General features: G+C 62.3%; 112 protein-coding genes, 7 tRNA genes, 3 rRNA genes and 1 riboswitch (2 of these 123 only partly in view). Of the genes, 92 read left to right on the top strand and 30 right to left on the bottom strand.

What is annotated here, in order from left to right; translation table 11 throughout:
- Together trpC and PRtIB026_RS00855 are read left to right on the top strand one after the other, a co-directional pair.
- Positions 1-521, top strand: partial view of an indole-3-glycerol phosphate synthase TrpC gene (gene trpC, locus PRtIB026_RS00860; RefSeq protein ID WP_203649961.1) — the 3' portion only. Its footprint begins 313 nt before the window's first position; the window shows 521 of its 834 coding nt (coding positions 314-834); its start codon lies off the left edge, out of view; its stop codon occupies positions 519-521.
- Positions 522-688: 167 nt separating this feature from the next.
- Positions 689-1,393 carry a lipoate--protein ligase family protein gene (locus PRtIB026_RS00855; RefSeq protein ID WP_203649963.1) on the top strand — a complete coding sequence of 235 codons (705 nt, stop codon included), beginning with the start codon at positions 689-691 and terminating at the stop codon, positions 1,391-1,393.
- Here PRtIB026_RS00855 and crp read toward each other — a convergent pair.
- Positions 1,390-2,034 (bottom strand): cAMP-activated global transcriptional regulator CRP, encoded by a 645-nt coding sequence (crp, locus tag PRtIB026_RS00850; protein ID WP_050703538.1) that lies wholly within the window; start codon positions 2,032-2,034, stop codon positions 1,390-1,392. The two genes, PRtIB026_RS00855 and crp, sit on opposite strands and share 4 nt — an antisense overlap.
- Positions 2,035-2,224: 190 nt before the next feature.
- Here crp and PRtIB026_RS00845 point away from each other — a divergent pair, with 190 nt between their 5' ends.
- Complete coding sequence (locus tag PRtIB026_RS00845; RefSeq protein ID WP_110734630.1) at positions 2,225-2,647, top strand: OsmC family protein; 423 nt, start codon at positions 2,225-2,227, stop codon at positions 2,645-2,647.
- 20 nt (positions 2,648-2,667) lie between these two features.
- Here the strand turns inward: PRtIB026_RS00845 and PRtIB026_RS00840 are convergent, their stop codons facing one another.
- The 7 genes from PRtIB026_RS00840 to hemJ form a co-directional block, all read right to left on the bottom strand.
- Positions 2,668-3,087, bottom strand: coding sequence for a hypothetical protein (locus PRtIB026_RS00840; protein WP_203649965.1), 420 nt, complete (start codon positions 3,085-3,087; stop codon positions 2,668-2,670).
- 8 nt (positions 3,088-3,095) lie between these two features.
- Positions 3,096-4,133 carry a DUF2157 domain-containing protein gene (locus PRtIB026_RS00835; protein ID WP_203649967.1) on the bottom strand — a complete coding sequence of 346 codons (1,038 nt, stop codon included), beginning with the start codon at positions 4,131-4,133 and terminating at the stop codon, positions 3,096-3,098.
- Positions 4,134-4,143: 10 nt separating this feature from the next.
- Complete coding sequence (gene coq7, locus PRtIB026_RS00830; protein WP_110734634.1) at positions 4,144-4,791, bottom strand: 2-polyprenyl-3-methyl-6-methoxy-1,4-benzoquinone monooxygenase; 648 nt, start codon at positions 4,789-4,791, stop codon at positions 4,144-4,146.
- A 66-nt stretch (positions 4,792-4,857) separates the two neighbouring features.
- On the bottom strand, positions 4,858-5,196 hold the full coding sequence (locus PRtIB026_RS00825) for a histidine triad nucleotide-binding protein (RefSeq protein ID WP_110734636.1): 339 nt from the start codon (positions 5,194-5,196) through the stop codon (positions 4,858-4,860).
- Positions 5,197-5,260: 64 nt separating this feature from the next.
- Positions 5,261-6,043 (bottom strand): SDR family NAD(P)-dependent oxidoreductase, encoded by a 783-nt coding sequence (locus PRtIB026_RS00820; protein ID WP_110734638.1) that lies wholly within the window; start codon positions 6,041-6,043, stop codon positions 5,261-5,263.
- Between the two features lie 51 nt (positions 6,044-6,094).
- A complete protein-coding gene (locus tag PRtIB026_RS00815; protein ID WP_203649969.1) occupies positions 6,095-7,051 on the bottom strand; it encodes an NAD(P)H-dependent flavin oxidoreductase in 957 nt (318 codons plus the stop codon).
- A 30-nt stretch (positions 7,052-7,081) separates the two neighbouring features.
- Complete coding sequence (gene hemJ, locus PRtIB026_RS00810; protein WP_203649978.1) at positions 7,082-7,507, bottom strand: protoporphyrinogen oxidase HemJ; 426 nt, start codon at positions 7,505-7,507, stop codon at positions 7,082-7,084.
- Positions 7,508-7,647: 140 nt separating this feature from the next.
- Between hemJ and argC the strand changes: the two genes are divergently transcribed.
- Together argC and erpA are read left to right on the top strand one after the other, a co-directional pair.
- Positions 7,648-8,682, top strand: a complete 1,035-nt coding sequence (gene argC, locus PRtIB026_RS00805; protein ID WP_186731668.1) for an N-acetyl-gamma-glutamyl-phosphate reductase — start codon at positions 7,648-7,650, stop codon at positions 8,680-8,682.
- A 145-nt stretch (positions 8,683-8,827) separates the two neighbouring features.
- Positions 8,828-9,178, top strand: a complete 351-nt coding sequence (erpA, locus tag PRtIB026_RS00800) for an iron-sulfur cluster insertion protein ErpA (protein WP_050703544.1) — start codon at positions 8,828-8,830, stop codon at positions 9,176-9,178.
- Between the two features lie 57 nt (positions 9,179-9,235).
- On the opposite strand, the gene PRtIB026_RS00795 is transcribed toward erpA, so the two are convergent.
- Both PRtIB026_RS00795 and PRtIB026_RS00790 read right to left on the bottom strand, forming a co-directional pair.
- A complete protein-coding gene (locus PRtIB026_RS00795) occupies positions 9,236-10,327 on the bottom strand; it encodes an anhydro-N-acetylmuramic acid kinase (protein ID WP_203649980.1) in 1,092 nt (363 codons plus the stop codon).
- A gap of 1 nt (position 10,328) precedes the next feature.
- Complete coding sequence (locus PRtIB026_RS00790) at positions 10,329-11,744, bottom strand: peptidoglycan DD-metalloendopeptidase family protein (protein WP_203649982.1); 1,416 nt, start codon at positions 11,742-11,744, stop codon at positions 10,329-10,331.
- Between the two features lie 212 nt (positions 11,745-11,956).
- Here PRtIB026_RS00790 and tyrS point away from each other — a divergent pair, with 212 nt between their 5' ends.
- The 57 genes from tyrS to bfr all read left to right on the top strand — a co-directional run bounded on the left by tyrS (position 11,957) and on the right by bfr (position 57,502).
- Positions 11,957-13,156, top strand: a complete 1,200-nt coding sequence (gene tyrS, locus PRtIB026_RS00785) for a tyrosine--tRNA ligase (RefSeq protein WP_203649984.1) — start codon at positions 11,957-11,959, stop codon at positions 13,154-13,156.
- 471 nt (positions 13,157-13,627) lie between these two features.
- Positions 13,628-14,653, top strand: a complete 1,026-nt coding sequence (locus PRtIB026_RS00780) for an IS110 family transposase (RefSeq protein WP_203646634.1) — start codon at positions 13,628-13,630, stop codon at positions 14,651-14,653.
- Between the two features lie 857 nt (positions 14,654-15,510).
- Positions 15,511-17,047, top strand: a 16S ribosomal RNA gene (locus PRtIB026_RS00775).
- 86 nt (positions 17,048-17,133) lie between these two features.
- A tRNA-Ile gene (locus PRtIB026_RS00770) sits at positions 17,134-17,210 on the top strand.
- 24 nt (positions 17,211-17,234) lie between these two features.
- Positions 17,235-17,310 (top strand) — tRNA-Ala (locus PRtIB026_RS00765).
- A 247-nt stretch (positions 17,311-17,557) separates the two neighbouring features.
- Positions 17,558-20,451, top strand: a 23S ribosomal RNA gene (locus PRtIB026_RS00760).
- Between the two features lie 136 nt (positions 20,452-20,587).
- A 5S ribosomal RNA gene (rrf, locus tag PRtIB026_RS00755) occupies positions 20,588-20,703 on the top strand.
- Together the 16S, 23S and 5S rRNA genes with 2 tRNA genes alongside form the textbook arrangement of a ribosomal RNA operon.
- A 296-nt stretch (positions 20,704-20,999) precedes the next feature.
- Positions 21,000-21,959, top strand: coding sequence for a bifunctional biotin--[acetyl-CoA-carboxylase] ligase/biotin operon repressor BirA (birA, locus tag PRtIB026_RS00750; RefSeq protein WP_267813363.1), 960 nt, complete (start codon positions 21,000-21,002; stop codon positions 21,957-21,959).
- Positions 21,949-22,704 (top strand): pantothenate kinase, encoded by a 756-nt coding sequence (locus PRtIB026_RS00745; RefSeq protein ID WP_203649987.1) that lies wholly within the window; start codon positions 21,949-21,951, stop codon positions 22,702-22,704. Before birA ends, PRtIB026_RS00745 begins: the two co-directional genes overlap by 11 nt.
- 2 nt (positions 22,705-22,706) lie before the next feature.
- Positions 22,707-23,132 carry a hypothetical protein gene (locus tag PRtIB026_RS00740; RefSeq protein WP_203652579.1) on the top strand — a complete coding sequence of 142 codons (426 nt, stop codon included), beginning with the start codon at positions 22,707-22,709 and terminating at the stop codon, positions 23,130-23,132.
- A 152-nt stretch (positions 23,133-23,284) separates the two neighbouring features.
- Positions 23,285-23,368, top strand: a tRNA-Tyr gene (locus tag PRtIB026_RS00735).
- Between the two features lie 24 nt (positions 23,369-23,392).
- Positions 23,393-23,466, top strand: a tRNA-Gly gene (locus PRtIB026_RS00730).
- A gap of 28 nt (positions 23,467-23,494) precedes the next feature.
- Positions 23,495-23,570: transfer RNA gene (locus PRtIB026_RS00725), tRNA-Thr, on the top strand.
- Between the two features lie 79 nt (positions 23,571-23,649).
- Complete coding sequence (gene tuf / locus PRtIB026_RS00720) at positions 23,650-24,843, top strand: elongation factor Tu (protein ID WP_003255489.1); 1,194 nt, start codon at positions 23,650-23,652, stop codon at positions 24,841-24,843.
- Positions 24,844-24,897: 54 nt separating this feature from the next.
- Positions 24,898-24,973: transfer RNA gene (locus PRtIB026_RS00715), tRNA-Trp, on the top strand.
- A 43-nt stretch (positions 24,974-25,016) separates the two neighbouring features.
- The gene (secE, locus tag PRtIB026_RS00710; RefSeq protein ID WP_011531879.1) at positions 25,017-25,385 is read left to right on the top strand and encodes a preprotein translocase subunit SecE; all 369 of its coding nucleotides are present in this window, start codon (positions 25,017-25,019) and stop codon (positions 25,383-25,385) included.
- A gap of 9 nt (positions 25,386-25,394) precedes the next feature.
- Positions 25,395-25,928 carry a transcription termination/antitermination protein NusG gene (gene nusG, locus PRtIB026_RS00705; RefSeq protein ID WP_011531880.1) on the top strand — a complete coding sequence of 178 codons (534 nt, stop codon included), beginning with the start codon at positions 25,395-25,397 and terminating at the stop codon, positions 25,926-25,928.
- 119 nt (positions 25,929-26,047) lie between these two features.
- Positions 26,048-26,479, top strand: coding sequence for a 50S ribosomal protein L11 (gene rplK, locus PRtIB026_RS00700; RefSeq protein ID WP_028692261.1), 432 nt, complete (start codon positions 26,048-26,050; stop codon positions 26,477-26,479).
- Entirely contained in the window at positions 26,479-27,174 is a 696-nt protein-coding gene (gene rplA / locus PRtIB026_RS00695) for a 50S ribosomal protein L1 (RefSeq protein ID WP_023628747.1), read from the top strand. The genes rplK and rplA overlap by 1 nt, the downstream gene beginning before the upstream one ends.
- A 197-nt stretch (positions 27,175-27,371) precedes the next feature.
- Positions 27,372-27,872, top strand: coding sequence for a 50S ribosomal protein L10 (gene rplJ / locus PRtIB026_RS00690; RefSeq protein ID WP_008089133.1), 501 nt, complete (start codon positions 27,372-27,374; stop codon positions 27,870-27,872).
- Between the two features lie 78 nt (positions 27,873-27,950).
- Complete coding sequence (gene rplL / locus PRtIB026_RS00685) at positions 27,951-28,316, top strand: 50S ribosomal protein L7/L12 (protein ID WP_003255496.1); 366 nt, start codon at positions 27,951-27,953, stop codon at positions 28,314-28,316.
- Between the two features lie 219 nt (positions 28,317-28,535).
- A complete protein-coding gene (gene rpoB / locus PRtIB026_RS00680; RefSeq protein ID WP_203649991.1) occupies positions 28,536-32,609 on the top strand; it encodes a DNA-directed RNA polymerase subunit beta in 4,074 nt (1,357 codons plus the stop codon).
- Between the two features lie 64 nt (positions 32,610-32,673).
- Positions 32,674-36,873, top strand: coding sequence for a DNA-directed RNA polymerase subunit beta' (gene rpoC / locus PRtIB026_RS00675; protein ID WP_203649994.1), 4,200 nt, complete (start codon positions 32,674-32,676; stop codon positions 36,871-36,873).
- 211 nt (positions 36,874-37,084) lie between these two features.
- Positions 37,085-37,456 carry a 30S ribosomal protein S12 gene (gene rpsL / locus PRtIB026_RS00670; protein ID WP_003255492.1) on the top strand — a complete coding sequence of 124 codons (372 nt, stop codon included), beginning with the start codon at positions 37,085-37,087 and terminating at the stop codon, positions 37,454-37,456.
- A 106-nt stretch (positions 37,457-37,562) separates the two neighbouring features.
- A complete protein-coding gene (gene rpsG, locus PRtIB026_RS00665) occupies positions 37,563-38,033 on the top strand; it encodes a 30S ribosomal protein S7 (RefSeq protein WP_003246741.1) in 471 nt (156 codons plus the stop codon).
- A 30-nt stretch (positions 38,034-38,063) separates the two neighbouring features.
- Positions 38,064-40,211 carry an elongation factor G gene (fusA, locus tag PRtIB026_RS00660; protein ID WP_203649996.1) on the top strand — a complete coding sequence of 716 codons (2,148 nt, stop codon included), beginning with the start codon at positions 38,064-38,066 and terminating at the stop codon, positions 40,209-40,211.
- 27 nt (positions 40,212-40,238) lie between these two features.
- Complete coding sequence (gene tuf / locus PRtIB026_RS00655; RefSeq protein WP_003255489.1) at positions 40,239-41,432, top strand: elongation factor Tu; 1,194 nt, start codon at positions 40,239-40,241, stop codon at positions 41,430-41,432.
- Between the two features lie 141 nt (positions 41,433-41,573).
- A complete protein-coding gene (gene rpsJ, locus PRtIB026_RS00650; RefSeq protein WP_003186070.1) occupies positions 41,574-41,885 on the top strand; it encodes a 30S ribosomal protein S10 in 312 nt (103 codons plus the stop codon).
- A gap of 80 nt (positions 41,886-41,965) precedes the next feature.
- Positions 41,966-42,601, top strand: coding sequence for a 50S ribosomal protein L3 (gene rplC, locus PRtIB026_RS00645; protein ID WP_011531887.1), 636 nt, complete (start codon positions 41,966-41,968; stop codon positions 42,599-42,601).
- 12 nt (positions 42,602-42,613) lie between these two features.
- Positions 42,614-43,216, top strand: a complete 603-nt coding sequence (gene rplD / locus PRtIB026_RS00640) for a 50S ribosomal protein L4 (RefSeq protein WP_003255485.1) — start codon at positions 42,614-42,616, stop codon at positions 43,214-43,216.
- Entirely contained in the window at positions 43,213-43,512 is a 300-nt protein-coding gene (rplW, locus tag PRtIB026_RS00635) for a 50S ribosomal protein L23 (protein WP_003255484.1), read from the top strand. Before rplD ends, rplW begins: the two co-directional genes overlap by 4 nt.
- 14 nt (positions 43,513-43,526) lie before the next feature.
- Entirely contained in the window at positions 43,527-44,351 is an 825-nt protein-coding gene (rplB, locus tag PRtIB026_RS00630) for a 50S ribosomal protein L2 (RefSeq protein WP_203649999.1), read from the top strand.
- A gap of 16 nt (positions 44,352-44,367) precedes the next feature.
- Complete coding sequence (rpsS, locus tag PRtIB026_RS00625; protein WP_003255482.1) at positions 44,368-44,643, top strand: 30S ribosomal protein S19; 276 nt, start codon at positions 44,368-44,370, stop codon at positions 44,641-44,643.
- A gap of 11 nt (positions 44,644-44,654) precedes the next feature.
- Positions 44,655-44,987: a 50S ribosomal protein L22 gene (rplV, locus tag PRtIB026_RS00620; RefSeq protein WP_003103908.1), complete on the top strand. Its 333-nt coding sequence runs from the start codon at positions 44,655-44,657 to the stop codon at positions 44,985-44,987.
- Positions 44,988-45,000: 13 nt separating this feature from the next.
- Positions 45,001-45,687, top strand: a complete 687-nt coding sequence (gene rpsC, locus PRtIB026_RS00615) for a 30S ribosomal protein S3 (RefSeq protein ID WP_003255481.1) — start codon at positions 45,001-45,003, stop codon at positions 45,685-45,687.
- A gap of 12 nt (positions 45,688-45,699) precedes the next feature.
- Positions 45,700-46,113 (top strand): 50S ribosomal protein L16, encoded by a 414-nt coding sequence (gene rplP / locus PRtIB026_RS00610; protein WP_009397508.1) that lies wholly within the window; start codon positions 45,700-45,702, stop codon positions 46,111-46,113.
- The gene (gene rpmC / locus PRtIB026_RS00605; protein ID WP_002555481.1) at positions 46,113-46,304 is read left to right on the top strand and encodes a 50S ribosomal protein L29; all 192 of its coding nucleotides are present in this window, start codon (positions 46,113-46,115) and stop codon (positions 46,302-46,304) included. The genes rplP and rpmC overlap by 1 nt, the downstream gene beginning before the upstream one ends.
- Before the next feature lie 2 nt (positions 46,305-46,306).
- Positions 46,307-46,573, top strand: a complete 267-nt coding sequence (gene rpsQ, locus PRtIB026_RS00600; RefSeq protein WP_003255478.1) for a 30S ribosomal protein S17 — start codon at positions 46,307-46,309, stop codon at positions 46,571-46,573.
- 23 nt (positions 46,574-46,596) lie between these two features.
- Positions 46,597-46,965: a 50S ribosomal protein L14 gene (rplN, locus tag PRtIB026_RS00595; protein WP_008089810.1), complete on the top strand. Its 369-nt coding sequence runs from the start codon at positions 46,597-46,599 to the stop codon at positions 46,963-46,965.
- Between the two features lie 11 nt (positions 46,966-46,976).
- Positions 46,977-47,291 (top strand): 50S ribosomal protein L24, encoded by a 315-nt coding sequence (gene rplX, locus PRtIB026_RS00590; RefSeq protein WP_003255476.1) that lies wholly within the window; start codon positions 46,977-46,979, stop codon positions 47,289-47,291.
- Positions 47,292-47,311: 20 nt separating this feature from the next.
- On the top strand, positions 47,312-47,851 hold the full coding sequence (gene rplE, locus PRtIB026_RS00585) for a 50S ribosomal protein L5 (RefSeq protein WP_003255474.1): 540 nt from the start codon (positions 47,312-47,314) through the stop codon (positions 47,849-47,851).
- 13 nt (positions 47,852-47,864) lie between these two features.
- On the top strand, positions 47,865-48,170 hold the full coding sequence (rpsN, locus tag PRtIB026_RS00580) for a 30S ribosomal protein S14 (RefSeq protein WP_011531890.1): 306 nt from the start codon (positions 47,865-47,867) through the stop codon (positions 48,168-48,170).
- 209 nt (positions 48,171-48,379) lie between these two features.
- Entirely contained in the window at positions 48,380-48,772 is a 393-nt protein-coding gene (rpsH, locus tag PRtIB026_RS00575) for a 30S ribosomal protein S8 (RefSeq protein ID WP_028690236.1), read from the top strand.
- 12 nt (positions 48,773-48,784) lie between these two features.
- On the top strand, positions 48,785-49,318 hold the full coding sequence (rplF, locus tag PRtIB026_RS00570) for a 50S ribosomal protein L6 (protein WP_110739044.1): 534 nt from the start codon (positions 48,785-48,787) through the stop codon (positions 49,316-49,318).
- 10 nt (positions 49,319-49,328) lie between these two features.
- Positions 49,329-49,679, top strand: coding sequence for a 50S ribosomal protein L18 (rplR, locus tag PRtIB026_RS00565; protein ID WP_023629183.1), 351 nt, complete (start codon positions 49,329-49,331; stop codon positions 49,677-49,679).
- Positions 49,680-49,682: 3 nt separating this feature from the next.
- Complete coding sequence (rpsE, locus tag PRtIB026_RS00560) at positions 49,683-50,183, top strand: 30S ribosomal protein S5 (RefSeq protein ID WP_011531894.1); 501 nt, start codon at positions 49,683-49,685, stop codon at positions 50,181-50,183.
- Between the two features lie 2 nt (positions 50,184-50,185).
- The gene (rpmD, locus tag PRtIB026_RS00555; RefSeq protein ID WP_011531895.1) at positions 50,186-50,362 is read left to right on the top strand and encodes a 50S ribosomal protein L30; all 177 of its coding nucleotides are present in this window, start codon (positions 50,186-50,188) and stop codon (positions 50,360-50,362) included.
- Positions 50,363-50,365: 3 nt separating this feature from the next.
- On the top strand, positions 50,366-50,800 hold the full coding sequence (gene rplO / locus PRtIB026_RS00550) for a 50S ribosomal protein L15 (protein ID WP_011531896.1): 435 nt from the start codon (positions 50,366-50,368) through the stop codon (positions 50,798-50,800).
- On the top strand, positions 50,801-52,132 hold the full coding sequence (gene secY / locus PRtIB026_RS00545) for a preprotein translocase subunit SecY (RefSeq protein ID WP_003255459.1): 1,332 nt from the start codon (positions 50,801-50,803) through the stop codon (positions 52,130-52,132).
- A gap of 30 nt (positions 52,133-52,162) precedes the next feature.
- Positions 52,163-52,279: a 50S ribosomal protein L36 gene (gene rpmJ / locus PRtIB026_RS00540; RefSeq protein ID WP_002555468.1), complete on the top strand. Its 117-nt coding sequence runs from the start codon at positions 52,163-52,165 to the stop codon at positions 52,277-52,279.
- 131 nt (positions 52,280-52,410) lie between these two features.
- Positions 52,411-52,767 carry a 30S ribosomal protein S13 gene (rpsM, locus tag PRtIB026_RS00535; protein WP_003255457.1) on the top strand — a complete coding sequence of 119 codons (357 nt, stop codon included), beginning with the start codon at positions 52,411-52,413 and terminating at the stop codon, positions 52,765-52,767.
- An 18-nt stretch (positions 52,768-52,785) separates the two neighbouring features.
- Positions 52,786-53,175: a 30S ribosomal protein S11 gene (gene rpsK / locus PRtIB026_RS00530; protein ID WP_003255454.1), complete on the top strand. Its 390-nt coding sequence runs from the start codon at positions 52,786-52,788 to the stop codon at positions 53,173-53,175.
- 15 nt (positions 53,176-53,190) lie between these two features.
- Complete coding sequence (gene rpsD, locus PRtIB026_RS00525; RefSeq protein WP_023629185.1) at positions 53,191-53,811, top strand: 30S ribosomal protein S4; 621 nt, start codon at positions 53,191-53,193, stop codon at positions 53,809-53,811.
- 22 nt (positions 53,812-53,833) lie between these two features.
- Positions 53,834-54,835, top strand: coding sequence for a DNA-directed RNA polymerase subunit alpha (locus PRtIB026_RS00520; RefSeq protein ID WP_003255452.1), 1,002 nt, complete (start codon positions 53,834-53,836; stop codon positions 54,833-54,835).
- Between the two features lie 42 nt (positions 54,836-54,877).
- The gene (gene rplQ, locus PRtIB026_RS00515; RefSeq protein ID WP_003255451.1) at positions 54,878-55,264 is read left to right on the top strand and encodes a 50S ribosomal protein L17; all 387 of its coding nucleotides are present in this window, start codon (positions 54,878-54,880) and stop codon (positions 55,262-55,264) included.
- 170 nt (positions 55,265-55,434) lie between these two features.
- A complete protein-coding gene (locus tag PRtIB026_RS00510) occupies positions 55,435-56,874 on the top strand; it encodes a catalase (RefSeq protein ID WP_203650001.1) in 1,440 nt (479 codons plus the stop codon).
- A gap of 163 nt (positions 56,875-57,037) precedes the next feature.
- Positions 57,038-57,502, top strand: a complete 465-nt coding sequence (gene bfr / locus PRtIB026_RS00505; RefSeq protein ID WP_050703558.1) for a bacterioferritin — start codon at positions 57,038-57,040, stop codon at positions 57,500-57,502.
- A 135-nt stretch (positions 57,503-57,637) separates the two neighbouring features.
- On the opposite strand, the gene uvrA is transcribed toward bfr, so the two are convergent.
- The gene (gene uvrA / locus PRtIB026_RS00500) at positions 57,638-60,472 is read right to left on the bottom strand and encodes an excinuclease ABC subunit UvrA (RefSeq protein ID WP_203650009.1); all 2,835 of its coding nucleotides are present in this window, start codon (positions 60,470-60,472) and stop codon (positions 57,638-57,640) included.
- Positions 60,473-60,601: 129 nt separating this feature from the next.
- Here uvrA and PRtIB026_RS00495 point away from each other — a divergent pair, with 129 nt between their 5' ends.
- Both PRtIB026_RS00495 and PRtIB026_RS00490 read left to right on the top strand, forming a co-directional pair.
- The gene (locus tag PRtIB026_RS00495; protein ID WP_203650012.1) at positions 60,602-61,996 is read left to right on the top strand and encodes an MFS transporter; all 1,395 of its coding nucleotides are present in this window, start codon (positions 60,602-60,604) and stop codon (positions 61,994-61,996) included.
- A gap of 9 nt (positions 61,997-62,005) precedes the next feature.
- Positions 62,006-62,554 carry a single-stranded DNA-binding protein gene (locus PRtIB026_RS00490; RefSeq protein ID WP_203650014.1) on the top strand — a complete coding sequence of 183 codons (549 nt, stop codon included), beginning with the start codon at positions 62,006-62,008 and terminating at the stop codon, positions 62,552-62,554.
- A gap of 115 nt (positions 62,555-62,669) precedes the next feature.
- Here PRtIB026_RS00490 and PRtIB026_RS00485 read toward each other — a convergent pair whose 3' ends face one another.
- A complete protein-coding gene (locus tag PRtIB026_RS00485; protein WP_203650017.1) occupies positions 62,670-63,167 on the bottom strand; it encodes a GlcG/HbpS family heme-binding protein in 498 nt (165 codons plus the stop codon).
- Positions 63,168-63,421: 254 nt separating this feature from the next.
- Between PRtIB026_RS00485 and fdnG the strand changes: the two genes are divergently transcribed.
- The 7 genes from fdnG (at position 63,422) to PRtIB026_RS00450 (ending at position 72,629) form a co-directional block, all read left to right on the top strand.
- Complete coding sequence (gene fdnG, locus PRtIB026_RS00480; protein WP_203650019.1) at positions 63,422-66,490, top strand: formate dehydrogenase-N subunit alpha; 3,069 nt, start codon at positions 63,422-63,424, stop codon at positions 66,488-66,490.
- Complete coding sequence (gene fdxH / locus PRtIB026_RS00475) at positions 66,490-67,440, top strand: formate dehydrogenase subunit beta (protein ID WP_203650021.1); 951 nt, start codon at positions 66,490-66,492, stop codon at positions 67,438-67,440. The genes fdnG and fdxH overlap by 1 nt, the downstream gene beginning before the upstream one ends.
- On the top strand, positions 67,437-68,093 hold the full coding sequence (locus tag PRtIB026_RS00470) for a formate dehydrogenase subunit gamma (RefSeq protein WP_203650023.1): 657 nt from the start codon (positions 67,437-67,439) through the stop codon (positions 68,091-68,093). The genes fdxH and PRtIB026_RS00470 overlap by 4 nt, the downstream gene beginning before the upstream one ends.
- A 4-nt stretch (positions 68,094-68,097) precedes the next feature.
- The gene (fdhE, locus tag PRtIB026_RS00465) at positions 68,098-69,018 is read left to right on the top strand and encodes a formate dehydrogenase accessory protein FdhE (protein WP_203650033.1); all 921 of its coding nucleotides are present in this window, start codon (positions 68,098-68,100) and stop codon (positions 69,016-69,018) included.
- A 162-nt stretch (positions 69,019-69,180) separates the two neighbouring features.
- Positions 69,181-70,608 carry an L-seryl-tRNA(Sec) selenium transferase gene (selA, locus tag PRtIB026_RS00460; protein ID WP_203650035.1) on the top strand — a complete coding sequence of 476 codons (1,428 nt, stop codon included), beginning with the start codon at positions 69,181-69,183 and terminating at the stop codon, positions 70,606-70,608.
- Positions 70,605-72,527, top strand: a complete 1,923-nt coding sequence (gene selB / locus PRtIB026_RS00455) for a selenocysteine-specific translation elongation factor (RefSeq protein WP_203650037.1) — start codon at positions 70,605-70,607, stop codon at positions 72,525-72,527. The genes selA and selB overlap by 4 nt, the downstream gene beginning before the upstream one ends.
- Before the next feature lie 6 nt (positions 72,528-72,533).
- Positions 72,534-72,629: transfer RNA gene (locus tag PRtIB026_RS00450), tRNA-Sec, on the top strand.
- 107 nt (positions 72,630-72,736) lie between these two features.
- On the opposite strand, the gene PRtIB026_RS00445 is transcribed toward PRtIB026_RS00450, so the two are convergent.
- Positions 72,737-73,726 carry an asparaginase gene (locus tag PRtIB026_RS00445; RefSeq protein ID WP_203650039.1) on the bottom strand — a complete coding sequence of 330 codons (990 nt, stop codon included), beginning with the start codon at positions 73,724-73,726 and terminating at the stop codon, positions 72,737-72,739.
- A gap of 75 nt (positions 73,727-73,801) precedes the next feature.
- The gene (locus tag PRtIB026_RS00440; protein ID WP_050703570.1) at positions 73,802-75,244 is read right to left on the bottom strand and encodes an alanine/glycine:cation symporter family protein; all 1,443 of its coding nucleotides are present in this window, start codon (positions 75,242-75,244) and stop codon (positions 73,802-73,804) included.
- Between the two features lie 181 nt (positions 75,245-75,425).
- Here PRtIB026_RS00440 and PRtIB026_RS00435 point away from each other — a divergent pair, with 181 nt between their 5' ends.
- A complete protein-coding gene (locus PRtIB026_RS00435) occupies positions 75,426-76,238 on the top strand; it encodes a helix-turn-helix domain-containing protein (RefSeq protein WP_203652580.1) in 813 nt (270 codons plus the stop codon).
- 181 nt (positions 76,239-76,419) lie between these two features.
- Here the strand turns inward: PRtIB026_RS00435 and PRtIB026_RS00430 are convergent, their stop codons facing one another.
- Complete coding sequence (locus PRtIB026_RS00430; protein ID WP_203650041.1) at positions 76,420-77,259, bottom strand: alpha/beta hydrolase; 840 nt, start codon at positions 77,257-77,259, stop codon at positions 76,420-76,422.
- 181 nt (positions 77,260-77,440) lie between these two features.
- Here PRtIB026_RS00430 and PRtIB026_RS00425 point away from each other — a divergent pair, with 181 nt between their 5' ends.
- On the top strand, positions 77,441-78,325 hold the full coding sequence (locus tag PRtIB026_RS00425) for a sugar nucleotide-binding protein (RefSeq protein ID WP_028690262.1): 885 nt from the start codon (positions 77,441-77,443) through the stop codon (positions 78,323-78,325).
- Positions 78,318-79,250, top strand: coding sequence for an NAD-dependent epimerase/dehydratase family protein (locus PRtIB026_RS00420; RefSeq protein WP_203650043.1), 933 nt, complete (start codon positions 78,318-78,320; stop codon positions 79,248-79,250). The genes PRtIB026_RS00425 and PRtIB026_RS00420 overlap by 8 nt, the downstream gene beginning before the upstream one ends.
- Before the next feature lie 156 nt (positions 79,251-79,406).
- Here PRtIB026_RS00420 and PRtIB026_RS00415 read toward each other — a convergent pair whose 3' ends face one another.
- A complete protein-coding gene (locus tag PRtIB026_RS00415) occupies positions 79,407-79,847 on the bottom strand; it encodes a winged helix-turn-helix transcriptional regulator (RefSeq protein WP_203650045.1) in 441 nt (146 codons plus the stop codon).
- 104 nt (positions 79,848-79,951) lie between these two features.
- Between PRtIB026_RS00415 and PRtIB026_RS00410 the strand changes: the two genes are divergently transcribed.
- Positions 79,952-81,172 carry an MFS transporter gene (locus PRtIB026_RS00410; protein WP_203650047.1) on the top strand — a complete coding sequence of 407 codons (1,221 nt, stop codon included), beginning with the start codon at positions 79,952-79,954 and terminating at the stop codon, positions 81,170-81,172.
- On the opposite strand, the gene PRtIB026_RS00405 is transcribed toward PRtIB026_RS00410, so the two are convergent.
- The 5 genes from PRtIB026_RS00405 to PRtIB026_RS00385 all read right to left on the bottom strand — a co-directional run bounded on the left by PRtIB026_RS00405 (position 81,160) and on the right by PRtIB026_RS00385 (position 85,125).
- Complete coding sequence (locus tag PRtIB026_RS00405; RefSeq protein ID WP_028690266.1) at positions 81,160-81,843, bottom strand: OmpW/AlkL family protein; 684 nt, start codon at positions 81,841-81,843, stop codon at positions 81,160-81,162. The genes PRtIB026_RS00410 and PRtIB026_RS00405 overlap by 13 nt on opposite strands.
- Before the next feature lie 109 nt (positions 81,844-81,952).
- The gene (locus PRtIB026_RS00400; RefSeq protein WP_203652581.1) at positions 81,953-82,444 is read right to left on the bottom strand and encodes a DUF3299 domain-containing protein; all 492 of its coding nucleotides are present in this window, start codon (positions 82,442-82,444) and stop codon (positions 81,953-81,955) included.
- A gap of 138 nt (positions 82,445-82,582) precedes the next feature.
- On the bottom strand, positions 82,583-83,848 hold the full coding sequence (locus PRtIB026_RS00395; protein WP_062361877.1) for an ABC transporter permease: 1,266 nt from the start codon (positions 83,846-83,848) through the stop codon (positions 82,583-82,585).
- Entirely contained in the window at positions 83,848-84,558 is a 711-nt protein-coding gene (locus PRtIB026_RS00390; RefSeq protein WP_203650049.1) for an ABC transporter ATP-binding protein, read from the bottom strand. Before PRtIB026_RS00390 ends, PRtIB026_RS00395 begins: the two co-directional genes overlap by 1 nt.
- Positions 84,559-85,125, bottom strand: a complete 567-nt coding sequence (locus PRtIB026_RS00385; RefSeq protein WP_203650052.1) for a DUF2796 domain-containing protein — start codon at positions 85,123-85,125, stop codon at positions 84,559-84,561.
- A 134-nt stretch (positions 85,126-85,259) separates the two neighbouring features.
- Here PRtIB026_RS00385 and PRtIB026_RS00380 point away from each other — a divergent pair, with 134 nt between their 5' ends.
- A complete protein-coding gene (locus PRtIB026_RS00380; RefSeq protein ID WP_203650054.1) occupies positions 85,260-85,604 on the top strand; it encodes a hypothetical protein in 345 nt (114 codons plus the stop codon).
- A 111-nt stretch (positions 85,605-85,715) separates the two neighbouring features.
- On the opposite strand, the gene trxA is transcribed toward PRtIB026_RS00380, so the two are convergent.
- The 3 genes from trxA to PRtIB026_RS00365 are packed head-to-tail and all read right to left on the bottom strand — an operon-like array spanning position 85,716 to position 87,747.
- The gene (gene trxA, locus PRtIB026_RS00375; protein WP_203650062.1) at positions 85,716-86,603 is read right to left on the bottom strand and encodes a thioredoxin; all 888 of its coding nucleotides are present in this window, start codon (positions 86,601-86,603) and stop codon (positions 85,716-85,718) included.
- A gap of 31 nt (positions 86,604-86,634) precedes the next feature.
- On the bottom strand, positions 86,635-87,294 hold the full coding sequence (locus tag PRtIB026_RS00370) for a class I SAM-dependent methyltransferase (protein ID WP_062575341.1): 660 nt from the start codon (positions 87,292-87,294) through the stop codon (positions 86,635-86,637).
- Positions 87,295-87,747 (bottom strand): YbaY family lipoprotein, encoded by a 453-nt coding sequence (locus PRtIB026_RS00365; RefSeq protein ID WP_028690274.1) that lies wholly within the window; start codon positions 87,745-87,747, stop codon positions 87,295-87,297.
- A 105-nt stretch (positions 87,748-87,852) separates the two neighbouring features.
- On the opposite strand from PRtIB026_RS00365, the gene nrdR reads away from it, so the two are divergent.
- The 12 genes from nrdR to PRtIB026_RS00305 all read left to right on the top strand — a co-directional run bounded on the left by nrdR (position 87,853) and on the right by PRtIB026_RS00305 (position 96,663).
- Positions 87,853-88,317 (top strand): transcriptional regulator NrdR, encoded by a 465-nt coding sequence (gene nrdR, locus PRtIB026_RS00360; RefSeq protein ID WP_009685710.1) that lies wholly within the window; start codon positions 87,853-87,855, stop codon positions 88,315-88,317.
- A gap of 2 nt (positions 88,318-88,319) precedes the next feature.
- Positions 88,320-89,447 (top strand): bifunctional diaminohydroxyphosphoribosylaminopyrimidine deaminase/5-amino-6-(5-phosphoribosylamino)uracil reductase RibD, encoded by a 1,128-nt coding sequence (gene ribD, locus PRtIB026_RS00355; protein WP_267813342.1) that lies wholly within the window; start codon positions 88,320-88,322, stop codon positions 89,445-89,447.
- A 41-nt stretch (positions 89,448-89,488) separates the two neighbouring features.
- Positions 89,489-90,154: a riboflavin synthase gene (locus PRtIB026_RS00350; protein WP_050703585.1), complete on the top strand. Its 666-nt coding sequence runs from the start codon at positions 89,489-89,491 to the stop codon at positions 90,152-90,154.
- 18 nt (positions 90,155-90,172) lie between these two features.
- Positions 90,173-91,264, top strand: a complete 1,092-nt coding sequence (ribBA, locus tag PRtIB026_RS00345; RefSeq protein ID WP_050703586.1) for a bifunctional 3,4-dihydroxy-2-butanone-4-phosphate synthase/GTP cyclohydrolase II — start codon at positions 90,173-90,175, stop codon at positions 91,262-91,264.
- 91 nt (positions 91,265-91,355) lie between these two features.
- The gene (ribE, locus tag PRtIB026_RS00340; protein ID WP_003255395.1) at positions 91,356-91,832 is read left to right on the top strand and encodes a 6,7-dimethyl-8-ribityllumazine synthase; all 477 of its coding nucleotides are present in this window, start codon (positions 91,356-91,358) and stop codon (positions 91,830-91,832) included.
- Positions 91,829-92,329, top strand: a complete 501-nt coding sequence (nusB, locus tag PRtIB026_RS00335) for a transcription antitermination factor NusB (RefSeq protein WP_203650064.1) — start codon at positions 91,829-91,831, stop codon at positions 92,327-92,329. Before ribE ends, nusB begins: the two co-directional genes overlap by 4 nt.
- Before the next feature lie 18 nt (positions 92,330-92,347).
- The gene (gene thiL / locus PRtIB026_RS00330; RefSeq protein ID WP_203650066.1) at positions 92,348-93,304 is read left to right on the top strand and encodes a thiamine-phosphate kinase; all 957 of its coding nucleotides are present in this window, start codon (positions 92,348-92,350) and stop codon (positions 93,302-93,304) included.
- Positions 93,301-93,804, top strand: coding sequence for a phosphatidylglycerophosphatase A (locus tag PRtIB026_RS00325; RefSeq protein WP_023632630.1), 504 nt, complete (start codon positions 93,301-93,303; stop codon positions 93,802-93,804). The genes thiL and PRtIB026_RS00325 overlap by 4 nt, the downstream gene beginning before the upstream one ends.
- Before the next feature lie 16 nt (positions 93,805-93,820).
- Positions 93,821-94,558, top strand: coding sequence for a substrate-binding periplasmic protein (locus tag PRtIB026_RS00320; protein WP_203650068.1), 738 nt, complete (start codon positions 93,821-93,823; stop codon positions 94,556-94,558).
- Positions 94,559-94,817: 259 nt separating this feature from the next.
- On the top strand, positions 94,818-95,435 hold the full coding sequence (gene ribA / locus PRtIB026_RS00315; RefSeq protein ID WP_011531972.1) for a GTP cyclohydrolase II: 618 nt from the start codon (positions 94,818-94,820) through the stop codon (positions 95,433-95,435).
- Positions 95,432-95,851, top strand: a complete 420-nt coding sequence (locus tag PRtIB026_RS00310) for an MFS transporter (RefSeq protein WP_203650070.1) — start codon at positions 95,432-95,434, stop codon at positions 95,849-95,851. Before ribA ends, PRtIB026_RS00310 begins: the two co-directional genes overlap by 4 nt.
- Complete coding sequence (locus PRtIB026_RS00305) at positions 95,851-96,663, top strand: cobalamin-binding protein (protein ID WP_203650072.1); 813 nt, start codon at positions 95,851-95,853, stop codon at positions 96,661-96,663. Before PRtIB026_RS00310 ends, PRtIB026_RS00305 begins: the two co-directional genes overlap by 1 nt.
- On the opposite strand, the gene PRtIB026_RS00300 is transcribed toward PRtIB026_RS00305, so the two are convergent.
- The 4 genes from PRtIB026_RS00300 to PRtIB026_RS00285 all read right to left on the bottom strand — a co-directional run bounded on the left by PRtIB026_RS00300 (position 96,641) and on the right by PRtIB026_RS00285 (position 101,965).
- The gene (locus PRtIB026_RS00300; protein ID WP_267813335.1) at positions 96,641-98,512 is read right to left on the bottom strand and encodes a TonB-dependent receptor domain-containing protein; all 1,872 of its coding nucleotides are present in this window, start codon (positions 98,510-98,512) and stop codon (positions 96,641-96,643) included. The two genes, PRtIB026_RS00305 and PRtIB026_RS00300, sit on opposite strands and share 23 nt — an antisense overlap.
- A gap of 190 nt (positions 98,513-98,702) precedes the next feature.
- The gene (gene dxs, locus PRtIB026_RS00295) at positions 98,703-100,598 is read right to left on the bottom strand and encodes a 1-deoxy-D-xylulose-5-phosphate synthase (RefSeq protein ID WP_203650074.1); all 1,896 of its coding nucleotides are present in this window, start codon (positions 100,596-100,598) and stop codon (positions 98,703-98,705) included.
- A gap of 240 nt (positions 100,599-100,838) precedes the next feature.
- Positions 100,839-101,726, bottom strand: a complete 888-nt coding sequence (ispA, locus tag PRtIB026_RS00290) for a (2E,6E)-farnesyl diphosphate synthase (protein WP_203650076.1) — start codon at positions 101,724-101,726, stop codon at positions 100,839-100,841.
- A complete protein-coding gene (locus tag PRtIB026_RS00285) occupies positions 101,723-101,965 on the bottom strand; it encodes an exodeoxyribonuclease VII small subunit (protein ID WP_028690287.1) in 243 nt (80 codons plus the stop codon). The genes ispA and PRtIB026_RS00285 overlap by 4 nt, the downstream gene beginning before the upstream one ends.
- Before the next feature lie 220 nt (positions 101,966-102,185).
- On the opposite strand from PRtIB026_RS00285, the gene PRtIB026_RS00280 reads away from it, so the two are divergent.
- From PRtIB026_RS00280 to PRtIB026_RS00270, 3 genes are read left to right on the top strand one after another with little or no spacing between them, the layout of a single operon-like run.
- On the top strand, positions 102,186-103,601 hold the full coding sequence (locus PRtIB026_RS00280; protein ID WP_203650078.1) for an MBOAT family O-acyltransferase: 1,416 nt from the start codon (positions 102,186-102,188) through the stop codon (positions 103,599-103,601).
- The gene (locus PRtIB026_RS00275) at positions 103,588-104,724 is read left to right on the top strand and encodes a DUF459 domain-containing protein (RefSeq protein ID WP_244670950.1); all 1,137 of its coding nucleotides are present in this window, start codon (positions 103,588-103,590) and stop codon (positions 104,722-104,724) included. The genes PRtIB026_RS00280 and PRtIB026_RS00275 overlap by 14 nt, the downstream gene beginning before the upstream one ends.
- A gap of 1 nt (position 104,725) precedes the next feature.
- A complete protein-coding gene (locus PRtIB026_RS00270; RefSeq protein ID WP_267813329.1) occupies positions 104,726-105,919 on the top strand; it encodes an SGNH/GDSL hydrolase family protein in 1,194 nt (397 codons plus the stop codon).
- 146 nt (positions 105,920-106,065) lie between these two features.
- On the opposite strand, the gene ribB is transcribed toward PRtIB026_RS00270, so the two are convergent.
- Both ribB and rtcR read right to left on the bottom strand, forming a co-directional pair.
- Positions 106,066-106,716 (bottom strand): 3,4-dihydroxy-2-butanone-4-phosphate synthase, encoded by a 651-nt coding sequence (gene ribB, locus PRtIB026_RS00265; protein ID WP_203650081.1) that lies wholly within the window; start codon positions 106,714-106,716, stop codon positions 106,066-106,068.
- Positions 106,717-106,796: 80 nt separating this feature from the next.
- A riboswitch (FMN riboswitch) is annotated at positions 106,797-106,938 on the bottom strand.
- A 36-nt stretch (positions 106,939-106,974) separates the two neighbouring features.
- Positions 106,975-108,558, bottom strand: a complete 1,584-nt coding sequence (rtcR, locus tag PRtIB026_RS00260; RefSeq protein WP_203650090.1) for an RNA repair transcriptional activator RtcR — start codon at positions 108,556-108,558, stop codon at positions 106,975-106,977.
- Positions 108,559-109,158: 600 nt separating this feature from the next.
- On the opposite strand from rtcR, the gene PRtIB026_RS00255 reads away from it, so the two are divergent.
- A protein-coding gene (locus PRtIB026_RS00255; RefSeq protein ID WP_203650092.1) for a slipin family protein crosses the window boundary here: on the top strand, positions 109,159-110,263 show its 5' portion. 26 nt of this gene lie beyond the right edge of the window; 1,105 of the gene's 1,131 nt are visible here — the first part of the coding sequence; its start codon is at positions 109,159-109,161; its stop codon lies off the right edge, out of view.

Genomic DNA, 110,263 nt, shown 5'->3' with positions numbered 1-110,263 from the left:
CCGACGTCTACCTGCAGCAGGCGCGCGCCGCCGTTTCGCTGCCGGTGATCCGCAAGGACTTCATGGTCGATCCGTACCAGATCGTCGAAGCCCGTGCGCTGGGCGCCGACTGCGTGCTGCTGATCGTATCGGCGCTGGACGACGTGAAGATGGCCGAGCTGGCCGCCACCGCCAAGGACGTCGGCCTCGACGTGTTGGTCGAAGTGCATGACGGTGATGAGCTGGAACGTGCGTTGAAGACCCTCGACACCCCGTTGGTCGGGGTCAACAACCGCAACCTGCATACCTTCGAAGTCAGCCTGGAGACTACCCTCGACCTGCTGCCACGCATCCCCCGCGATCGCCTGGCCATCACCGAGAGCGGCATCCTCAACCGTGCCGATGTCGAGCTGATGGAAATCAACGAGGTGTATTCGTTCCTGGTCGGCGAGGCGTTCATGCGCGCCGAGCAGCCAGGGTTGGAGCTGCAGCGGCTGTTCTTCCCCGAACAGGTGAAGAAGACTGTTCTGCAACTGGACTGATTTAAACGAAGCCGGCGTTACGCCGGCTTTTTTGTAGGCCTGCCCCGGCCCTTTCGCGGGTAAACCCGCTCCCACAGGACTTCTGTCGCTCTCAAGGAGTGTGCAGCACCTGTGGGAGCGGGTTTACCCGCGAAGAGGCCATAGAATCCAACATCAATGGTGGATCAATGACCGATCAACCCCTTGCCCTCACCGTCGAACAAGGCCTGCACGCCGAACAGGACCTGCTGGCCGCCGTCTGCCGCGGCGAGCGCGAATCCGGCGTGCTGTTCTGGCGCCCGACCGACCATGCCCTGGTCATGCCCCGGCGCATGAGCCGCCTGGACAACTTCGAGGCCGCCTGTGCCGAGCTGGCCATCGCCGGCTGGCCGGTGCTGCTGCGTGAAACCGGAGGCGAGCCCGTGCCGCAATCCCATGCGACCGTCAACGTGGCGCTGGTCTACGTGGCCCCGCGCAGCGAGGGTGACCAGGGCCGCATCGAGAATGCCTACGAGCGTCTGTGCCTGCCGCTGTGCGACGTGCTGCGCGAATGGGGTGGTGTCGCCTCGGTGGGGGAGATCGACGGCGCCTTCTGCGATGGCCGCTACAACGTCAACCTCAATGGCCGCAAGCTGGTCGGCACGGCCCAGCGCTGGCGCCAGGGGATGGGGGGCAAGCGCCCGGTGGTGTTGGTGCATGGCGCGCTGTTGCTGGACAACGAACGCGAATCGATGGTCGCGGCGGTCAACCGCTTCAATGAGTGCTGCGAGCTGGACCAGCGCTGCCGCGCCGACAGCCATATCGCCCTGCACGAGGTGGCGCCTACCGCCCCTTGGTTCGAGCGCTTGAGCCAGGCCTATGAGCAAGTGTTGGCGGAGCTGCCGCAGGATTAACGGGTGCCGTAGACCACCATGGTCTTGCCCTTGACCTGCACCAGGCTGCGCTCCTCGAGGTCCTTGAGGACGCGGCCGACCATCTCCCGTGAACAACCGACGATACGACCGATCTCCTGGCGGGTGATCTTGATCTGCATGCCGTCGGGGTGGGTCATGGCGTCGGGTTGCTTGCACAGGTCGAGCAGGCAGCGGGCGACCCGTCCGGTGACATCGAAAAACGCCAGGTCGCCGACCTTGCGGGTGGTGTTGCGCAGGCGCTGGGCCATCTGGCTGCCCAGGGCATAGAGGATTTCCGGCTCCAGGCGTACCAGCTCACGGAATTTGTCGTAGCCGATCTCGGCCACTTCGCACTCGGTCTTGGCACGCACCCAGGCGCTGCGTTGATGTTCCTGGCCTGCCGGCTCGAACAGCCCCAGCTCACCGAAGAAATCGCCACTGTTGAGGTAGGCGATGATCATCTCGTGGCCGTCGTCGTCCTCGATCAGGATGGTCACCGAGCCCTTGATGATGAACGACAAGGTCTCGGCCCGGTCGCCGGCACAGATGATGTTGCTTTTGGCGGCATAGCGACGGCGTTGGCAGTGGGCCAGCAGCTTGTCGATGTTCTTGATCTTGGGTGGCAGGGCTGAGGAGACCATCACGAAATCCTGTTCGATGCGACGCATTGGCTTTTTATAGGGGCTGCCTGGCAGCATGCGCCAGTCATTTGGCGCCAGCTTATCAGACACTTCAACTTGAATCGGCACAAAAGCGACGCGGCTTGAGCTTTTCCGACAGCCTCGCAAGGTCTAAGCTGACACCCTTTTACGAGATCGGGAGTCCGGATAGATGAAGGCACGCATCCAGTGGGCCGGTGAAGCGATGTTCCTTGGCGAGTCGGGGAGCGGCCATGTCGTGGTCATGGACGGTCCGCCTGAAGCCGGGGGCCGCAACCTGGGCGTGCGCCCGATGGAGATGCTCCTGCTTGGCCTCGGTGGCTGCAGCAGCTTCGACGTGGTCAGCATTCTCAAGAAGTCGCGCCAGGCCGTGGAAAGCTGCGAGGCCTTCCTGGAAGCCGAACGCGCCAATGAGGACCCCAAGGTGTTCACCAAGATCCACCTCAACTTCGTGGTCAAGGGCCGTGGCTTGAAGGAGGCGCAGGTCAAGCGTGCGGTCGAGCTGTCGGCGGAGAAGTACTGCTCGGCGTCGATCATGCTGGATCGCGCGGGCGTCGAGATCACGCACGGTTACGAAATTGTCGAACTTGGTTGATGTGCAGGAGCGCCTGCTCTTCAGGCGCTCTGTCTGCGCAACCGCTCGATACCCAGCAGCAGTGCGAGCCCTGGGATGAGGGCAAGCAACAACCAATGCGTGTTCATGCCCAGCAGCATGACAAGCTCCAGGCCGCTCCAGGTACTGCCGTAGCTTTCGGCAAAGTTCAGGCATTGCAATTGCGCGACCATGATCGCCAGCAGCACATAAGTGTGGATGAGCGTTCGACGATTGCGGATAAAACAGCCGAACAGCAGAAACAGCAATAGCCCGGGTACGGCGAAGAGCAGCAGTTCCAACGCACTGTTGCTGTCGGGCTCGACGAGATCTGGCAGTTCCAGGCTGAATCCGGTTTGCCTGAGACCGCCGGTCATCAGGCAAACAAAGAGATAGGCAACCAGTATCAGCCCAAGGCCTTGCAGCAGGCGAGCGGTGAGCATGCGAACGCTCAACGCCGCAATGCCGGCAGCAGTTGCAAAAGGCCGGCAGGTATTTTTGCCCGCAGGTGCGCACTCAATGTTTCACGTCGCTTCTGATAGAGCACGCCCAGGCCGATGACCGCGAGGCCGATCAGGGTCAGCACTACCGGGAACAGCAGGGAGTCGGCGAAGACCTCGTAGGAAAGGTAACCCAGGTAAGCCGCCACACCCATTGCGCCGAACACCATGAACACCGGCCTGCGCAACAGCACTGCCAGGCTCATCAACCCCAGGTTGATCAGGCAGTACAGGAACTTGCCCCATTCACTCCCGCTGTCCAATAGCGTCAGCCCGCCCCAGAATGCCGCCAGCCCGGCCAGGTAGCCCCAGAAGGCATAGTCCCGCGCTGTGCGCCCGTCCACCACGAGAAATACCAGCAGCATGCCAAGGCCAAACCACAGCGACACGGTGCGGCGTTGCTCCCAGTCGAAGAGATCGCCATGCAACCATTCGGTGAGGTCCATCGACATGAACCACAAAGCCACGGCAATCGGCATGACGATGAAGGGGAAGGGCACCAGGCGCAACATCAGCAGGCCGGCCAGCACGGTTGCCGCTTCCATGGCCAGCCAACCACCCTGCACATAGGTGTAGTACTGGTGGTAATCGCCCTGGGCATCCTCCAGTGGCCACCAGCCGACCAACCGCTCAACGGCGAACACCGCCAGTGGAACGATACTGACTGCCACCGCTGCCAGTACTCCCGCAGCAACAGGTTGGCCACGGCGTTGCAGTGACAGGGCAAACAAGGTGATCGCGGCAATATAGAGCAGGGCGATCGTCAGTAGCGCTGAGTCGCCGATGCGCATCCAGGCTTCCGTGAGCAGCCAGCCCATGGCCCCCATGATCAGCAGGGCTCCGAAGTAGAACGCAACGTGAGCCAGCTGGAAGCTGCCGGAGGCCTGCGGTTGCTGGCGCAGGAAGTCCACCAGTGCACGGTCCTGGCCGGGCTGCAGTACCCCGGCGCTCACGGCGCGTGCCAGGTCCCTGGCGTCGAAGCGTTCCATGGCGAGTGCCTCAGATCCGGTAGGTGCTCTTGGTCATGACCTTGGCCAGCAGGCTCATGCCAAAGCGCACGGGGGCCGGAAAACGGTACCCGCCGGCTTCCAGCGCGGACTCGGCGTGGTGTTCCTCGTCGACACGCATCTGCTCGAGGATGGCGCGGGACTTGCCGTCGTTCTCGGGGATCTGCTCCAGGTGTTCGTCCAGGTGCTTGCACACCTGATGCTCGGTGGCGGCGACGAAGCCCAGGCTGACCTTGTCGCTGACCAGCCCGGCGAGGGCGCCGATGCCGAACGACAGGCCGTAGAACACAGGGTTGAGCACGCTGGGGTGGCTGTTGAGCTGGCGAATGCGCTGCTCGCACCAGGCCAGGTGGTCGATTTCTTCTTCCGCCGCATGCTCCATGGCCTTGCGCACCTGGGGCAGCTTGGCGGTCAGGGCCTGGCCCTGGTACAGCGCCTGGGCGCAGACTTCGCCGGTGTGGTTGATGCGCATCAGGCCGGCGATATGGCGGGTCTGCTGCTCGTCGAGTTCGGCGTCCGGCTGGATGATTGCCGGGGATGGGCGGGCGGGTTGGCCGCTGAAGGGCAGCAAGGTGCGCATGGCGGTATCGGCCTGCAGCAACAAGCGGTCGAGCGGCGAGTAGTGACGTTCGGTAGCCATCGGGCACCTCCGCTGAAGTGATGCCCGACAGTCTACCTCAATACCCCTGGGCAGGCTTGCCTTGGATCAGCCCGGCGGCCAGTGCATCTGGCGCTGGCCAAGCACGTGCATGTGGATGTGGTAGACGGTCTGGCCGCCCTGCTCGTTGCAGTTCATCACCACGCGGAAGCCCTCTTCGCAGCCGAGTTCCCGGGCCAGGCGCTGGGCGGTGAACAGGATGTGGCCGGCCAGGCCTTTGTCCTCTTCGGTCAGGTCGTTGAGGGTGCGGATGTGTTTCTTCGGGATGACCAGGAAATGGACCGGGGCCTGGGGGGCGATATCGTGGAAGGCCAGGACCTGGTCGTCTTCGTAGATGATCTTCGCCGGGATCTCCCGGTTGATGATTCTGAGGAATAAATCGTCCACAGCACGTGCTCCATGGTGAGTGTCGGGGCTGAGTGTACTGAGCCCGCCGCCGCTCGCCCAGTGGCTATTCCATGCCGATCGGGCAATAGCGGCGATGGATCATCCCGGCCAGCTTGCGTGTCAGCCAGCGCGGCAGCAGGCGCGGGGCGAAGGCCAGCCAGCGGTTGCGCCGGCCGGGCAGGATCAGCGCGCGGTTGCGGTCCAGGGCGCGGACGGTGTACAGGGCGATTTCCTCGGGGCTCAGGCAGCGGCTGTTGCCATCGAGCCGGGGGATGCGGCGCCTGGCCGAGCGCACCGGCCCCGGGCACAGCACCGAGACCTTGATCCCGGTCCGTCGCAGTTCCTCGCGCAGGGCCTCGGAGAAACTCAGCACATAGGCCTTGCTCGCCGCGTAGGCAGCCATCCACGGGCCTGGTGCGACGCCGGCCAGCCCCGCGACGTTGAGGATCTGCCCGCCGCCCTGGATCGCCATCAGGTTGCCAATGGCATGGCACAGGCGGCTCAGGGCGAGGATATTGACCTCGAGCAGGTCCTGTTCATCGGCCCACTCATGGGCCAGGAACGGCCCATAGGTACGCTGCCCCGCGCAATTCACCAGCAGGTCGATGCGCCGCTCGCCTTCCTCCAGCTCGAGGACGAAGCCAGACAGGCGTAGAGGCTGGCTGAGGTCGCAGGCACGGAACAGCACTTCCACGCCAAAGCGTTGGGTGAGCTCGATGGCCACCGGCTCCAGCGTCTCGCGCTGGCGCGCCACCAGGATCAGGTTGCGCCCGCGCCGTGCCAGGGCTTCCGCCAGGGCCAGGCCCAGGCCGCTGGAAGCTCCGGTGATCATGGCGTAACGGGTCATGCAAGGCTCCTGGGGCGAAAGGGGCGCCTAGTTTACAGCGTGGCCGAATTGCTACAAGGCGTTGCCGTGCAGCTGCTGGCTACGCTCCAGGGCTGTCCGGTATTCGTTGTGCAAGCGCCCGATCAGTTCGGCGGCCGTGGGCAGGTCATGGATCTCACCGACCCCCTGGCCGGCCGACCAGACGGTCTTCCAGGCCTTGGCCTCTTCATCCAGGGGTTTGAGCTTGCCGGCTTCATGGCCACTCTTCAGTGCCGCCAGGTCGTAGCCGGCCTGCTCCAGGCTCTGGCGCAGGAAACTGGCGGGGATGCCGGACACCGCCGGGGTATGCACGATATCGGCGGCCCCGGCACCCAGGATCATCTGCTTGTAGGCGTCCTGGGCCTGGCTCTCGCGGGTGGCGATGAAGCGGGTGCCCATGTAGCCGAGGTCGGCCCCCAGCAATTGCGCAGCCAGCAGTTCATGGCCATGGTTCAGGCAACCGGCCAGCAGCAGGGTCTTGTCGAAGAACTGGCGGATCTCCGCGACCAGGGCGAACGGGCTCCAGGTCCCGGCATGCCCGCCGGCGCCGGCGGCCACGGCGATCAGCCCGTCGACGCCGGCCTCGGCGGCCTTCTCGGCGTGGCGACGGGTGGTCACGTCATGGAACACCAGGCCACCATAGCTGTGCACCGCGTCGACCACCTCCTTCACCGCGCCGAGGCTGGTGATGACGATGGGCACGCGATGTTCGACGCACAGTGCCAGGTCGGCCTGCAGGCGCGGATTGGTCGGGTGCACGATCAGGTTGACCGCATAGGGCGCGGGCGCCTGCAGCTCGGCCAGTCCGGCCTCGATCTCCTCCAGCCAGGCCTTGAACCCTGCGCTGTCACGCTGGTTCAGGGCCGGGAAGCTGCCCACCACGCCATTGGCGCAGCAGGCGAGCACCAGCCGGGGATTGGAGATCAGGAACATCGGCGCCGCCACCAGGGGCAGGCGCAGGCGTTGTTCGAGCGAGGCGGGCAGGGACATGGCGAAACTCCTGTAGGCGGGTGGATATCGTCAGAACGGTTTGACCACCACGAGAATTACGACGCCCAGCAGCATCAGCACCGGTGCCTCGTTGAACCAGCGGTAGTACACATGGCTGCGGGTGTTGGTGCCGGCGGCGAAGCGTTTGCGCTGGGCGCCGCACATGTGATGGTAGACGGTGAGCAGGACCACCAGGGTGAGCTTGGCGTGCAGCCAGCCCTGGCTCAGCCAGCCGGGGTTCAGGTACAGCATCCAGCCGCCGAACACATAGGTGGCGATCATCGCCGGGTTCATGATGCCCCGGTACAGCTTGCGCTCCATGGTGGTGAAGCGCTCGAGGCTGATGCTGTCCTGGCTCTGGGCGTGATAGACGAACAGGCGTGGCAGGTAGAACAGGCCGGCGAACCAGCAGACCACGCTGACGATATGCAGCGCCTTGATCCATAGATAGAGCATGGGGAGTTCCTTCAGGTTTTCACGGTCGTCAGATAGTAGAGGCCAAGGGCCCGAAGGGTCATCCCAAGAGTTGTTACAGGCGCCCTTGGCCCCTATTATCGTGCGCTTTCCAGTGGTCTCGTTGATAAGGGGCAAGCGTCATGATCAAGGTCGGTATCGTCGGCGGCACGGGTTACACCGGTGTCGAACTGCTGCGTCTGTTGGCGCAGCACCCACAGGCCGAAGTGGCGGTCATCACTTCGCGCTCCGAAGCGGGCGTGGCGGTTGCCGACATGTACCCGAACCTGCGCGGCCATTACGATGGCCTGGCGTTCAGCGTGCCGGACAGCAAGACCCTGGCGGCCTGCGACGTGGTGTTCTTCGCCACGCCCCACGGCGTCGCCCACGCCCTGGCGGGCGAACTGCTGGCGGCCGGCACCAAGGTCATCGACCTGTCCGCCGACTTCCGCCTGCAGGACGCCGCCGAATGGGGCAAGTGGTACGGCCAGCCCCATGGTGCGCCTGAGCTGCTCAAGGACGCCGTCTACGGCTTGCCCGAGGTGAACCGCGAGAAGATCCGCCAGGCGCGCCTGATTGCCGTGCCGGGTTGCTACCCGACCGCCACCCAGCTGGGCTTGTTGCCACTGCTGGAAGCCGGCCTGGCCGACCCGTCGCGACTGATCGCCGACTGCAAGTCGGGCGTCAGCGGTGCCGGCCGCGGCGCTGCGGTAGGTTCGCTGTTCTGCGAGGCCGGTGAAAGCATGAAGGCCTACGCGGTCAAGGGCCACCGTCACCTGCCGGAGATCAGCCAGGGCCTGCGCCAGGCGGCGGGCAAGGACATCGGCCTGACTTTTGTGCCGCACCTGACCCCGATGATCCGTGGCATCCATGCCACCCTGTACGCGACGGTCGCCGATACCTCGGTCGACCTGCAGGCGTTGTTCGAGAAACGCTACGCCAACGAACCGTTCGTCGACGTCATGCCGGCCGGCAGCCACCCGGAAACCCGCAGCGTGCGCGGTGCCAACGTCTGCCGCATCGCCGTGCACCGGCCTCAGGGCGGTGACCTGGTGGTGGTGCTGTCGGTGATCGACAACCTGGTCAAGGGCGCGTCGGGCCAGGCGGTGCAGAACCTCAACATCCTGTTCGGTCTCGACGAGCGCATGGGCTTGTCCCACGCCGGGCTGCTGCCGTAAGCCGGCCGTCGTTGCCAAGGCCCGCCTCGTGCGGGCCTTTTTCATGGGGGCGACTAAAGCCGCACAATTCTTGACCGATTTTCTCGGACAAGCGGATAATACCCGCCATCGAGTTTTATGGCGGCACTGCGCCGGGAGAATCAACATGAGCGTCGAAACCTTCACCCCCACGGCTTTGGAGTTCACTCCCGGGGCTGCGCACAAGGTGAAAACCCTGGTCAGCGAAGAGGGCAACGAGCGGCTGAAGCTGCGTGTGTTCGTGACCGGCGGCGGCTGCTCGGGCTTCCAGTATGGTTTCACCTTTGATGAAGACGTGGCCGACGACGACACCATCGTCGAGCGCGAAGGTGTTGCGCTGGTCGTCGACCCGATGAGCTACCAGTACCTGGCGGGCGCCGAAGTCGACTACCAGGAAGGCCTGGAAGGTTCGCGCTTCGTGATCAAGAACCCGAACGCCACCACTACCTGCGGTTGCGGTTCGTCGTTCTCGATCTGATCCGCGCCCCGCTGTGAAAACGCCGCGCAATTGCGCGGCGTTTTGCATTCTGGTGGGTCAGGCGGGGTAGATCGCGCCGAGGATGCGCAGGCCGCGGGCGGCGGTCACGCTGGGGCGGTTGGCCGGGATGCCCTCCAGGCAGCAATGGGCCAGCCAGGCGAAGGCCATGGCCTCGACCCAGTCGGGGTCCACGCCATGTGCCGCGGTGCTGGCGACCTTGGCGCTCGGCAGCAGGGCCGCCAGGCGCGCCATCAATGCGCCGTTGCGCGCACCTCCACCACAGACCAGCAAGGCCTCGGTGCCGTCCTGGGCCTGGCGCAGCGAGTCGATGATGCTGCTCGCCGTCAGTTCCAGCAGGGTGGCCTGGACATCTTCGTCACGGTAGGCCGGCAGGCGCGCCAGGTGTGCATCCAGCCAGGGCAGGTTGAAGACCTCGCGGCCGGTGCTCTTCGGGCCGTTGCCGGCGAAGAACGGGTCGCTCAGCAAAGCGTTCAGCAGGTCCTGGCGGACGCTGCCGCTGGCCGCCCAGGCGCCATTGGCATCGAAGGCCTGGCCCCGCTTGCGTTCGATCCATGCGTCCAGCAGCACGTTACCCGGGCCGCAGTCGAAGCCGTGTACCGGTTGGTCGCGCTCGATCAGGCTCAGGTTGCTGAAGCCCCCGACGTTCAGGATTGCCAGGCGCTGGCCGAGGTGACCGAACAACGATTCGTGGAATGCCGGTACCAAGGGCGCACCCTGGCCGCCAGCTGCCACGTCGCGGCGGCGAAAATCGCCTACTACGCAAATACCGGTGAGCTCGGCCAGCAGGGCCGGGTTGCCGATCTGCACGGTAAAGCCACGGGCCGGCTCATGGCGAACCGTCTGGCCGTGGCTGCCGATGGCGCGGATGGCGTCGGGCGCCAGGCCCTGGGCGGCCAGCAGATGATTGATGCCCTGTGCTGCCAGGGTGGCCCAGCGGTTTTCCGCCAGGGCCGCGCGGGCGATCTCGTCGGGGCCGCTGGCGCAGAGGCCGAGCAGGTCCTGGCGCAGGTCGACGGGCATGGGGATGTAATGGGTGGCGAGCAGCCGCAGCTGCTCGTCTTGCTCGATCAGGGCGATGTCCAGGCCATCAAGGCTGGTGCCGGACATCACCCCCAGGTAGAGCGCCATGTCAGCGCTTGTTGGCGGCGAGCAGGGTGGCCTTTTCCTGATCCATGCGGGCGATCAGGGGCTGGCTCTGCTGGTTGAAGCGCTGGCGCTCGGCCTTGGCGATCGGGTCGGCCATCGGCACCTTCTGGCTCAGCGGGTCGACGTGGACACCGTTGACCTGGAACTCGTAGTGCAGGTGCGGGCCGGTCGACAAGCCGGTGGTGCCAATGTAGCCGATGATCTGACCCTGCTTGACGCTGGAGCCGGTCTTGATGCCCTTGGCGAAGCCCTGCATGTGGCCGTAGAGGGTCTTGTACGAATTGCCATGGGCGATGATCACGGTGTTGCCGTAGCCGCCGCGGCGGCCGGCCAGTTCGATGCGACCGTCGCCGGCGGCCTTGATCGGTGTGCCGCGTGGCGCGGCGTAGTCGACGCCCTTGTGCGCACGGATCTTGTTGAGGATCGGGTGCTTGCGCCCGGCGGAGAAGCGCGAGCTGATGCGGGCGAAGTCCACCGGGGTGCGGATGAACGCCTTGCGCAGGCTGTTGCCGTCGGCGGTGTAGTAGTTGGTGTTGCCCTGCTTGTTGGTGTAGCGCACGGCGGTGTAGGTCTTGCCGCGGTTGGTGAAGCGGGCGGAGAGGATGTTGCCGGTGCCGACCACCTTGCCGTCCATCATCTTCTGCTCGTAGACCACGTCGAATTCGTCGCCAGGGCGGATGTCCTGGGCGAAGTCGATGTCGTAGCCGAGGATCCGCGCCATGTCCATGGTCATGCTGTGGGACAGGCCGGCGCGCTGGGCGGAGGCGGACAGCGAGCTCTTGATCACGCCATGGGCGTAGGCGGTACGGACCACCGGCTTGCTGACCTCGCGTTCGAAGGCGAAGCCCTTTTCGGTCCTGTTCAGGCGGATGGTCTCGAGGTTGCTGACCTTGCTGTGCAGGCTGGTCAGCTGGCCGTCCTTGTCCAGTTCGAACTGCAGCACCTGGCCGTGCTTGAGCTGGCTGAACTGCTTGGCCTGCTTGTTGCTCGCCAGGACGTCATGGACGGCGTTGGCCGGCAGGCCGACCTTGTTGAACAGGGTGGAAAGCGTATCGCCGCGGCTGACCACTACTTCACGGTGGCCTGGGGCCTTCTCTTCCGGCTTGGCGGCGGGGGCCGGTGTCGGCTCCGCCTTGGCGGTCTCGGGCTCGGCGCCGTCGATCTGGGCGAATGGCGAGTCGCTGCCCTGTCCTGCCTCTACCAGGGGGGCGCTGCGGGACTCGTCCTTGAGCTGTTCTGCCGGGCTTTCGAGCTCCAGGCTGAGGGTGGTTTTCTTGGCTTCCACTTCGCTGGAAGGGAAGACCAGCAAGGCCAGGCTGAGGAGGGCGGCAATGCCGCTTGCGGCCAACAGATGGCTTTTCGGATAAAGCGGGGGCGCTTTAGGCGTTTCGTTGGTCATAGATAAGGTGACTTTGAAAAGGTGAAATGGAAAAGATGAATGACATGATGAAGATGAAATAACTGTATAAAATATAACCAAATCCATTCTCACGCAAGGGCGCGTAGACGTTGCGGTGCGCCGTTCGGGTCACAATCCTTTGCGAAACTTGTATTTGATGGCCGATCTTGTATGGTTGGCTCCCCTTGAATCCTAGCGTTGCGGGTCTGTCTATGAAGTCGGTTGAAGAGCAGCTGGCGCTTATCAAGCGCGGTGCGGAAGAGGTACTGGTCGAATCGGAACTGGTGGAGAAGCTCAAGCGTGGCCAACCGCTGCGCATCAAGGCGGGCTTCGATCCAACCGCGCCCGACCTGCATCTGGGGCACACGGTGCTGATCAACAAGCTGCGCCAGTTCCAGGAGCTGGGGCATCAGGTCATCTTCCTGATCGGCGACTTCACCGGCATGATCGGCGACCCGAGCGGCAAGAGCGCCACCCGCCCACCGCTGACCCGCGAGCAGGTGCTGGATAACGCCGAGACCTACAAGCAGCAAGTGTTCAAGATCCTCGACCCGGCGAAGACCGAGGTGGCGTTCAACTCCACCTGGATGGACAAGCTCACGCCTGCCGACTTCATTCGCCTGGCCTCGCAGTACACCGTGGCGCGCATGCTCGAGCGCGACGACTTCGACAAGCGCTACACCACCAACCAGCCGATCGCGATCCATGAGTTCCTCTATCCGCTGGTGCAGGGTTACGACTCCGTCGCCTTGAAGGCCGATGTCGAACTGGGCGGCACCGACCAGAAGTTCAACCTGCTGATGGGGCGCGAGTTGCAGCGCGCCTACGGTCAGGAGGCGCAGAACATCGTCACCATGCCGCTGCTCGAAGGGCTGGATGGCGTGAAGAAGATGTCCAAGTCGTTGGGCAATTATGTCGGTATCCAGGAAGCGCCTGGGGTGATGTACAGCAAACTTGTGTCGATTCCCGACACCTTGATGTGGCGTTACTTCGAGCTGCTGAGCTTCCGTTCGATGGAAGAGATCGATCAGTTCCGGGCGGATGTCGAGAACGGCGTCAACCCGCGCGACATCAAGATCAAGCTGGCCGAGGAGATCGTGGCTCGCTTCCATGGTGAAGAGGCTGCGGCCAATGCGCACCGTGCCGCGGGCAACCGCATGAAGGAAGGCGAGTTGCCGGAGGATCTGCCGGAGATCGAAGTGGCCGCTGCTGAAGATCTGCCGATCGCTGCTGTGTTGAACCGGGCTGGCCTGGTGAAGAACTCGGCGCAGGCGCGAGATCTGCTCGGCGCCGGTGCGGTCAAGGTGGATGGTGTGGTGGTCGACCGTGACTTCATGTTTGTGGTTGGTGCGACCCATGTGTGCCAGGCGGGCAAGAAGGCGTTTGCCCGGGTCAGCCTCAAGGCGGAGTGATCGCCTGGTGGTGTAGCTATATAGAAGCGGGGAGGCAGGTAGGTCTCCCCGCTTTTGTTTTTGGGGTTGCTTATATAGGTGTTGGGGCTGGAGGGTGCCTGTCTTGGGGTTGGGTTGTGTGTGCGGGGTGTTCGCCTTGGGATTGCGTTGTGTCTCAGAGGTGTCCGCCGAGGGTTCTCTGGCGCCTATGAGATCGAGCGCCGCCCGCGCGGCGCATCGCGGCACAAGGCCGCTCCTACATCTGTTTCGTGCCAATTGTTCCTGGGAGTGAGGCGGCGCCTGCCTTGGTGCATGCCTCAAGTCGTGCGGAGCGGCAGTGGTGCCCACGCCGAAACCGCGTCGGACCAACAAGGCTGGCAACCATGGCCTGACAGGTTCGGTACGTTGCAACAAATAATGAAATGGCTACCCCCGCCCCATCCTGTGTCAGCCCTCTAAGCTTTCACAGGGTGCCTATCGGAGTGCAACGCCATGAACACTGTCGCCATCATCGCCATCGACCTGGGAAAGTTGAGCTTCCATGTACACGCTCAGGATGATCGGGGTCATGAGCTCTATCACCGCAGGTTCAACCGTGAGTCACTCATCCGCCACCTTGCCAATCTTGCGCCCTGTACGGTGGCGATGGAGGCCTGTGGTGGCTCTCATTTCATGGCGCGAGAGGTGACGAGACAGGGTCATACGCCCAAACTTATTCCCGCACAGTTCGTTCGCCCCTACGTGAAAAGCAACAAGAATGACTTTGCCGATGCTGCCGCTATCGGTGAGGCGGCAACCCGCGATCAGATGCGCTTCGTGCCTCCCAAAACCGAGGCCCAGCAGGCGCTGGCGATGCTCAATTCACTGCGCGACAGCTTCATCAGAGACCGTACTGCCACCATGAACCGCATCCACGCTTATTTGCTCGAGGTGGGGGTCAGTTTGGCACCCACCTTCAAGGCGGTCCGGGAGCTCCCCATTCTGCTGGACGACAGTACCTTCTCACCGTTGATCAAGAAGCTGTTGCTGGACCTACATGCCCACTTCCGCTATCTCGATGATCGGATCAAGGCTCTAGACAAGGAAGTGCATAGCCAGGCCGTTAGCGATGATCTTGCTTCCCGTTTGATGTCGATACCTTGTATTGGCCCGATCACCGCTACCGCCCTGGCTGCGGAATTGGGTGATGGTAAGCAGTTCCGCTGTGGGCGAAATTATTCAGCCTCCATAGGCCTGGTTCCCAGGCAGCACACGACAGGCGGCAAACCTTGCCTGGGGCGAATCAGCAAGCGGGGCGACGGCAATCAGCGACGACTGCTGATCCAGTGCGCGAGGGTCTATCTGATTGGGCTGGAGCGCAAAACCGGCAAGCTGGCGGACTGGGTACGTGGCTTGCTACGTGTTCACCACCCCAACCTGGTGGTGTGCGCTATCGCCAACAAACTGGCCCGAATCGCCTGGGCCATCACGGCACACCACAGCGAATTTGATGCAGGGTCAAGCGCCATGAACGCTTGACCCTGCAGACACACGAGTAACAACCCACCTGGTTTTGCGATGCTGCACACAGATGACGTGAACGGTATACCGGCCTGGCGATCAACCTGAGCTCCTACTCGGCTTCAGAAGCCGAACAAATATCTAGGCTCGTCGGGCGCGATTTTCATCGAGGCGCGGGACCAACCTCCCACACGACGCCGTATAGATTGACGCAAACCAAACTCACGCACATCTCAGTACAGTATTGCAGAAATGGGGGTAACCATAGATGTAGGAGCGGCCTTGTGCCGCGATGCGCCGCGCGGGCGGCGCTCGATCTGATAGGCGCTGCAAGGCTCTCGGCGAACACTTGGTGGCCCCGGCATGGTCTTTCCCCCCCGATATTTCACTTTAATGAAATTAACGGTTGACGCTCTCTCAGATCCCCTTATAATGCGCCCCACTTCCAGCGACATCGGAACAAAAAACTCCTTGAATATCAAAGAGTTGATTGTTGAAGAGGGTGGCGGAGGTGCTTCGGTCTCACGATCGGCAGCGGTGAAAAAGGCAGTTGACAGCAGGTTGTAACGCTGTATGATTCGCCTCCCGCTACGAGAGATCGCAGCGAGTCAAGTATTTGAAGTGAAACGAAAAACTTCAAAATAAACGCTTGACACGAAATGAGGAAAGCGTAGAATGCGCGCCTCGGTTGAGACGAAAGGCTCTTAACCAAACGCTCTTTAACAAATTGAATCAAGCAATTCGTGTGGGTGCTTGTGAGTATGGACTGATAGTCGCCAAGATTATCAGCATCACAAGTGGCCATGCGAGAAATCACATAGTCATTTGAGATTGCTGAGCCAAGTTTAGGGTTTCTTAAAAACCCAAGCAGTATTGAACTGAAGAGTTTGATCATGGCTCAGATTGAACGCTGGCGGCAGGCCTAACACATGCAAGTCGAGCGGATGACGGGAGCTTGCTCCTTGATTCAGCGGCGGACGGGTGAGTAATGCCTAGGAATCTGCCTGGTAGTGGGGGACAACGTTTCGAAAGGAACGCTAATACCGCATACGTCCTACGGGAGAAAGCAGGGGACCTTCGGGCCTTGCGCTATCAGATGAGCCTAGGTCGGATTAGCTAGTAGGTGAGGTAATGGCTCACCTAGGCGACGATCCGTAACTGGTCTGAGAGGATGATCAGTCACACTGGAACTGAGACACGGTCCAGACTCCTACGGGAGGCAGCAGTGGGGAATATTGGACAATGGGCGAAAGCCTGATCCAGCCATGCCGCGTGTGTGAAGAAGGTCTTCGGATTGTAAAGCACTTTAAGTTGGGAGGAAGGGTTGTACGTTAATACCGTGCAATTTTGACGTTACCGACAGAATAAGCACCGGCTAACTCTGTGCCAGCAGCCGCGGTAATACAGAGGGTGCAAGCGTTAATCGGAATTACTGGGCGTAAAGCGCGCGTAGGTGGTTTGTTAAGTTGGATGTGAAAGCCCCGGGCTCAACCTGGGAACTGCATCCAAAACTGGCGAGCTAGAGTACGGTAGAGGGTGGTGGAATTTCCTGTGTAGCGGTGAAATGCGTAGATATAGGAAGGAACACCAGTGGCGAAGGCGACCACCTGGACTGATACTGACACTGAGGTGCGAAAGCGTGGGGAGCAAACAGGATTAGATACCCTGGTAGTCCACGCCGTAAACGATGTCAACTAGCCGTTGGAATCCTTGAGATTTTAGTGGCGCAGCTAACGCATTAAGTTGACCGCCTGGGGAGTACGGCCGCAAGGTTAAAACTCAAATGAATTGACGGGGGCCCGCACAAGCGGTGGAGCATGTGGTTTAATTCGAAGCAACGCGAAGAACCTTACCAGGCCTTGACATGCAGAGAACTTTCCAGAGATGGATTGGTGCCTTCGGGAACTCTGACACAGGTGCTGCATGGCTGTCGTCAGCTCGTGTCGTGAGATGTTGGGTTAAGTCCCGTAACGAGCGCAACCCTTGTCCTTAGTTACCAGCACGTAATGGTGGGCACTCTAAGGAGACTGCCGGTGACAAACCGGAGGAAGGTGGGGATGACGTCAAGTCATCATGGCCCTTACGGCCTGGGCTACACACGTGCTACAATGGTCGGTACAGAGGGTTGCCAAGCCGCGAGGTGGAGCTAATCTCACAAAACCGATCGTAGTCCGGATCGCAGTCTGCAACTCGACTGCGTGAAGTCGGAATCGCTAGTAATCGCAAATCAGAATGTTGCGGTGAATACGTTCCCGGGCCTTGTACACACCGCCCGTCACACCATGGGAGTGGGTTGCACCAGAAGTAGCTAGTCTAACCTTCGGGAGGACGGTTACCACGGTGTGATTCATGACTGGGGTGAAGTCGTAACAAGGTAGCCGTAGGGGAACCTGCGGCTGGATCACCTCCTTAATCGAAGACATCAGCCTGCTGATGAGCTCCCACACGAATTGCTTGATTCATTGTGTAAAGACGATGCTGTAACGCGACCCTGTTATAGGTCTGTAGCTCAGTTGGTTAGAGCGCACCCCTGATAAGGGTGAGGTCGGCAGTTCAAATCTGCCCAGACCTACCAATTACTTGGTGCGGCCTAGAATACGGGGCCATAGCTCAGCTGGGAGAGCGCCTGCCTTGCACGCAGGAGGTCAGCGGTTCGATCCCGCTTGGCTCCACCACTCTTTCAGGTTTCGCAGCACTGCTCAGAACTTAGAAATGAACATTCGGTGATGAATGTTGATTTCTGACTTTTGTCAGATCGTTCTTTAAAAATTCGGATATGTGATAGAAATAGACTGAACACCAGTTTCACTGCTGGTGGATCAGGCTAAGGTAAAATTTGTGAGTTCTGCTCAGCAATGAGCGAAATGCGAATTTTCGGCGAATGTCGTCTTCACAGTATAACCAGATTGCTTGGGGTTATATGGTCAAGTGAAGAAGCGCATACGGTGGATGCCTTGGCAGTCAGAGGCGATGAAAGACGTGGTAGCCTGCGATAAGCTTTGGGGAGTCGGCAAACAGACTGTGATCCAGAGATCTCTGAATGGGGGAACCCAGCCAGCATAAGCTGGTTATCTTGTACTGAATACATAGGTGCAAGAGGCGAACCAGGGGAACTGAAACATCTAAGTACCCTGAGGAAAAGAAATCAACCGAGATTCCCTTAGTAGTGGCGAGCGAACGGGGACCAGCCCTTAAGCTGGTTTGAGATTAGTGGAACGCTCTGGAAAGTGCGGCCATAGTGGGTGATAGCCCCGTACACGAAAATCTCTTGCCAGTGAAATCGAGTAGGACGGAGCACGAGAAACTTTGTCTGAACATGGGGGGACCATCCTCCAAGGCTAAATACTACTGACTGACCGATAGTGAACCAGTACCGTGAGGGAAAGGCGAAAAGAACCCCGGAGAGGGGAGTGAAATAGAACCTGAAACCGTATGCGTACAAGCAGTGGGAGCCTACTTTGTTGGGTGACTGCGTACCTTTTGTATAATGGGTCAGCGACTTATATTCAGTGGCGAGCTTAACCGAATAGGGGAGGCGTAGCGAAAGCGAGTCTTAATAGGGCGCTTTAGTCGCTGGGTATAGACCCGAAACCGGGCGATCTATCCATGGGCAGGTTGAAGGTTAGGTAACACTGACTGGAGGACCGAACCGACTACCGTTGAAAAGTTAGCGGATGACCTGTGGATCGGAGTGAAAGGCTAATCAAGCTCGGAGATAGCTGGTTCTCCTCGAAAGCTATTTAGGTAGCGCCTCATGTATCACTGTAGGGGGTAGAGCACTGTTTCGGCTAGGGGGTCATCCCGACTTACCAAACCGATGCAAACTCCGAATACCTACAAGTGCCGAGCATGGGAGACACACGGCGGGTGCTAACGTCCGTCGTGAAAAGGGAAACAACCCAGACCGTCAGCTAAGGTCCCAAAGTCATGGTTAAGTGGGAAACGATGTGGGAAGGCTTAGACAGCTAGGAGGTTGGCTTAGAAGCAGCCACCCTTTAAAGAAAGCGTAATAGCTCACTAGTCGAGTCGGCCTGCGCGGAAGATGTAACGGGGCTCAAACCATGCACCGAAGCTACGGGTATCATCTTATGATGATGCGGTAGAGGAGCGTTCTGTAAGCCTGTGAAGGTGAGTTGAGAAGCTTGCTGGAGGTATCAGAAGTGCGAATGCTGACATGAGTAACGACAATGCGAGTGAAAAACTCGCACGCCGAAAGACCAAGGTTTCCTGCGCAACGTTAATCGACGCAGGGTTAGTCGGTCCCTAAGGCGAGGCTGAAAAGCGTAGTCGATGGAAAACAGGTTAATATTCCTGTACTTCCAGTTATTGCGATGGAGGGACGGAGAAGGCTAGGCCAGCTTGGCGTTGGTTGTCCAAGTTTAAGGTGGTAGGCTGAGATCTTAGGCAAATCCGGGATCTCAAGGCCGAGAGCTGATGACGAGTGCTCTTTAGAGCGCGAAGTGGTTGATGCCATGCTTCCAAGAAAAGCTCCTAAGCTTCAGATAACTGGGAACCGTACCCCAAACCGACACAGGTGGTTAGGTAGAGAATACCAAGGCGCTTGAGAGAACTCGGGTGAAGGAACTAGGCAAAATGGCACCGTAACTTCGGGAGAAGGTGCGCCGGTGAGGGTGAAGCACTTGCTGCGTAAGCCCACGCCGGTCGAAGATACCAGGCCGCTGCGACTGTTTATTAAAAACACAGCACTCTGCAAACACGAAAGTGGACGTATAGGGTGTGACGCCTGCCCGGTGCCGGAAGGTTAATTGATGGGGTTAGCGCAAGCGAAGCTCTTGATCGAAGCCCCGGTAAACGGCGGCCGTAACTATAACGGTCCTAAGGTAGCGAAATTCCTTGTCGGGTAAGTTCCGACCTGCACGAATGGCGTAACGATGGCGGCGCTGTCTCCACCCGAGACTCAGTGAAATTGAAATCGCTGTGAAGATGCAGTGTATCCGCGGCTAGACGGAAAGACCCCGTGAACCTTTACTATAGCTTTGCACTGGACTTTGAGCTTGCTTGTGTAGGATAGGTGGGAGGCTTTGAAGTGGGGACGCCAGTTCTCATGGAGCCATCCTTGAAATACCACCCTGGCAACCTTGAGGTTCTAACTCAGGTCCGTTATCCGGATCGAGGACAGTGTATGGTGGGTAGTTTGACTGGGGCGGTCTCCTCCCAAAGAGTAACGGAGGAGTACGAAGGTGCGCTCAGACCGGTCGGAAATCGGTCGTAGAGTATAAAGGCAAAAGCGCGCTTGACTGCGAGACACACACGTCGAGCAGGTACGAAAGTAGGTCTTAGTGATCCGGTGGTTCTGTATGGAAGGGCCATCGCTCAACGGATAAAAGGTACTCCGGGGATAACAGGCTGATACCGCCCAAGAGTTCATATCGACGGCGGTGTTTGGCACCTCGATGTCGGCTCATCACATCCTGGGGCTGAAGCCGGTCCCAAGGGTATGGCTGTTCGCCATTTAAAGTGGTACGCGAGCTGGGTTTAGAACGTCGTGAGACAGTTCGGTCCCTATCTGCCGTGGACGTTTGAGATTTGAGAGGGGCTGCTCCTAGTACGAGAGGACCGGAGTGGACGAACCTCTGGTGTTCCGGTTGTCACGCCAGTGGCATTGCCGGGTAGCTATGTTCGGAAGAGATAACCGCTGAAAGCATCTAAGCGGGAAACTTGCCTCAAGATGAGATCTCACTGGAGCCTTGAGCTCCCTGAAGGGCCGTCGAAGACTACGACGTTGATAGGTTGGGTGTGTAAGCGCTGTGAGGCGTTGAGCTAACCAATACTAATTGCCCGTGAGGCTTGACCATATAACACCCAAGCAATTTGCGCCGAGGCCAAATTGTGGTGGTGAAGACGAAAGAACCGAAAGTTCGCGACAAACCACAAATATCGCATATCCGAATTGGCTGGAGTATCCATCTGGATGTTCTGGCAACAGAATTTCTTGACGACCATAGAGCATTGGAACCACCTGATCCCATCCCGAACTCAGCAGTGAAACGATGCATCGCCGATGGTAGTGTGGGGTTTCCCCATGTGAGAGTAGGTCATCGTCAAGATTCATTTCGCAAAACCCCTATCTGCGCGAGCAGGTAGGGGTTTTGTCTTTTCTGCGTTGCAAAATAAACACAGTCTCCCCCTGTAGGAGCGGCCTCGCGCCGCGAAAGGGCCGCAACGCGGCCCCAGGATTTGTGCATCAAGCTGATATCGCCGGGTCTGCTACGCAGCCCTTTCGCGGCACAAGGCCGCTCCTACACAGGCATCGCGCCGGCGGCAAGCCCGGCGGTAGCCCTTTTCCTATGCAAGCCCTCGGGGCGTGGCTATCATGCCAGCCTTATTCCAAGTCGAGACTGGCATGCTGAAGTTGTTGAATCTCCTCAAGGATGGCCGGTTCCATTCCGGTGAAGCCCTGGGGGCCGCCCTCGGGGTAAGCCGCAGCGCCGTCTGGAAGCAGCTGCAGCACCTTGAGAGCGAACTGAACCTGACCATTCACAAGGTCCGTGGCCGTGGCTATCAGCTGGCAGCGCCGCTGAACCTGCTTGAATCGCAGGCGATCGCCGGGTTCTCGGAAGCTGAGGCGTGGCCGACCTTCATTCACGACACCATCGACTCCACCAATGCCGAGGGTCTGAGGCTCGCCGCGCAGGGGCAAGTCGCGCCGTTCCTGGTGCTGGCCGAGCGCCAGAGCGCCGGGCGCGGACGTCGTGGCCGCCAATGGGTCAGTCCGTTCGCCGAAAACCTCTATTACAGCCTGGTACTGCGCATCGATGGTGGCATGCGCCAGCTCGAGGGCTTGAGCCTGGTGGTTGGCCTGGCGGTCATGCGCACGCTGAAGGCGTTCGGCCTGAAGGATGTCGGGCTGAAATGGCCTAATGATGTATTAGCCAGCGGGCGCAAGATCACCGGCATCCTCCTGGAGCTGGTCGGCGATCCGGCGGATGTCTGTCATGTGGTGCTGGGCATCGGTATCAATGTGAACATGCAGGGCGGGGATCAGATCGACCAACCCTGGACCTCCATGCGCGGCGAGACCGGACAACTGGTGGACCGTAACCGCTTGGTGGCGGAGCTCAGCCAGCAGCTGCAGCACGAGCTGGCTCGTCATCGCCGCTATGGTTTCGCCGCGTTCCAGGAAGAATGGGAGCAGGCGCACCTGTGGCAGGGGCGCAAAGTCTCGCTGGTCGCCGGCACCACTCGCGTCGATGGGGTGGCGTTGGGTGTGGATGGACAAGGCGGCTTGCGTCTCGAGGTGGAAGGTGTGGAAAAGAGCTTCAGCGGTGGCGAGCTCAGTCTGAGGTTGCGTGATGATTCTTGAGCTCGATTGCGGAAACAGCTTCATCAAGTGGCGCGTCATCCATGCGGCCGACGCCACCATCAATGGTGGTGGTATCGTCGACTCCGACCAGGCGCTGGTTGCGGCCGTCGCGGCGCTTTCATCCCTGCGCCTGATCGGCTGTCGCATGGTCAGTGTGCGCAGTGAAGAAGAAACTTCGGCGCTGTGCGCGTTGATCCTGTCTTCGTTCGGGGTCGCAGTACGCGTGGCCCAGCCGGTGAAAGAAATGGCCGGCGTTCGCAATGGCTATGAGGACTACCAGCGCCTGGGTATGGATCGCTGGCTCGGCGCGCTGGGCGCCTATCACCTGGCGGGTCGCGCCTGCCTGGTCATCGACTTCGGTACCGCGGCCAAGGCCGACTATGTCGCGGCCGACGGTGAGCACCTCGGTGGGTATATCTGTCCGGGCATGCCGCTGATGCGTAGTCAGCTGCGCACCCACACCCGGCGAATCCGCTATGACGATGCCTCGGCCGAGCGTGCCCTGGGCAGCCTGGCACCGGGGCGCTCCACGGTCGAAGCGGTCGAGCGTGGTTGCGTGCTCATGCTCCAGGGGTTTGCCCGTACCCAGATCGAGCAGGCCAGGGGGCTTTGGGGTGAGGACTTCACGGTCTTCCTGACCGGGGGCGATGCGCCGCTGGTGCAGGACGCCGCACCGCAGGCGCGCATCGTGCCGGATCTGGTCTTTGTCGGCCTGGCCATGGCCTGCCCAATTGAGTCGAGGTGACTATGCGCTGGTTATTTCTGCTGTTGGTGGTGCTCAACGTCGTCTATTACGTATGGCATCAGCAGGAGGCTCCACTTAAGGTCAAGGAAGTCGCCCCGTTATCGTTGTACAAAGGTTCCCAGCAGGAAATACGCCTGCTGCGCGAGACCGGGGCCGCGGCACCGGCCAGGCGGCGCGACGAATGCCTGGTGGTGGGCGGGCTGGCCGCACGCGAGCAGCTCGATGCCCTGCGTCAGCGCCTGCTCAGCCTGGATATCGCCGCCCTGCCGGTGGTTGGGCAGTTGCCGGGAGCCGAGGGTTTCTGGCTCAAGGTAGCCCCTGAAAGCGAGCGTTTGTTGGACCCTGCGGTGCTCTCGACTCTTTCCAAGGATTTCAAATACTTAAAACACAAAATTATTTTGTGCGAGGGTATTGCAACTGCTGAATAGCTTGATAGAATGGCGCCCGCTTCACAGGGAACACCACCGAGGTGGTAGAGCTGGAAGCGGTGTCAAAGCAGCTAAGTTTCAGATTTGATTGAAAAAATTTGAAAAAACGCTTGACACTAGGGCGGCAGACAAATAGAATGCCGGCCACATCTGGAGGGATTCCCGAGCGGTCAAAGGGGACGGACTGTAAATCCGTTGCGAGAGCTTCGAAGGTTCGAATCCTTCTCCCTCCACCAGTTTTAGCGAGAGCTGCAAGCTCCGCGGGTATAGTTTAGTGGTAGAACCTCAGCCTTCCAAGCTGATGATGCGGGTTCGATTCCCGCTACCCGCTCCAAGTTTGCTGTTGTTGCACAAAGTGTTTCGCTCTTGTAGCTCAGTTGGTAGAGCACACCCTTGGTAAGGGTGAGGTCAGCGGTTCAAATCCGCTCAAGAGCTCCATATAAACAAGGCAGATATGAAAATATCTGCCTTTGTTTTATAGGCTGTATGACTATTTCTTCTGCGGAGGACTGTATCGATGGCTAAGGAAAAGTTTGATCGTTCGCTACCTCACGTTAACGTCGGCACTATCGGCCACGTTGACCACGGTAAGACCACTCTGACTGCAGCGCTTACTCGCGTTTGCTCCGAGGTTTTCGGTTCGGCAATCGTTGAGTTCGACAAGATCGACTCGGCTCCGGAAGAAAAAGCGCGCGGTATTACCATCAACACCGCTCACGTCGAGTACAACTCGACCATTCGTCACTACGCTCACGTTGACTGCCCAGGTCACGCTGACTACGTGAAGAACATGATCACCGGTGCTGCCCAGATGGACGGCGCGATCCTGGTTTGCTCGGCCGCCGATGGTCCGATGCCACAAACCCGTGAGCACATCCTGCTGTCCCGTCAGGTTGGCGTTCCGTACATCGTGGTCTTCCTGAACAAGGCTGACCTGGTAGACGACGCCGAGCTGCTGGAACTGGTCGAGATGGAAGTTCGCGACCTGCTGTCCACCTACGACTTCCCAGGCGACGACACTCCGATCATCATCGGTTCCGCTCGTATGGCCCTGGAAGGCAAAGACGACAACGAAATGGGCACTACCGCTGTCAAGAAGCTGGTAGAGACTCTGGACAGCTACATTCCTGAGCCAGTTCGTGCCATCGACCAGCCGTTCCTGATGCCGATCGAAGACGTATTCTCGATCTCGGGTCGTGGTACCGTTGTTACCGGTCGTATCGAGCGTGGTATCGTCCGCGTTCAGGATCCGCTGGAAATCGTTGGTCTGCGTGACACCACCACCACCACCTGCACCGGTGTTGAGATGTTCCGCAAGCTGCTGGACGAAGGTCGTGCTGGCGAGAACTGCGGCGTTCTGCTGCGTGGTACCAAGCGTGACGACGTTGAGCGTGGCCAGGTTCTGGTCAAGCCAGGTTCGGTCAAGCCGCACACCAAGTTCACCGCAGAAGTCTACGTCCTGTCGAAGGAAGAAGGCGGCCGTCACACTCCGTTCTTCAAAGGCTACCGTCCTCAGTTCTACTTCCGTACCACTGACGTGACCGGTAACTGCGAACTGCCGGAAGGCGTTGAGATGGTAATGCCAGGTGACAACATCCAGATGACTGTCACCCTGATCAAGACCATCGCGATGGAAGACGGTCTGCGCTTCGCCATCCGTGAAGGCGGTCGTACCGTCGGCGCCGGCGTCGTAGCGAAAATTATTGAATAAGTAGTTGATTTACTTGATCGGGCCGGTATAATGGCCGGCCTGATACAGCGTTATAGGTCAGTAGCTCAATTGGCAGAGCGACGGTCTCCAAAACCGTAGGTTGGGGGTTCGATTCCCTCCTGACCTGCCATTCACCTCGGTGTGATGGCTTTCTTCTCACAGGATCCTCCTCGATGACTCCCAAAACTGAAGCCCAAGAATCGCGTTTTGATCTGTTCAAGTGGCTCGCTGTTGTCGCATTGGTAGTCGTTGGTGTCGTGGGTAATCAGTATTACTCCGCTTCTCCGATCCTGTATCGCGTACTTGTCCTGCTTGCCCTGGCTGCTGTCGCTGGCTTCGTTGCCCTGCAGACCGCCAAAGGCAAGTCGTTCTTTGCGCTGGCGAAGGAAGCTCGTACCGAGATCCGTAAAGTCGTGTGGCCGACCCGCCAAGAAACCACTCAGACCACGCTGATTGTCGTGGCTGTAGTTCTGGTCATGGCGTTGCTGTTGTGGGGTCTTGATTCCCTGCTCGGCTGGTTGGTCTCCTTGATCGTTGGCTAAGGGTGTCTCGTGGCTAAGCGTTGGTATGTTGTGCATGCTTACTCGGGTTACGAGAAGCATGTAATGCGCTCCCTGATCGAGCGCGTCAAGCTGGCTGGCATGGAAGACGAATTCGGCGAGATCCTGGTCCCGACCGAAGAAGTCGTCGAAATGCGCAATGGCCAGAAGCGCAAGAGCGAGCGTAAGTTTTTCCCTGGCTATGTATTGGTCCAGATGGAAATGAACGAAGGGACTTGGCACCTTGTCAAGGATACCCCTCGAGTCATGGGTTTCATTGGTGGTACCGCAGACAAGCCTGCGCCGATCACCGATAAAGAAGCTGAGGCCATCCTGCGTCGCGTTGCCGACGGCAGTGACAAGCCGAAGCCGAAGACGCTGTTCGAGCCGGGTGAAGTGGTTCGCGTCATTGACGGTCCATTTGCCGACTTCAATGGCAGTGTCGAAGAAGTTAACTACGAGAAGAGCCGCCTGCAGGTTGCAGTGCTCATTTTCGGTCGCTCCACCCCGGTGGAGCTCGAGTTCAGCCAGGTCGAAAAGGTCTAGCGGAACGCAGCATCCCATACCCCGCAGCCCTATGTGCTGCGGGGTTTTGTCGTCACTGGGATAAAACGCAAGTCATACGGGGAGCCATCAGGCGTTCGTACCCGAATTTGGAGTAGCTCATGGCTAAGAAGATTCAGGCTTACATCAAGCTGCAAGTAAAGGCCGGCCAGGCCAACCCAAGCCCACCCGTTGGTCCAGCACTGGGTCAACACGGTGTGAACATCATGGAATTCTGCAAGGCCTTCAACGCCCGTACCCAGGGTCAAGAGCCAGGTCTGCCGACTCCAGTGATCATCACTGTCTACAGTGACCGTAGCTTCACCTTCGAGACCAAGAGCACCCCTGCCTCGGTTCTGCTGAAGAAAGCTGCTGGCCTGACCAGCGGTTCGGCTCGTCCGAACACCGTCAAGGTCGGTACCGTTACCCGTGCTCAGCTGGAAGAGATCGCCAAGGCCAAGCAGGCCGATCTGACCGCCGCTGACATGGACGCTGCTGTACGCACCATCGCCGGCTCCGCCCGCAGCATGGGCCTGAACGTGGAGGGTGTGTAATGGCTAAGCTGACCAAGCGCCAAAAGGCTATCGCCGAAAAAATCGAAGCAGGCAAGGCCTACAACTTCGAAGAGGCCGCAACCCTGCTGGCTTCGCTGCCGGCCGCCAAGTTCGTCGAGTCGTACGACATCGCCGTTAACCTCGGTGTAGACCCGCGTAAATCCGACCAGGTCGTTCGTAGCGCTACTGTGCTGCCACACGGCACTGGCAAGACCGTACGTGTTGCCGTCTTCACCCAGGGTCCAGCTGCTGAAGCCGCTCTGGCTGCCGGCGCTGATCGCGTAGGTATGGACGACCTGGCTGCCGAAATGAAAGGCGGCGACCTGAACTATGACGTCGTCATCGCATCGCCTGATGCCATGCGCGTTGTGGGTCAGCTGGGTCAGGTTCTGGGTCCTCGCGGCCTGATGCCTAACCCGAAAGTTGGTACCGTGACCCCAGACGTAGCCACTGCCGTGAAGAACGCCAAGGCTGGTCAGGTTCGCTACCGTACCGACAAGAACGGTATCATCCATACCTCCGTTGGCAAGATCGGCTTCGAAGCCGGCAAGCTGAAGGAAAACGTTGAAGCCCTGATCGCTGATCTGAAGCGTATCAAGCCGGCTTCCTCGAAAGGTATCTACGTCAAGCGCGTTACCCTGAGCACCACCATGGGCCCAGGTCTGATCATCGATCAGAGCTCGCTGGACGTGTAATGCTCGGTCGGTGCGACCTGGTCGCACCGACTATTAAATTGGGGTCCCTGCCTGGCGGGGGCTATCCAAGACCGTAGGCGGCGCAAGCCTTAAACCTAAAGCCTACGCAGATGGTGCTCCCGATTCGTTCGCGAATCAGACACCAAAACGACATCCGGCTCCGGCCAGATGAAACGGTAGAAACCAGGAGTAAACCCGTGGCAATTAAACTCGAAGACAAGAAGGCCATCGTCGCTGAAGTCAACGAGGCTGCCAAAGTCGCTCTGTCCGCTGTCGTGGCTGATGCCCGTGGTGTGACTGTAAGCGCAATGACCGGACTCCGTAAAGAGGCCCGCGAGGCTGGCGTTTACGTGCGTGTCGTACGTAATACCCTGCTCAAGCGCGCTGTTGAAGGCACCGAATTCTCGATCCTCAACGACGCGTTCAAAGGCCCGACCCTGATTGCTTTCTCCAACGAACACCCGGGCGCTGCTGCTCGTCTGTTCAAAGAGTTCGCCAAGGGTCAGGACAAGTTCGAGATCAAGGCAGCTGCGTTTGACGGCAATTTCATTGCCGCCAACCAGATCGATGTACTGGCTACCTTGCCGACCCGTGACGAAGCTATCGCACGTCTGATGAGCGTTATTCAAGGCGCCACCAGCAAGCTGGCTCGTACTCTGGCGGCCGTTCGCGACCAGAAAGAAGCTGCTGCTGCCTAAGGCCGCGTAACCTCTTTCAAAATCATATGTTTAATTTGATGGCTGCGTAGGCTGTCACCCCAATACAGGATTTAAGTCATGTCCCTGACTAACGAGCAAATCATCGAAGCAATCGGCCAGAAAACCGTTCTGGAAGTTGTTGAGCTGATCAAAGCCATGGAAGAAACCTTCGGCGTTACCGCTGCTGTTGCCGCTGCTGGCCCAGCTGCTGCTGCTGCCGTTGTTGAAGAGCAGACCGAGTTCAACGTTGTTCTGGTTGAAGCCGGCGACAAGAAAGTGAACGTGATCAAGGCCGTTCGCGAGCTGACCGGTCTGGGCCTGAAAGAAGCCAAAGAGAAAGTCGATGGCGCTCCTCAGGTTGTAGCTGAAGGCGTTTCGAAAGAAGCCGCTGAAGACGCTAAGAAGAAGCTGGAAGAAGCAGGCGCCAAAGTCGAGCTGAAGTAATTTCGACTTTGCGACTCCAGTCCGAGCGTTAAGCGAAGGGCTGATGGCTGGTGGCTTATGCCACCGGCCTTTTTCCGTTATTGGCGGCCGATCAGGTCGGCCCCGATAGCGAAGTGGCAACCACCATATCGGTGGCGCAAACCATGGGGTTTGCACGATTTTCTGGCTGCTCCCGCCGGGAGATGCCAAACAAGCAGGTGACCAAGCTGGGGAATGCTGATGGCTTACTCATACACTGAGAAAAAACGTATCCGCAAGGACTTTAGCAAGTTGCCGGACGTCATGGATGTGCCTTACCTCCTGGCCATCCAGCTGGATTCGTATCGCGAATTCCTGCAGGCGGGAGCATCCAAGGATCAGTTCCGCGACGTCGGCCTGCATGCGGCCTTCAAATCGGTATTCCCGATCATCAGCTACTCCGGCAATGCTGCCCTGGAGTACGTCGGCTATCGCCTGGGCGAGCCGGCGTTCGATGTGAAGGAATGTGTCCTGCGTGGTGTGACCTTCGCGGTCCCGCTGCGGGTGAAGGTGCGCCTGATCATCTTCGACAAGGAATCGTCGAACAAAGCGATCAAGGACATCAAAGAGCAAGAAGTCTACATGGGTGAAATCCCCCTGATGACTGAGAACGGTACCTTCGTAATCAACGGTACCGAGCGTGTGATCGTGTCTCAGCTGCACCGCTCGCCGGGTGTGTTCTTCGACCACGACCGTGGCAAGACCCACAGCTCGGGCAAGCTGCTTTACTCCGCGCGCATCATCCCTTACCGCGGTTCCTGGCTGGACTTCGAGTTCGACCCGAAGGACTGCGTGTTTGTGCGTATCGACCGTCGCCGCAAACTGCCGGCCTCGGTACTGCTGCGCGCGCTGGGCTACAGCACCGAAGAAGTACTCAACACCTTCTACACCACCAACGTGTTCCACCTGTCCGGCGAGAAACTGAGCCTGGAGCTGGTGCCTCAGCGTCTGCGTGGTGAAGTTGCGGTCATGGACATCCATGACGGCAGCGGCAAGGTCATCGTCGAGCAAGGCCGCCGTATCACTGCGCGCCACATCAACCAGCTGGAAAAGGCTGGCGTGAAAGAGCTGGACGTGCCGCTGGAGTACGTACTGGGTCGCACCACCGCCAAGGCGATCGTGCATCCTGCCACCGGCGAGATCATCGCCGAGTGCAACACCGAGCTGACCACCGACCTGCTGGTGAAGATCGCCAAGGCCCAGGTTGTCCGCATCGAGACCCTGTACACCAACGACATCGACTGCGGTCCGTTCATCTCGGACACCCTGAAGATCGACACCACCAGCAACCAACTGGAAGCGCTGGTCGAGATCTACCGCATGATGCGTCCAGGCGAGCCGCCAACCAAGGACGCCGCCGAGACCCTGTTCAACAACCTGTTCTTCAGCGCCGAGCGTTACGACCTGTCGGCTGTTGGTCGCATGAAGTTCAACCGTCGTATCGGTCGCACCGAGATCGAAGGTTCGGGCGTACTGAGCAAGGAAGACATCGTCGAGGTCCTCAAGACCCTGGTCGACATCCGTAACGGCAAGGGCATCGTCGACGACATCGACCACCTCGGCAACCGTCGCGTCCGTTGTGTCGGCGAGATGGCTGAGAACCAGTTCCGCGTTGGCCTGGTGCGCGTCGAGCGCGCGGTCAAAGAGCGTCTGTCGATGGCTGAAAGCGAAGGCCTGATGCCGCAGGACCTGATCAACGCCAAGCCGGTTGCGGCGGCGGTGAAAGAGTTCTTCGGTTCCAGCCAGCTCTCGCAGTTCATGGACCAGAACAACCCGCTCTCCGAGATCACCCACAAGCGCCGTGTCTCCGCACTCGGCCCTGGTGGTCTGACCCGTGAGCGCGCCGGCTTCGAAGTCCGTGACGTACACCCGACCCACTACGGCCGTGTGTGCCCGATCGAGACCCCTGAAGGTCCGAACATCGGTCTGATCAACTCCCTGGCGGCCTATGCCCGCACCAACCAGTACGGCTTCCTGGAAAGCCCGTACCGCGTGGTGAAAGAGGGTGTGGTCAGCGACGACATCGTGTTCCTGTCGGCGATCGAAGAAGCCGATCACGTCATCGCCCAGGCTTCGGCCGCGATGAACGAGAAGAAGCAGCTGATCGACGAGCTGGTAGCCGTTCGTCACCTGAACGAATTCACCGTCAAGGCGCCGGAAGACGTCACCCTGATGGACGTTTCGCCGAAGCAGGTAGTTTCGGTCGCAGCGTCGCTGATTCCGTTCCTCGAGCACGACGACGCCAACCGTGCGTTGATGGGTTCGAACATGCAGCGTCAGGCTGTACCGACCCTGCGTGCCGACAAGCCGCTGGTAGGTACCGGCATGGAGCGCAACGTCGCCCGTGACTCCGGTGTCTGCGTGGTTGCTCGCCGCGGTGGTGTGATCGACTCGGTCGACGCCAGCCGTATCGTTGTTCGCGTGAACGATGATGAAGTCGAGACCGGTGAAGCAGGTGTGGATATCTACAACCTGACCAAGTACACCCGCTCCAACCAGAACACCTGCATCAACCAGCGTCCGCTGGTCAGCAAAGGTGACAAGGTTCAGCGTAGCGACATCATGGCCGATGGTCCGTCCACCGACATGGGTGAGCTGGCACTGGGTCAGAACATGCGCATCGCGTTCATGGCGTGGAACGGCTTCAACTTCGAAGACTCCATCTGCCTGTCCGAGCGTGTGGTCCAGGAAGACCGCTTCACCACGATCCACATCCAGGAACTGACCTGTGTGGCCCGTGACACCAAGCTTGGCCCAGAGGAAATCACCGCGGACATCCCGAACGTGGGTGAGGCTGCGCTGAACAAGCTGGACGAAGCCGGTATCGTCTACGTGGGTGCCGAAGTCGGCGCTGGCGACATCCTGGTCGGCAAGGTCACTCCGAAAGGCGAGACCCAGCTGACGCCGGAAGAAAAACTGCTGCGTGCGATCTTCGGCGAGAAGGCCAGCGACGTCAAAGACACCTCCCTGCGCGTGCCGACCGGCACCAAGGGTACCGTCATCGACGTCCAGGTCTTCACCCGTGACGGTGTCGAGCGCGACAGCCGCGCCCTGGCCATCGAGAAGATGCAGCTGGACGAGATCCGCAAGGACCTCAACGAAGAGTTCCGCATCGTCGAAGGCGCGACCTTCGAGCGTCTGCGTTCTGCCCTGAACGGCCAGGTGGTCGACGGTGGCGCGGGCCTGAAGAAAGGCACCGTGATCACCGACGACGTGCTGAACGGTCTGGAGCACGGCCAGTGGTTCAAACTGCGCATGGCCGAAGATGCACTGAACGAGCAGCTGGAAAAGGCTCAGCAGTACATCGTCGATCGCCGTCGCCTGCTGGACGACAAGTTCGAAGACAAGAAGCGCAAGCTGCAGCAAGGCGATGACCTGGCTCCGGGCGTACTGAAGATCGTCAAGGTCTACCTGGCAATCCGTCGTCGCATCCAGCCGGGCGACAAGATGGCCGGCCGTCACGGTAACAAAGGTGTGGTCTCGGTGATCATGCCGGTCGAAGACATGCCGCATGATGCCAACGGTACTCCGGTCGACGTCGTTCTGAACCCGTTGGGCGTACCTTCGCGTATGAACGTCGGTCAGATCCTCGAAACCCACCTGGGCCTCGCGGCCAAGGGTCTGGGCGAGAAGATCGACCGCATGATCGAAGAGCAGCGTAAAGCCGCTGAACTGCGCACCTTCCTCACCGAGATCTACAACGAGATCGGTGGTCGTCAGGAGAACCTGGAAGAGTTCACCGACGAAGAGATCCTCGCCCTGGCGAACAACCTGAAGAAAGGCGTGCCGATGGCCACCCCAGTCTTCGACGGTGCCAAGGAGCGTGAGATCAAGGCCATGCTGAAACTGGCAGACCTGCCAGAAAGCGGCCAGATGGTGCTGTTCGATGGCCGTACCGGCAACAAGTTCGAGCGTCCTGTGACCGTGGGTTACATGTACATGCTCAAGCTGAACCACTTGGTGGACGACAAGATGCACGCGCGTTCCACTGGTTCCTACAGCCTGGTTACCCAGCAGCCGCTGGGTGGTAAGGCGCAGTTCGGTGGTCAGCGTTTCGGGGAGATGGAAGTGTGGGCGCTGGAAGCATACGGCGCGGCATACACCCTGCAAGAAATGCTCACAGTGAAGTCGGACGACGTGAACGGCCGTACCAAGATGTACAAGAACATCGTGGATGGCGATCACCGTATGGAGCCGGGCATGCCCGAGTCCTTCAACGTGTTGATCAAAGAGATCCGTTCGCTCGGTATCGACATCGATCTGGAAACCGAATAACACGTGACGCGAAGGGGGGTGGGGCAGGCAATGCCCGCTCCCTGCTCCGCCAGGAGGAAAGGCCTTGAAAGACCTACTGAATTTGCTGAAAAACCAGGGTCAAGTCGAAGAGTTCGACGCCATCCGCATCGGTCTGGCGTCGCCTGAGATGATCCGTTCGTGGTCGTTCGGTGAAGTTAAGAAGCCGGAAACCATCAACTACCGTACGTTCAAGCCTGAGCGTGACGGCCTGTTCTGCGCCAAGATCTTTGGCCCAGTCAAGGACTACGAGTGCCTGTGCGGTAAGTACAAGCGCCTGAAACACCGTGGTGTGATCTGCGAGAAGTGCGGCGTCGAAGTCGCCCTGGCCAAGGTTCGTCGTGAGCGCATGGCGCACATCGAACTGGCTTCGCCAGTTGCCCACATCTGGTTCCTGAAGTCGCTGCCGTCCCGTATCGGCCTGCTGATGGACATGACCCTGCGTGACATCGAGCGCGTGCTCTACTTCGAGAGCTACGTCGTAATCGACCCGGGCATGACCACCCTCGAGAAGGGTCAGCTGCTCAACGACGAGCAGTACTTCGAAGCGCTGGAAGAGTTCGGTGACGACTTCGACGCCCGTATGGGTGCCGAGGCTGTCCGCGAGCTGCTGCACGCTATCGACCTGGAGCACGAGATCGGCCGCCTGCGCGAAGAGATTCCGCAGACCAACTCGGAAACCAAGATCAAGAAGCTGTCCAAGCGCCTGAAGCTGATGGAAGCTTTCCAGGGCTCGGGCAACCTGCCTGAGTGGATGGTCCTGACCGTCCTGCCAGTACTGCCGCCGGACCTGCGTCCGCTGGTGCCGCTGGATGGCGGCCGCTTCGCGACCTCCGACCTGAACGACCTGTATCGTCGGGTGATCAACCGTAACAACCGTCTGAAGCGCCTGCTCGATCTGTCGGCGCCGGACATCATCGTGCGCAACGAAAAGCGCATGCTGCAGGAAGCGGTCGACGCCCTGCTCGACAACGGCCGTCGCGGTCGCGCCATCACTGGCTCGAACAAGCGTCCGCTGAAGTCCCTGGCCGACATGATCAAAGGTAAGCAAGGTCGCTTCCGTCAGAACTTGCTCGGCAAGCGCGTGGACTACTCCGGCCGTTCGGTAATTACCGTAGGTCCGACCCTGCGTCTGCACCAGTGCGGTCTGCCGAAGAAAATGGCCCTCGAGCTGTTCAAGCCGTTCATTTTCGGCAAGCTGGAAATGCGTGGTCTGGCGACCACCATCAAGGCCGCCAAGAAAATGGTCGAGCGCGAGCTGCCAGAGGTGTGGGACGTTCTCGCCGAAGTGATTCGCGAACACCCCGTACTGCTCAACCGTGCACCGACCCTTCACCGTCTGGGTATCCAGGCGTTCGAGCCTGTGCTCATCGAAGGTAAGGCGATTCAGCTGCACCCGCTGGTCTGCGCCGCGTACAACGCCGACTTCGACGGTGACCAGATGGCCGTTCACGTGCCGCTGACCCTGGAAGCCCAGCTCGAAGCGCGCGCGCTGATGATGTCGACCAACAACATCCTGTCGCCAGCCAACGGTGAGCCAATCATCGTTCCGTCGCAGGACGTTGTACTGGGTCTGTACTACATGACCCGCGAAGCCATCAACGCCAAGGGCGAAGGTCGCGTGTTCGCCGACCTGCAGGAAGTCGACCGCGTATTCCGCGCCGGCGAAGCCGCCCTGCACGCGAAAATCAAGGTCCGTATCAACGAGACCGTGAAAGATCGTGATGGCAGCATCACCAAGAACACCCGTATCGTCGACACCACTGTCGGCCGTGCGCTGCTGTTCCAGGTTGTGCCTGCCGGCCTGCCGTTCGACGTGGTCAACCAGTCGATGAAGAAGAAGGCTATCTCCAAGCTGATCAACCAGTGCTACCGCGTGGTTGGTCTGAAAGAGACCGTGATCTTCGCCGACCAGCTGATGTACACCGGTTTTGCCTACTCGACCATTTCCGGCGTTTCGATCGGTGTCAACGACTTCGTTATCCCGGATGAAAAAGCCCGCATCATCGGTACCGCCACCGACGAAGTGAAGGAAATCGAGAGCCAGTACGCCTCCGGCCTGGTCACCCAGGGCGAGAAGTACAACAAGGTCATCGACTTGTGGTCCAAGGCGAACGACGAAGTGTCCAAGGCGATGATGGCCAACCTCTCGAAAGAGAAGGTCATCGACCGCGAGGGCAAGGAAGTCGAGCAAGAGTCCTTCAACTCGATGTACATGATGGCCGACTCCGGTGCGCGTGGTTCGGCTGCGCAGATCCGTCAGCTGGCCGGTATGCGTGGCCTGATGGCCAAGCCGGACGGCTCGATCATCGAGACGCCGATCACTGCGAACTTCCGTGAAGGTCTGAGCGTACTCCAGTACTTCATCTCGACCCACGGTGCTCGTAAGGGTCTGGCGGATACCGCACTGAAGACCGCTAACTCCGGTTACCTGACTCGCCGTCTGGTAGACGTTGCCCAGGATCTGGTAGTTACCGAGATCGACTGCGGCACCGACCAGGGCCTGCTGATGACTCCGCACATCGAAGGCGGCGACGTTGTCGAGCCGCTGGGTGAGCGCGTACTGGGTCGTGTCATCGCCCGTGACGTGTTCAAGCCGGGCACCGAGGACGTCATCGTTCCTGCCGGTACCCTGGTGGATGAGCAGTGGGTCGAGTTCATCGAGCTGAACAGCATCGACGAAGTGATCGTGCGTTCGCCGATCAACTGCGAAACCCGCTACGGCATCTGCGCCAAGTGCTACGGTCGTGACCTGGCTCGCGGTCACCAGGTGAACATCGGTGAAGCTGTCGGCGTTATCGCTGCGCAGTCGATCGGTGAGCCGGGTACCCAGCTGACCATGCGTACGTTCCACATCGGTGGTGCTGCAAGCCGTACCTCGGCTGCCGACAGCGTCCAGGTGAAGAATGGCGGCATGGTGCGTCTGCACAACCTCAAGCAGGTCGTGCGTGCCGATGGCAACCTGGTTGCCGTATCGCGTTCGGGTGAGTTGGCCATTGCCGACGAATTCGGCCGTGAGCGCGAGCGCTACAAGCTGCCTTACGGTGCGGTGATTTCGGTCAAGGAAGGTGAGAAGGTCGAAGCTGGCGCCATTGTCGCCAAGTGGGACCCGCACACCCACCCGATCGTTACCGAGCTGAAAGGTACCGTGACCTTCGTGGGCATGGAAGAAAACATCACCATCAAGCGCCAGACCGACGAACTGACCGGCCTGACCAACATCGAGGTCCTGGACGTCAAGGATCGCCCTGCCGCAGGCAAGGAAATCCGTCCGGCAATCAAGATGGTCGACGCCAATGGCAAGGACCTGTACCTGCCAGGTACCGACGTACCTGCCCAGTACTTCCTGCCGGCCAACGCCCTCGTCGGTGTGGCTGACGGTGCCCAGATCGGTGTCGGTGACGTTATCGCGCGTATCCCGCAAGAAACGTCGAAGACCCGTGACATCACCGGTGGTCTGCCGCGCGTTGCCGACCTGTTCGAAGCGCGCCGTCCGAAGGAAGCTTCGATCCTGGCTGAAGTCAGCGGCACCATCGCGTTCGGTAAAGAGACCAAGGGCAAGCGTCGTCTGGTCATCACTCCGACCGACGGTAGTGATCCGTACGAAGAGCTGATTCCGAAGTGGCGCCACCTGAACGTCTTCGAAGGCGAACAGGTCAACCGCGGCGAAGTCATCTCCGACGGTCCGAGCGATCCGCACGACATCCTGCGTCTGCTGGGTGTGAGCGCGCTGGCGAAGTACATCGTCAACGAGATCCAGGACGTTTACCGTCTGCAAGGCGTGAAGATCAACGACAAGCACATCGAGACCATCCTGCGTCAGATGCTGCGCAAGGTCGAGATCTCCGAGTCGGGCGATTCCAGCTTCATCAAGGGCGATCAGATGGAACTGACTCACGTACTGGTCGAGAACGAGCGTCTCGCCGGCGAGGACAAGTTCATCTCGAAGTTCACCCGCGTGCTGCTGGGTATCACCAAGGCCTCGCTGTCCACCGAATCGTTCATCTCGGCGGCTTCCTTCCAGGAAACCACCCGCGTACTGACCGAAGCGGCGGTAACCGGCAAGCGCGATTACCTGCGCGGCCTGAAAGAGAACGTGGTCGTGGGTCGTCTGATCCCGGCCGGTACTGGTCTGGCCTACCACAGCGAGCGCAAGCGTCGCCGTGATGCCGACAAGCCGCTGCGCGTAAGTGCCAGTGAGGTGGAAGCCGCACTGACCGAAGCGCTGAATTCCAGCGGTAACTAAGTACAGGGCAGGGCCCCGGCTGGCCTCGAACGATCATCGGTGACATGAATTGTTGCCGATGATCGGGCGAGGAGGGCCGGGGCCTCGTCTTGACTGGGTGCAAGATCCTCCGTAGACTTTTGTACCCTTAAATTTGGTGAGGCTCCGTCTCGCCAATTTTTGGCTTTCTTGCAAGACAATAGAGTCGCAAGACAATCAGTGGAGCTAGTAGATGGCAACTATCAACCAGCTGGTACGTCAGCCGCGTAAGCGTTCGGTCGAGAAGTCCGACGTTCCTGCGCTGCAGAACTGCCCGCAGCGTCGTGGCGTGTGCACCCGTGTGTACACCACCACGCCGAAAAAACCTAACTCGGCACTGCGTAAAGTATGCCGTGTGCGTCTGACCAACGGTTTCGAGGTTTCCTCGTACATCGGCGGTGAAGGCCACAACCTGCAAGAACACAGCGTCGTCCTGATCCGTGGCGGCCGTGTAAAAGACTTGCCAGGTGTTCGTTACCACACCGTTCGCGGCTCTCTGGATACTTCGGGCGTCAAAGGCCGTAACCAGGGTCGTTCGAAGTACGGTACCAAGCGTCCGAAGTAATCGGCCGTTTGCAGACATCCATTTTTTTGAGTCGATAAGAGTAAGGTCGGGCAGGGGTCGAAGACCCACGTCCCGGGCTAACCTGAAGACCGTTTGAGGGCTTATCATGCCAAGACGTCGTGTAGCAGCAAAACGTGAGATCCTTGACGATCCGAAGTACGGATCCCAGATCCTCGCCAAGTTCATGAACCACGTGATGGAAAGCGGCAAGAAGGCCGTAGCCGAGCGCATCGTTTACGGTGCCCTGGATACCGTCAAAGCACGCAAGAACAGCGACCCCCTGGAAATCTTCGAGAAAGCTCTCGACGCCATCGCTCCGCTGGTCGAAGTAAAGTCCCGCCGTGTCGGCGGTGCCACTTACCAGGTCCCGGTTGAAGTTCGTCCATCCCGTCGTAACGCTCTGGCAATGCGCTGGCTCGTAGACTACGCCCGCAAGCGCGGCGAGAAGTCGATGGCTCTGCGCCTGGCTGGCGAGCTGCTGGATGCTGCTGAAGGCAAAGGTGCTGCAGTCAAGAAGCGTGAAGACGTTCACCGTATGGCTGAAGCCAACAAAGCGTTCTCGCACTACCGCTTCTAATTCAAGCATCAATCATTTTGCGAGGGCTTTATGGCTCGTACTACAGCAATTAACCGCTACCGTAACATTGGTATCTGTGCCCACGTTGACGCGGGCAAGACCACCACTACCGAGCGGATCCTGTTCTACACAGGTCTGAGCCACAAGATGGGCGAGGTGCATGACGGCGCCGCGACCACCGACTGGATGGTGCAGGAGCAGGAGCGCGGTATCACCATTACCTCCGCTGCCGTTACCACCTTCTGGAAAGGTTCCCGTGGTCAGTACGACAACTACCGCGTAAACGTCATCGATACCCCCGGCCACGTTGACTTCACTATTGAAGTAGAGCGTTCGCTGCGTGTACTCGACGGCGCGGTCGTTGTGTTCTGCGGTACCTCCGGCGTTGAGCCGCAGTCCGAAACCGTATGGCGTCAGGCCAACAAGTACGGCGTTCCACGTGTTGTCTACGTGAACAAGATGGACCGTGCCGGTGCAAACTTCCTGCGCGTCGTAGGTCAGATCAAGAACCGCCTGGGTCACACCCCGGTTCCTGTTCAGCTGGCCATCGGTTCGGAAGATAACTTCCAGGGTCAGGTCGACCTGATCAAGATGAAGGCTATCTACTGGAACGACGACGACAAAGGCACCACCTACCGCGAGGAAGAGATTCCTGCGGACATGCTCGAGCTGGCCGAAGAATGGCGCGCGAACATGGTGGAAGCTGCTGCCGAAGCCACCGAAGAGCTGATGAACAAGTACCTTGAAGAAGGTGAGCTGACCGTCGAAGAGATCAAGGCAGGCCTGCGCGCGCGCACCCTGGCCAGCGAGATCGTTCCGGCTGTCTGCGGTTCGTCGTTCAAGAACAAGGGCGTTCCCCTGGTTCTCGACGCCGTCATCGACTTCCTGCCCGCTCCGACCGAAATCCCGGCGATCAAGGGTATCCACCCTGACCTGATCGACGTGCCGAAGGATGAAGTCAAGCCGGAGCAGTTCGACGAGCGTCACGCTAGCGACGACGAGCCGTTCTCGGCTCTGGCGTTCAAGATCGCTACCGACCCGTTCGTGGGTACTCTGACCTTCGTCCGCGTTTACTCGGGCTTCCTGACCTCCGGTGACTCCGTCATCAACTCGGTCAAGGGCAAGAAAGAGCGCGTTGGTCGTATGGTTCAGATGCACGCCAACCAGCGTGAAGAGATCAAGGAAGTACGTGCAGGCGATATCGCTGCTCTGATCGGCATGAAGGACGTCACCACCGGTGACACCCTGTGCAACGCCGACAAGCCGATCATCCTCGAGCGTATGGATTTCCCGGAGCCTGTGATTTCGCTCTCCGTAGAGCCGAAAACCAAGCAAGACCAGGAGAAGATGGGCATCGCACTGGGCAAGCTGGCCCAGGAAGACCCGTCGTTCCGCGTCAAGACCGACGAAGAAACCGGCCAGACCATCATCTCCGGTATGGGTGAGCTGCACCTGGACATCCTCGTTGACCGCATGAAGCGCGAGTTCAACGTCGAAGCCAACATCGGCAAGCCGCAGGTTTCGTACCGCGAGAAGATCACCAAGTCCAACGTCGAGATCGAAGGCAAGTTCGTTCGTCAGTCGGGTGGTCGTGGTCAGTTCGGTCACTGCTGGATCCGTTTCTCGGAGCCAGATCAGGACGAGAAGGGCAACATCACCGAAGGTCTGGTGTTCGCCAACGAAGTCGTCGGTGGTGTGATTCCGAAGGAATACATCCCAGCGATCCAGAAGGGTATCGAAGAGCAGATGAAGAACGGCGTTGTTGCCGGCTATCCTCTGATCGGCCTGAAGGCCGCGGTATTCGACGGTTCGTACCACGACGTCGACTCCAACGAAATGGCGTTCAAGATCGCTGCTTCGATGGCAACCAAGCAACTGGCCCAGAAGGGCGGTGGCGTGGTTCTCGAGCCGATCATGAAAGTCGAAGTTGTAACCCCGGAAGACTACCTGGGTGACGTGATGGGTGACCTGAACCGTCGTCGTGGTCTGGTACAAGGTATGGATGAGTCGGTCTCCGGCCGCGTCGTCCGCGCTGAAGTTCCGCTCGGAGAGATGTTCGGTTACGCAACCGACGTTCGTTCCATGTCTCAGGGTCGCGCAAGCTACTCCATGGAATTCTCCAAATACGCCGAAGCTCCGTCGAACATCGTCGAAGCACTCGTTAAAAAACAAGGCTAATCCCCTTTAGGCAAGAGGTTCACTGTCGTGGCTAAAGAAAAATTTGATCGTTCCCTTCCCCACGTTAACGTCGGCACCATCGGCCACGTTGACCACGGTAAGACCACTCTGACCGCAGCTCTGACTCGCGTTTGCTCCGAAGTTTTCGGTTCGGCAATCGTTGAGTTCGACAAGATCGACTCGGCTCCGGAAGAAAAAGCGCGCGGTATCACCATCAACACCGCTCACGTTGAGTACAACTCGACCATTCGTCACTACGCTCACGTTGACTGCCCAGGTCACGCTGACTACGTGAAGAACATGATCACCGGTGCTGCCCAGATGGACGGCGCGATCCTGGTTTGCTCGGCCGCCGATGGTCCGATGCCACAAACCCGTGAGCACATCCTGCTGTCCCGTCAGGTTGGCGTTCCGTACATCGTGGTCTTCCTGAACAAGGCTGACCTGGTAGACGACGCTGAGCTGCTGGAACTGGTCGAGATGGAAGTTCGCGACCTGCTGTCCACCTACGACTTCCCAGGCGACGACACTCCGATCATCATCGGTTCCGCTCGTATGGCCCTGGAAGGCAAAGACGACAACGAAATGGGCACTACCGCTGTCAAGAAGCTGGTAGAGACTCTGGACAGCTACATTCCTGAGCCAGTTCGTGCCATCGACCAGCCGTTCCTGATGCCGATCGAAGACGTATTCTCGATCTCGGGTCGTGGTACCGTTGTTACCGGTCGTATCGAGCGTGGTATCGTCCGCGTTCAGGATCCGCTGGAAATCGTTGGTCTGCGTGACACCACCACCACCACCTGCACCGGTGTTGAGATGTTCCGCAAGCTGCTGGACGAAGGTCGTGCTGGCGAGAACTGCGGCGTTCTGCTGCGTGGTACCAAGCGTGACGACGTTGAGCGTGGCCAGGTTCTGGTCAAGCCAGGTTCGGTCAAGCCGCACACCAAGTTCACCGCAGAAGTCTACGTCCTGTCGAAGGAAGAAGGCGGCCGTCACACTCCGTTCTTCAAAGGCTACCGTCCTCAGTTCTACTTCCGTACCACTGACGTGACCGGTAACTGCGAACTGCCGGAAGGCGTTGAGATGGTAATGCCAGGTGACAACATCCAGATGACTGTCACCCTGATCAAGACCATCGCGATGGAAGACGGTCTGCGCTTCGCCATCCGTGAAGGCGGTCGTACCGTCGGCGCCGGCGTCGTAGCCAAAATCATCGAGTAATCACTCGACCGATTGAAAAAACCCCCGCTCAGCGGGGGTTTTTTTTATTGGGTTGACACTAAATTGGGGCGTCTATAGAATCACGCCTCCTTTTAGCGGGCGTAGTGCGTCCGTTGGGAACAGCCTGGAGTCTGAAATCCAATGCAAAATCAGCAAATCCGTATCAGGTTGAAGGCTTTCGACCATCGCCTGATCGACCAATCCACCCAGGAAATCGTGGAAACCGCGAAACGTACTGGTGCACAAGTGCGTGGTCCAATTCCACTGCCTACCCGCAAAGAGCGTTTCACCGTTCTGGTCTCCCCGCACGTCAACAAAGACGCGCGTGATCAGTACGAGATTCGCACTCATAAGCGTGTTCTGGACATCGTCCAGCCAACGGATAAAACCGTTGACGCGCTGATGAAGCTTGATCTGGCGGCCGGCGTGGAAGTGCAGATCAGCCTCGGCTAAGACTTCGGTCTGGTCGTGTAACGCTCTGAAATGGGCGGCCATAGCGGGTGAAAGCCCCGTACACTCATGAGGTTTACAACATGACTATTGGTGTAGTCGGTCGAAAAGCGGGTATGACCCGTATTTTCACCGAAGAAGGTGTCTCCATTCCGGTCACGGTCATTGAGATCGAGCCGAATCGCGTCACCCAGTTCAAAACCGAAGAAACTGATGGCTACCGTGCAGTGCAAGTCACTGTCGGCGAGCGTCGTGCTTCGCGCGTGACCGCCGCTCAGGCAGGCCACTTTGCCAAGGCCAACGTTGCCGCTGGTCGCGGTGTCTGGGAGTTCCGTCTTGAAGAAGGCGATTTCCAGGCTGGCGATCTGATCAAAGCTGAACTCTTCACTGCAGGCCAGCTGGTAGACGTAACCGGTCAGTCCAAAGGTAAAGGCTTCGCCGGTACCATCAAGCGTTGGAACTTCCGTGGTCAAGATAACACCCACGGTAACTCCGTATCGCACCGTGTCCCTGGCTCCATCGGCCAGTGCCAGACTCCTGGTCGTGTATTCAAGGGCAAGAAAATGTCCGGTCACATGGGCGCCGAGCGCGTGACTGTTCAGTCCCTGGAAGTAGTACGCGTAGACGCTGAACGCAACCTGCTGCTGATCAAGGGTGCCGTTCCAGGCGCTACTGGCGGCGACGTGGTCGTGCGTCCGGCTGTCAAGGCTCGCGGGTAAGGGGAAACTGACATGCAACTTAATGTAAATGACGCTCAGGCGATCGAAGTTTCCGAACTGACTTTCGGTGGCGAATTCAACGAGACGCTGGTTCACCAGGCAGTCGTAGCCTACATGGCTGGCGGTCGTCAGGGCACCAAGCAGCAGAAGACCCGTTCTGACGTGGCCGGTGGCGGTAAGCGCCCATGGCGTCAGAAAGGTACTGGCCGTGCTCGTGCCGGTACTACCCGTGGTCCGATCTGGCGTGGCGGTGGTGTAACCTTCGCAGCTCGTCCTCAAGATCACTCGCAGAAGCTCAACAAGAAGATGTACCGCGCAGCCCTGCGCTCCATCCTCGCTGAGCTGGTGCGTAGCGACCGTCTGGTCGTGGTTCAGGACTTCGCTGTCGAAGCACCGAAAACCAAGGATCTGCTGAACAAGCTGAACGGCATGGGTCTGAGCGACGTTCTGATCGTTTCCGACGCTGTTGATCAGAACCTGTACCTGGCTGCTCGCAACCTGCCGCACGTCGACGTACGTGACGTTCAAGGTTCCGACCCGGTCAGTCTGATCGCATACGAGAAAGTGTTGATCACTGTCTCGGCCGTGAAGAAATTCGAGGAGCTGCTGGGATGAACCAGGAACGCGTATTCAAAGTCCTCCTTGGCCCGCACGTTTCCGAGAAGGCTACCGTTCTGGCTGAGAAAAAAGGCCAGTTCGTATTCAAGGTTGCTACCGATGCGACCAAGCTGGAAATCAAGAAAGCTGTCGAAGGCCTGTTCAACGTAAAAGTTGAAAACGTGTCGACTGTCAACGTTCTGGGTAAAACCAAGCGTACCGCACGTGGTCTGGGCAAGCGTAATGACTGGAAGAAGGCGATCGTCTCCCTTCAGCCAGGCCAAGATCTCGATTTCAGCAGCAGTGCTGAGTAAGGAAGGGGTGCATCATGGCAATCGTTAAATGCAAACCGACTTCCCCTGGCCGCCGTTTTGTGGTCAAGGTGGTCAACAAGGAGCTGCACAAAGGCGCTCCTCACGCACCGCTGCTCGAGAAAAAATCGAAGTCTGGTGGTCGTAACAACAATGGCCGCATCACCACTCGTCACGTTGGTGGTGGTCATAAGCAGCATTACCGTCTGGTCGACTTCCGTCGCAACGATAAAGATGGCATTCCAGCCACTGTCGAGCGTATCGAATACGATCCGAACCGTACTGCTCACATCGCCCTGCTGTGCTACGCAGACGGCGAGCGTCGCTACATCATCGCCCCTAAAGGCGTGAGTGCTGGCGACCAGCTGATCGCAGGTGCCCTGGCCCCAATCAAGGTCGGTAACTCCCTGCAACTGCGCAACATCCCAGTAGGTAGCACCATTCACGGCATCGAACTGAAGCCGGGTAAAGGTGCTCAGATCGCTCGTTCCGCTGGTGCTTCCGCTCAGCTGATCGCGCGTGAAGGCGTCTACGTGACTCTGCGTCTTCGCTCTGGCGAAATGCGTAAAGTACTGGCTGAGTGCCGTGCGACCCTGGGCGAAGTCTCGAACTCCGAGCACAGCCTGCGTTCGCTGGGTAAAGCTGGTGCCAAACGCTGGCGCGGCGTTCGCCCAACCGTTCGTGGTGTTGCCATGAACCCGGTTGACCACCCGCATGGTGGTGGTGAAGGTCGTACCTCTGGTGGTCGTCATCCGGTATCGCCATGGGGCTTCCCAACCAAGGGTGCTAAAACCCGTGGTAATAAGCGTACCGACAACATGATCGTCCGTCGTCGCAAGTAACTAGAGGGATACGACAGTGCCACGTTCTCTGAAAAAAGGTCCTTTTATCGATCTTCACCTGCTGAAGAAGGTCGAAGTGGCGGTGGAGAAGAATGATCGCAAGCCAGTTAAAACCTGGTCGCGTCGTTCGATGATCCTGCCACAAATGGTCGGTCTGACCATCGCCGTACACAACGGTCGTCAACATGTCCCAGTTCTCGTGAACGAAGACATGGTCGGCCACAAACTGGGCGAGTTCGCCGGTACCCGCACCTACCGCGGGCACGTGGCTGACAAGAAAGCCAAGCGTTAAGGGGTAAGGAAATGGAAGTAGCCGCTAAGTTGTCGGGCGCTCGCATCTCCGCCCAGAAAGCCCGCTTGGTCGCCGACCAGATCCGCGGGAAGAAGGTGGGCGAAGCGCTCAACCTGTTGGCCTTCAGCAGCAAAAAAGCCGCTGAAATCATGAAGAAAGTCCTCGAGTCGGCCGTTGCCAACGCCGAACACAACGAAGGCGCAGACGTTGATGACCTGAAGGTCTCCACCGTCTTCGTCAACGAAGGGCGTTCGCTGAAGCGCATCATGCCACGTGCCAAAGGCCGTGCTGATCGCATCGTCAAGCGGTCTTGCCATATCACTGTCAAGGTTGCGGACAAGTAACGGAGTCGATCAGATGGGTCAGAAAGTACATCCCACTGGCATTCGCCTGGGAATCGTCAAGGAGCACACCTCCGTCTGGTATGCAGACGGCGCTACTTACGCAGATTACCTGTTGAAGGATCTGAAAACGCGTGAGTACCTCCAAGACAAACTAAAAAGCGCGTCCGTAAGCCGTATCGATATTCATCGCCCGGCTCAAACTGCACGCATCACCATCCACACCGCTCGTCCCGGTATCGTTATCGGCAAGAAAGGTGAAGATGTTGAGAAACTGCGTCAGGACCTGACCAAGCAGATGGGTGTGCCTGTGCACATCAACATCGAAGAGATCCGCAAGCCGGAACTCGACGCCATGCTGGTTGCTCAGAGCGTTGCCCAGCAGCTGGAGCGCCGCGTTATGTTCCGTCGCGCCATGAAGCGCGCCGTGCAGAACGCCATGCGTATTGGTGCCAAGGGCATCAAGATCCAGGTGAGCGGTCGTCTCGGCGGTGCCGAGATCGCACGTACCGAGTGGTATCGCGAAGGTCGTGTGCCTCTGCACACCCTGCGTGCCGATATCGACTACAACACCTACGAAGCTCACACCACCTACGGTGTGATCGGTGTGAAGGTTTGGATCTTCAAAGGCGAAGTAATTGGTGGTCGCCAGGAAGAGCTGAAGCCTCAAGCACCAGCGCCTCGTAAAAAAGCTGCTAAGTAAGGGGTACGCCAAATGTTGCAACCAAAGCGTACAAAATTCCGCAAGCAGATGACCGGCCACAACCGTGGTCTGGCACTGCGCGGTAGCAAGGTCAGCTTCGGCGAGTTCGCTCTGAAAGCTGTTGCTCGCGGTCGCCTCACCGCCCGCCAGATCGAGTCGGCACGTCGTGCCCTGACCCGTCACGTAAAACGTGGCGGCAAGATCTGGATCCGTGTCTTCCCGGACAAGCCGGTTACCAAGAAGCCTCTCGAGGTTCGTATGGGTAAAGGTAAAGGTTCCGTGGAATACTGGGTTGCCCAGATTCAGCCAGGCAAAGTCCTGTACGAAATCGAGGGTGTTTCTGAAGAGCTGGCGCGCGAAGCTTTCGCCCTGGCCGCTGCAAAGCTGCCTCTCGCCACCTCCTTTGTTAAGCGGACGGTGATGTGATGAAAGCGAATGAACTTCGTGAAAAATCCGCACAGCAACTGAATGAGCAACTGCTCGGCTTGCTGCGCGACCAGTTCAATCTGCGCATGCAGAAAGCAACTGGCCAGTTGGGGCAGTCGCACCTGCTCTCGCAAGTTAAGCGTGACATCGCTCGCGTGAAAACTGTGCTCAACCAGCAGGCAGGTAAGTGATCATGGCTGAAGCTGAAAAAACCGTCCGTACGCTGACTGGCCGTGTCGTCAGCGACAAAATGGACAAGACCATCACCGTTCTGATCGAGCGTCGCGTCAAGCACCCGATCTACGGTAAATACGTTAAGCGTTCGACTAAGCTGCACGCGCACGACGAAGCCAACCAGTGCAAGATCGGCGACAAGGTTTCCATCCGCGAAACCCGTCCGCTGGCCAAGACCAAGTCCTGGGCACTGGTTGAAGTCCTCGAACGCGCTGTTGAAGTCTAAGGGCTAGGGGTCGGAGAAATTTTATGATTCAGACTCAATCCATGCTCGATGTGGCCGATAACAGCGGCGCTCGTCGCGTCATGTGCATCAAGGTGCTCGGCGGTTCCCACCGTCGTTACGCCGGCATCGGTGACATCATCAAAGTAACCGTCAAGGAAGCAATTCCGCGCGGCAAGGTCAAAAAAGGCCAGGTGATGACCGCTGTTGTCGTCCGTACCCGTCACGGTGTACGTCGCGCTGACGGTTCCATCATTCGTTTCGACGGCAACGCTGCTGTTCTGCTGAACACCAAGCAAGAGCCGATCGGCACTCGCATCTTCGGGCCAGTGACCCGTGAACTTCGTACCGAGAAGTTCATGAAGATCGTCTCGCTCGCCCCAGAAGTGCTCTAAGGAGATCCGACATGCAAAAGATTCGTCGTGACGACGAGATCATCGTGATCGCCGGCAAAGACAAAGGTAAGCGCGGTAAGGTGCTGAAGGTTCTGGCTGATGACCGCCTGGTCATCGGTGGTGTGAACCTGGTCAAGCGTCATACCAAGCCTAACCCGATGGCGGGCGTCCAGGGCGGTATCGTCGAGAAAGAAGCGCCTCTGCACGCTTCCAACGTTGCCATCTTCAACGGCGAAACCAACAAGGCTGACCGCGTTGGTTTCAAAGTAGAAGACGGTAAGAAAATTCGTGTCTTCAAGTCGACCCAAAAAGCGGTTGATGCTTGAACACTGCTAGGTAGAAGACCATGGCACGACTGAAAGAGATTTACCGGAACGAAATCGCTCCTAAGCTTAAGGAAGAACTTAAGCTGTCGAACGTGATGGAAGTTCCGCGCGTTACCAAAATCACCCTGAACATGGGTCTGGGCGAAGCGATCGGCGACAAGAAAGTCATCGAGCACGCTGTTGCCGACCTGGAAAAGATCACCGGTCAAAAGCCGGTCGTGACTTTCGCTCGTAAATCCATCGCGGGCTTCAAAGTCCGTGAGGGCTGGCCGATCGGCGTCAAGGTGACCCTGCGTAGCGACAAGATGTACGAATTCCTGGACCGCCTGCTGGCGATCTCCCTGCCTCGGGTTCGCGACTTCCGCGGCCTGAATGCCAAGTCCTTCGATGGCCGTGGCAACTACAGCATGGGCGTGAAAGAGCAGATCATCTTCCCGGAAATCGACTACGACAAGATCGATGCTCTGCGCGGTTTGGACATCACCCTGACCACCACTGCTCGTTCGGACGACGAAGGCCGCGCTCTGCTGCGTGCTTTCAAGTTCCCGTTCCGCAACTGATTGGAGTAGGAAAATGGCCAAGAAGAGCATGAAAAACCGCGAGCTGAAGCGTCAGCTCACGGTAGCCAAGTTCGCTAAAAAGCGCGCTGAGCTGAAAGCGACCATCGTCAACCTGAACGCCTCTCCAGAAGAGCGTTTCGCTGCCGTTGTCGCTCTGCAGAAGCAACCACGTGACGCCAGCGCCTCGCGCCTGCGTAACCGTTGCCGCCTGACCGGTCGTCCGCACGGTGTATACCGTAAGTTCGGCCTGGGCCGTAACAAGCTGCGCGAAGCCGCCATGCGCGGTGACGTGCCAGGTCTGGTCAAGGCCAGCTGGTAATCCCGGTTGGCGTGACGCCGGCGCGAGGGGAGCAATCTTCCGACCGTCGGTGACCTCGCAACGAAACAAGCCCCTATATGGGGCTTGTTTCGTTTCTGCCTTGTGTCTAGAATGACCGGCTCACCTGAGCCTGGGTTTTTTGCCCTGCCTGCTCGGGTGGTTGTGATAGCCGCAAGGCTAATAATTCTTGTATCAGGAGCATCTAGCCCATGAGTATGCAGGACCCGTTAGCGGACATGCTAACTCGCATCCGTAATGCCCAGATGGCTGAAAAGTCTGTCGTAAGCATGCCTTCTTCCACCCTGAAGGTCGCGGTTGCCAAAGTACTGAAAGACGAAGGCTACATCGCCAGCTACGAAGTGACCGGCGAAGCCAAGCCTTCCCTGTCGATCGAGCTGAAGTACTTCGAAGGCCGTCCGGTCATCGAAGAGCTGAAGCGTACCAGCCGTCCTGGCCTGCGCCAGTACAAGGCCGTTACCGAGCTGCCGAAAGTACGTGGCGGCCTGGGCGTGTCTATCGTCTCCACCAACAAAGGTGTGATGACTGACCGCGCTGCGCGCGCTGCCGGTGTCGGCGGCGAAGTTCTGTGCACAGTGTTCTAAGGGGAGATAGGCATGTCTCGCGTCGCTAAGAACCCCGTTAAGCTGCCAGCAGGCGTCGAAGTCAAATTCGCCGGCCAGCAGCTTTCGGTGAAGGGTGCCAAGGGCACTCTCGAACTGAACGTTCACTCGTCTGTTGAAGTTACCGAAGAAGCTGGTGAGCTGCGTTTCGTTGCTCGCAACGGTGACCAGCAAGCTCGCGCCATGGCCGGTACTACCCGCGCCCTGGTGAACAACATGGTCCAAGGCGTAAGCCAAGGCTTCGAGCGCAAGCTCCAGCTGGTCGGTGTTGGTTACAAGGCTCAGGCTAAAGGCACCGTCCTGAACCTGGCTCTGGGCTTCTCGCACCCAGTGGATTACGAACTGCCAGCCGGTATCACCGCTGAAACCCCAAGCCAGACCGACATCCTGATCAAGGGTATCGACAAGCAGCTGGTGGGTCAGGTGGCCGCTGAAGTCCGCGGTTTCCGTCCGCCAGAGCCTTACAAGGGCAAGGGTGTGCGTTACGCGGATGAAGTAGTCCGTCGTAAAGAAGCCAAGAAGAAGTAGGGCCTAGCAAATGACCGACAAAAAAGTTATTCGACTGCGTCGCGCTCGCAAAGCACGCCTGAAAATGCACGAGCTCGAAGCCGTGCGTCTGTGCGTGTTCCGCTCCTCGCAGCACATCTATGCCCAGGTCATCTCGGCCGACGGCAGCAAGGTTCTGGCAAGCGCCTCGACCTTGGACAAAGAACTGCGTGATGGCGCCACCGGCAACATCGACGCGGCCACTAAGGTTGGCAAGCTGGTAGCTGAGCGTGCGAAAGCCGCCGGTGTATCTCAAGTTGCCTTTGACCGTTCCGGCTTCAAGTACCACGGCCGCGTCAAGGCGCTGGCTGATGCTGCTCGTGAAGGCGGGCTGGAGTTCTAAGTTATGGCAAATAACGATCAAAAGCGCGACGAAGGCTACATCGAGAAGCTGGTTCAAGTTAACCGCGTAGCCAAAACCGTTAAAGGCGGCCGTATCTTCACCTTCACCGCGCTGACCGTGGTAGGTGATGGCAAGGGTCGTGTTGGCTTTGGCCGTGGCAAATCGCGCGAAGTACCTGCCGCGATCCAGAAAGCCATGGAAGCTGCTCGTCGCAACATGATTCAGGTTGACCTGAAGGGCACCACCCTGCAGTACGCCACCAAGGCCGCCCACGGCGCCTCGAAGGTCTACATGCAGCCTGCCTCGGAAGGTACCGGTATCATCGCCGGTGGCGCAATGCGTGCCGTCCTGGAAGTTGCTGGCGTTCAGAACGTCCTGGCCAAGTGCTACGGTTCGACCAACCCGGTGAACGTGGTTCACGCCACCTTCAAGGGTCTGAAAGCCATGCAATCCCCTGAGTCCATTGCTGCCAAGCGCGGCAAGACTGTCGAGGAGATCTTCTGATCATGGCAACCGTAAAAGTAACGCTGATCAAGAGCGTCTCGGGCCGTATCCCTAACCACAAGCTGTGCGTCAAGGGTCTGGGTCTGCGTCGCATCGGTCACACTGTAGAAGTCCAGGATACTCCCGAAAATCGCGGGATGATCAACAAGGCCTACTACATGCTGAAGGTCGAGGGTTAATCGATGAAACTCAATGATCTGAGTCCAGCGCCGGGTTCCCGTCGCGAGAAGCACCGTCCGGGCCGTGGTATCGGTAGCGGTCTGGGTAAGACCGGTGGCCGTGGCCACAAGGGTCAGACCTCCCGTTCCGGTGGCTCCATCGCTCCAGGCTTCGAAGGCGGTCAACAGCCGCTGCACCGTCGCCTGCCGAAGTTCGGCTTCGTTTCCCTGAAAGCCATGGACCGCGCAGAAGTGCGTCTGTCCGAGCTGGCCAAGGTGGAAGGCGATCTGATCACCGTTCAGTCCCTCAAGGACGCCAACGTGATCGGCCAGCACGTACAGCGCGTGAAAATCATGCTGTCGGGCGAAGTCACTCGCGCAGTCACCCTCAAGGGTATCGCCGTCACCAAAGGTGCACGTGCGGCTATCGAAGCAGCTGGCGGCAAGTTCGAGGAATAAATGGCTAAGCAAGGTGCTCTCTCTTCGCTCGGTAAGGGCGGGATGTCGGAACTCTGGGCTCGTCTGCGTTTTCTGTTCATGGCGATCATCGTCTATCGGATTGGCGCGCACATCCCAGTGCCAGGCATTAACCCGGACCGTCTCGCGGATCTGTTCCGGCAGAATGAGGGGACCATTCTTAGCTTGTTCAACATGTTTTCCGGTGGCGCGCTGGAGCGCATGAGCATCTTTGCACTGGGGATCATGCCGTACATCTCGGCATCGATCATCATGCAGCTCATGACCGCTGTCAGCCCGCAACTGGAGCAGTTGAAGAAGGAAGGTGAAGCTGGCCGTCGCAAGATCAGCCAGTACACCCGCTACGGCACCGTTATCCTGGCGCTGGTTCAAGCCATTGGCATGTCCATTGGCCTGGCCAACCAGGGCGTGGCGTTTTCTGCGGGCCTGGGCTTCCATGTCGTCGCTGTCTCCACCTTCGTGGCGGGCGCGATGTTCATGATGTGGCTCGGCGAGCAGATTACCGAGCGCGGTGTGGGCAACGGTATCTCGATGTTGATCTTCGCGGGTATCGTTGCCGGTCTTCCGAGAGCAATCGGGCAGTCTTTCGAGTCTGCACGCACAGGCGATATCAACATCTTCGCCCTGGTCGCAATCGGTTTGCTGGCAGTAGCGATTATCGGTTTCGTGGTGTTCATTGAGCGTGGTCAGCGTCGTATCGCCGTTCACTACGCCAAGCGTCAGCAGGGCCGCAAGGTCTTCGCTGCGCAGACCAGCCACCTGCCGCTGAAGGTGAACATGGCGGGCGTAATTCCGGCCATTTTCGCGAGCAGCATCTTGCTGTTCCCGGCTTCGCTGGGTGCCTGGTTCGGTCAGTCCGAAGGTATGGGCTGGCTGCAGGACATCTCGCAGTCGATCGCTCCTGGTCAGCCGTTGAACATTTTGCTGTTTAGTGCAGGGATCATTTTCTTCTGCTTCTTCTACACAGCGTTGATGTTCAACCCGAAAGACGTAGCGGAAAACCTGAAGAAGTCCGGTGCCTTTATTCCGGGCATCCGTCCTGGTGAGCAGTCGGCGCGCTACATTGATGGCGTCCTGACCCGTCTGACCATGTTCGGTGCTCTTTACATGATGGCCGTCTGCCTTCTGCCCCAGTTCCTGGTGGTGGCAGCAAACGTGCCGTTCTACCTTGGCGGGACCTCGTTGCTGATTGTGGTAGTGGTTGTGATGGACTTCATGTCCCAAGTACAATCGCACCTCGTTTCGCACCAGTACGAATCCCTGATGAAGAAAGCCAACCTGAAAGGCTACGGCGGCAGCGGTCTGCTGCGCTGATTTAGCCCCCTAAGGTTCGAGGAGTCGGTAATGAAAGTTCGTGCATCGGTGAAAAAGCTGTGCCGCAACTGCAAGATCATTCGACGCGAAGGCGTCGTGCGCGTGATCTGCAGCGCGGAACCGCGTCACAAGCAGCGCCAAGGCTGAGTGTGATCCGCGCTTCAAACCCAGCAGCTAGTGTGCTGCTGGGTTGATTATTCGTTTCTACAGCGATATTATCTCGCGCCCTATTTCTTGGCTTCCGGGGCGTAGGTAGCTGTCAATTGGAGTCCCACTGAATGGCCCGTATTGCAGGCGTCAACATTCCAGATAACAAGCATACTGTTATCTCGCTGACCTACATCTATGGTGTCGGTCGCACTACCGCGCAGAAAATCTGTGCGGACGCTGGTGTGAATCCAGCCGCAAAGATCAAGGATCTGAGCGACGAGCAAATCGAAACCCTGCGTGGCGAAGTTGCGAAGTTCACCACCGAAGGTGACCTGCGTCGTGACATCAACATGAAGATCAAGCGCTTGATGGACCTGGGTTGCTACCGCGGCCTGCGTCATCGTAAAGGTCTGCCGGTTCGCGGTCAGCGCACCAAGACCAACGCACGCACCCGTAAGGGCCCGCGTAAGCCGATCCGCAAGTAATCGCCCAGGAATATAGACATGGCAAAACCTGCTGCTCGTCCTCGTAAAAAAGTCAAAAAGACAGTGGTTGATGGCATCGCCCACATCCATGCGTCTTTCAACAACACCATCGTGACCATCACCGACCGTCAGGGCAACGCACTGTCCTGGGCTACTTCCGGTGGTTCGGGTTTCCGTGGTTCGCGCAAATCCACCCCGTTCGCAGCCCAGATCGCTGCTGAGCGTGCTGGTCAAGCTGCGCTGGAATATGGTCTGAAGAACCTCGACGTCAACGTCAAGGGTCCAGGTCCAGGTCGTGAATCCGCCGTTCGTGCACTGAACAGCTGCGGCTACAAGATCGCCAGCATCACCGACGTGACGCCAATCCCGCATAACGGGTGCCGTCCGCCGAAGAAGCGTCGCGTGTAATCAGGAGACAGATAAATGGCACGTTACATTGGTCCAAAATGCAAACTGTCTCGCCGTGAAGGCACTGACCTGTTCCTGAAGAGCGGCGTTCGCGCTCTGGAATCGAAGTGCAACATCGAAGCAGCCCCAGGTATCCACGGCCAGCGCCGTGGCCGTCAGTCCGACTACGGTACCCAGCTGCGCGAGAAACAAAAAGTCCGTCGTATCTACGGTGTTCTGGAGCGTCAGTTCCGCGGTTACTACCAGGCTGCAGCCTCGAAAAAAGGCGCAACCGGTGAGAACCTGCTGCAACTGCTCGAGTGCCGTCTGGATAACGTCGTCTACCGTATGGGCTTCGGCTCGACTCGTTCCGAGTCGCGTCAGCTGGTTTCGCACAAAGCGATCAGCGTCAACGGTAAGACTGTGAACATTCCATCCTACCAAGTTCGTCCGGGTGACGTGGTCTCGGTTCGCGAGAAGTCGCTGAACCAGCTGCGCATTGTTCAAGCCCTTGAACTGTGCGCCCAGCGTGGCCGCGTTGAGTGGGTAGACGTGGATGCTGCTAAAAAGTCGGGCGTTTTCAAGAACGTTCCTGCTCGCAGCGACCTGTCCGCCGACATCAACGAAAACCTGATTGTCGAGCTCTACTCCAAGTAAGGGCTAGAAAATAGGTGCATCCATGCAGATTTCGGTAAATGAGTTTCTGACACCCCGTCACATCGACGTGCAGGTTGTCAGTCCAACCCGCGCCAAGATCACGCTCGAGCCTCTCGAGCGTGGCTTCGGCCATACCCTGGGCAACGCGCTGCGCCGCATCCTGTTGTCCTCCATGCCTGGCTGTGCAGTAGTCGAGGCCGAGATCGACGGCGTACTCCACGAGTACTCCGCGATCGAAGGTGTTCAGGAAGACGTCATTGAAATCCTGTTGAACCTGAAAGGCCTGGCTATCAAACTGCACGGTCGTGACGAAGTTACGCTGACCTTGTCGAAAAAGGGTTCGGGGGTGGTTACCGCTGCCGATATTCAGCTGGATCACGATGTCGAGATCGTCAACCCCGATCACGTAATCGCGAACCTGGCGTCCAACGGCGCCCTGAACATGAAGCTCACCGTAGCTCGTGGTCGCGGTTACGAGCCGGCCGACTCCCGTCAGACCGACGAAGACGAAAGCCGCAGCATTGGCCGTCTCCAGCTGGACGCTTCGTTCAGCCCGGTGCGTCGTATCGCCTACGTGGTCGAGAACGCCCGTGTTGAACAGCGTACCAACCTGGACAAGCTGGTCATCGATCTGGAAACCAACGGTACCCTGGATCCTGAAGAGGCTATCCGTCGTGCCGCGACCATCCTGCAACAGCAGCTGGCCGCGTTCGTCGACCTCAAAGGTGACAGCGAGCCAGTTGTGGTTGAGCAGGAAGACGAGATCGATCCGATCCTGCTGCGCCCGGTTGACGACCTGGAACTGACCGTACGTTCGGCCAACTGCCTCAAGGCGGAGAACATCTACTACATCGGCGACCTGATTCAGCGTACCGAAGTAGAGCTGTTGAAGACTCCTAACCTGGGCAAGAAGTCCCTGACTGAAATCAAGGACGTCCTGGCCTCCCGTGGTCTTTCCCTCGGCATGCGCCTCGACAACTGGCCGCCTGCAAGTCTTAAGAAAGACGACAAGGCGACTGCCTGATCGTCGTAATCACCGAACGTAGTGTTTGGTAAGGAATGAATCATGCGTCATCGTAAAAGTGGACGTCACCTGAGCCGTACCAGCTCTCACCGCAAGGCTATGTTCCAGAACATGGCAGTGTCGCTGATCGAGCACGAGCTGATCAAAACCACCCTGCCGAAAGCCAAGGAACTGCGCCGCGTTGCCGAGCCGCTGATCACCCTGGCCAAGGAAGACAGCGTTGCCAACCGTCGTCTGGCCTTCGACCGTACCCGTTCGAAGTCCGCCGTTGGCAAACTGTTCAACGACCTGGGCAAGCGTTACGCCACCCGTCAGGGCGGCTACCTGCGCATCCTGAAGTGCGGTTTCCGCGCTGGCGACAACGCGCCTATGGCGTACGTCGAGCTGGTTGATCGTCCGGTCGGTGGTGCTGTAGAAGCTGCCGAGTAAGACGTTCTGTCTGCTGCAAAGAACCGGGCCTAGGCCCGGTTTTTTGTTGCCTTATAAATTGTTATTTTCTATTGATGTAAGTCAGGTAATGAATTTGTTCTTGTAACATGGGTCGACAATACTCTCTCCAAGCCGATTAGCCGGCAGTTCAAGACCGATCAGGAGAGCCCATGAGCAAGATTCTCACCACCGCAAGCGGCGCGCCCGTAGCCGACAACCAGAATTCCCGTTCCGCAGGCCCCCGTGGCCCGCTGCTGCTCGACGATTTCCACCTGGTCGAGAAGCTCGCCCACTTCAACCGCGAGAACATCCCTGAGCGTCGCGTGCACGCCAAGGGCTCCGGCGCCTACGGTACCTTCACCGTCACCCGCGATATCACTGAACTCACCAGTGCCAAGCTGTTCGACAGCATCGGCAAGCAGACCGAGACGTTCCTGCGCTTCTCCACCGTGGGCGGCGAACGCGGCTCGGCGGACACCGAACGCGACCCGCGAGGTTTCGCGGTGAAGTTCTACACCGAGGAAGGCAACTGGGACATCGTCGGCAACAACACCCCGGTGTTCTTCATCCGTGATCCGCTGAAGTTCCCCGACTTCATCCACACCCAGAAGCGTCACCCGCAGAGCAACCTGAAGAACGCGCAGATGATGTGGGACTTCTGGTCGCATTCGCCCGAGGCGCTGCACCAGGTCACCATCCTGTTCTCTGATCGAGGCATCCCGGACGGCTACCGTCACATGCACGGTTTCGGCAGCCACACCTACAGCCTGATCAACGCCAAGGGTGAGCGCACCTGGGTTAAGTGGCACTTCAAGACCCAGCAAGGTATCAAGAACCTGGCGCCGGCCGAGGCCGCCCGCCTGGCGGGCAGCGACCCGGACTACGCCCAGCGCGACCTGTTCCAGGCCATCGAGCGTGGCGACTTCCCGCGTTGGAGCGTGTGCATCCAGGTGATGAGCGAAGCCGAGGCCGCCAGCCGTGACGAGAACCCCTTCGACGTGACCAAGACCTGGTCGCAGAAGGACTACCCGTTAATCGAGGTCGGCGTGCTGGAGCTCAACCGCAACCCGCTCAACTACTTCGCCGAAGTCGAGCAGGCGGCGTTCGGGCCCAGCAACATGGTGCCCGGGGTCGGCCTGTCGCCGGACCGCATGCTGCAGGGCCGGGTGTTCGCCTATGCCGATGCTCACCGCTACCGCGTAGGCACCAACCACCAGCACTTGCCGGTCAATGCACCACGCTGCCCGGTGCACAGCTACCAGCGCGATGGTTCCATGGCCACCGGCGCCTACGGCAGTGCTCCGAACTACGAGCCCAACAGCTACGCGGACGCGCCGAAGCAGTCGCCGCGCCATGCAGAACCGGCATTGGCCCTGAACGGTTCGGCGGACCGCTACGACCACCGCGAAGACAACGACTACTACAGCCATGCCGGCGCGCTGTTCCGCCTGATGAGCGATGAGCAGAAGGCGCTGTTGATCGGCAACATCGCCGGCACCATGGCTGGCGTCAGCGAGGATGTCGTCCAGCGTCAACTGCAGTACTTCTTCAAGGCAGATCCTGCCTACGGAGAAGGCATCGCCAAGGCCTTGGGCGTGAACCTCGCCTAAGTCGAAGTGATAACAAGAACCGCCCTCGTTTGGGCGGTTTTTCAATGAATATCACTACTGTTTAGCCGATTATTTGCTTCTAATTGCGCGTTTTTCAGTGACCGCGAACAAAACCTGGTTCACACTATGTCCCATAGACGTATTCACAGGGAGAATCAGGGCGATGCAAGGTCACCCGGACGTAATCAACTACCTCGTCACGTTGCTGAAGGGCGAACTGGCAGCACGCGATCAGTACTTCATTCACTCGCGGATGTACGAAGATTGGGGCTTGGGCAAGCTCTACGAGCGTATCAACCACGAGATGGAAGAAGAGACGCAGCACGCCGATGCCCTGATGCGCCGTATCCTCATGCTCGAAGGCACCCCGGACATGCGCGCCGATGACCTGCACGTTGGCAGCACCGTGCCGGAAATGATCGAGGCCGATCTGAAGCTCGAGTACAAGGTCCGCGCCGCGCTGTGCAAGGGCATCGAGCTGTGCGAGCTGCACAAGGACTACATCAGCCGCGATATCCTGCGTGCGCAGCTGGCCGATACTGAAGAAGATCACACCTACTGGCTGGAGAAGCAGCAGGGGCTGATCAAGGCCATTGGCCTGGAGAACTACCTGCAGTCGCAGATGTAAAAGCTTGGGGCTGCCTTGCAGCCCTTTCGCGGCACGAGGCCGCTCCTACAGGCGATCGCGTAATCTTTTGATTGACGCGTTCAAATGTAGGAGCGGCCTTGTGCCGCGAAAGGCGCGCAAAGCGCCCCCAATGCCTCAAGCCCGATCCCGCTCCAGCAGCGGCTTCAGGTAATGCCCGGTATACGACTGCTTCTTCTCGGCCAGTTCCTCCGGCGTACCGCAGGCAATGATCTGCCCACCCTTGGAGCCACCCTCAGGCCCCAGGTCCACCAGCCAGTCGGCAGTCTTGATCACATCCAGGTTGTGCTCGATCACCACCACGGTATTGCCGTGGTCACGCAGGCGGTGCAGCACGTCCAGCAGTTGCTGGATATCGGCGAAGTGCAGGCCGGTGGTCGGTTCGTCGAGGATATACAGGGTCTTGCCGGTGTCGCGCTTGGACAGCTCGCGTGACAGCTTGACCCGCTGCGCCTCGCCACCCGACAGGGTGGTCGCCGACTGTCCCAACTTGATGTACGACAGGCCGACATCCATCAGCGTCTGCAGCTTGCGCGCCAGGGCCGGGACCGCGTCGAAGAACTCGCGGGCATCCTCGATGGTCATTTCCAGCACCTCGTGGATGTTCTTGCCCTTGTACTTGATCTCCAGGGTTTCGCGGTTGTAACGCTTGCTCTTGCACACGTCGCAGGGCACGTAGATGTCCGGCAGGAAGTGCATTTCCACCTTGATCAGGCCGTCACCCTGGCAGGCCTCGCAGCGCCCGCCCTTGACGTTGAACGAGAAGCGCCCCGGGCCGTAGCCACGGGAGCGCGACTCCGGCACGCCGGCGAACAGCTCGCGGATCGGCGTGAAGATGCCGGTGTAGGTCGCCGGGTTGGACCGAGGCGTGCGGCCGATCGGGCTCTGGTCGATATCCACGACCTTGTCCAGGTGCTGCAGGCCATCGACGCTGGCGTGCGGCGCGGCCTCCAGGCTGCTCGCGCCGTTGAGCGCGGTGGCGGCGAGGGGGAACAGGGTGTTGTTGATCAGCGTCGACTTGCCCGAGCCGGACACGCCGGTCACGCAGGTCAGCAGGCCGATCGGCAGCTCCAAGTCAACGTTCTGCAGGTTGTTGCCGCGCGCGCCCTTGAGCTTGAGCGACAGCTTCTTGTTGCGCGGGGTGCGCTTGGCCGGAACGACGATTTTCTTGCGCCCGGACAGGTATTTGCCGGTCAGCGAGTCGGGGTGCGCCATGACCTCCTCGGGCGAGCCCTCGGCGACGATCTGGCCGCCATGCACGCCAGCGCCCGGGCCGATATCCACCACGTAGTCGGCCAGACGGATGGCGTCCTCGTCGTGCTCGACCACGATCACTGTGTTGCCCAGGTCGCGCAGGTGGTTGAGGGTGGCCAGCAGGCGGTCGTTGTCCCGCTGATGAAGACCGATGGACGGTTCATCGAGGATGTACATCACTCCCACCAGGCCGGCGCCGATCTGGCTGGCCAGGCGGATACGCTGGGCCTCGCCGCCGGACAGGGTATCGGCGCTGCGGTCCAGCGTCAGGTAATCGAGGCCGACGTTGACCAGGAACTGCAGGCGCTCGCAGATCTCCTTGAGGATCTTCGCCGCGATCTCGCCACGGCGGCCGGTCAGGGTTAGGTCGCTGAAATAGTTGCTGGCTTCACCGATCGGCAGGTTGGTCACCGCCGGCAGGGTCTTCTCGCCGACCCATACATGGCGGGCCTCGCGGCGCAGGCGGGTGCCGCGGCAGTCGGGGCAGGGCTGGGTGCCGAGGAACTTGGCCAGCTCCTCGCGCACGGTGGCCGATTCGGTCTCGCGGTAGCGGCGCTCGAGGTTGGGTACGATGCCTTCGAAAGGATGCGAGCGCTTGACGATGTCGCCACGGTCGTTGAGGTACTTGAAATCGACGCTCTGCTTGCCGCTGCCCTGCAGGATGACCTTCTGGTGCTCGGCCGACAGCTCGCCGAACGGTTCCTCGAGACTGAAACCGTAGTGCGCGGCGAGTGAGCCGAGCATCTGGAAGTAATAGACGTTGCGCCGGTCCCAGCCACGTATCGCGCCTTCGGCCAGGGTCAGCTCGGCGTTGACCAGGCGCTTGGTGTCGAAGAACTGCTTCACCCCCAGGCCGTCGCAGGTCGGGCAGGCACCGGCCGGGTTGTTGAAGGAGAACAGCTTGGGCTCCAGCTCGCTGATCGCATGGCCGCAGATCGGGCAGGCAAAGCGCGCGGAAAAGATCGCCTCCTCGCCTTCCTCATCGTCCATCGGTGCGACCAGGGCAATGCCGTCGGCCAGCTTGAGGGCGGTCTCGAATGACTCGGCCAGGCGCTGCTGCAGGTCGGCGCGAACCTTGAAGCGGTCCACCACCACATCGATGCTGTGCTTCTTCTGTTTATCCAGCTTGGGCAGTTCGTCGAGCTCGTAGAGCTTGCCGTTGACCCGGGCGCGGACGAAGCCCTGGGCGCGCAGTTCGTCGAACACCGCCAGGTGCTCGCCCTTGCGCTCGCGGATCACCGGAGCCAGCAGCATCAGCTTGCTGCCTTCGGGCTTTTCCAGCACCAGGTCGACCATCTGGCTGATCGTTTGCGCCTCCAGCGGGATATCGTGGTCCGGGCAGCGCGGTGTGCCGACGCGGGCATAGAGCAAGCGCAGGTAGTCGTAGATCTCGGTGATGGTACCGACGGTCGAGCGCGGGTTGTGCGAGGTCGACTTCTGCTCGATGGAGATCGCTGGCGACAGACCTTCGATGGTGTCGACGTCGGGCTTTTCCATCATCGACAGGAACTGCCGGGCATAGGCCGACAGCGACTCGACGTAGCGGCGTTGGCCTTCGGCATACAGCGTGTCGAATGCCAGCGAGGACTTGCCGGATCCGGACAGGCCGGTGATCACGATCAGCTTGTCCCGAGGCAGGGTCAGGTCAATGTTCTTCAGGTTGTGGGTACGTGCCCCACGGATCAGGATCTTGTCCACTACGGCCTCGCTCGGCGGGCATAAACAAAGGAGTATACGGCGCGCTGCCATGACGCGGCAAAGCGTCGCGTATATGCCGCCAAGGCGTCGGACTGATAGAATCGCCGCCGGTTCACACGAGGTTAATCCATGCACGACACCCACAACGAGCGCATGAGTGGCAGCGAAACCCGCGCCGCCAGCGGCCTGGCCCTGGTCTTCGCCTTTCGTATGCTGGGCATGTTCATGGTACTGCCGGTGCTGGCCACCTACGGCATGGACCTGGCCGGTGCCACGCCTGCGCTGATCGGCCTGGCCATCGGCGCCTACGGCCTGACCCAGGCCGTGCTGCAGATTCCGTTCGGGGTGATTTCCGACCGCATCGGCCGCCGTCCGGTGATCTACGTGGGGTTGATCATCTTCGCCCTGGGCAGCGTGCTGGCGGCCCAGGCCGATTCCATCTGGGGTGTGATCGCCGGGCGCATCCTGCAGGGCGCGGGGGCCATTTCCGCGGCGGTGATGGCGTTGCTCTCCGACCTGACCCGCGAGCAGCACCGGACCAAGGCCATGGCCATGATCGGCATGAGCATCGGCCTGTCGTTCGCCGTGGCGATGGTGGTCGGCCCGCTGTTGACCCGCGCCTTTGGCTTGTCAGGATTGTTCCTTGCCACCGCAGGACTTGCCCTGGTTGGCATCGGCCTGATCGCCTTCGTCGTGCCCAATTCGCACAATGTGTTGACCCATCGCGAGTCCGGTGTCGCCCGTCAGGCTCTAGGTCCGACCCTGCGCAATCCGGACCTTCTGCGCCTGGATATCAGCATTTTCGTGCTGCACGCGATCCTGATGGCCAGCTTCGTGGCGCTGCCCCTGGCCTTCGTCGAGCGCGGCGGGCTGCCCAAGGAGGAGCACTGGTGGGTGTACCTGACCGCGTTGCTGGTTTCATTTTTTGCAATGATCCCCTTCATCATCTACGGGGAAAAGAAGCGCAAGATGAAACGCGTGTTGCTCGGCGCGGTCAGTGTCCTGCTGCTGGTGGAGGTGTTCTTCTGGCAGTGGGCTGACAACTTGCGCGGACTGGTGATCGGCACCGTGGTATTCTTTACTGCATTCAACCTGCTGGAGGCATCCTTGCCTTCGCTGGTCAGCAAGGTGTCACCTGCCGGTGGCAAGGGGACGGCGATGGGGGTGTACTCCACCAGCCAGTTCCTCGGCGCCGCGCTGGGAGGCATCCTCGGTGGCTGGTTGTTCCAGCACGGTGGCTTGAGCATGGTGTTCCTGGGATGCGCGGTGTTGTGCGTCCTGTGGTTGCTCACTGCGTTGCGCATGAACGAGCCGCCGTACGTGACCAGCCTGCGCATGCCGCTGACGCCTGAAGCGGTCCGGGAAGCCGGGCTGACCGAGCGCCTGATGGCCGTGCCGGGTGTGACCGACGCCGTGGTGGTGGCAGAAGAAGCCGCCATCTATATCAAACTGGATACGAAAATTTTGGACCGTGCGACCCTCGAGCGTCTGGTGAACCCAGCCTCTGCGGCGTGCGAAGCCTAGGAGAACGTTATGGCCCGTGGGGTTAACAAAGTCATTCTGGTCGGTACCTGCGGTCAGGATCCCGAAGTCCGCTACCTGCCCAACGGTAACGCCGTGACCAACCTGAGCCTGGCCACCAGCGAGCAGTGGACCGACAAGCAGTCGGGCCAGAAGGTCGAGCGTACAGAGTGGCACCGTGTGTCGCTGTTCGGCAAGGTTGCCGAGATTGCCGGCGAGTACCTGCGCAAGGGTTCGCAGTGCTACATCGAAGGCAAGCTGCAGACCCGCGAGTGGGAAAAGGACGGTATCAAGCGCTACACCACCGAGATCATCGTCGACATCAACGGCACCATGCAGTTGCTCGGCGGTCGTCCGCAGGGTCAGCAGGGTGGTGGCGACCAATACAACCAGGGTGGTGGTAACAACTACAACCAGGGGGGCCAGCAGCAACAGTACAACCAGGCTCCTCGTCAGCAGGCCCCGCGTCCGCAGCAGGCGCCACAGCGCCCGGCGCCGCAACAGCCGGCTCCGCAGCCAGCCGCTGACTTCGACAGTTTCGACGACGATATTCCGTTCTGATCCATTCCTGGGGCACCCATGGCGCCCTTGTGGAACGAAGTTGTAACAAGAAACCCGCTTCATGCCTGAAGCGGGTTTCTTTTTGTCTGGGCAACCAGGCAGGCGCCTGCCAGGATCAGCCCTCTTCGAGTGCCGTCCTTGCAAATTGGGCGTCCAGTTCCGGCGTCGCTCCGCTGATACCGATTCCACCGATATGCCTGCCGTTGACATCCATGATCGGCAGTCCGCCTTCCAGCAGGGTGAATCCGGGCAGCGAGGCGTACGGATTCGCTGGCAACGCGGCGCTGCGCTCGCCAAGCGAGCGGGACGACAGCGGGAAGCGGGCGGATGTCTCGGCCTTGAGCTGCGCAACCTGGATGCTGCCGCTGCTGGTGCCATCCATGCGCTGGAAGTACTTCAGGTTGCCATGGTTGTCGACAATGCTGATGACGATGGCAAAGCCTTGGGCGCGTGCGGCACGCTCGGCGGCATCGGCCATGGCCCGTGCTCGCTCGGCGGTGATCTGCAACGCGGCGGGAGGGGCGTGATCATCGCCTGCTGTTGCCGCCATGCTGGGTTGAGCGAGTACTGGGATGCCGATCAAAAGTGTGGTCAAGAGGTGCTTGATGTTCATGCCTGCGGTCCTCCTCCATGTGTGATCCATCAACCTAACAGGCACAGAATGTGTCGTGGCGTAGTCCATTTCCGGTAGCAATGTAGGATTTGTATGGGGGAGGAGGCGATTTGCCTCGCGCCTGATCCAGATCATCGCGCTTTGCAGATTCTTGACTAGGCTTAACAGTTGGCGGTCTCTGTCCACCGCCACCGTGAAGTCCCTGAGGCGCCGGCCAAGTCCCGTGCGCCCGAGAACCTGATCAGGAGTGCACGATGGATCTCAACCGTCGGCAATTCTTCAAGGTCGCCGCCGTCGGCCTTGGAGGCTCGAGCCTCGCGGCGTTGGGCATGGCCCCGACACCCGCGTTCGCCGAGCAGGTGCGCCACTTCAAGCTGGCGCATACCAAAGAAACCCGTAACACCTGTCCTTACTGCTCGGTCGGCTGCGGCCTGATCATGTACAGCCAGGGTGACGCGGGCAAGAACGTCAAACAGAACATCATCCACATCGAGGGCGACGCGGACCATCCGGTCAACCGCGGCACCCTGTGCCCGAAAGGCGCTGGCCTGCTGGACTTTATCCACAGCCCCAGCCGCCTCAAGTACCCCGAGGTGCGCAAGCCGGGCAGCAGCGAGTGGACCCGCATCGACTGGGACGAAGCCCTCGATCGTGTCGCCGACCTGATGAAACAGGACCGCGACGCCAACTTCATCGAGAAGAATGCCCAGGGCCAGACGGTCAACCGCTGGCTCACCACGGGCTTTCTCGCCGCGTCCGCCGCTTCCAGCGAAGCGGGTTACATGACGCACAAGGTGATCCGTTCTCTGGGCATGCTGGGGTTCGATAACCAGGCGCGTGTCTGACACGGCCCGACGGTGGCAAGTCTTGCCCCGACGTATGGCCGTGGCGCGATGACCAATCACTGGTCTGATATCGCCAACGCAAACCTGGTCCTGGTGATGGGCGGCAACGCCGCTGAAGCGCACCCGTGCGGCTTCAAGTGGGTGACCGAAGCCAAGGCGCACAACAAGGCGCGGCTGATCGTGGTCGACCCGCGGTTTACCCGTACCGCCTCGGTGGCCGATTACTACGCACCGATTCGTACCGGCAGCGACATCGCCTTCATGGGCGGGCTGATCAACTACCTGCTGAGCAACGACAAGATCCAGCACGAGTACGTGCGCAACTACACCGACGTGTCGTTCATCGTCAAAGAGAACTATGGCTTCGAAGACGGGTTGTTCAGCGGCTATGACGCGGCCAAGCGCGTGTACGCCGACAAGTCCGGCTGGGGCTACGAGCTGGGCGAGGACGGTTTCGCCAAGGTCGATCCGACCCTGCAGCACCCGCGTTGCGTCTACCAGCTGATGAAGCAGCACTACAGCCGCTACACGCCGGAGCTGGCGAGCATGACCTGCGGCATGCCCCAGGACCAGATGATGAAGATCTGGGAAGAGATCGCCACCTGCTCGGTGCCGGGCAAGACCATGACGATTCTCTACGCCTTGGGCTGGACCCAGCACTCCATCGGTGCGCAGATCATCCGCAGCGCGGCCATGGTGCAGTTGCTGCTGGGCAACGTCGGCATGCCGGGTGGCGGGGTCAACGCCCTGCGCGGTCACTCCAACATCCAGGGCCTGACTGACCTGGGGCTGCTGTCGAACTCGCTGCCGGGTTACCTGACCCTGGCCGGTGATGCCGAGCAGGACTACACCGCCTACATCGACAAGCGCGCCTCCAAACCGCTGCGCCCGGGGCAGCTGTCGTACTGGCAGAACTACGGCAAGTTCCACGTCAGCCTGATGAAGGCCTGGTACGGCGCCAACGCCACCGCGGCCAACAACTGGGGCTACGACTGGCTGCCCAAGCTCGACGTGCCGGCCTACGACGTGCTGCGCATGTTCGAGATGATGGGCCAGGGCAAGGTCAACGGCTACATGTGCCAGGGCTTTAACCCGATCGCCGCGCTGCCGGACAAGAACCGCGTCACCGCGGCCCTGGCCAAGCTCAAGTGGCTGGTCATCATGGACCCGCTGGCCACCGAGACCTCGGAGTTCTGGCGCAACGCCGGCCCGTTCAACGACGTCGACACCGCCAACATCCAGACCGAGGTGATCCGCCTGCCCACCACCTGCTTCGCCGAGGAGGACGGCTCGCTGGTCAACAGCAGCCGCTGGCTGCAGTGGCACTGGAAAGGCGCCGACGGTCCGGGCGAGACCCGTACCGACGTGCGCATCATGAGCGAGCTGTTCCTGCGCCTGCGCAAGCGCTATCAGGCCGAAGGCGGCGCCTACCCCGACCCGATGCTCAACATCAGTTGGCCGTACAAGGTGCCTGAAGAGCCTTCGCCCGAGGAGTTGGCCAAGGAGATGAACGGCTGGGCGGTCAGCGACCTCACCGACGCCACCGGTGCCACGCTCAAGGCCGGCCAGCAGCTGGCCGGCTTCGCCCAGATGAAGGACGACGGCAGCACCGCGTCCGGCTGCTGGATCTTCGCCGGCAGCTGGACCGAGCAGGGCAACCAGATGGCCCGGCGCGACAACAGCGACCCGTACGGCATGCACCAGGTGCAGAACTGGGCCTGGGCCTGGCCGGCCAACCGGCGCATCCTCTACAACCGTGCCTCCAGCGACCCGCAAGGCAAGCCGTGGGACCCGGAGAAGAAGCGCCTGGTGTGGTGGAACGGCAAGGCCTGGACCGGCACCGACGTGCCGGACTTCAAGGTCGACTCGCCACCGGAAGCGGGGATGAACCCGTTCATCATGAACCCCGAGGGCGTGGCGCGGTTCTTCGCCATCGACAAGATGGCCGAGGGGCCGTTCCCCGAGCACTACGAGCCGTTCGAGACGCCGATCGGCATCAACCCGCTGCATCCGCAGAACAAGAAGGCCACCAGCAACCCGGCCGGGCGCATCTTCGATTCGGTGTGGGACACCCTCGGCACGCATGACGAGTTCCCCCATGCGGCGACCACCTACCGACTGACCGAGCACTTCCACTTCTGGAGCAAGCATTGCCGGCTCAACGCCATTGCCCAGCCCGAACAGTTCGTCGAGATCGGCGAGGTGCTGGCGAACGAGAAGGGCATCAAGGCCGGCGACCGGGTGCGGGTGTCGAGCAAGCGCGGGCATATCGATGCAGTGGCGGTGGTGACCAAGCGGATTCGCCCGCTGCAGGTCAACAACCAGACCGTGCACCAGATCGGCATCCCGTTGCACTGGGGCTTCACTGGCAGCACGCGGCACGGTTACCTGACCAACACCCTGGTGCCGTTCCTCGGTGACGGCAACACGCAGACGCCGGAGTCCAAGTCGTTCCTCGTCAAAGTGGAGAAACTCTGATGGCCAGCCAAGATATCATCGCCCGCTCGGCCACCACCACCGTACCGCCCTCGGTACGCCAGCAGCAGGAAGTCGCCAAGCTGATCGACACCACCAAGTGCATCGGCTGCAAGGCCTGCCAGGTGGCGTGCTCGGAGTGGAACGAACTGCGTGACGAGGTCGGCCACAACCACGGCACCTATGACAATCCCCAGGACCTCAGCGCCGAGACCTGGACCCTGATGCGCTTTACCGAGCACGAGCGCGACGACGGCAACCTGGAGTGGCTGATCCGCAAGGACGGCTGCATGCACTGCGCGGACCCTGGCTGCCTGAAGGCCTGCCCGAGCCCGGGGGCGATCATCAAGCACGCCAACGGCATCGTCGACTTCAACCAGGACCACTGTATCGGTTGCGGCTACTGCATCACCGGCTGCCCGTTCAACATCCCGCGCATCTCGCAGAAGGACCACAAGGCGTACAAGTGCACCCTGTGCTCTGACCGCGTGAGTGTCGGCCTGGAGCCGGCTTGTGTGAAGACCTGCCCGACCGGGGCGATTGTCTTCGGCAGCAAGGAGGAGATGAAGGTGCATGCCGACGAGCGCATCGTCGACCTGAAGTCGCGGGGGTACGAGAACGCCGGGCTGTACGATCCGGACGGGGTCGGTGGCACCCATGTGATGTATGTGTTGCATCACGCCGACACGCCGCGGATCTACGCCGGCCTGCCGGACCAGCCTGTGATCAGCCCGCTGGTGGGGCTGTGGAAGGGCTTCAGCAAGCCGCTGGCGCTGCTGGCCATGGGCGCGGCGGTACTGGCCGGGTTCTTCCACTATGTGCGCGTGGGGCCGCAGCGAGTCGAGGAGGACGAGCATCCGACACCTGTGGATGACACGGTCCACCAGGTGGACCCGGCGGTGCATGTCTATGATCCGAACCGCCCGGGCGGGCAGGGGGAGCAACGGCCATGAACGACAACAAGCCTATCCTGCGCTACAACGCCAACGAACGGAGCAACCACTGGGTCGTGGCGATCCTGTTCGTGCTGGCCGGCCTTTCGGGGCTGGCGCTGTTCCACCCGGCGCTGTTCTGGCTCAGCCACCTGTTCGGCGGCGGGCCGTGGACGCGGATCCTCCATCCGTTCATCGGCGTGGCCATGTTCGTGTTCTTCCTCGGGCTGGTGCTGCGCTTCTGGCGCGCCAACTTCATCACCGCCAACGACCGCCTGTGGCTGCGCCGCATCGACCGGGTGATGCTCAACAAGGAAGAGGGCGTGCCGCCGATCGGCAAGTACAACGCCGGGCAGAAGCTGCTGTTCTGGACCTTGCTGGCCTGCATGCTGGTGCTGCTGGTCAGCGGCGTGGTGATCTGGCGCGCGTACTTCAGCCATTGGTTCGGCATCGACGTCATTCGCCTGTCCGCGCTGCTGCATGCCCTGGCGGCGTTCGTGCTGATCCTCAGCATCATCGTGCATATCTATGCCGGGATCTGGATCAAGGGCTCGATCGGCGCCATGCTGCATGGCTGGGTCAGCCGCGCCTGGGCACGCAAGCACCATGAACTGTGGTACCGGGACGTGACCGGCGACAAGACGCCACACAACCACGGTGGAAAAGAAGGATGACCGTTTGAGCACGATTCTCGAACCCGGGCAGATCGAAGCGTCGGCAGTGATGCCGCCGTTCCTGCACCTGCCCGCCGCCAACCTCTTCGAGGTGCGCGCCAACCGGCTTGAGCAGCTGGCCGAGGGCAACGCCCTAAGCGACTACCTGCGGTTGATGGCCCGGCTATGCCGGATTCAGCAGCAGCTTGTGGATAACCCACCTGCTGGGGTGCCAGTGGCCGAAGAGCGCCAGCGCCTGTGCATAAGTCATGGCCTGCCGCCGCTGACGGCCGACAGCCTGGTGCGTGAAGGGCCGTGGCTGGTCTGGTTGCAGGCGTTGCTCGAGCATTTCGCCGCGGAGCCTGATGGGCCGCTGGCGGACGCGCTGGGGACGTTGCGTGGCAGCGATGAGACGCAACGCAAAGGCTGGGGCATTGCCCTGCTCGGCGGCCAGTACGACGCAGTGCCGGCCGCGCTGGTGCCCTTTATCGGCGCCGCGTTGCAGGCGGCGTGGTCCAGCTGGCTGCTGGCCTTGCCTGTGCCTGAGCTCAAACCCGCCGGCAGCCTGGCCCAGTGCCCGGCCTGCGGCTCGCCGGCGATGGCCGGGGTGGTGCGCAATCGCGGCAAGCACAATGGCCTGCGCTACCTGGCCTGCTCGCTGTGTGCCTGCGAATGGCATATTGTGCGGGTCAAGTGCGTGTACTGCGAGTCGAGCAAGGACCTGCGCTACAGCAACCTCGAGGATGACCGCCACGCGCCAGGCAAGGCGCCGCTGCGTGCCGAGTGCTGCCCGGGGTGCCAGAACTACCTCAAGCAGTGCTACCTGGAGAACGACGCTGCGGCCGAGCCGTTGGCCGACGACCTGGCGAGCCTGGCGCTGGACATGCGCCTGGATGAGGAGGGCTTCCATCGGCTGGCGCCGAATCTGCTGTTGGCACCGGGCTAGGGGGTAATTGTCTACACTGCTACACCGAGTTGCCTTCTTCGCGGGACAAGCCCGCTCCTACAGGTACAGCGCTGGCTCCGACGCCAACGCGCTTCCTGTAGGAGCGGGCTTGCCCCGCGAAAGGGCCGGAACAGACAACGGATCAGTCATAGGTAGTACCGCATGTCTTCTAGCCTCGCCAACGACACCCCACGCTTGCCCTCCATCGATACCCTGCTGCGCCACCTGGTCTGCGCGCCCCTGATCGATCGCCATGGCCGCGATGCGGTGTTGGCAACTTTGCGCCAATTGCTCGACGACCTGCGCGAGCCAGCTCGCCTCGGCCAACTGAGTGCCACCGAACTGACCGCCGAAGTTCTCCTGGGCCGAGCCGGCGAACGCCTGGCCATCCAGCAACGCAGCCAGGTACGTCGGGTGTTCAACCTCACCGGCACGGTGCTGCACACCAACCTCGGCCGGGCCTTGCTGCCCGAGGAAGCGGTCGACGCCATGCAGACCGCCGCCCGCTACCCGCTGAACCTGGAGTTCGACCTCAACACCGGCAAGCGCGGCGACCGCGACGACCTGATCGAAGGCCTGATCCGCGAACTGACCGGCGCCGAGGCCGTCACCGTGGTCAACAACAACGCCGCCGCCGTGCTGCTGGCGCTCAACAGCCTGGGCGCACGCAAGGAAGGCATCATCTCCCGTGGCGAGCTGATCGAGATCGGCGGCGCCTTCCGCATACCCGACATCATGGCCCGCGCCGGCGTGAAGCTGCACGAGATCGGCACCACCAACCGCACCCACGCCCGCGACTACGAAGGCGCGATCAACCCGCGCACCGGCCTGCTGATGCGTGTGCACTGCAGCAACTACAGCATCCAGGGTTTCACTACCCAGGTGCCCACCGCGGAACTGGCGCGCATTGCCCATGCACATGAGCTGCCGCTGCTCGAAGACCTGGGCAGCGGCAGCCTGCTCGACCTGACCCGCTGGGGCCTGCCGGCCGAGCCGACCGTGCGCCAGGCGCTGGCCGATGGGGCCGACATCGTCACTTTCAGTGGCGACAAGCTGCTCGGCGGGCCGCAGGCGGGGATCATCGTCGGGCGCAAGGAGCTGATCGCGAAGATCAAGAAGAACCCGCTCAAGCGTGCCCTGCGGGTGGACAAGATCACCCTCGCGGCGCTCGAAGCGGTGCTGGCGCTGTACCGCAATCCGGACCGCCTGGCCGAGCGCCTGCCGAGCCTGCGCCTGCTCACCCGGCCCCAGCCCGAAATTGCCGCCCAGGCCGAGCGCCTGGCGCCTGAACTGGCCGCGCGGCTGGGGGTGCAATGGGCAGTCAGCGTCGAACCAGCCCTGGGCATGATCGGCAGCGGCAGCCAACCTGTGGCGCGCCTGCCCAGCGCGGCCTTGTGCCTGCGTCCGCAGGTGTCGAAGAAACTGCGTGGGCGCAGCCTGCATGTACTGGAGCGGGCGCTGCGCGACCTGCCGGTTCCGGTACTGGGCCGCATCGACGACGATGCCCTGTGGCTCGACCTGCGCCAGCTGGACGACGAGGCCCAGTGGCTGGCGCAGCTGCCGAGGTTGCAACTGGGGCCGGTGCAGTGATCGTCGGTACCGCCGGCCACATCGACCACGGCAAGACCGCGCTGCTCCAGGCCCTGACCGGCCAGGCCGGCGACACGCGCCAGGAGGAGCGCGCCCGGGGCATGACCATCGACCTCGGTTACCGCTATGCCGCGCTGGCTGAAGGTGCTCCGCTGACGGGTTTCATCGATGTGCCCGGCCATGAGCGTTTTATCCACAACATGCTCGCCGGCGCCCATGGCATCGATCTGGTGCTGCTGGTGGTCGCCGCCGACGACGGGGTGATGCCACAGACCCGCGAGCATCTGTCGATCATCGAGTTGCTGGGCATTCCCCAGGCGCTGGTGGTCATCAGCAAGTGCGATCGGGTCGAGCCGCAGCGGCTGGCCGAAGTCCAGGCGCAGGTCACGGCGTTGCTGGCGCCCGGGCCATATGCCGGGGTAGCGCAGTTCCCGGTGTCGAGCCTGAGTGGCGAGGGGATCGACGCTTTGCGCGAAGCGTTGCTGGCCGCCGAGGCCCAGGTGCGTCGACGCAGTGTGCGGGGCGGATTCCGCCTGGCCGTGGACCGCGCCTTCGCGGTGTCCGGGGCGGGCGTGGTGGTCACCGGGACGGCCCTGGCCGGGCAGGTCAGCGCCGGTGACACGCTGTTGCTGGGCAAGGCCGGCAAGCCGGTGCGGGTGCGTGGCCTGCATGCGCAGAACCAGGCGGCGCTGGTGGCCGAGGCCGGGCAGCGGGTCGCGTTGAACATCAGCGCTGAACGGCTGGCGGCAGATCAGGTGCACCGGGGCGACTGGCTGGTGCCGCAGTGGCTGCATGCACCGAGCGTGCGGGTCGATATCGATTTCACCTTGCTGCCGGGCGAGACCCGGACGTTCGAGCATTTCAGCGCGGTGCATGTGCACCTGGGGACCCAGGATGTCACGGCCCGTGTTGCGTTGTTGGAGGGTGAACGGCTCGGCGCCGGCCAGCGCATGTTCGCCCAGTTGCTGCTCAACGCGCCGTTGCAGGCGGTGCATGGCGATCGGCTGGTGCTGCGCGACCAGCGCGCCCAGCGCACCCTCGGCGGTGGCCGCGTGCTCGATCCCTTTGCGCCGAGCCGACAGCGACGCAGCGAGGTACGCCTGCGCCAGCTGCAGGTACTGCGTGATGTCACTGAACTGGAGCAGGCCCTGCCGGCGTTGCTCGAAACTGCACCCGGCGGGCTCGATCCGCAGCGCCTCGAGCGCCAGTTCAACCGTCTGCGCGAGACCTGGCAGTTGCCGGAGGATGTGCAGGTTATCGCTACCCGCCAGGGCCAGTTGCTGTTCTCACGCCAGCAGTGGCATTCACTCAAGCAGCAGGTGCTGGCGCGGCTGGCGCAGTTCCATGAACAGGAGCCCGACCAGCTTGGCCCGGACCGCGACCGCCTGCGCCGCTTTACCGCGATGCCGCTGGAGCGTCCGGCGTTTGTCAGCCTGCTGGATGAGCTGCTGGGCGAAGGGGGGATCAGCAGCAGTGGTCCGTGGCTGCATCTGCCTGGGCACAAGGTTCAGTTGAGCGAAGCCGATACTGCACTGTGGGAGCGCTTGCTGCCGCGCTTGCTGGCGGGTGAGTTCGATCCGCCCTGGGTGCGTACGCTGGCTGCCGAGGAGCGCTGCGAGGAGGCCGAGGTGCGCCTGCTGCTGCGCAAGCTCGCCCGCCTGGGCCTGTTGCACCAGGTGGTGCGTGACCTGTTCTACCCGGAGGTGACGCTAAGGCGCATGGCAGAGCTGTTGTTGCAGCAGGCCGAGGCATCGCCGATAGTGCAGGTTGCGGCGTTTCGCGATATGTTGGGCATCGGTCGCAAGCGCAGTGTGCAGATACTCGAGTACTTCGACCGCGTTGGCCTGACCCGGCGGGTCGGTGACCAACGGCATATTCGCGTCGACAGCGCCCTGGCCCAGTCGCAACACGGGCCCTGATTTCAAGGAAGGCAATCGCGCCCGGTGGCGCGGCCGGGCTTCAAACCCGGTTGGGGACGGCAGCCGTTCCCGGGCAGGTTCGACTCCCGCTGCCTTCCGCCACTTTTCCAGATGCTGAAACGATCGCGGGGCAAGCCCGCTCCCACGATGCCCTGGGCAGGCTTGTGGGAGCGGGCTTGCCCCGCGATGGCGAACGGAAGATCTACAGGTCAGGCGCGCTCGCCGCACAGGTCCAGCGCGAACCAGTGCTCCGCCGCCTGCACATCCAGCCCCGCGCCCAGCAACGCAAACAGCTTGCCCAGCGCGGCCTCGCGGGTCATGCCACCGCCACTGACAAGTCCGGTGTCACGCAGCCGGCTGCCAGCGGCATAGGTGTCGAACACCACCGAACCTTCCGGACACTGGCTGATGGCGACAATCATCACCCCGCCCTGACGGGCGTCATGCAGGACATCGAGCAGCGCCTGGTCGTCGGACGGCCCGGTACCACTGCCATAGCACTCCAGCACCAGCCCCTGGATACCGCTGTCGAACAAACCACGCAGGTGCTCGGCAGCCAGGCCCGGGAACACCGGCATGACCGCCAGCTTGACCGTCTGGCGCGGCTGGCGATAGTCCAGGCGGGCCGGCAGTTCTGGAGCGCGCTCGCCGTCACGGTGGCGGGGCAGCACGGTGAAGGCGTCGAACGCCTCGCTGCGCAGCTTCGAAGCGCGGCAGCCGTGCAGCAACTGACCGTGGAAGTACAGCTGCACGCCGTCCTCCAGGCCGTTTTCGAACAGGTTCAGGGCTCCGACAAGGTTGGCCCAGGCATCGCTGTCCGGCGCGCCGGCCGGCAGCATGGATCCGGTCAACAGCACCGGCGCCGGCAAACCCAGCAGCAGGAACGACAGGGCCGCGGCGCTGTAGGCCAAAGTATCGGTGCCATGCAGCACCAGCACGCCGTCGTGGCCGTCACGCTCGACCGCCTCGACGATGGCGTCGCGCATCGCCAGCCAGTTGGCCTGTTGCATGTTGGCGCTGTCGATCAGCGGGTTCAGTTCACGCAGCGACCAGTGCACCTTCGGCGCATCGCCGCAGGCGGCGAAATGTTCGCGCATGCGCGTTTCAAAGCCACCGGCCGGCGCGAGGCCTTCGGCGGTCTGCAACATGCCGATGGTGCCACCGGTGTAAAGGACGAGAAGATTCTTGACTGCACGCATGGGAATTTTCCGTAGCGATGTAGCGAAAGAAAGGGCAGCCGCCCACGGACGGGGCGGCTGGGGCAGGGGAGAATATCAGCGCTGAGCGTGCGCCTGAACGGCGGCTTTGTCAGTGGCTGTTTCAGCCTGCGGATTGGCCGGCCAGGCGGCACGGTCCAGGTCCAGGTCGGTGAACTTGCTGGAGTCGAACACCGGCTGCTTGATGCCGGCCTTGCGCTGTGCGTCGTAGTCGCGCATGACGCGCAGGCCGACCTTGAACAGCATGGCCAGGGCGATCAGGTTGACGAACGCCAGGCAGGTCATGGTGATGTCGGCGAAGGCGAACACGGTCGACAGGTCCTGCGTCGAACCCCACACCACCAGCGCCAGCACCAGGCCGCGGAAGGTCATCAGCACGGCGCGGTTGCGGCTGAGGAACTGCAGGCTGTTCTCGCCCAGGTAGTAGTTGTAGAGAATGCAGGTGAAGACGAACAGCGACAGCGCGACGCTGACGAACACGCGGCCCCAGTCACCGACCACGGCGGCCAGCGAGTTCTGGGTCAGGACGATGCCGTCACCTTCGAAGCCCGGGGTGTAGAAGCCCGACAGCAGGATCAGCAGCGCGGTGCAGGTGCAGATCACGAAGGTGTCGAGGAACACGCTGAAGGCCTGGACCACGCCCTGGGCGCCAGGGTGTTTCACGGCGGCCACGGCGGCGACGTTCGGCGCGCTGCCCAGGCCTGCTTCGTTGGCGAACACGCCACGCTTTACGCCCATGACGATGGCGCTGCCCAGCAGGCCAGCGAACGCAGGGTCGAGGCCGAAGGCGCTCTTGAAGATGGTTTCCAGCATGGCCGGGACGTGTTCGATCTGGGTGCCGATCACGTACAGGGTCACGCCGATGTAGGCCAGGGTCTTGACCGGTACCAGCAGATCGGACACCGCGGCGATGCGCTTGATACCGCCGATGAAGGTCAGGGCCAGCAGGGCTGCCAGGACGATACCGGTGTGCTTCGGATCGAAGGCAAAGGCGTTCTGCAGCGAGTGGGTCACGGTGTACGACTGCAGGCCGATGAAGGCGAAGCCGTAGGTGACCAGCAGCAGGATCGAGAACACGATCGCCATGCTTTTCAGCTTCAGGCCGTGCTGGATGTAGTACGCCGGGCCGCCGCGGTACAGGCCGTCGCCATCGGCGCGCTTGTAGACCTGGGCCAGGGTGCACTCGAAGAAGCTGCTGGACATACCCACCAGCGCGGTGACCCACATCCAGAACACGGCGCCCGGACCGCCGAGGGTCACGGCGATACCGACACCAGCGATGTTACCGGCGCCGACGCGACCGGCCAGGCTCAGCATCAGGGCCTGGAACGAGCTCAGTTGGCCTGCCTGGCCGCGAAGGGATTCCTTGAAGACACCGAACATATGGCCGAAATGGCGGAACTGGACGAACCGCGAGCGGATCGTGAAGTAACTGCCGAGACCGACAATCAGCACGATGAGAAGCTTCCCCGAAAGGAAATCGTTGAGTGCTTCGAGCATTGGGAAATGACCTCGATTCTTATTCTTCGCGTGGAAAGACCAGCGGGCGGCAGGCGCACCGCTTTTCATTGGGGGCGCATGGTTGGCTATGACAACTGTGGTTACAATTTCGCGTGTTGCTCCATTTTGGTGCGACTTGATGCTAGAATGGCGTCACTCGCATCATCCGGACCCGCGCATCATGGGCGATCACTTCGCTATCAACCTCAAATTGGCCTGCAGTCACTACCGCTCTATCTCCGAGGTTTGCCGGCAGCTGTCGATCAATCGCGCGCAGTTCAACAAGTACCTGAGCGGCCAGAGCCGCCCGACGGCCTACAACCTCAAGCGCATCGGCGACTTCTTCGGCGTCGAGGATTACGAGCTGGGTCTGCCGCCCGAGCAGTTCGCCCGCTTGATCGGCGCACGCAACCAGGATCAGCGGGTCGGCTTCCAGGACGACCCGATCAGCGAACTGTTCAAGCCGCTGCATAAAGAAGCCGGCAACCTGTCGCGCTATTGCGGCTATTACTTCGAATACTCCAACTGCATGTCGGTGCCGGGCTCGATCCTGGTGTCGCTGGTGCACCTGTGGGAGGAGCGCGGCAGCTTTTTGTTCGAGCGCCAGGAACGCCAGGAGCGCAGCAGCGGCCTGGACCAGCACGCCGAGGTGCGTTGTCGCTACCTCGGCGCGGCGTTCCAGCTGCAGGACCGGATGTTCCTGATCGACTACGAGTCGCTCACCCTCAACGAGATGAGCCAGACCGTCCTCATTCCCAGCTTCAAGAGCCGCATCAGCCGCCTGAACGGCCTCAAGACCGGGGTCTCCAGCGGTGACCGGCGCAATCCGGCGTGCACCCGGGTGGTGTGGGAATACCTGGGCGAGGAGATCAATCGCATCAACGCCTTCCGGCAGATCAAGCTGTACCGCCCGGACGATCCGCGCATCGACGACGACATCCGTGACCGGCTGAGCGCGGGGATGGTCAGCAACGGGTTGTTCGAGATCGAATAGCCATGTCGCACAGGGAGCCATGATTGCGCGGCCAGCGCGCATCCTGTGGGAGCGGCTTTAGCCGCGAAGCAAGCGACGCGGTGTATGGCACCGGCTTCGCCGGTGTTCGCGGCTAAAGCCGCTCCCACAGGTCCCTGCTAAATCAGTAATTCATGTGCAGATCCATGAAAAGCGGGCAGGACTAGTCGAGAATGAACGCCGCCACCGCATCGGCCACCTGGTCCGCCACCTCGGGCCGGTCGCGCAGGTGCGCGGCGATGCCATGGTCGCAGTCGGTGAGCATCAGGCACTCCACATGGGGCGCCGGCACCGAGCGCAGCAAGGCGTGGGTGACCTCCTCGGGAATCGGGCTGTAGCGCTCGACGCCCGCCAGCCGCCGGGTACCGGCCGAGGTGCCGGGCCCCTGGCCGTGGACCCTGGAGTTGAGCCCGTCGTACTCGCCGATCACCAGCAGCACTCGGCCCTGGAACTGGCGCAGAAAGGCATAGCTGTCGCAGTCAAGGAAGGCAAAAGGTTTGCGGATGGCCTCGCTGAAGGCCGGCCCGAAGGGCGCGGCATGGGCCGCGTCGGGGTAGACCGCCGGGCAGATCAGCACCAGCTTGCGCACGCTGGGGCGCTGGGCGGCCAGCTTCAGGGCGATGGCGGCGCCCAGACTATGGCCGACCAGGGTGTCGCTGCGCGCGTCCAGATGCCGGTGAAAGCGCAGGGCCTCCTGCAGGTTGCTGGCCAGCGAGGCGTCCTTCGCCCCGGGCTCGCTGGCCAGGCTATGGCCGGAGAGGTTGCCGGTCAGCGAGCCGATGCCCTGCTGCTGGAGACGGTAGAGCAACGGGTTGAGGCGGGTGAAGTCGGAGCGTGCGCCGCCGACCACGAAGACCGTGGGGGCACGTTCGGCGTCCGGCAGCAGCAGGCGCGCCTGCTGGCGATAGTCATCGAAATCCTCGTCGATGAACCGCTCCGGGCCGGGCGCGGGCTCGTCGAATTGCCAGCTGGCGCGTTGTGCAGTGTTCAGTTCGGCATCCATGTTGATCTCCTTGAACAGGCCTGGCGCAGTATAAGTAGCTGTCGGCAAAGGCGGAATACCGCCCCGACCGGTGCCAATCGGTATGCGGCGCGCGCCAGGCCTTGCCTGGGTTGGACTTCCCCTGCCGGAAACAGCAAAATGAACCCTTTCCTCCATCGACCAGACCGGACCTGTTGACTCTATGCGTATGCGCCTGATGCTGTTGGGTGGTGGCAATGCCCTCGGGCAAGCGCTGATTCGTCTCGGGGCCGAGGAAGACATCGCCTTCCTGGCGCCTCGCCCGCCGGAAAACGGCTGGGATCCGGCCAGCCTGACCCTGCTGCTCGACGAGCAACGTCCGCACGCCGTGGTCAACCTGGCCTATTATTTCGACTGGTTCCAGGCCGAGTCCGTCAGCGAGCAACGCCTGGCCCAGCAGGAGCGGGCGGTGGAGCGACTCGCCGAGCTGTGCCAGCACCACGAGATGATCCTTGTGCAACCGTCCAGCTACCGTGTGTTCGACGGCTCGCGCGCCACTGCCTACAGCGAGAAGGACGAGCCGGTGCCGCTCGGCTTGCGCGGCCAGGCGCTCTGGCGCATCGAGCAGAGCGTGCGCGCCACCTGTCCACAGCATGTGCTGCTGCGCTTCGGTTGGCTGCTTGACGAAAGCATCGACGGCGCGCTCGGGCGCTTCCTGACCCGCGCCGAACAGCCCCAGGAACTGCTGCTGGCCGATGACCGGCGCGGCAACCCGACGCCGGTGGATGATGCCGCGCGAGTGATCCTCTCGGTGCTCAAGCAGCTCGATTGCCAGGCGCCGCTGTGGGGCACCTACCACTATGCTGGCAACGAGGCCACCACGCCGCTGGTGCTGGGCCAGGCGATCCTCACCGAGGCCACCCAGTGGCGCAAGCTGGCCGTGCAGGCGCCGACCGCCCAGGCCCACGCCGCCCGCCCGGATGCCAGCGAGGAGCCGCAGCACGCGGTGCTGGCCTGCAAGAAGATCCTTCACACCTTCGGCATCAAGCCCCGCGCCTGGCGCGCCGGCTTGCCGCCCCTACTGGACCGATTCTACCGACATGGCTGACGCCCCCATCCTGATCACCGGCGGTGCCGGCTTTATTGGCTCCCACCTGTGCGATGCGTTGCTGGAGAAAGGCTACGCGGTGCGTATCCTCGACGACCTGTCGACCGGCAAGCGCAGCAACCTGCAGCTCGGCCATCCGCGCCTGGAGCTGCTCGAAGGCGATGTCGCCGACGCCGCCCTGGTGGCCCGTGCCGCCAATGGTTGCCAGGCAGTGGTGCACCTGGCTGCGGTGGCCTCGGTGCAGGCCTCGGTGGAAAACCCGGTGAAGACCCACCAGAGCAATTTCATCGGCACGCTCAACGTCTGCGAGGCGATGCGCCTGAACGGCATCCGTCGCGTATTGTTCGCCTCCAGTGCGGCGGTGTACGGCAACAATGGCGAGGGCCAGTCGATTGCCGAGGACACGCCCAAGGCACCGTTGACCCCCTATGCGGTGGACAAGCTGGCCAGCGAGCAGTACCTGGACTTCTACCGCCGCCAGCATGGGCTGGAGCCGGTGGTGTTCCGCTTCTTCAATATCTTCGGGCCGCGCCAGGATCCTTCCTCGCCGTATTCGGGGGTGATCAGCATCTTCTGCGAGCGCGCCACCCAGGGTGCGCCGATCACCGTGTTCGGTGATGGCGAGCAGACCCGCGACTTCCTGTTCGTCGGCGATCTGGTTCAGGTGATGGTGCAGGCGCTTGAACAGCCGGTGGTGGAAGAGGGCGCGGTGAATATCGGCCTGAACCAGGCGACTTCGCTGAACCAGCTGCTCAGGGCGCTGGAGCAGGTGGTGGGCGGTTTGCCTGCGGTCAGCTACGCTCAGGCCCGCTCGGGCGATATCCGCCATTCGCGGGCGGACAATGCGCGCTTGCTGGCACGTTTCGCGTTCCCTGAGCCGACGCCGTTCGTCGAGGGGCTGGCGCGGTTGCTTGGCAAGGCCTGAATCTCTATTGCATGTAGGAGCGGCCTTGTGCCGCGAAAGGGCTGCAAAGCAGCCCCCAGCGATATCGAATGATGCTGGGATCCCGAGGCCGCTACGCGCCCTTTCGCGGCACAAGGCCGCTCCTACAGGGATCGTGCATGGCAGGTGGAGCAGGCATCACGAATGCCGGACCACCCGCCGGCGGCAATCCTCCGGCCGCACCTCCCGCCCATCCCGGGCCCGTACCTGCAGCGTCTCCAGCCCTTGGCCACGATCATCGACCAGCTGCGAGCGTGACTCCCCCGCTGTGAACAGGTAGCGCTCCCCCCACTGGCGCAAGCCGATCACGATCGGAAACACCGAGCGTCCCCGTTCGGTCAGCACATATTCCTTGTAGGCACTGCCATCCGAGGCCGGCTGCTGCACCAGCAGTTCCGCCTCCACCAGCAGCTTCAAGCGCGAAGCGAGGATGTTCTTCGCCAGCCCCAGGTTTTTCTGGAACTCGCTGAAACGGCGCAGGCCATCGAAGGCATCGCGCAGGATCATCAGCGCCCAGCGGTCGCCGAGCACTTCCAAGGCGCGGGCCACGGGGCATTGCTGGTTGTTCTCGTCGAGCATGGCGCGATCCTTGAATGTCTGTCTGGTTGCAGAATAAAACCACATTTGCTAGAAATCCAGCCATATGGTTTTAAATTGAAACCAGAATTGAAAGGGAGTCTTCGATGTCGACGCTCACCCGTGGATTGACGTTGTTGTTGGCCGCTGCCTGCGCCCTGGCCGTGGCCACGGTGTATCTCGCCCAGCCGCTGCTGGAGTCGATGGCGGCGAGCCTTGGGGTGAGCAGCGCCCGCTCCGGCCTGGTAGTGGGGATGACCCAGGCCGGCTATGCCTTGGGGCTGGTGCTGATCGTGCCACTCGGGGACCTGGTCGATCGCAAGCGGCTGATCCTCGGCCAGTTGCTGGTCTCGTCCGGCGCCTTGCTGGCCGTAGCCTTTACCGTGGACTGGGCCGTGCTGCTGGCCGCAATGGCCCTGGTCGGCCTGGCAGCGGTGGTGGTGCAAGTGATGGTGGCGCATGCCGCCACATTGGCCTCGCCCGCCGAACAAGGGCAGGCGGTGGGCACGGTGACCAGCGGCGTGGTGCTGGGCATCCTCTCGGCGCGTCTGATATCGGGCGCAGTGGCTGACCTGTTCGGCTGGCAGGGTGTCTATGCGGTGGCGGCGGGACTGGCGCTGGCAATGGCGGGGCTGCTCGCCTGGCGCTTGCCTGCCGCCAGGCCGCAGGGGCCAGGGCAGCGCTATGGGGCGTTACTGGCATCGGTGCTGCGGCTGTATCGACATGACCGCCTGCTGCGCCAGCGCGGCCTGTTCGCGGTGCTGGTGTTCGCGGCGTTCAGCGTGCTGTGGAGCGCGATGGTGCTACCCTTGAGCGCCGCGCCACTGGCGCTGGACCATACGCAGGTCGGGTTGTTCGGCCTGGCCGGTGTGGCGGGAGCGCTGGCGGCAGCACGTGCCGGACGCCTGGCCGATCAGGGGCATGCGCGGCGGGTGAGCGGCTGGGCACTGGGCCTGCTGACGCTGTCGTGGCTACCCATCGCCTACCTCGAGCAGTCATTGCTGGCATTGGTGATCGGGATACTGATGCTGGACCTGGCTGTGCAGGCGGTGCACGTGACCAACCAGAGTGTGCTGCTGGCGGGGCGCGGCGAGATGGCCAGCCGGCTGGTCGGCGCCTACATGTGCTGTTATTCGCTCGGCAGCGGGGTGGGAGCGGTCGTGGCGACCTGGGTGTACGGGCAGTGGGGCTGGGTGGCGGTGTGCGGCTTGGGGGCGGGGATAAGCGCGCTAGCCTGGGGCTATTGGGGGTATCTCTGGAGCATCGAGACGATGCGCGGCGCGCCCGCTCCAGTCGGAGCAGGCGCGCCTGCGGATCAGAACTTGTAGCCGATACCGACCATGTAGACCCACGGATCGACATCGACGTCGACCTTGGTCTTGCCCACGCCCAAGGCGCTCGGGCCGTCGATGCTGGCCTTGGTGTCGATGTCGACGTACCAGACCGCGGCGTTGAGCAGCAGGTTGTCGGTGAGCATGTAGTCCATGCCCAGCTGGCCGGCGATGCCGACCGAGTCCTTCAGCTTCATGTTGCTGAAGCCCTGGGCCTTGCGGTCGCTGGTCAGGTCTTCATCGAAGAACATCGTGTAGTTGATGCCCACGCCGGCGTACGGCTGGAACTTCGAGGACGGCGCCATCGGGTAGTACTGCAGCGACAGGGTCGGCGGCAGTTGCTTGATGTCGGCCAGCTTGCCGTCCAGGCCAGGGCCGAGGCCCTTGACGCCGACTTTGTGCTGGAACGGGGTGGCGGCCAGCAGCTCGAGACCAATGTGGTCGGTGAGCATGTAGGCGAAGGCCAGGCCCAGCTGGGTGTCGCTGTCCAGGGTCGCCTTGGTGCCCGAGACCTTGGCGCCGTCGAGCTTGATGTCGCCGCTGTTCTCGTTGGGCGCGGTGGTGATGGCGCCGGCGCGGAGGATGAAATCCCCCGCCTGGTGGGCGTGGGCGACAGGGGCTGCAAGCGCCAACGCGACGAGCGAGGCACCGAGCAAGGACTTGTTCATGGAAGCTCCCAGAGGACGTGAGTAATCGAGTAGTCCAATGGTACGAAGCTGACTAAACAGAAAGTTTGACCCAGCTCAAAGAAGCCGTGCTATCGGGGTGACGCAGTGCTCACTTGAGCTCATACGCGTAGATTTTCTCTGCTTCCATCTGGTAACCGGCATCCGCCAGCTCGCTGCTGCTGGCCTTGACCTGCATCGTCCCCTCGATCCAGTAGGGCTGGTACAGGTCTTCGATGCGCACGCCCATCTCGCTGACGATATGCACGATCTGGTTCGACGGCGGTGGCGGCACATGGATGCAGGCGCCGTAGTAGGGCACCAGGAGGAACTCGGTGGTGCGGCCTTCGTCGCTGACTTCCAGCGGCACGATGTAGCCGGGGATCTTCACGTGCTGGCCGTCCAGGGTTTTCACCACCGGTGCGTTGGGCGCCTGCTGGCGGGCGGCGGGGGCCGCCTCGGCGGACAGCGCGTCGCTGATCTGCGACAGGTCGTGCAGGGGCGTCAGTTGTGGCGGGATGACCGGCGCGCCCTCGGGGATCAGGGCGGGCCAGTCCAGTTCGCGCGGGTCGGCGGCCCACAGGGGCAGCGAAGTCATCAGCATGATCGTGAGCAGCAAGTACTGAATGATCGGTGTTGCCTTCTTCGCGGGTAAACCCGCTCCCACAGGAGGTGAGGCGATCCCTCTGGGAGCGGGTTTACCCGCGAAGAGGGCGGTGAAGTCTAGAGTCATGTCTGTCTCTTAAAGATGAATCGACAAACCATCGGCCAACGACTGCCGATAGGCGCGCCAGGCCGGCACGCTGCCCATCAGCAGCGCCGCGCCTAGGATGATGGCCAGCAACGTCCACTCGTGGGCGCTCGGCCAGGCCAGTGGCAGGTATAGCCCATAGTTGGCCTGTACATAGCCTTGAGCCAGGGCGATGCCCGCATACAGCAACCCCAGCCCGGCGGCGATGCCCGCCAGCGCCAGGGCCAGTGCCTCGAGCACCAGTAGCCCGGCGATGTGCCAGGGACGGGCACCCACCGAACGCAGGATGGCCATCTCCCGGCGGCGCTCGTTGAGGCTGGTGAGAATGGCCGTGAGCATGCCGATCAGGCCGGTGAGCACGACGAACAGCGACACCACGAACAAGGCCTGCTCCGCCGTGCCCATCAGGCTCCACAGCTCCTGCAGGGCCACGCCGGGCAGGATCGCCAGCAGCGGTTCGGCACGGTACTCGTTGATCTCGCGCTGCAGGCTGAAGGTGGCGATCTTGCTGTTGAGCCCGAGCATGAAGGCGGTGATTGCTGCGGGCTGCAGGTCCATGGTTCGAGCCTGCTCGGCGCTGATACGCCCGGCACCACGGGCCGGCACGCCGTTGTGCCAGTCGATGTGGATCGCCTCCATGCCGGCCAGGCTGATGTGCAGGGTGCGGTCCACCGGGGTGCCGGTGCGCTCGAGCACGCCGACCACGGTGAACGGCTTGTCGTCATGCTTGACCAGGCTGATGGCGGCTACACCATGCGCCAGCACCAGCTTGTCGCCGAGCTTGTAGTGCAGCGCCTGGGCCACTTCGGCGCCAAGCACCACCTCGAACGGATCGTCGGCGAATGCCCGGCCCTGGTCGAGTGCCAGGTGCTGGCGGCGGCCGAACTGGTAATGGCTGAAGTAGTCGGTGGTGGTGCCCATCACCCGGTAGCCACGGTGCGAGTCGCCCAGGGAGATCGGGATGGCCCATTTCACCCGCGGGTCGCTGGCGTAGTGCTGGTAGCTGTCCCAGCGGATGTTATTGGTGGCGTTGCCGATGCGGAACACCGAGTACAGCAGCAGGTTCACCGACCCCGAGCGGGCGCCGACGATCAGGTCGGTACCGCTGATGGTGCTGGCGAAGCTGGCGCGGGCCTCGGTGCGCACCCGCTCGACGGCCAGCAGCAGGCACACCGACAAGGCGATGGCGAACGCGGTGAGCAGGGCGGTGAAGCGGCGGTTGGCCAGGCTGGCCAAGGCAAGGCGAAGCAGGTACATCAGGCCTCCCGGGGCTTGGCGGCGCGGTTGAGCTCGGCCAGGGACAGGTGCCGGTCGAACAGCGGCGCCAGGCTCTGATCATGGCTGACGAACAGCAGGCTGGCGCCGGCGTCGCGGCATTCGTCGAACAGCAGGCGGATGAAGGCCTCGCGGGTGTCGGCGTCGAGGGCCGAGGTGGGCTCGTCGGCGATCACCAATTCGGGCTGGCCGATCAGCGCCCGTGCTGCGGCGACCCGCTGCTGCTGGCCGATCGACAGGCTTTCGGCGCGGCGGGCGAGCAGGGCCGGGTCGTCCAGGCCCAGGTGGGCGAGCAATCGGGCGGCGGCCTGGTCGATGCTGCCATGGCGCTGGGCGGCGCGGGCCGCGCGGCTTTTCGAGAAGCGGCAGGGCAGCTCGACATTCTCTCGCACCGACAGGAATGGCAGCAGGTTGAACTGCTGGAAGATATAGCCGGTGTGATCGACCCGGAAGCGGTCGCGCGCGCCCTGGCCCAGGGTCGCGAGGTCCTGGCCAAGCAGGCGGATGCTGCCTTGCCCGGGGCGGTTGACGCCACCCAGCAGGCCGAGCAGGGTGGTCTTGCCGCTGCCGCTGGGGCCCTTGAGGAACAGCGCTTCGCCGGGCTCCAGACGAAAGGCCGGGATTTCCAGCAGCGGCGCCTGGCCGGGCCAGGCGAACACCAGGTCATGCAGTTCGATCAGCGGCTGGTTCATTCAGAACGCGACCACGGCCTTGGCGGGGGTGGCCTCGACGCCTTTCTGGCCGTTGCGGCCGATCAGTTGCACGTTGATTTTCTGGGTCTGCGGGAAGGTCTTGAACAGCGGGCCGAGGTCGATCTGGGTGAGTTTGCCCGGGGTGGCGCAGGTCAGCTGATAGTGGGCGTTGACGTCGGCGTGCACGTGACCGTGTTCATGGCTGTCGCCATCCTCGTCGGCGTCACCGAACAGCGGGCTTTCCAGCTCCTGGGCGTCTTCCTTGCAACCGGCGGCCTGTGCAATGCCGAACAGTTTCAGGGGCTGTTCGAGCTGTTGGCGGGCGGCGGCGACCTTGGCCTTGTCGGCATCGCTGCTGGCCACGTGCTCGAAACCGACCAGGTTCATCGCCGGGCTGTCCAGTTCCAGTTCGAGGGTGTTGCCGTCGAGCACCGCGTTGAGCTTGGCCACGCCATGCTCGTGGGTGCCCAGGGTGCCATGGGCGTGGTCATGATCATGGTCGTCGTGGGCATGGGCCACGGCCAGGGGTAGCAGGGCGAAGGGCAGGGCGAGCAACAGACGACGCATGGACGGCTCCACAGGCGGCTTGGAATGAATTTGTGATGTTATAACAATTTGCATTTGCGCCGCCAGCCTGCCTGGCACAGGTTTCATGTTCGTGGGAGCATGGCGTAATCGAGCCTGGAAACAAGGAAATAATCGTGAGAATTCGTGGACAGATCGGCGAGTGGCCGGTGGACCTGACCGTTGAGCTGGCGCCGGAGGAGTGGGCACAGTTGGGGCGTCGACTGGAGGTGCCGGCCTCTGTCGAGGCAGTACCGGTCACCACCAGCCCGGCACCTCGGCAGGATGACGGGCAGTGGGCGGCCGCGCGAGAAGTGCTGCGCCAGGCGGGCCAGATGGGTGGGCCGGAGCTGCTGGAGCGCCTGGAGGGGCTGGCCGGGAGCGTGGCGGCGGGCAAGCGCCTGCTGGTGCGCTTGCGCCACAGCAGTGAGGTGAAGGTGGAAAGCGGCGTGGATGCGCCGGTGTATCGCTGGGTAGGATGAGGGGTCGCTTTGCGACCCTTTCGCGGCACAAGGCCGCTCCTACAGGGGCGCGCGCTCGTCTGTAGGAGCGGCCTGGTGCCGCGAAAGGGCTGCAAAGCAGCCCCAACAAACTCAGAACAGCGCAGCGGACAGCTTGCGGCGATACACACTGACCAGCGGGTGAGCGTTGCCCAGCAATTCGAACACCTGCAACAGCGCCTTCTGCGGCAAGCCGTTCTCGTAGGCGCGGTTGCGCTGGAACAGCTTCAGCAGCCCGTCCATCGCCGCCTCGTACTGCTGGCGCGCCAACTGCTGGATACACAGCTGGTAGGCTGCTTCGTCGTCCTGTGGATTCTGCGCCAGACGGCTCTTCAGCTCGGCGGCTTCCGGCAGGCTGGCGGCCTGGCGCAGGAAGGTCAGCTGGGCCTTGGCGCCGGCCAGGGCGGCCTTGTGCTCGTCGGTCTTGACCGCGTCGAGCACCACCTGGGCCTCGCCCAGCTCGCCGCGCTCGGCCAGGCAGCGGGCGTAGAGGATCAGTGCCTCGGCATTGCTGTTGTCTTCACCCAGCAGCACCTGCAGCAGGGCCTCGGCTTCGCTGAAGCGGCTTTCGGCGAACAGCGCCTTGGCCTGCTCCAGCGGCGCGGCGGCAGGCGGCGCGGGCATCTGCACATGGGGTTCGAGCATGGCGCGGATGGCCGACTCGGGCTGGGCGCCGGCGAAACCGTCGACCGGCTGGCCGTCCTTGAACAGCACCACGGTCGGCAGGCTGCGGATGCCGAACTGGGCGACGACCTGCTGCTCGACGTCGCAGTTGATCTTGGCCAGCAGCAGTTCGCCCTGATAACCCTCGGTGATGTTTGCCAGCAACGGCATCAGCGCCTTGCACGGCGCGCACCACTCGGCCCAGAAGTCGACCAGCACCGGCTTGTGGAAGGAGTTCTCGATGACCAGTTGCTGGAAGGTGGCATCGGTGGCATCGAAGATGTACGGCACATCTTTGTTATCAGGAGCTTGGCTCATCGCAACTCTCGCAAATCCGTGAATACCCCCACTATAAGGGCTCGCGGCTGGCATGGTACAGGCTGACCCGGCGGAATTCGTGCGGCTCGGCCAGATCCGGCAGGGTCAGCGCCTCGAGCACGCCGAGCGGGCGGTACAGCGGGTGGCTGAAGTCGCGCACCCGCGAATCGGCGACCAGCGCCTGGCGGCCACGGCTGAGGAACTCGTCCAGCAGCGGCAGGTTGGCGCGGTCGTAGAGCACATCGGCGACCAGGATCAGGTCGAAGCGGTCGGCTTCGGCGAAGAAGTCGCTGCTGTAGCTCAGCGTCACACCGTTCAGCGCGGCGTTGGCACGGCAGGCGTCCAGGGCCAGCGGATCGAGGTCGCAGGCCACCACCTCCAGGGCGCCGGCCCGGGCGGCGGCGATCCCGGCAATGCCGGAGCCGGCGCCGAAATCCAGCACGCGCTTGCCGCGCACCCACTGCGGGCGCTCGGCCAGGTAGCGCGCCATGGCCAGGCCGCTGGCCCAGCAGAAACTCCAGTAGGGCGGCTCCTCGAGAATGCGCCGGGTTTCCTCGCGGGTGAATTCGCGGTCCATGTTCTGGTCGTCGATCAACCAGAGTTTCAGGTCGCACCCGGGCAGTTCGCTGACGATCAGCCGCGCTTCGCCGATCAGGCCGCTCAGGGCCTGTTGCAGGATTGCCGGGGCCATCTAGGGTGCCTTTTCGAAACGCAGCGGGCCGGTGGCCTGGGTCTGGGCCTGGGCGATGCGTACCGGCGGCAGGTGCAGGATCAGCTGGCCGGAGCGGCTGGCGCGACCGCGCAGTTCGACGCGGGCTCCGGCGGGGAAGGCTTCGGGGTTGAAGCGCAGGCGGTAGGGCAGGGCCTGGCCAGTGCCGCTCAGGGTGCTGCTGGCCAGCAGTTGCTGTGGTCGGCCGCGCTCGTCGATCACCAGCAGGGCCAGCTCCACGTCGGCGCCCGCCGGGATTTCCAGCAGGGTGCCGCTCAGCTCGCGCTGGTAGGCCGGCAGCGGGCCCAGGGGTTCGGTTTTCTTGGCCACCTTGGCCGGCACAGGGGCAGGGGCCTGTTCCGGCTTGGGGCGGTCGCTGCCGCAGGCGGCGAGCAGGGCGGCGCAACACAGCACGACGAGCGCTCGAGGGTGCATGGGGTAGTCCTTCACGGGCAGATTTGCATGGATGGTAAACCCTTTGGCTTGTCTTGCCAGTGCAATGCGCTACCATGGCCCTCCCTTTTTTTGTTGCCTGCCACCATGCACTGTCCGTTTTGCGGTGCCAACGACACCAAGGTCATCGACTCGCGTCTGGTCGCCGAGGGCGAACAGGTGCGTCGTCGGCGCGAATGCGTCGCCTGCGGCGAGCGCTTCACCACCTTCGAAACCGCCGAGCTGGTCCTGCCCCGGCTGATCAAGCAGGACGGCACGCGCCAGCCCTTCGACGAAGACAAGCTGCGCGCCGGCATGCAGCGCGCGCTGGAGAAGCGCCCGGTCAGCGTCGAGCGTCTGGAAGCGGCGCTGGCGCATATCAAGAGCCGCCTGCGCGCCACCGGCGAGCGCGAAGTGAAGTCACTGGTGGTCGGCGAGATGGTGATGGCCGAGCTGCGCAAGCTCGACGAAGTGGCCTACATCCGTTTCGCCTCGGTCTACCGGCGTTTCCAGGACCTCGACGAATTCCGCGAAGAAATCGACCGCCTGGCCCGCGAGCCGGCTAAAGAGTAAGCATGTCCAGCCAAGCCATTCTCGACGCCCACTACATGGCCCGGGCCGTGGAACTGGCCCGCAAGGGCCTGTACAGCACCCACCCCAACCCCCGCGTGGGTTGCGTGATCGTGCGTGACGGCGAGGTGGTCGGCGAAGGCTGGCATGCGCGCGCCGGCGAGCCGCACGCCGAGGTCCATGCCCTGCGCCAGGCCGGTGAGCGCGCCCGCGGCGCCTGCGCCTATGTCACCCTCGAGCCCTGCAGCCACCATGGCCGCACGCCGCCGTGCGCCGAGGCGCTGGTCAAGGCCGGGGTGGCGCGGGTGGTGGCGGCCATGCAGGACCCCAATCCGCAAGTGGCCGGCAATGGCCTGCAGCGGCTGCGCGAGGCCGGCATCGAAGTCGCCAGCGGTGTGCTCGAGGCCGAGGCTCGCGCGCTCAACCCGGGCTTTCTCAAGCGCATGGAGCAGGGCCTGCCGTTCGTGCGCGCCAAGCTGGCCATGAGCCTGGACGGCCGCACCGCCATGGCCAGCGGCGAAAGCCAATGGATCACCGGCCCTGCGGCGCGTGCCGCGGTGCAGCGCTTGCGCGCCTGCTCCAGCGTGGTGCTGACCAGCGCCGAGAGCGTGCTGTTCGACAACGCCCGCATGACCGTGCGTGGCGAGGAGCTGGGCCTGGATGACGCGCTCACCGCCCTGGCCCTGTCGCGCCCGCCGTTGCGCGTGCTGATCGACGGGCGCCTGCGTCTGCCGCTGGACGCGCCGTTCTTCCAGGCCGGCCCGGCACTGGTGGTGACCGCCGCCGGTGAAGACCCACGCTATGCGGCCGCCGGCCATGAACTGATCAACCTGCCCGGCAGCGAGGGGCGTGTCGACCTGCCGGCACTGCTGCGCACCCTGGCTGGGCGCGGGGTCAACGAAATCCTGCTGGAGGCCGGCGCCGGCCTGGTCGGCGCTTTCGCCCGCCAGGGCCTGGTCGACGAGTACCAGCTGTTCGTCGCCGGCACCTTCCTCGGCTCCGAAGCGCGCCCGTTGCTGGACTGGCCGCTGTCGAAAATGAGCGAGGCGCCGCGGCTGAAGATCACCGAAATGCGCGCGGTCGGCGATGACTGGCGAGTCACTGCCATCCCCCTGCCGCCCCCCGGCGTATAATGCCAGGCTTGCCTCGCGCAGCCCGTATCTAGGAGAACACCATGTTCACCGGCATCATCGAATCCATCGGCACCATCCGCAGCCTCACCCCCAAGGGCGGTGACGTGCGCGTCTACGTAGAGACCGGCAAGCTCGACCTGGGCGACGTCAAGCTTGGCGACAGCATCGCGGTCAACGGCGTGTGCCTGACCGCCGTCGAGCTGCCCGGCGACGGCTTCTGGGCCGACGTCAGCGTCGAGACCCTCAAGCGCACTGCCATGGTCGATCTCAAGAGCGGCAGCCGGGTCAACCTGGAAAAGGCCCTGACCCCCACCACCCGCCTGGGCGGCCACCTGGTCAGTGGCCACGTCGACGGCGTCGGCGAGATCGTCTCGCGCGCCGATAGCGCCCGCGCCATCCAGTTCCGCGTGCGCGCGCCCAAGGAGCTGGCCAAGTACATCGCCCACAAGGGCTCGATCACCGTCGACGGCACCAGCCTGACGGTCAACGAAGTCGATGGCGCCGAGTTCGAGCTGACCATCGTCCCGCACACCCTGTCCGAAACCATCATGGCCGACTACCGCGCAGGGCGTCGGGTGAACCTTGAGGTCGACCTGCTGGCCCGTTACCTGGAGCGTCTGCTGCTGGGCGACAAGGCCGCCGAGCCGAGCAAAGGCAGTGGCATCACCGAAAGCTTCCTGGCCGCCAACGGCTTCTTGAAATCCTGATTGAGAAGGGGGTGCCGCGTGGCGCTCAACAGCATCGAAGAACTGGTCGAAGACATCCGCCAGGGCAAAATGGTCATCCTCATGGATGACGAAGACCGCGAGAACGAAGGCGACATCATCATGGCGGCCGAGTGCTGCCTGCCCGAGCACATCAACTTCATGGCCAAGCACGCCCGCGGCCTGATCTGCATGCCGATGACCCGCGAGCGCTGCGAAACGCTCAAGCTGCCGCTGATGGCGCCGCGCAACGGCTCGGGCTTCGGCACCAAGTTCACCGTGTCGATCGAAGCCGCCGAAGGCGTCACCACCGGCATTTCCGCCGCCGACCGCGCCCGCACCGTGCAGGCCGCCGCCGCCAAGGACGCCAAGGCCGAGGACATCGTCAGCCCCGGTCATATCTTCCCGCTGATGGCCCAGCCCGGCGGCACCCTGGCCCGCGCCGGTCACACCGAGGCCGCCTGCGACCTGGCGCGCATGGCCGGCTTCGAGCCAAGCGGGGTGATCTGCGAAGTGATGAACGACGACGGCACCATGTCGCGCCGCGCCGAGCTGGAAGTGTTCGCCGCCGAGCACGGCCTGAAGATCGGCACCATCGCCGACCTGATCCACTACCGCATGATCCATGAGCGCACCGTGCAGCGCGTCTCCGAGCAACCGATCGAGAGCGAGCTGGGCCAGTTCAACCTGGTCACCTACCGCGACGCGGTGGAAGGCGATGTGCACATGGCCCTGACCCTCGGCAAGATCTGCGCCGAGGAGCCGACCCTGGTGCGCGTGCACAACATGGACCCGCTGCGCGACCTGCTGATGGTCAAGCAACCGGGCCGCTGGAGCCTGCGCGCGGCCATGAGCGCCGTGGCCGAGGCCGGCAGCGGCGTGGTGCTGCTGCTGGGCCACCCGCTGGACGGCGACGTGCTGCTGGCGCATATCCGCGAGAGCGCGGGCGATGCCCCGGCGAAAGCGCCGACCACCTACAGCACCGTCGGTGCCGGTTCGCAGATCCTGCGCGACCTCGGCGTGCGCAAGATGCGCCTGATGAGTTCGCCGATGAAGTTCAATGCGATATCCGGATTCGATCTGGAAGTTGTAGAATACGTGCCCTCCGAGTGACTTGAGGCGGCATTTTCGCCCCTGGACTCGAGTCCAAACCCTCCCGAGGCCGCCACAGCGCGGCCTCGCTCTTGAAGATGAGAACTCCGGAATGACCCTGAAGACCATCGAAGGTACCTTCATCGCCCCCAAAGGTCGCTATGCTTTGGTGGTTGGCCGCTTCAACAGCTTCGTCGTCGAAAGCCTGGTAAGCGGTGCAGTCGATGCCCTGGTACGCCACGGCGTCAGTGAAAGCGACATCACCATCATTCGTGCCCCGGGCGCGTTCGAAATCCCGCTGGTGGCACAGAAAGTCGCCCAGCAGGGTGCTTATGACGCGATCATCGCCCTGGGCGCAGTAATCCGTGGCGGTACCCCGCACTTCGAATACGTGGCGGGCGAGTGCACCAAGGGCCTGGCCCAGGTGTCCATGGAGTTCGGTGTTCCGGTGGCCTTCGGCGTCCTGACCGTCGACTCCATCGAGCAGGCCATCGAGCGTTCCGGCACCAAGGCCGGCAACAAAGGTGCCGAAGCTGCCCTGTCGGCCCTGGAAATGGTCAGTCTGCTGGCGCAGTTGGAGGCCAAGTGATTAGCGACGAAAGCGATCGTTTCAACCCGCGCGATCCAAAACCTGCGGATGCCGGCAAGCCCTCGAAGAGCGCCAAGCGTCGCGAAGCCCGCAAGCTCGCCACGCAAGCGCTCTACCAGTGGCACATGGCCAAGCACTCGCTGAACGAAGTGGAAGCGCAGTTCCGGGTCGATAACGATTTCACCGATGTCGACGGCGCCTACTTCCGCGAGATCCTGCACGGGGTCCCGGCGAAGAAGGCCGAGATCGACGAGGCGCTCAAGCCTTGCCTGGACACGCCGCTGGAAGAGCTCGACCCGGTCGAGCTGGCCGTGCTGCGCCTGTCCACCTGGGAGTTCATGATGCGCGTCGACGTGCCGTACCGCGTCGTCATCAACGAAGGCGTGGAACTGGCGAAGGTCTTCGGCGCCACCGACGGCCACAAGTTCGTCAATGGCGTGCTGGACAAGCTGGCTCCGCGTCTGCGTGAGGCGGAAGTCAAGGCGAACAAGCGCTGATCGCGGCGCTGACCAGCCATGGGTGAGTTCGAGCTGATCCGTCACTACTTCGCCGCCGCGCCTTGTGCGCAGGGCGGCGAGGGCGTGGCCCTGGGGATCGGCGACGACTGCGCCCTGCTGGACCTGCCCGCCGGCGAGCAACTGGCGATCTCCACCGACACGCTGGTGGCCGCTGTGCATTTCCCCGCCGTCTGCGACCCGCTGCTGCTGGGCCAGCGCTCGCTCGCCGTGGCGGCCAGCGACCTGGCGGCCATGGGCGCCACGCCCATCGGCTTCACCCTCGCCCTGACCCTGCCCGAAGTCGGCCCGGACTGGCTTGAAGCCTTCGCCGATGGCCTCGGCCGCATGGCCCACCGTTGCCGCATGACCCTGATCGGCGGTGACACCACCCGTGGACCGCTGAGTATCACCGTGACCGTGTTCGGCCGGGTACCGGCGGGCCAGGCCCTGCGTCGCAGCGGCGCGCAGCCGGGCGACCTGCTGTGCGTCGGCGGTTTCCTGGGCAATGCGGCGGGGGCATTGCCGCTGGTGCTGGGCGAGCGCGAGGCGGCTGCCGAGGTGGCCGGCCCGCTGCTGGAGCACTACTGGTCGCCCTTGCCCCAACTGCAACTGGGCGAGCGCCTGCGTGGCCTGGCCACGGCGGCACTGGATATCTCCGACGGCCTGCTGGCCGACTGCGGGCATATCGCCAAGGCGTCCGGCGTCGCGCTTGAGGTGAACCTGGCGCAGGTCCCCGTGTCTGCTCCTTTACAGGCTTTCCTGGGGCGCGAGGCGGCGGTGCAGGCGGCGCTCACTGGCGGCGACGACTACGTGCTGGCCTTCACCCTGCCGGAAAGCGCACTGACCTCCCTGGCCCGCGAGGTGCACGTCATCGGGCGTGTGCTGCAAGGCCAGGGTGTGACCCTGCGTGACCCGCAGGGCCAGGACATCACCCCCGTGCAGCGGGGCTATCAACATTTCAGGGAGACACCGTGACCGACCACCCCAACCAGGTGCCTGCGGAGTTCGTTCCGCCTTCGGTCTGGCGCAACCCGTGGCACTTCATCGCCTTCGGCTTCGGCTCCGGCACCCTGCCCAAGGCCCCCGGTACCTGGGGGTCGCTGGTGGCGCTGCCGTTCATCCCGCTGTGGCAGATGCTGCCCGACTGGGGCTACTGGCTGCTGCTGGGCATCAGCATGCTGTTCGGCGTGTGGCTGTGCGGCAAGGTGGCCAACGACTTGCGCGTGCACGACCACGAGGGCATTGTCTGGGACGAGATCGTCGGCATGTGGATCACCCTGTGGCTGGTGCCGGAAGGCTGGCAGTGGCTGCTGGCGGGGTTCCTGATGTTCCGCTTCTTCGACATCCTCAAGCCGTGGCCGATCCGCTGGGTCGACCGCCATGTGCATGGTGGGTTCGGGATCATGCTCGACGATATCCTGGCCGGCGTGTTCGCCTGGCTGGGCATGCAGGTTCTGGTGTGGGCGGTGGCCTGATACAGGGAGCGTTGCAATGGCCTTGAGGAGTGTGTTGCTGGCGTGGGTGCTGCTTTGCGCGGTGCCCGGCGTCATGGCGCAGGAACAGCAGGTGCGCCTGGTCAGCGAGGAGTGGCTCGACTACACCAACGCCGATGGCAGCGGGCTGGCCTGGGACGTGCTGCGCCAGGTGTTCGAGCCGGCCGGGGTCAAGGTCAAGGTGCTGAGCGCGCCGTACAGCCGTTCGGTCGGTTTGGTGAAACGGGGCGAGGCGGATGCCTGGGTCGGCTCGTACAAGGAAGAGAACGACGACAACCTCTATCCGCGCTGGCATTTCGACCTGGACCATATCTATGCCCTGGGCCTGGCCGGCAAGCCGCAGCCGACGCTGGACACCATCGGCCAGTACCGCCTGGCCTGGGTGCGTGGCTATGACTACGCCAGTTACCTGCCCAACGTCCACAATTTCCGCGAGGTACAGCGTCGCGAAGGGATCCTGCCCATGCTCGAGCATGACCGGGTGGATTTCTACATCGATGCACAGACCGAGGTCGAGTACGTACTCGGGCAGGCGCCCGAGCCCAAGCGCTTTCGCAGCACCCACGTCGCCGAGCTGCCGTTGTACCTGGCGTTCACCCGCAGTGCGCAGGGCGAGGCCTTGCGTGACCTGTTCGACCGGCGCATGGCGCAACTGGTGCGCAGCGGTGAGTTGAAGCCGATCTTCGAGCGCTGGAAGCAGCCGTATCCGTTCACTGCGGATAGCCAGCCGCATTAGGCTCATGTCGCTGTTCTTGTAGGAGCGGCCTTGTGTCGCGATGGGCTGCGTAGCGGCCCCAGCAATTTTGATGGTGGCTCGGAATCTGGGGCCGCTGCGCGCCCCTTTCGCGGCACAAGGCCGCTCCTACAGGATTTGGTCCTTGTTCCATAAGCATCGAACATTTCGATCTTAAGCCACCATATTCCTCCTGCGCACCTGCGCCGGGCTGCTGATACAATCGGCCGATCTGAAAAATCCTACTATCCAGGAGCACAACGTGCCCGTCGTCTTTGTTGCCGCCTCTAAACTCCCGACTCCCTTTGCGATCTTCACCATGCATGGCTTCCTCGACGAAGCTACTGGCCGCGAGCACGTGGTGCTCAGCCTGGGTGACATCGCGGACGGCGAGCCGGTGCTGGGGCGTCTGCACTCCGAGTGCCTGACCGGCGATGCGCTGTTCAGCCAGCGCTGCGACTGCGGCTCGCAACTTGAAGCCGCGCTGCAGGCCATCGCCCGCGAAGGCCGTGGCGTGCTGCTGTACCTACGTCAGGAAGGCCGTGGCATTGGCCTGCTGAACAAGATCCGCGCCTACGAGCTGCAGGATGGCGGCGCCGACACTGTCGAGGCCAACGAGCGCCTGGGCTTCGCCGCCGACCAGCGTGACTACGCCATGTGCCTGCCGATGCTCGAACACCTGGGTGTGAAATCGCTGCGTCTGATGACCAACAACCCGCGCAAGGTCAAGGCCCTGACCGACATGAGCATCAAGGTTGCCGAGCGCGTGCCGCTGCACACCGGTCACAACCCGCACAACCGCCTGTACCTGGCCACCAAGGCCGACAAGCTTGGCCACATGATGGGCAACAAGCACCAGGGCGAGGTGCCCCAGGCGTGACCCGCGGCGAGGTGAAGCGGCGGCTGGCCCTGGCCTGGTGGCAGTACCTGGCCATGGGCTTGTTGCCGTTGCCGATAATGGCCTGGGCGTTCGGCGGCGGTGAGCCGCTGATCCCGGTGCTGGCCATGCCCTTGTTCATCGCCGGGGCCGCGACCATGTTCCTCAGCCTGCCGCGCTTCGGCGCCTACAAGCGGGCATTGATCGCCACCGACAAGCAGCTGGGCACGCCGGACGAACCCGCTGCCTGGATCGAGTTGGCGCGGGTTCGACGCCTGGCCATGCTGTTCGCCTGCTTCCCGGCCTGGGTCGCTGCACTGTCGGTGTTGGTCGGGCTGGAGGCCGTGCCGCAGATCCTCCTCGCCCTGTCTACTGTGGTGCTGCTGTACCTCTACCGTATTCCGCGCCAGCTCGGCTGATGCGGGCGCTTCTCGCCTCCTTCGCATTGCTGTGCCTCGGTACCCTGGCCGAGGCCGGGCCACGGGTGGTCAGCCTGGCGCCGTCGATGACCGAGATCGTCCTCGAGCTGGATGCTGATGACCTGCTGGTGGGCCTGCTGGATGCAGGCGAGCGTCCGCCCGGCCTTCAGGCCCTGCCCTCGGTCGGGCGCCATGGCCAGCTGGATATGGAGCGCTTGCTCAGCCTCAAGCCTGACCTTCTGCTGCTCTGGCCCGGCAGTGTCGCGCCAGCCCAGCGTGACCAGCTCAAGCGCCTGGGTATCGCCACGTTCAGTGGCGAGCCCGGCGACCTCGACCAGTTGATCGAGCAGATCGAAGCCATCGCCCGGCGCCTCGGGCGGGACGAGCAGGGTCGCGCCTATGCCGCCGGCCTGCGTGATCGACTGCAGGCGCTGCGCGAGCGCTACCGGCGCGACACGCCGCTGCGGGTGTTCTATCAGGTCTGGGACAAGCCGCTGTACACCTTGGGTGGACGCCAGGTGGTCAGCGATGCCTTGCGCGTCTGCGGGGCGCGCAATGTGTTCGACGACCTGACCCAGCCTGCGCCGCAGGTCAGCGTGGAGTCGGTGCTGTTGCGCGATCCCGAGGTGATCCTGGCGGGTGACGCGGCGCAGCTGGCCAGCTGGCGTAGCTGGCCGCAGTTGAGCGCCGTGAAGGGGGAGCGTTTGCTGGTGGTGCCGGACAAGGGACTGGAGCGGCCCAGCGGGCAGATGATCGAGGCTACCGCCCGGTTGTGCGCGCTGCTGGAGGCTAGAGGGTCGGTGTCCAGGTAAGGCTCAGCAGCCAGGTGCGGCCTTCTTCGCGATAGCCGTACTGGCTGTCGTCGAAGCTGTACAGGGCACGGCTGTAGTGCTTGTCCAGCAGGTTGTCGAGTTTCAGTTCCAGCCGAACCTCGTCGGTCGCGGCCCAGCCTCCACGCAATCCAAGCAGGCCGTAGCCACCCAGCGCATTGCGATTGGCCTCGTCATCGTAGCTGCCGCTCACTGCCTGCCAGCTACCGCCCAGGCTGAACCGTTCGAATTGTCGATCCAGATCCAGGCTCAAGGTCCGTCGGGCGCGGCGGGCGAGGGTGTGCCCGCTATCGCGATCGCGAGGGTCGATCAAGGCCAGGCCCAGTTGGCTGTGCCATGCGCCCCACTGCTGCTCCAGGCCCAGCTCAAAGCCGTTGATCCGGGCCGATGCCACGTTACGGGGGATGGAGCCTGCGCCGAAGATGATCGCGTCACGCAGGTCGGTGCGGTACAGCGAGGCCTCCAGGCGGCTTTCCTTGCTCAGTTGGCTGCGCCACTGCAACTCGTAGCTTTTCGAGCGCTCGGGGTCGAGGTTCGGGTTGCTGTACTGGGGGTAGTACAGATCGTTGAACGTCGGTGCGCGGAAACCTTCGCTGTAGGACAGCAACACATCGTTGTCGACATTGACCGGTACCGTGACGCTGCCGCTCCAGGTGGTCTGGCCGCCGAACTGCTGGTTCTGGTCGCGGCGCAGGCCCAATTCGGTGGAAAAGTGTTCACCGGTGAAGCGATGCTGGATGAACACAGCGCGATTGAAGCGGCTGTCCTCGGTGAAGTCGGTGCTGGCGTGGACGCGATCCTGATACCAGTCGGCCCCCGCCAGCAGGTTGTTGCGCTCATCCACGACGAAGTCGTTCTGCCAGGTCACCTGGTCGCGATAGGTGTTGAACACGAAGCGCTCATTGCTGAGCTTGTCGCGTTTGTCGTCGCGATTTTCGCTGTGACCCAACTCCAGGCGCGAATGCCAGGCCTCGGTGAGCTGGGCGTCCAAGTAAGTGCCCAGGCTGCTGACCGTGAAATCGGTATAGGGCTTTTGGCCGAAGCTCTGGAAAGTGGCCATGTCGAAGCGGCCAAAGGGATTGTCGTACTCGCTGCGTCCTCGGCTGTCGAGCAGGTTCAGGCCGGCTTCGTAACGTTCATTGAAGGCATGGCTCAGGCTGAGGTTGAATGAACGGTTGCGATAGGCGTCATGGTCGCCATCGCTGGCATACGACGGCCCGGTCGAATCGATGCCGGCGGTTTCGTCCAGGCTGGCGCCGAGGTTGAAGCGGGTCGCGCCATCACCGCCCGACAGCCCCAGGCTGCGTTGCCAGGTCTGATTGCTGCCGCCGGCCAGGTGCAGGCGCGGTTGCAGGCCCTGGCCGTCACCACGGCGGGTGAAGATCTGGATCACCCCGCCAATGGCGTCGCTGCCGTAGATCGCTGAGCGCGAGCCGCGCAGCACTTCCACACGTTCGATCTGGTCGATGCCGAGGAACTGCAGGGCGCTGTCGCCGGAGGTGGCATTGGCAATGCGCACGCCGTCGACCAGCACCAGGGTCTGGGCGGCCTTGGTACCGCGGATGAAGATGCCGGGCAGGCTGCCGCGACCGCCGGTGGGCGCCACCTGCACGCCGGGGACGCGGGTGAGCAGGTCGGTGACGCCGCTCGGTTGCAGGCGATCGATATCGGCACGGGTGAACACCGTGTTGGCGGCGCTGGTGGCGGTGCGTGACTCGACCTGGCGGCTGGCGCTGATCAGTACGTCGGGGAGTTTCAGGGCGTCATCGCGTTCGGCGGCCAGCAGGAATGTAGGGGCGCAGAGGAGTGCGGCACAGGCAGATTTTTTCATGGGCAGTTCCATCGCATTCGCGGGTAAACCCGCTCCCACAGGATCTCCACAGACCTTTAATACTGTGCAGTCCCGCTCCCACAGGATCTCCACAGACCTTGAATACTGTGCAGTCCTGCTCCCACAGGATCTCCACAGACCTTGAATACTGTGCAGTCCCTGTGGGAGCGGGTTTACCCGCGAAAGGGCCCTAGAGGCCGAGCCTGGCCATCCGGGCTTTGACGGAGGCTTCGATCCCCGCCGCATCCAGCCCACATTCAGCCAGCATCTGCGCAGGCTTGGCATGCTCGACATAGATATCCGGCAGACCCAGGTGCAGCAGCGGCTTGACCACGCCCTCGCGGGCCAGGAACTCGCCGACGGCGGCGCCGGCGCCGCCCATGATGGCGTTTTCCTCGATGGTCACCAGCAGTTCGTGGCTGGCGGCCATCTCCAGCACCAGCGCCTCGTCCAGCGGCTTGACGAAACGCATGTCGACCACGCTGGCGTCGATCTGCTCGGCCACCTGCAAGGCTTCGGTCAGTTGCACGCCGAACACCAGCAGGGCGACCTTGCCGCCCTGGCGGCGGATCACGCCCTTGCCGATCTCCAGTGGTTCCAGATCGCCGCTGATCGGCGCGTTGGGGCCGGTGCCGCGCGGGTAGCGCACGGCGGCCGGGCCCTTGTAGTGGTGGCCGGTGCTGAGCATCTTGCGCAGCTCGTTCTCGTCGCTGGGGGTCATCACCAGCATGCCGGGGATGCAGCGCAGGTACGAGAGGTCGTAGGCGCCGGCGTGGGTCGGGCCGTCCTCGCCGACCAGGCCGGCGCGGTCGATGGCGAACAGCACATCGAGGTCCTGCACCGCCACGTCGTGGATCAGCTGGTCATAGGCGCGCTGCAGGAAGGTCGAGTAGATCGCCACCACCGGCTTGGCGCCCTCGCAGGCCATGCCCGCGGCAAAGGTCACCGCGTGCTGTTCGGCGATGGCGACGTCGAAGTAGCGCTCGGGATAGCGTTCGCTGAAGTCGATCAGGTCCGAGCCTTCCTTCATTGCCGGGGTGATGCCCACCAGGCGGTTGTCGGCGGCGGCCATGTCGCACAGCCACTGGCCGAACACCGAGGCGTATTTTGGCCCGCTGGCTTTTTTCGGCGCGACCGGCTTGTCGGCCGGCTCCAGCTTGGTGATCGCGTGGTAGCCGATCGGATCGACCTCGGCCGGGGCGAAGCCCTTGCCCTTCTTGGTCACCACATGCAGGAACTGCGGGCCCTTGAGGTCGCGCATGTTGCGCAGGGTGGCGATCAGGGTCGGCAGGTCGTGGCCGTCGATCGGGCCGATGTAGTTCCAGCCCAGTTCCTCGAACAGGGTGCCGGGCACCAGCATGCCCTTGGCGTACTCTTCGGTGCGACGGGCGATCTCCCAGGCCCCGGGCAGGCGTGACAGCACTTTCTTGCTGCCTTCGCGCATGCTGGCGTAGGTGCGGCTGGAGAGGATCTTGGCCAGGTAGTTGGACAGGCCGCCGACGTTGCGCGAGATCGACATGTCGTTGTCGTTGAGGATGACCAGCATGTTGGCATCCACTTCCTGCGCGTGGTTCAGCGCCTCGAAGGCCATGCCGGCGGTCAGCGCGCCGTCGCCGATCACGGCGATCGACTTGCGCGGATCGTTCTGCAGACGGGCGGCGATGGCCATGCCCAGCGCGGCGCTGATCGAGGTGCTGGAATGACCGACGCCGAAGGTGTCGTACTCGCTCTCGCTGCGGCGCGGGAAGGCGGCGATGCCGTCCTTCTGGCGCAGGCTGAGCATGCGCTCGCGGCGGCCGGTGAGGATCTTGTGCGGATAGGCCTGGTGGCCGACGTCCCACACCAGCCGGTCGTCCGGGGTGTCGAAGACGTAGTGCAGGGCGATCGTCAGTTCGATGACGCCCAGGCCCGCACCAAAATGCCCACCGGTCTGCCCCACGGTATAGAGCAGGTCCTGGCGCAGCTCGTCGGCCAGGGTCTCCAGGTCGGCTTCGGCCAGCCGGCGCAGGCCGGCGGGCGTGTCGGCGCGGTCCAGCAAAGGCGTGACCGGGCGTTCGCGGGGGATCTCTTGAAACGTCGTGGGCATCAGGCGTGTCGTTATAGGTGTGAAGACGCGGCAGTTTACCCCATTGTAGGAAAAGCTGCCCATTCGGACGGGTGTGCAGGAAGCTCAATGCAGCACGGATCCTGTAGGAGCGGCCTTGCCGAGGCGTCGGACCGGCCGGAAAGGGCTGCGTAGCGGCCCCAGGATTTAAGCGTTGACGCAAAGATTGCCGGGGCCGCTTTGCGGCCCTTTCGCGGCACGAGGCCGCTCCTACAGGGGGACTTAGTGACGGCGTTCGACGATGTAGCGGGCCAGCGCCCGCAACGGCTCGGCGTTGTCGCCAAAGCCTTGCAGCGCGGCCAGCGCCTGGTCGCGCAGCTCCACGGCATAGGCCTTGGCCGCCTCCAGCCCGAGCAGCGCCGGGTAGGTCGGCTTGTCGCGGGCGATGTCGGCGCCCTGGCGTTTGCCCAGGGTGGCGGTGTCGCTCTCCACGTCGAGGATGTCGTCCTGCACCTGGAACGCCAGGCCGATGGCCTGTGCATAAGTCTGCAGGGCATCGAGCTGGGCCTGATCGGCGCGGGCGCTGGCCAGGGCGCCGAGGCGCACGCTGGCTTCGATCAGCGCGCCGGTCTTGTGCCGGTGCATGTATTCCAGGGCTTGCTGGTCGAGCTTGACGCCCACCGAGCCCAGGTCGATGGCCTGGCCGCCGACCATGCCGGCGGGACCGGCGGCCTTGGCCAGGGTCTGGACCATCTGCAGGCGGATAGCGTCGGACTGCGGGCTCAGGCGTGGCTCGAGCAGAGCACTGAAGGCCAGGCTCTGCAGGCCGTCGCCGGCGAGGATCGCGCAGGCTTCGTCGAACGCCTTGTGGGTGGTGGGCTGGCCGCGACGCAGGTCATCGTCGTCCATCGCCGGCAGGTCGTCATGCACCAGCGAGTAGGCGTGGATCAGCTCCACCGCGCAGGCCGCGCCGTTGGCTTGCTCGGGCGGCACGCCGAAGGCTTCGCAGGCGGCATAGGCCAGCAATGGGCGCACGCGCTTGCCGCCGTTCATCACGCTGTAGCGCATCGCGGCGTAAAGGCGTTCAAGCTCCTTCGACGGCGCCTGGAACAGCGGTTCGAGGGCGGCATCGACCCGTGCCTGGGCGCTTTGCTGGTACTGGGCGATCATGCCTCGGGCTCCGCGTCGAACGGCTGGGCAGCCAGCTCGCCGTCACGCTCCAGCAGGATCTGCACCTTCTGCTCGGCCTGGGCCAGGGCGCCCTGGCAATCGCGGGTCAGGGCGATGCCCTGTTCGAAGGCGGCCAGCGACTCTTCCAGCGACAGTTCGCCGTTCTCCAGGCGCTCGACCAGGGCTTGCAGGTCGGCGAGGGATTGTTCGAAATCGATGGAGGTTTTTTTGCGGGCCATGGCGACTGTCTCGGTGGCGTTCAGAACGGCGCGACACTAGCAGAGCGGGGCAGGGGGAGCAAATTGCGTGGGCCTATCGTTCGTCGCATTTTGTTGCACTTGTCTGGCGCAAGCCATCTTGCAATCCGTCATGCAATCGAATTGTGGGGGTGGCGGCCCTCTGCCATAATCCGCGCGCTCTGGCCTGCGGGTCAAAGACCTTCCTCCCCGACGTCATGTAATGGACTACGTTGTGAGCTTCCTCTCGATCGAATTCGGCCTCTGTTTCACGCTGTTCTTCCTGCTCTATTGGAGCCTGTGCTGGAGCGTGCGGTTGCAGAACCTGCTGCTCCTGACCGCCAGCTACGGCCTGGTGGCGAGCTTCAGCCTGCAGTCGCTGTACATCCTGCTGGGCTACAGCACGCTGGTGTACCTGCTCGGCCAGCTGGCGGGGCGCTATCCCGGGCGCTGGTTCAGCCGCGTGCTGCTGCTGACGCTGGTGCTGGGCTGCTTCTACCTGTTCAAGTACCAGGCGTTCTTCGTCGAAGGCGCGCAGGCCGCGCTGGCCACTGCCGGGTTCGACGTGGCGCTGCCGCTGCTGGAAGTGCTGGTGCCGATCGGGCTGTCGTTCTACACCTTCCATTCGGTCAGCTACCTGGTGTCGATCAACCGCCGCGAGCTGGCGCCGGTGCCGCCGCTGGACCTGGCCTTGTACCTGGCGTTCTTCCCCAGCCTGGTGGCCGGGCCGGTCAACCGTGCCCTGCACATGCTGCCGCAGATCCGCCCGCCGGCCATGCGCCAGGTGCTGGAACCGCAGCGGGCGCTGGGGCTGATCGCCATGGCGGTGGTCAAGCTGTTCTTCCTCAGCGCCTGGCTGGGCAGCGAGTGGGTCGACCCGGTGTTCGACACCCCGGGCAGCGCCAGCCCCGAGCAGGTGCTGCTGAGCGTGTACGGCTACAGCTTGCTGATCTACTTCAACTTCAGCGGCTACACCAACCTGGTCACCGGCATCGCCCTGTTGCTGGGCTTCCGTCTGCCGGACAACTTCGACGCGCCGTACGCCGCGCACAACCTCAAGGAATTCTGGGGGCGCTGGCACATCAGCCTGTCGCGCTTCATCCGCGACTATGTGTACATCCCGCTGGGCGGCAACCGCAAGGGCGTATGGCGCGGCAACCTGAACATGCTGCTGGCGATGCTGGTGTCCGGCCTGTGGCACGGGGCGAGCGTGAACTTCATCATCTGGGGCGCCCTGCATGGCGTCGGCCTGGCCATTTCCAAGCTGTTCAGCCAGTGGTTTCCGGGTTTCGCGCGGCTGCCGGGTTCGGGCCTGATGGCGCGGTTGATGACTTTCCACTACGTGGCCTTCGCCTGGATCTTCTTCCGCAGCCCGACGCTTGAGGGCGCGATGGAGATGCTCGGCAACATCGCCCAGCTGAGCCTGGCGGGCCTGAACAGCGCCACGGGCCTGATGCTGCTGGCCTGTGTGTTGTTCGTGGCCAGTTATCCCCAGTGGCTGGCGCTGTTGCGCCAGAGTGGCGCGCTGTTCCAGCGCCTGCCGTGGCAGTTGTACCCGATCCCGCTCGGGGTCGGTGTGTCGCTGGTGATTTTCGCTTCGCAGTCGGGCGTGCCGGGGTTCATCTATGCAAGCTTCTGATAGCAAACAGCTGTTCCAGGTGCAGATGGGCGCCGCCCGTGGCTTGTATGCGATCGTGGTCACCACCGCGTTGCTGTTCTGGCTGAACCAGGACTCGATCAAGCTCTATTGCCAGCAGAAATACCACCAGAGCTGCGAGATACCGCTGCTGGGCCAGCTGCCGGCCTGGCGCTTGGGTGCGCAGTTGACGGCGATGCTGGAGGCGCAGCGCGATGACCTGCTCGAGCAACTGCTGCCCGCGCCGCAACTGGCCGAGGGGCCGGCGATCGAGGTGATGCCTGCGCCGATGCCGGTGGTCACGGTCGATCTGCAAACCCCGGCGGTCCTGGCCAAACCGCTGCCACCGGTATCGACGCCCGCGCATGCACAGCCGACGCCTGCGCCGGTTCATGCGCCAGCCCCGGTCGCTGTCGCCCAGCCTGTGCCGCCTACACCTGCACCGGCATTGTTGCAGCCGGGGACTGTGGCCTCGCTGGTCGCTGGTGACGAAGTGTTCCTGGTCGGCGACTCGCTGATGCAGGGCGTGGCGCCGCACCTGGCCAACAGCCTGCGCAAGCGTTACCAGATCCGCACCGTCAACCTCAGCAAGCAGAGCACCGGCCTTGCCTATCCGGGCTTCTTCAACTGGCCGAAGACCGTGGCCGACACCCTCGATCACGAACCGAACGTGCGCTTGATGGTGGTGTTCCTAGGCCCCAACGACCCCTGGGACATGCCCCAGGGCAAGGGCAAGCCATTCCTGCGCTTCAAGTCGCCGGAGTGGGAGGTCGCCTACCGTGCCCGTATCGATTCGATCCTCGAACAGGCGCGCACGCACAACGTGCAGGTGATCTGGGTCGGGCCGCCGAACATGGAGAAGGCGCGACTGTCCACGGCCATGGGCTACCTCAGCGGGCTCTACCAGGAGCAGACCGCGCTGTTCGGCCAGCATTACATCTCGGCCAACCCGATCCTCGGCTACACCGACGCCAACTTCTCGTATACGGTGCAGACACCGCAGGGCAAGCGGGTCAAGGTGCGGGTCGACGACGGCATTCATTTCACCATCACAGGCCAGAAGATGATCGCCGAACAGGTTCTGTCGCTGATCAGCTTTCCGGGCCTGACCGTTACAGGACATTGAGATGCGCCAATGGCATCACCTGCTGGGCCTGGCCCTGCTGATCAGCGCCGCGCCGGGTTGCAGTACCGGCGCCAACAGCGTGAGCGCCCAGCCCACGGCCCGGCCCGCCGCCGCGCCTGCCGCCCGTCAGGACGGCAACCTCGCCTTGCTCGCCGGCAAGCTGCGCAATGCCGGCCGGGCGCCGGTTGCCATCGTCCAGCTGGGTGACTCGCACACCGCCGCCGACCTGTTCAGCGGCGAGCTGCGCAAGCTGTTGCAGACGCGCTACGGCGACGGCGGCATCGGCCTGGTGCCGGCTTCGCCGGTGCCGGGGATCCGCAACGACCGGGTGATCATCAAGAGCGAGAGGCGCCAGTGGGAGCTGGTGTCGGCGCGCAACCAGCAAAGCCCGCAGTTCCCGTTGGGGGGCTACCTGTCGCTGCCGTTGGCCAATCGCGCCAGTGTTGTGTTGCAGGCGCGTGATGAGGACCGCCAGCGCTACAAGGTCTCGGCGTTGTACCAGTCGACCACCAGTGCCAGCCTCTTCGTCAATGGTGGCCAGCGCCGCGTGCTGCCGGCGAGCAATGGCCAGTGGCGCTTCAGCCCGGCCTACGCCAATGTCGGCCTGCCGGTGCAATTGAGTGTCGAGGGTGGCCGGGGTGTCGCGCTGGGGGGCTGGTACATCCAGGGGCAGAAGAATGCCGGGGTGACCTACTCGGCGCTGGGCATCAACGGTGCGCGCCTGGACGTGGTGGACAAGTGGCAGCCGGGTTGGCGTGACAGCCTCAAGGCCGTGCGGCCTGACCTGGTGATCCTGGCCTACGGCACCAATGAAGCGTTTGACGACAAGCTCGACCTGGCGCTGTACCAGACGCAACTGGAGGCGACCCTCGTCGGCCTGCGCAAGGACCTGCCCCAGGCGGCAATCCTGCTGGTCGGGCCGCCGGACTCGATCAAGCAGCGCAAGGCGCGCAGCTGTGCGGCGCGCCAGCCTCAACCGTTGGCCTCGGTGATCCGTATCCAGAAGCAGATGGCGCAGAAGTACAAGGCGCTGTTCTGGGATTGGCAGGGGTTCATGGGCGGGCCGTGCTCGATTGCCGGCTGGCAGGCGGGCGGGCTGGCGCGGCCGGATCTGGTGCACCTGACGGCTGATGGCTATCGCAAGAGTGCGGCGGGGTTGTATGAGTTTTTGAAGGGGCCGTTGGGGTTGCGTTGACGGCAGCTTGATCGGCATTGGGCTTTAGATTGTTGGGGCTGCTTTGCAGCCCTTTCGCGGCACGAGGCCGCTCCTACAGGGGATCGCAATTTCCTGTAGGAGCGGCCTTGTGCCGCGAATGGGCCGCACAGCGGCCCCAAGATGATTCAGGCGATCTCTGCTTCCAGCTCGACCATCGCCTCGCGATAGCGCGCCAGTTCCTCGATGGTCAGCACCGGCAGGTTGTACTGGCGGGCATACACCGCCACCTGCTCGCCGCGGGCCATGCTGCCGTCGGGGTTCATCAGTTCGCACAGCACCGCCGCCGGGCGCAGGCCGGCCAGGCGGGCCAGGTCCACCGAGCCTTCGGTGTGGCCGCGACGGGTCAGCACGCCGCCATCGCGGGCGCGCAGCGGGAACACGTGGCCTGGGCTTACGATATGACGTTCCTGCGCGGTCGAGCGCAGCGCGGCTTCGATGGTGGTGATGCGGTCCTGTGCCGACACACCGGTGCTGACCCCTTCGGCGGCTTCGATGGTGACGGTGAAGCCGGTGCCATGGCGGGCCTGGTTATTCTGCACCATCGGCGCCAGCTGCAGGGCGTCGACGGTGGCTTCGTCAAGGCACAGGCAGACGATGCCGCTGCAGTCGCGGATCATCATGGCCATGGTCTGCAGCGAAAGGTTCTCGGCGGCGGCGACGATATCGGCTTCGTCCTCGCGGTCGTCGTCGTCGAGCAGCAGCACGGGTCGCCCGGCCTGGAAGGCGGCGATGGCGGCGCTGACATTGGGGAATTGCTTGTTGAGCATGGTGGACATGAAACGCTCCTCGTGAATGATCGATGAACGTCTCGGGGCGAACAAAATGCGCGCGCAGGGGTGCCCGGACGGCCCCTGCCAAACGCCTTCTTTCATCCGGACTATGACCGTCGGCCCTGGAATCTCACCAGGTCTGCTGACCCCCGGCATGGCCGGAGCGCTCGCGGGCTCATCTTTCGATTTACCGCCGGTGGGGACTTTCACCCCGCCCTGAAGACCGGCCAAGCATACCCCACTGTGCCAGCGGGCTGGCAAGCCCTACGACTTTAGTTGCTGCCAGTCCAGTCCGAAGCGCGCCAGGTACTTGCGCAGGCGGTCGGCATCGTTGGGGTTGGCCTTCTCCTGGCGCGATACCGCGAACAGCTGGCGTCCGGCTTCTGACAGGCTCGGCGCGCGGCGGCAGACGTCGATCACCGCCTGCAACTGCACCTGGTCGAACAGGTCCAGCTCGCGACCTGTGAGCAGTGGTTCGGTGTTCGGTTCCAGGCCCCAGGCGTAACGCAATCGACCGATCTCCTCCTCGACCAATGCCTCGTCGATACGCCCGCTGTCGGCCAGGGTCGCCATGCGCGTGATCGACGCCGACAGCTCGCGGAAGTTGCCAGCCCAGCGTGCCTCGCCGGCATGGGCGAAGTCCAGGTAGCGGCGCTTGGCCTCGAGGTTGAAGCGCACCTGGCGGCCTTGTTCGCGGGCATGGCGCTGCAACTCGAAATCGAGGTTCGGCTCGATGTCCTCGCGGCGTTCGGCCAGGCCCGGGAGGGCGAAGGTCCACAGGTTGATGCGGGCGAACAGGTCCTCGCGGAACGAGCCGTCGGCGACCTTGGCGCGCAGGTCGCGGTGGGTGCCGGCGATCAGCTGGAAGTCGCTTTCCACCTCGCGGTCCGCGCCCAGCGGGAAGAAGCGTTTTTCCTCGATGGCCTTGAGCAGCATGGCCTGTTCGTCAGCGCCCAGTTCACCGATCTCGTCGAGGAACAGCATGCCGCCGTCGGCGGCGCGCAGCAGGCCGTCGCGAGCGTTCTGGGCGCCGGTGAAGGCGCCCTTGGCGTGGCCGAACAGGGTCGACATGGCGCCGTCGCCGCGCAGGGTGGCGCAGTTCACCTCGATGAAACGCCCGCCCAGTTGGTGGCGGCCGCGCTTGAGTTCATGGACGCGGCGGGCCAGGAACGACTTGCCGGCGCCGGTCGGGCCGACCAGCAGCATGGGCGCCTTGGAGCGCAGGGCGACCCGCTCGATCTGCTCGATGGTGCGGTTGAAATCCGGGTTGCGCGTGGCGATGCCGGACTTGAGCAGCGACTGCCCCTCGACCTGCTCGCGGCGAAAGCGCGAGGCGATCGGGTCGTAGCGCGACAGGTCGAGGTCGATCAGCGTGGCGGTGCCGGCCGGGTCGCTGTTCTCGTCCTGCTTGCGCGAGGGCGAGGTCTGCACCAGGCGCGCCGGCAGGTAGCGGGCTTCGGTGAGCAGGAACCAGCAGATCTGCGCGACGTGGGTACCGGTGGTGATATGCACCAGATAGTCCTCGCGCTCGGTGTCGAAGGTATAGCCGCTGGCGAAGTCGTGCAGGGCGCCGTAGACCTCTTCGAAGTCCCACGGGTTATGCAGTGCCAGCGGGTGCAGGCGCACCTCGGTGGCGGGCGAGACCTGCTGGATGTCGCCACGGATCCGCTCGGCCAGGCTCTGGTCGCGCGCGCTGGGGCCGTGGATCAGCTCCAGGCGATCGAGCGGCAGGTCGGCTTGCTGGCACAGGCCGATGGTTGGCCGCCAGCGGTTCCAGCGTGCGGCGCCCTTGCCGTTGCGGTCGAGGGTGGTGCCGAGGAAACCGATGGCGACGAGGGGCTTGGTCATCCGTGATTATCCAAAAAGATAAGTATGTATCTCAGGATATACGAAAAATGAAATCGGCATGACGCGTTGCAATACACAGGCTAACGCGAAACAAAAAATAAATACTTATAAATCAGATAGTTAAAAGATTTTTTCAAGAGCGAATGAAAACCTGGCACGCCGCTCGCTATATCCCTCTCGACCGCATCGCCAGGCAGGCCCTCGGGTCAGGGGATCAACCCCCGCCGGTGCACGTACCCACCTTCAGGTGTCGGTGTCGTGCATGCCGCCGCCGCAACGACCGGTCATTGCGGCGCAAGCCTGTGAACAGGCTTGCGAGGCGCTCGCCGGGCCACGTCTCGGCAATACCCTCCACGGTAGCTACACCCGCAACACCCGCAGGTGGGGCACAGGCAACGCAACCAGGGCCAGGACGGCCCGCCACTGCGAAGGAAGCCTGAGCCACCGCTGGTTCACCCGGCCCGCCGGCCGGACCAGGCGCAACGATGGCGGCCGCCGGAGCAATCGCTCCCAGCCCCGGACTCCGCCAGGTTTCGCCCACGGCGCTCGGTGAGTCGGCGACCACCCGCAGCCAAGGACATTGATAAAAGGATGAGCAAGATGAAACTGTTGAAACGCTTTGTGGTGAAGAAAAACGAACGCGGCCTGTTAATGAGCGAAGGCGACTTCGTGTCGATCCTCGAGCCTGGCCAGTACCAGCGTTTCGACTGGCAAGACCGGCTGACAGTGACCACCTTCAGCCTCCAATCCCCGCTGTTTGACCACCCGCTGGCGCAATACCTGCGTGGGCATGAGTCGGCACTGGTCGAGCAGTATTTCGAAGCCATGGACCTGGCGCCGCACGAGGCCGGCCTGCGCTTCGAGGACGGCCGCCTGGTTGAGTTGCTGGCCCCGGACAGCCGCCGCCTGTACTGGAAAGGTCAGGTCGAACATGGCTTGCAGCGCATCGACCTTGATCAAGGACGGCGCCTGGACGACGAACTGGTGGTTCGCCTGAACCGCCCCGGCGTGGCCGGCACGGACCTGGTCCTGCTGGCGCTGGTGCCTGCCTTCCATGTCGGCGTGCTGAAGATTGATGGCGTGGTGGCCGGGTTGCTCGAGCCAGGCCGGCATGGCTACTGGCGCTGCGGCAGCCAGGTAGCGGTGGAGATGGTCGACACCCGCCTGCAGGCGTTGGAGGTCAACGGCCAGGAGATCCTCACCCGCGACAAGGTCAGCCTGCGCTTGAGCCTGGTGGCCAACTGGCGCTACACCGATGTGCTTGGCGCCCACGGACAGATGAGCAAGCCGGTGGAGCACCTGTACCGCGAGCTGCAGTTCGGCTTGCGTGCGGCAGTGGGTACCCGCACCCTCGACGAGCTGCTGGAAGACAAGCAGTCCATCGACGGTAGCGTCACCGAGCACCTGCTGGCGCACCTGCAAGGCAGTGGCCTGGAGGTGAGCAGCCTGGGGGTGCGCGACATCATTCTGCCGGGCGAAATGAAGACCCTGCTGGCACAGGTGGTGGAGGCGGAAAAGGCCGCCCAGGCCAACGTGATCCGGCGCCGCGAGGAAACCCAGGCGACCCGTTCGCTGCTCAACACCGCCAAGGTGATGGAAGGCAACCCGACGGCCCTGCGCCTGAAGGAGCTGGAAACCCTGGAGCGGGTGGCCGAGCGCATCGACCGGATTTCGGTGTTCGGTGGCCTGGATCAGGTATTGAATG

Source organism: Pseudomonas sp. RtIB026 (genome assembly GCF_016861355.2).
GTDB lineage: Bacteria > Pseudomonadota > Gammaproteobacteria > Pseudomonadales > Pseudomonadaceae > Aquipseudomonas > Aquipseudomonas peradeniyensis.
The sequence above is the reverse complement of the archived record's forward strand: the minus strand, read 5'-3'. Positions and strand labels throughout refer to the sequence as shown.

Excerpts from the sequence above, each read along its gene's own strand:
- PRtIB026_RS00275 (WP_244670950.1), top strand. The coding sequence starts at position 103,588 with ATGCAAGCTTCTGATAGCAAACAGCTGTTCCAGGTGCAGATGGGCGCC.
- PRtIB026_RS00495 (WP_203650012.1), top strand. The coding sequence starts at position 60,602 with ATGCACGACACCCACAACGAGCGCATGAGTGGCAGCGAAACCCGCGCC.
- PRtIB026_RS00470 (WP_203650023.1), top strand. The coding sequence starts at position 67,437 with ATGAACGACAACAAGCCTATCCTGCGCTACAACGCCAACGAACGGAGC.
- fusA (WP_203649996.1), top strand. The coding sequence starts at position 38,064 with ATGGCTCGTACTACAGCAATTAACCGCTACCGTAACATTGGTATCTGT.
- rpsG (WP_003246741.1), top strand. The coding sequence starts at position 37,563 with ATGCCAAGACGTCGTGTAGCAGCAAAACGTGAGATCCTTGACGATCCG.
- coq7 (WP_110734634.1), bottom strand. The coding sequence starts at position 4,791 with ATGGCTACCGAACGTCACTACTCGCCGCTCGACCGCTTGTTGCTGCAG.
- rpsL (WP_003255492.1), top strand. The coding sequence starts at position 37,085 with ATGGCAACTATCAACCAGCTGGTACGTCAGCCGCGTAAGCGTTCGGTC.
- PRtIB026_RS00445 (WP_203650039.1), bottom strand. The coding sequence starts at position 73,726 with ATGCGTGCAGTCAAGAATCTTCTCGTCCTTTACACCGGTGGCACCATC.
- rpmD (WP_011531895.1), top strand. The coding sequence starts at position 50,186 with ATGGCAACCGTAAAAGTAACGCTGATCAAGAGCGTCTCGGGCCGTATC.
- PRtIB026_RS00510 (WP_203650001.1), top strand. The coding sequence starts at position 55,435 with ATGAGCAAGATTCTCACCACCGCAAGCGGCGCGCCCGTAGCCGACAAC.
- rpsC (WP_003255481.1), top strand. The coding sequence starts at position 45,001 with ATGGGTCAGAAAGTACATCCCACTGGCATTCGCCTGGGAATCGTCAAG.
- PRtIB026_RS00840 (WP_203649965.1), bottom strand. The coding sequence starts at position 3,087 with ATGCTCACCGCTCGCCTGCTGCAAGGCCTTGGGCTGATACTGGTTGCC.
- PRtIB026_RS00855 (WP_203649963.1), top strand. The coding sequence starts at position 689 with ATGACCGATCAACCCCTTGCCCTCACCGTCGAACAAGGCCTGCACGCC.
- PRtIB026_RS00745 (WP_203649987.1), top strand. The coding sequence starts at position 21,949 with ATGATTCTTGAGCTCGATTGCGGAAACAGCTTCATCAAGTGGCGCGTC.
- rplD (WP_003255485.1), top strand. The coding sequence starts at position 42,614 with ATGCAACTTAATGTAAATGACGCTCAGGCGATCGAAGTTTCCGAACTG.
- rpsM (WP_003255457.1), top strand. The coding sequence starts at position 52,411 with ATGGCCCGTATTGCAGGCGTCAACATTCCAGATAACAAGCATACTGTT.
- rplE (WP_003255474.1), top strand. The coding sequence starts at position 47,312 with ATGGCACGACTGAAAGAGATTTACCGGAACGAAATCGCTCCTAAGCTT.
- rpsJ (WP_003186070.1), top strand. The coding sequence starts at position 41,574 with ATGCAAAATCAGCAAATCCGTATCAGGTTGAAGGCTTTCGACCATCGC.
- selA (WP_203650035.1), top strand. The coding sequence starts at position 69,181 with ATGTCTTCTAGCCTCGCCAACGACACCCCACGCTTGCCCTCCATCGAT.
- PRtIB026_RS00420 (WP_203650043.1), top strand. The coding sequence starts at position 78,318 with ATGGCTGACGCCCCCATCCTGATCACCGGCGGTGCCGGCTTTATTGGC.
- PRtIB026_RS00485 (WP_203650017.1), bottom strand. The coding sequence starts at position 63,167 with ATGAACATCAAGCACCTCTTGACCACACTTTTGATCGGCATCCCAGTA.
- PRtIB026_RS00795 (WP_203649980.1), bottom strand. The coding sequence starts at position 10,327 with ATGGCGCTCTACCTGGGGGTGATGTCCGGCACCAGCCTTGATGGCCTG.
- rplA (WP_023628747.1), top strand. The coding sequence starts at position 26,479 with ATGGCTAAGCTGACCAAGCGCCAAAAGGCTATCGCCGAAAAAATCGAA.
- rplV (WP_003103908.1), top strand. The coding sequence starts at position 44,655 with ATGGAAGTAGCCGCTAAGTTGTCGGGCGCTCGCATCTCCGCCCAGAAA.
- PRtIB026_RS00390 (WP_203650049.1), bottom strand. The coding sequence starts at position 84,558 with ATGAACCAGCCGCTGATCGAACTGCATGACCTGGTGTTCGCCTGGCCC.
- PRtIB026_RS00780 (WP_203646634.1), top strand. The coding sequence starts at position 13,628 with ATGAACACTGTCGCCATCATCGCCATCGACCTGGGAAAGTTGAGCTTC.
- rplN (WP_008089810.1), top strand. The coding sequence starts at position 46,597 with ATGATTCAGACTCAATCCATGCTCGATGTGGCCGATAACAGCGGCGCT.
- rpsE (WP_011531894.1), top strand. The coding sequence starts at position 49,683 with ATGGCAAATAACGATCAAAAGCGCGACGAAGGCTACATCGAGAAGCTG.
- trxA (WP_203650062.1), bottom strand. The coding sequence starts at position 86,603 with ATGAGCCAAGCTCCTGATAACAAAGATGTGCCGTACATCTTCGATGCC.
- PRtIB026_RS00280 (WP_203650078.1), top strand. The coding sequence starts at position 102,186 with ATGGACTACGTTGTGAGCTTCCTCTCGATCGAATTCGGCCTCTGTTTC.
- ispA (WP_203650076.1), bottom strand. The coding sequence starts at position 101,726 with ATGATCGCCCAGTACCAGCAAAGCGCCCAGGCACGGGTCGATGCCGCC.
- PRtIB026_RS00350 (WP_050703585.1), top strand. The coding sequence starts at position 89,489 with ATGTTCACCGGCATCATCGAATCCATCGGCACCATCCGCAGCCTCACC.
- PRtIB026_RS00370 (WP_062575341.1), bottom strand. The coding sequence starts at position 87,294 with ATGGCCCCGGCAATCCTGCAACAGGCCCTGAGCGGCCTGATCGGCGAA.
- rtcR (WP_203650090.1), bottom strand. The coding sequence starts at position 108,558 with ATGACCAAGCCCCTCGTCGCCATCGGTTTCCTCGGCACCACCCTCGAC.
- PRtIB026_RS00305 (WP_203650072.1), top strand. The coding sequence starts at position 95,851 with ATGCGGGCGCTTCTCGCCTCCTTCGCATTGCTGTGCCTCGGTACCCTG.
- PRtIB026_RS00395 (WP_062361877.1), bottom strand. The coding sequence starts at position 83,848 with ATGTACCTGCTTCGCCTTGCCTTGGCCAGCCTGGCCAACCGCCGCTTC.
- rpsH (WP_028690236.1), top strand. The coding sequence starts at position 48,380 with ATGAGTATGCAGGACCCGTTAGCGGACATGCTAACTCGCATCCGTAAT.
- rplF (WP_110739044.1), top strand. The coding sequence starts at position 48,785 with ATGTCTCGCGTCGCTAAGAACCCCGTTAAGCTGCCAGCAGGCGTCGAA.
- fdxH (WP_203650021.1), top strand. The coding sequence starts at position 66,490 with ATGGCCAGCCAAGATATCATCGCCCGCTCGGCCACCACCACCGTACCG.
- PRtIB026_RS00430 (WP_203650041.1), bottom strand. The coding sequence starts at position 77,259 with ATGGATGCCGAACTGAACACTGCACAACGCGCCAGCTGGCAATTCGAC.
- PRtIB026_RS00490 (WP_203650014.1), top strand. The coding sequence starts at position 62,006 with ATGGCCCGTGGGGTTAACAAAGTCATTCTGGTCGGTACCTGCGGTCAG.
- rpsK (WP_003255454.1), top strand. The coding sequence starts at position 52,786 with ATGGCAAAACCTGCTGCTCGTCCTCGTAAAAAAGTCAAAAAGACAGTG.
- PRtIB026_RS00845 (WP_110734630.1), top strand. The coding sequence starts at position 2,225 with ATGAAGGCACGCATCCAGTGGGCCGGTGAAGCGATGTTCCTTGGCGAG.
- crp (WP_050703538.1), bottom strand. The coding sequence starts at position 2,034 with ATGGTCTCCTCAGCCCTGCCACCCAAGATCAAGAACATCGACAAGCTG.
- nrdR (WP_009685710.1), top strand. The coding sequence starts at position 87,853 with ATGCACTGTCCGTTTTGCGGTGCCAACGACACCAAGGTCATCGACTCG.
- PRtIB026_RS00440 (WP_050703570.1), bottom strand. The coding sequence starts at position 75,244 with ATGCTCGAAGCACTCAACGATTTCCTTTCGGGGAAGCTTCTCATCGTG.
- ribD (WP_267813342.1), top strand. The coding sequence starts at position 88,320 with ATGTCCAGCCAAGCCATTCTCGACGCCCACTACATGGCCCGGGCCGTG.
- PRtIB026_RS00365 (WP_028690274.1), bottom strand. The coding sequence starts at position 87,747 with ATGCACCCTCGAGCGCTCGTCGTGCTGTGTTGCGCCGCCCTGCTCGCC.
- rpoB (WP_203649991.1), top strand. The coding sequence starts at position 28,536 with ATGGCTTACTCATACACTGAGAAAAAACGTATCCGCAAGGACTTTAGC.
- PRtIB026_RS00270 (WP_267813329.1), top strand. The coding sequence starts at position 104,726 with ATGCGCCAATGGCATCACCTGCTGGGCCTGGCCCTGCTGATCAGCGCC.
- rplX (WP_003255476.1), top strand. The coding sequence starts at position 46,977 with ATGCAAAAGATTCGTCGTGACGACGAGATCATCGTGATCGCCGGCAAA.
- PRtIB026_RS00815 (WP_203649969.1), bottom strand. The coding sequence starts at position 7,051 with ATGTCCCTGCCCGCCTCGCTCGAACAACGCCTGCGCCTGCCCCTGGTG.
- dxs (WP_203650074.1), bottom strand. The coding sequence starts at position 100,598 with ATGCCCACGACGTTTCAAGAGATCCCCCGCGAACGCCCGGTCACGCCT.
- PRtIB026_RS00790 (WP_203649982.1), bottom strand. The coding sequence starts at position 11,744 with ATGACCAACGAAACGCCTAAAGCGCCCCCGCTTTATCCGAAAAGCCAT.
- rpmJ (WP_002555468.1), top strand. The coding sequence starts at position 52,163 with ATGAAAGTTCGTGCATCGGTGAAAAAGCTGTGCCGCAACTGCAAGATC.
- PRtIB026_RS00385 (WP_203650052.1), bottom strand. The coding sequence starts at position 85,125 with ATGCGTCGTCTGTTGCTCGCCCTGCCCTTCGCCCTGCTACCCCTGGCC.
- argC (WP_186731668.1), top strand. The coding sequence starts at position 7,648 with ATGATCAAGGTCGGTATCGTCGGCGGCACGGGTTACACCGGTGTCGAA.
- PRtIB026_RS00300 (WP_267813335.1), bottom strand. The coding sequence starts at position 98,512 with ATGAAAAAATCTGCCTGTGCCGCACTCCTCTGCGCCCCTACATTCCTG.
- rpsQ (WP_003255478.1), top strand. The coding sequence starts at position 46,307 with ATGGCTGAAGCTGAAAAAACCGTCCGTACGCTGACTGGCCGTGTCGTC.
- rplO (WP_011531896.1), top strand. The coding sequence starts at position 50,366 with ATGAAACTCAATGATCTGAGTCCAGCGCCGGGTTCCCGTCGCGAGAAG.
- rplP (WP_009397508.1), top strand. The coding sequence starts at position 45,700 with ATGTTGCAACCAAAGCGTACAAAATTCCGCAAGCAGATGACCGGCCAC.
- secE (WP_011531879.1), top strand. The coding sequence starts at position 25,017 with ATGACTCCCAAAACTGAAGCCCAAGAATCGCGTTTTGATCTGTTCAAG.
- tyrS (WP_203649984.1), top strand. The coding sequence starts at position 11,957 with ATGAAGTCGGTTGAAGAGCAGCTGGCGCTTATCAAGCGCGGTGCGGAA.
- ribE (WP_003255395.1), top strand. The coding sequence starts at position 91,356 with ATGACCCTGAAGACCATCGAAGGTACCTTCATCGCCCCCAAAGGTCGC.
- PRtIB026_RS00835 (WP_203649967.1), bottom strand. The coding sequence starts at position 4,133 with ATGGAACGCTTCGACGCCAGGGACCTGGCACGCGCCGTGAGCGCCGGG.
- secY (WP_003255459.1), top strand. The coding sequence starts at position 50,801 with ATGGCTAAGCAAGGTGCTCTCTCTTCGCTCGGTAAGGGCGGGATGTCG.
- ribB (WP_203650081.1), bottom strand. The coding sequence starts at position 106,716 with ATGTCCACCATGCTCAACAAGCAATTCCCCAATGTCAGCGCCGCCATC.
- PRtIB026_RS00405 (WP_028690266.1), bottom strand. The coding sequence starts at position 81,843 with ATGAACAAGTCCTTGCTCGGTGCCTCGCTCGTCGCGTTGGCGCTTGCA.
- PRtIB026_RS00320 (WP_203650068.1), top strand. The coding sequence starts at position 93,821 with ATGGCCTTGAGGAGTGTGTTGCTGGCGTGGGTGCTGCTTTGCGCGGTG.
- hemJ (WP_203649978.1), bottom strand. The coding sequence starts at position 7,507 with ATGCTCTATCTATGGATCAAGGCGCTGCATATCGTCAGCGTGGTCTGC.
- thiL (WP_203650066.1), top strand. The coding sequence starts at position 92,348 with ATGGGTGAGTTCGAGCTGATCCGTCACTACTTCGCCGCCGCGCCTTGT.
- rpsD (WP_023629185.1), top strand. The coding sequence starts at position 53,191 with ATGGCACGTTACATTGGTCCAAAATGCAAACTGTCTCGCCGTGAAGGC.
- rplQ (WP_003255451.1), top strand. The coding sequence starts at position 54,878 with ATGCGTCATCGTAAAAGTGGACGTCACCTGAGCCGTACCAGCTCTCAC.
- rplB (WP_203649999.1), top strand. The coding sequence starts at position 43,527 with ATGGCAATCGTTAAATGCAAACCGACTTCCCCTGGCCGCCGTTTTGTG.
- rpmC (WP_002555481.1), top strand. The coding sequence starts at position 46,113 with ATGAAAGCGAATGAACTTCGTGAAAAATCCGCACAGCAACTGAATGAG.
- PRtIB026_RS00435 (WP_203652580.1), top strand. The coding sequence starts at position 75,426 with ATGGGCGATCACTTCGCTATCAACCTCAAATTGGCCTGCAGTCACTAC.
- rplW (WP_003255484.1), top strand. The coding sequence starts at position 43,213 with ATGAACCAGGAACGCGTATTCAAAGTCCTCCTTGGCCCGCACGTTTCC.
- rplC (WP_011531887.1), top strand. The coding sequence starts at position 41,966 with ATGACTATTGGTGTAGTCGGTCGAAAAGCGGGTATGACCCGTATTTTC.
- rplR (WP_023629183.1), top strand. The coding sequence starts at position 49,329 with ATGACCGACAAAAAAGTTATTCGACTGCGTCGCGCTCGCAAAGCACGC.
- rpsN (WP_011531890.1), top strand. The coding sequence starts at position 47,865 with ATGGCCAAGAAGAGCATGAAAAACCGCGAGCTGAAGCGTCAGCTCACG.
- rplL (WP_003255496.1), top strand. The coding sequence starts at position 27,951 with ATGTCCCTGACTAACGAGCAAATCATCGAAGCAATCGGCCAGAAAACC.
- erpA (WP_050703544.1), top strand. The coding sequence starts at position 8,828 with ATGAGCGTCGAAACCTTCACCCCCACGGCTTTGGAGTTCACTCCCGGG.
- PRtIB026_RS00285 (WP_028690287.1), bottom strand. The coding sequence starts at position 101,965 with ATGGCCCGCAAAAAAACCTCCATCGATTTCGAACAATCCCTCGCCGAC.
- PRtIB026_RS00410 (WP_203650047.1), top strand. The coding sequence starts at position 79,952 with ATGTCGACGCTCACCCGTGGATTGACGTTGTTGTTGGCCGCTGCCTGC.
- PRtIB026_RS00415 (WP_203650045.1), bottom strand. The coding sequence starts at position 79,847 with ATGCTCGACGAGAACAACCAGCAATGCCCCGTGGCCCGCGCCTTGGAA.
- bfr (WP_050703558.1), top strand. The coding sequence starts at position 57,038 with ATGCAAGGTCACCCGGACGTAATCAACTACCTCGTCACGTTGCTGAAG.
- PRtIB026_RS00400 (WP_203652581.1), bottom strand. The coding sequence starts at position 82,444 with ATGCTGATGACTTCGCTGCCCCTGTGGGCCGCCGACCCGCGCGAACTG.
- birA (WP_267813363.1), top strand. The coding sequence starts at position 21,000 with ATGCTGAAGTTGTTGAATCTCCTCAAGGATGGCCGGTTCCATTCCGGT.
- PRtIB026_RS00740 (WP_203652579.1), top strand. The coding sequence starts at position 22,707 with ATGCGCTGGTTATTTCTGCTGTTGGTGGTGCTCAACGTCGTCTATTAC.
- PRtIB026_RS00425 (WP_028690262.1), top strand. The coding sequence starts at position 77,441 with ATGCGTATGCGCCTGATGCTGTTGGGTGGTGGCAATGCCCTCGGGCAA.
- PRtIB026_RS00820 (WP_110734638.1), bottom strand. The coding sequence starts at position 6,043 with ATGACCCGTTACGCCATGATCACCGGAGCTTCCAGCGGCCTGGGCCTG.
- tuf (WP_003255489.1), top strand. The coding sequence starts at position 23,650 with ATGGCTAAGGAAAAGTTTGATCGTTCGCTACCTCACGTTAACGTCGGC.
- rplK (WP_028692261.1), top strand. The coding sequence starts at position 26,048 with ATGGCTAAGAAGATTCAGGCTTACATCAAGCTGCAAGTAAAGGCCGGC.
- PRtIB026_RS00520 (WP_003255452.1), top strand. The coding sequence starts at position 53,834 with ATGCAGATTTCGGTAAATGAGTTTCTGACACCCCGTCACATCGACGTG.